The 113667-nt window shown below is 60.7% G+C and carries 111 protein-coding genes, 2 tRNA genes and 2 pseudogenes (2 of these 115 running past the window's edge); 57 read left to right on the top strand and 58 right to left on the bottom strand.

The window, feature by feature from the left end:
- Together L1K66_RS10575 and gyrA are read right to left on the bottom strand one after the other, a co-directional pair.
- Positions 1-313, bottom strand: the beginning of a protein-coding gene (locus L1K66_RS10575; protein WP_252257853.1) for a TauD/TfdA dioxygenase family protein. 515 nt of this gene lie to the left of the window's left edge; 313 of the gene's 828 nt are visible here — the first part of the coding sequence; the start codon lies at positions 311-313; its stop codon lies beyond the left edge, outside the window.
- Between the two features lie 51 nt (positions 314-364).
- A complete protein-coding gene (gene gyrA / locus L1K66_RS10570) occupies positions 365-3139 on the bottom strand; it encodes a DNA gyrase subunit A (RefSeq protein WP_252257852.1) in 2775 nt (924 codons plus the stop codon).
- Between the two features lie 348 nt (positions 3140-3487).
- Between gyrA and L1K66_RS10565 the strand changes: the two genes are divergently transcribed.
- Positions 3488-4852, top strand: a complete 1365-nt coding sequence (locus L1K66_RS10565; RefSeq protein ID WP_252257851.1) for a hypothetical protein — start codon at positions 3488-3490, stop codon at positions 4850-4852.
- A 71-nt stretch (positions 4853-4923) separates the two neighbouring features.
- On the opposite strand, the gene L1K66_RS10560 is transcribed toward L1K66_RS10565, so the two are convergent.
- The gene (locus L1K66_RS10560) at positions 4924-5652 is read right to left on the bottom strand and encodes an NYN domain-containing protein (protein ID WP_252257850.1); all 729 of its coding nucleotides are present in this window, start codon (positions 5650-5652) and stop codon (positions 4924-4926) included.
- 40 nt (positions 5653-5692) lie between these two features.
- Positions 5693-6334: a carbonic anhydrase gene (locus L1K66_RS10555; RefSeq protein ID WP_252257849.1), complete on the bottom strand. Its 642-nt coding sequence runs from the start codon at positions 6332-6334 to the stop codon at positions 5693-5695.
- A 127-nt stretch (positions 6335-6461) separates the two neighbouring features.
- On the opposite strand from L1K66_RS10555, the gene lipA reads away from it, so the two are divergent.
- Together lipA and L1K66_RS10545 are read left to right on the top strand one after the other, a co-directional pair.
- Positions 6462-7418, top strand: coding sequence for a lipoyl synthase (gene lipA / locus L1K66_RS10550; protein WP_034954802.1), 957 nt, complete (start codon positions 6462-6464; stop codon positions 7416-7418).
- Positions 7418-7879, top strand: coding sequence for a type II toxin-antitoxin system RatA family toxin (locus L1K66_RS10545; RefSeq protein WP_252257848.1), 462 nt, complete (start codon positions 7418-7420; stop codon positions 7877-7879). The genes lipA and L1K66_RS10545 overlap by 1 nt, the downstream gene beginning before the upstream one ends.
- On the opposite strand, the gene L1K66_RS10540 is transcribed toward L1K66_RS10545, so the two are convergent.
- Genes L1K66_RS10540 through L1K66_RS10530 form a run of 3 tightly spaced genes read right to left on the bottom strand, consistent with a single transcriptional unit; the run spans position 7840 to position 10086 of the window.
- Positions 7840-8352, bottom strand: coding sequence for a CinA family protein (locus L1K66_RS10540; protein ID WP_252257847.1), 513 nt, complete (start codon positions 8350-8352; stop codon positions 7840-7842). The two genes, L1K66_RS10545 and L1K66_RS10540, sit on opposite strands and share 40 nt — an antisense overlap.
- A 10-nt stretch (positions 8353-8362) precedes the next feature.
- The gene (locus tag L1K66_RS10535; RefSeq protein ID WP_252257846.1) at positions 8363-8920 is read right to left on the bottom strand and encodes a hypothetical protein; all 558 of its coding nucleotides are present in this window, start codon (positions 8918-8920) and stop codon (positions 8363-8365) included.
- Entirely contained in the window at positions 8917-10086 is a 1170-nt protein-coding gene (locus tag L1K66_RS10530; protein ID WP_252257845.1) for a bifunctional 2-C-methyl-D-erythritol 4-phosphate cytidylyltransferase/2-C-methyl-D-erythritol 2,4-cyclodiphosphate synthase, read from the bottom strand. Before L1K66_RS10530 ends, L1K66_RS10535 begins: the two co-directional genes overlap by 4 nt.
- A 76-nt stretch (positions 10087-10162) precedes the next feature.
- On the opposite strand from L1K66_RS10530, the gene dusB reads away from it, so the two are divergent.
- The 7 genes from dusB (at position 10163) to hflX (ending at position 19630) form a co-directional block, all read left to right on the top strand.
- Positions 10163-11215, top strand: coding sequence for a tRNA dihydrouridine synthase DusB (gene dusB, locus L1K66_RS10525; protein ID WP_252257844.1), 1053 nt, complete (start codon positions 10163-10165; stop codon positions 11213-11215).
- Between the two features lie 2 nt (positions 11216-11217).
- Complete coding sequence (locus L1K66_RS10520; protein WP_252257843.1) at positions 11218-12324, top strand: two-component system sensor histidine kinase NtrB; 1107 nt, start codon at positions 11218-11220, stop codon at positions 12322-12324.
- Positions 12325-12337: 13 nt separating this feature from the next.
- On the top strand, positions 12338-13762 hold the full coding sequence (locus L1K66_RS10515) for a sigma-54-dependent transcriptional regulator (protein WP_252257842.1): 1425 nt from the start codon (positions 12338-12340) through the stop codon (positions 13760-13762).
- Between the two features lie 195 nt (positions 13763-13957).
- Positions 13958-16126, top strand: coding sequence for a sensor histidine kinase (locus tag L1K66_RS10510; protein WP_252257841.1), 2169 nt, complete (start codon positions 13958-13960; stop codon positions 16124-16126).
- A gap of 57 nt (positions 16127-16183) precedes the next feature.
- Positions 16184-17569 (top strand): nitrogen assimilation response regulator NtrX, encoded by a 1386-nt coding sequence (ntrX, locus tag L1K66_RS10505; RefSeq protein ID WP_034954074.1) that lies wholly within the window; start codon positions 16184-16186, stop codon positions 17567-17569.
- Positions 17570-17711: 142 nt separating this feature from the next.
- Positions 17712-18308 carry an RNA chaperone Hfq gene (gene hfq, locus L1K66_RS10500; RefSeq protein WP_252257840.1) on the top strand — a complete coding sequence of 199 codons (597 nt, stop codon included), beginning with the start codon at positions 17712-17714 and terminating at the stop codon, positions 18306-18308.
- Positions 18309-18325: 17 nt separating this feature from the next.
- Positions 18326-19630, top strand: coding sequence for a GTPase HflX (gene hflX, locus L1K66_RS10495; protein WP_252257839.1), 1305 nt, complete (start codon positions 18326-18328; stop codon positions 19628-19630).
- 1 nt (position 19631) lies between these two features.
- On the opposite strand, the gene mazG is transcribed toward hflX, so the two are convergent.
- From mazG to L1K66_RS10440, 11 genes are read right to left on the bottom strand one after another with little or no spacing between them, the layout of a single operon-like run.
- Complete coding sequence (mazG, locus tag L1K66_RS10490; RefSeq protein ID WP_252257838.1) at positions 19632-20414, bottom strand: nucleoside triphosphate pyrophosphohydrolase; 783 nt, start codon at positions 20412-20414, stop codon at positions 19632-19634.
- A gap of 45 nt (positions 20415-20459) precedes the next feature.
- Positions 20460-20642 carry a hypothetical protein gene (locus L1K66_RS10485; RefSeq protein WP_034954069.1) on the bottom strand — a complete coding sequence of 61 codons (183 nt, stop codon included), beginning with the start codon at positions 20640-20642 and terminating at the stop codon, positions 20460-20462.
- Positions 20639-21421 carry an MBL fold metallo-hydrolase gene (locus tag L1K66_RS10480; protein ID WP_252257837.1) on the bottom strand — a complete coding sequence of 261 codons (783 nt, stop codon included), beginning with the start codon at positions 21419-21421 and terminating at the stop codon, positions 20639-20641. The genes L1K66_RS10485 and L1K66_RS10480 overlap by 4 nt, the downstream gene beginning before the upstream one ends.
- Positions 21418-22194: a TatD family hydrolase gene (locus L1K66_RS10475; RefSeq protein WP_252257836.1), complete on the bottom strand. Its 777-nt coding sequence runs from the start codon at positions 22192-22194 to the stop codon at positions 21418-21420. The genes L1K66_RS10480 and L1K66_RS10475 overlap by 4 nt, the downstream gene beginning before the upstream one ends.
- A complete protein-coding gene (gene metG, locus L1K66_RS10470; RefSeq protein ID WP_252257835.1) occupies positions 22194-23771 on the bottom strand; it encodes a methionine--tRNA ligase in 1578 nt (525 codons plus the stop codon). The genes L1K66_RS10475 and metG overlap by 1 nt, the downstream gene beginning before the upstream one ends.
- The gene (locus L1K66_RS10465; protein WP_252257834.1) at positions 23764-24726 is read right to left on the bottom strand and encodes a DNA polymerase III subunit; all 963 of its coding nucleotides are present in this window, start codon (positions 24724-24726) and stop codon (positions 23764-23766) included. The genes metG and L1K66_RS10465 overlap by 8 nt, the downstream gene beginning before the upstream one ends.
- Positions 24727-24734: 8 nt before the next feature.
- The gene (tmk, locus tag L1K66_RS10460; protein WP_252257833.1) at positions 24735-25379 is read right to left on the bottom strand and encodes a dTMP kinase; all 645 of its coding nucleotides are present in this window, start codon (positions 25377-25379) and stop codon (positions 24735-24737) included.
- Positions 25376-26533 carry a D-alanyl-D-alanine carboxypeptidase family protein gene (locus tag L1K66_RS10455; RefSeq protein ID WP_252257832.1) on the bottom strand — a complete coding sequence of 386 codons (1158 nt, stop codon included), beginning with the start codon at positions 26531-26533 and terminating at the stop codon, positions 25376-25378. Before L1K66_RS10455 ends, tmk begins: the two co-directional genes overlap by 4 nt.
- Before the next feature lie 49 nt (positions 26534-26582).
- Positions 26583-27632 carry a lytic murein transglycosylase gene (locus tag L1K66_RS10450; RefSeq protein ID WP_407931944.1) on the bottom strand — a complete coding sequence of 350 codons (1050 nt, stop codon included), beginning with the start codon at positions 27630-27632 and terminating at the stop codon, positions 26583-26585.
- Positions 27633-27680: 48 nt separating this feature from the next.
- Positions 27681-28412: a sulfotransferase gene (locus L1K66_RS10445; protein ID WP_252257831.1), complete on the bottom strand. Its 732-nt coding sequence runs from the start codon at positions 28410-28412 to the stop codon at positions 27681-27683.
- Positions 28409-29338, bottom strand: a complete 930-nt coding sequence (locus L1K66_RS10440; protein ID WP_252257830.1) for an aminotransferase class IV — start codon at positions 29336-29338, stop codon at positions 28409-28411. Before L1K66_RS10440 ends, L1K66_RS10445 begins: the two co-directional genes overlap by 4 nt.
- Positions 29339-29406: 68 nt before the next feature.
- Here L1K66_RS10440 and L1K66_RS10435 point away from each other — a divergent pair.
- Positions 29407-29496, top strand: a tRNA-Ser gene (locus L1K66_RS10435).
- Positions 29497-29513: 17 nt separating this feature from the next.
- Here the strand turns inward: L1K66_RS10435 and L1K66_RS10430 are convergent.
- The 6 genes from L1K66_RS10430 to L1K66_RS10405 form a co-directional block, all read right to left on the bottom strand.
- Entirely contained in the window at positions 29514-30371 is an 858-nt protein-coding gene (locus tag L1K66_RS10430) for a class I SAM-dependent methyltransferase (RefSeq protein WP_252257829.1), read from the bottom strand.
- Entirely contained in the window at positions 30371-31783 is a 1413-nt protein-coding gene (gene lpdA / locus L1K66_RS10425; protein ID WP_252257828.1) for a dihydrolipoyl dehydrogenase, read from the bottom strand. The genes L1K66_RS10430 and lpdA overlap by 1 nt, the downstream gene beginning before the upstream one ends.
- Before the next feature lie 179 nt (positions 31784-31962).
- Complete coding sequence (locus tag L1K66_RS10420; protein ID WP_252257827.1) at positions 31963-32340, bottom strand: acyl-CoA thioesterase; 378 nt, start codon at positions 32338-32340, stop codon at positions 31963-31965.
- Entirely contained in the window at positions 32333-32746 is a 414-nt protein-coding gene (locus L1K66_RS10415; protein ID WP_252257826.1) for a hypothetical protein, read from the bottom strand. The genes L1K66_RS10420 and L1K66_RS10415 overlap by 8 nt, the downstream gene beginning before the upstream one ends.
- Positions 32743-33162 (bottom strand): hypothetical protein, encoded by a 420-nt coding sequence (locus L1K66_RS10410; RefSeq protein ID WP_252257825.1) that lies wholly within the window; start codon positions 33160-33162, stop codon positions 32743-32745. The genes L1K66_RS10415 and L1K66_RS10410 overlap by 4 nt, the downstream gene beginning before the upstream one ends.
- Positions 33163-33178: 16 nt before the next feature.
- Positions 33179-34624 (bottom strand): 2-oxo acid dehydrogenase subunit E2, encoded by a 1446-nt coding sequence (locus tag L1K66_RS10405; RefSeq protein ID WP_252257824.1) that lies wholly within the window; start codon positions 34622-34624, stop codon positions 33179-33181.
- A 155-nt stretch (positions 34625-34779) separates the two neighbouring features.
- Between L1K66_RS10405 and L1K66_RS10400 the strand changes: the two genes are divergently transcribed.
- Positions 34780-35232: a universal stress protein gene (locus L1K66_RS10400; RefSeq protein WP_034954052.1), complete on the top strand. Its 453-nt coding sequence runs from the start codon at positions 34780-34782 to the stop codon at positions 35230-35232.
- Between the two features lie 9 nt (positions 35233-35241).
- On the opposite strand, the gene rnr is transcribed toward L1K66_RS10400, so the two are convergent.
- The 11 genes from rnr to radA all read right to left on the bottom strand — a co-directional run bounded on the left by rnr (position 35242) and on the right by radA (position 47648).
- The gene (gene rnr, locus L1K66_RS10395) at positions 35242-37539 is read right to left on the bottom strand and encodes a ribonuclease R (protein ID WP_252257823.1); all 2298 of its coding nucleotides are present in this window, start codon (positions 37537-37539) and stop codon (positions 35242-35244) included.
- Between the two features lie 40 nt (positions 37540-37579).
- Positions 37580-37939, bottom strand: coding sequence for a hypothetical protein (locus tag L1K66_RS16500; RefSeq protein ID WP_330221226.1), 360 nt, complete (start codon positions 37937-37939; stop codon positions 37580-37582).
- A 2-nt stretch (positions 37940-37941) separates the two neighbouring features.
- Positions 37942-38967, bottom strand: coding sequence for a M28 family peptidase (locus L1K66_RS10390; protein WP_330221225.1), 1026 nt, complete (start codon positions 38965-38967; stop codon positions 37942-37944).
- 30 nt (positions 38968-38997) lie between these two features.
- Positions 38998-40542, bottom strand: coding sequence for a proline--tRNA ligase (gene proS, locus L1K66_RS10385; protein ID WP_252257822.1), 1545 nt, complete (start codon positions 40540-40542; stop codon positions 38998-39000).
- A 47-nt stretch (positions 40543-40589) separates the two neighbouring features.
- On the bottom strand, positions 40590-41165 hold the full coding sequence (gene phaR, locus L1K66_RS10380) for a polyhydroxyalkanoate synthesis repressor PhaR (protein WP_252257821.1): 576 nt from the start codon (positions 41163-41165) through the stop codon (positions 40590-40592).
- A gap of 87 nt (positions 41166-41252) precedes the next feature.
- Positions 41253-42299, bottom strand: a complete 1047-nt coding sequence (gene alr, locus L1K66_RS10375) for an alanine racemase (protein WP_252257820.1) — start codon at positions 42297-42299, stop codon at positions 41253-41255.
- Positions 42300-42318: 19 nt separating this feature from the next.
- Entirely contained in the window at positions 42319-43554 is a 1236-nt protein-coding gene (locus tag L1K66_RS10370; protein ID WP_252257819.1) for a hypothetical protein, read from the bottom strand.
- Positions 43555-43556: 2 nt separating this feature from the next.
- A complete protein-coding gene (locus L1K66_RS10365) occupies positions 43557-45206 on the bottom strand; it encodes an MFS transporter (protein ID WP_252257817.1) in 1650 nt (549 codons plus the stop codon).
- 64 nt (positions 45207-45270) lie between these two features.
- Complete coding sequence (locus tag L1K66_RS10360; protein WP_252257815.1) at positions 45271-45720, bottom strand: iron-sulfur cluster assembly scaffold protein; 450 nt, start codon at positions 45718-45720, stop codon at positions 45271-45273.
- Positions 45720-46253, bottom strand: a complete 534-nt coding sequence (locus L1K66_RS10355) for a CvpA family protein (RefSeq protein WP_034954042.1) — start codon at positions 46251-46253, stop codon at positions 45720-45722. Before L1K66_RS10355 ends, L1K66_RS10360 begins: the two co-directional genes overlap by 1 nt.
- Before the next feature lie 12 nt (positions 46254-46265).
- Positions 46266-47648, bottom strand: a complete 1383-nt coding sequence (gene radA, locus L1K66_RS10350; protein WP_252257814.1) for a DNA repair protein RadA — start codon at positions 47646-47648, stop codon at positions 46266-46268.
- A gap of 74 nt (positions 47649-47722) precedes the next feature.
- Between radA and L1K66_RS10345 the strand changes: the two genes are divergently transcribed.
- Complete coding sequence (locus L1K66_RS10345; RefSeq protein ID WP_252257812.1) at positions 47723-50053, top strand: patatin-like protein; 2331 nt, start codon at positions 47723-47725, stop codon at positions 50051-50053.
- On the opposite strand, the gene L1K66_RS10340 is transcribed toward L1K66_RS10345, so the two are convergent.
- The 3 genes from L1K66_RS10340 to dnaK form a co-directional block, all read right to left on the bottom strand.
- Entirely contained in the window at positions 50050-50949 is a 900-nt protein-coding gene (locus L1K66_RS10340; protein ID WP_252257810.1) for an MBL fold metallo-hydrolase, read from the bottom strand. The genes L1K66_RS10345 and L1K66_RS10340 overlap by 4 nt on opposite strands.
- A 57-nt stretch (positions 50950-51006) precedes the next feature.
- Positions 51007-52158, bottom strand: coding sequence for a molecular chaperone DnaJ (gene dnaJ / locus L1K66_RS10335; RefSeq protein WP_252257808.1), 1152 nt, complete (start codon positions 52156-52158; stop codon positions 51007-51009).
- Positions 52159-52232: 74 nt separating this feature from the next.
- Entirely contained in the window at positions 52233-54164 is a 1932-nt protein-coding gene (gene dnaK, locus L1K66_RS10330) for a molecular chaperone DnaK (protein ID WP_252257806.1), read from the bottom strand.
- Positions 54165-54347: 183 nt separating this feature from the next.
- Between dnaK and L1K66_RS10325 the strand changes: the two genes are divergently transcribed.
- From L1K66_RS10325 to L1K66_RS10315, 3 genes are read left to right on the top strand one after another with little or no spacing between them, the layout of a single operon-like run.
- On the top strand, positions 54348-54839 hold the full coding sequence (locus L1K66_RS10325) for a copper chaperone PCu(A)C (RefSeq protein ID WP_252257804.1): 492 nt from the start codon (positions 54348-54350) through the stop codon (positions 54837-54839).
- Positions 54840-54844: 5 nt separating this feature from the next.
- A complete protein-coding gene (locus L1K66_RS10320; protein WP_252257803.1) occupies positions 54845-55360 on the top strand; it encodes a vgr related protein in 516 nt (171 codons plus the stop codon).
- Complete coding sequence (locus tag L1K66_RS10315; protein ID WP_252257802.1) at positions 55357-55929, top strand: hypothetical protein; 573 nt, start codon at positions 55357-55359, stop codon at positions 55927-55929. Before L1K66_RS10320 ends, L1K66_RS10315 begins: the two co-directional genes overlap by 4 nt.
- 3 nt (positions 55930-55932) lie before the next feature.
- On the opposite strand, the gene L1K66_RS10310 is transcribed toward L1K66_RS10315, so the two are convergent.
- From L1K66_RS10310 to L1K66_RS10300, 3 genes are read right to left on the bottom strand one after another with little or no spacing between them, the layout of a single operon-like run.
- Entirely contained in the window at positions 55933-56523 is a 591-nt protein-coding gene (locus L1K66_RS10310; protein WP_252257801.1) for a nucleotide exchange factor GrpE, read from the bottom strand.
- 17 nt (positions 56524-56540) lie between these two features.
- Positions 56541-57617 (bottom strand): heat-inducible transcriptional repressor HrcA, encoded by a 1077-nt coding sequence (gene hrcA / locus L1K66_RS10305; protein WP_252257799.1) that lies wholly within the window; start codon positions 57615-57617, stop codon positions 56541-56543.
- The gene (locus L1K66_RS10300) at positions 57614-58039 is read right to left on the bottom strand and encodes a hypothetical protein (protein ID WP_252257798.1); all 426 of its coding nucleotides are present in this window, start codon (positions 58037-58039) and stop codon (positions 57614-57616) included. The genes hrcA and L1K66_RS10300 overlap by 4 nt, the downstream gene beginning before the upstream one ends.
- Before the next feature lie 339 nt (positions 58040-58378).
- On the opposite strand from L1K66_RS10300, the gene rph reads away from it, so the two are divergent.
- The 5 genes from rph to L1K66_RS10275 are packed head-to-tail and all read left to right on the top strand — an operon-like array spanning position 58379 to position 62022.
- Complete coding sequence (gene rph, locus L1K66_RS10295) at positions 58379-59092, top strand: ribonuclease PH (protein ID WP_034954033.1); 714 nt, start codon at positions 58379-58381, stop codon at positions 59090-59092.
- Entirely contained in the window at positions 59089-59724 is a 636-nt protein-coding gene (rdgB, locus tag L1K66_RS10290; RefSeq protein ID WP_252257796.1) for an RdgB/HAM1 family non-canonical purine NTP pyrophosphatase, read from the top strand. Before rph ends, rdgB begins: the two co-directional genes overlap by 4 nt.
- Before the next feature lie 10 nt (positions 59725-59734).
- Complete coding sequence (gene hemW, locus L1K66_RS10285; RefSeq protein WP_252257795.1) at positions 59735-60886, top strand: radical SAM family heme chaperone HemW; 1152 nt, start codon at positions 59735-59737, stop codon at positions 60884-60886.
- Positions 60883-61782 (top strand): tyrosine recombinase XerC, encoded by a 900-nt coding sequence (locus L1K66_RS10280; protein WP_252257794.1) that lies wholly within the window; start codon positions 60883-60885, stop codon positions 61780-61782. Before hemW ends, L1K66_RS10280 begins: the two co-directional genes overlap by 4 nt.
- A 51-nt stretch (positions 61783-61833) precedes the next feature.
- Complete coding sequence (locus L1K66_RS10275; protein WP_252257793.1) at positions 61834-62022, top strand: hypothetical protein; 189 nt, start codon at positions 61834-61836, stop codon at positions 62020-62022.
- A gap of 96 nt (positions 62023-62118) precedes the next feature.
- Here the strand turns inward: L1K66_RS10275 and L1K66_RS10270 are convergent, their stop codons facing one another.
- The 4 genes from L1K66_RS10270 to rsmI all read right to left on the bottom strand — a co-directional run bounded on the left by L1K66_RS10270 (position 62119) and on the right by rsmI (position 65034).
- Positions 62119-62754: a hypothetical protein gene (locus L1K66_RS10270; protein ID WP_252257791.1), complete on the bottom strand. Its 636-nt coding sequence runs from the start codon at positions 62752-62754 to the stop codon at positions 62119-62121.
- 104 nt (positions 62755-62858) lie between these two features.
- Entirely contained in the window at positions 62859-63812 is a 954-nt protein-coding gene (gene gshB / locus L1K66_RS10265; protein ID WP_252257790.1) for a glutathione synthase, read from the bottom strand.
- Between the two features lie 8 nt (positions 63813-63820).
- Entirely contained in the window at positions 63821-64177 is a 357-nt protein-coding gene (locus L1K66_RS10260; protein WP_252257789.1) for a YraN family protein, read from the bottom strand.
- On the bottom strand, positions 64174-65034 hold the full coding sequence (gene rsmI, locus L1K66_RS10255) for a 16S rRNA (cytidine(1402)-2'-O)-methyltransferase (protein WP_252257788.1): 861 nt from the start codon (positions 65032-65034) through the stop codon (positions 64174-64176). Before rsmI ends, L1K66_RS10260 begins: the two co-directional genes overlap by 4 nt.
- A gap of 38 nt (positions 65035-65072) precedes the next feature.
- On the opposite strand from rsmI, the gene L1K66_RS10250 reads away from it, so the two are divergent.
- The 7 genes and pseudogenes from L1K66_RS10250 (at position 65073) to L1K66_RS10220 (ending at position 72154) form a co-directional block, all read left to right on the top strand.
- Complete coding sequence (locus L1K66_RS10250; RefSeq protein ID WP_252257787.1) at positions 65073-66284, top strand: penicillin-binding protein activator; 1212 nt, start codon at positions 65073-65075, stop codon at positions 66282-66284.
- A gap of 63 nt (positions 66285-66347) precedes the next feature.
- On the top strand, positions 66348-68336 hold the full coding sequence (gene parE, locus L1K66_RS10245; protein WP_252257786.1) for a DNA topoisomerase IV subunit B: 1989 nt from the start codon (positions 66348-66350) through the stop codon (positions 68334-68336).
- Positions 68333-68695, top strand: a complete 363-nt coding sequence (locus L1K66_RS10240; protein ID WP_252257785.1) for a hypothetical protein — start codon at positions 68333-68335, stop codon at positions 68693-68695. The genes parE and L1K66_RS10240 overlap by 4 nt, the downstream gene beginning before the upstream one ends.
- A 108-nt stretch (positions 68696-68803) precedes the next feature.
- Positions 68804-69280, top strand: a pseudogene (locus L1K66_RS10235) (RNA polymerase sigma factor); the annotation flags it as partial.
- A complete protein-coding gene (locus L1K66_RS10230; RefSeq protein ID WP_252257783.1) occupies positions 69277-69852 on the top strand; it encodes a hypothetical protein in 576 nt (191 codons plus the stop codon). The pseudogene L1K66_RS10235 and the gene L1K66_RS10230, both read left to right, overlap by 4 nt.
- 43 nt (positions 69853-69895) lie before the next feature.
- Positions 69896-71203, top strand: coding sequence for a serine hydrolase (locus tag L1K66_RS10225; protein WP_252257782.1), 1308 nt, complete (start codon positions 69896-69898; stop codon positions 71201-71203).
- An 81-nt stretch (positions 71204-71284) separates the two neighbouring features.
- A complete protein-coding gene (locus tag L1K66_RS10220; protein ID WP_252257781.1) occupies positions 71285-72154 on the top strand; it encodes an AAA family ATPase in 870 nt (289 codons plus the stop codon).
- 9 nt (positions 72155-72163) lie between these two features.
- On the opposite strand, the gene L1K66_RS10215 is transcribed toward L1K66_RS10220, so the two are convergent.
- A complete protein-coding gene (locus L1K66_RS10215) occupies positions 72164-73564 on the bottom strand; it encodes a methyl-accepting chemotaxis protein (RefSeq protein ID WP_252257780.1) in 1401 nt (466 codons plus the stop codon).
- A gap of 136 nt (positions 73565-73700) precedes the next feature.
- Between L1K66_RS10215 and L1K66_RS10210 the strand changes: the two genes are divergently transcribed.
- Positions 73701-74885 carry a vWA domain-containing protein gene (locus L1K66_RS10210; RefSeq protein ID WP_034954008.1) on the top strand — a complete coding sequence of 395 codons (1185 nt, stop codon included), beginning with the start codon at positions 73701-73703 and terminating at the stop codon, positions 74883-74885.
- The gene (locus L1K66_RS10205; RefSeq protein ID WP_252257779.1) at positions 74882-75565 is read left to right on the top strand and encodes an immunity protein Imm33 domain-containing protein; all 684 of its coding nucleotides are present in this window, start codon (positions 74882-74884) and stop codon (positions 75563-75565) included. The genes L1K66_RS10210 and L1K66_RS10205 overlap by 4 nt, the downstream gene beginning before the upstream one ends.
- A 6-nt stretch (positions 75566-75571) precedes the next feature.
- On the opposite strand, the gene L1K66_RS10200 is transcribed toward L1K66_RS10205, so the two are convergent.
- Positions 75572-76786, bottom strand: a complete 1215-nt coding sequence (locus L1K66_RS10200) for an exo-beta-N-acetylmuramidase NamZ family protein (RefSeq protein ID WP_252260485.1) — start codon at positions 76784-76786, stop codon at positions 75572-75574.
- A gap of 111 nt (positions 76787-76897) precedes the next feature.
- Between L1K66_RS10200 and L1K66_RS10195 the strand changes: the two genes are divergently transcribed.
- Positions 76898-77392 carry a TspO/MBR family protein gene (locus L1K66_RS10195; RefSeq protein ID WP_252257777.1) on the top strand — a complete coding sequence of 165 codons (495 nt, stop codon included), beginning with the start codon at positions 76898-76900 and terminating at the stop codon, positions 77390-77392.
- Here L1K66_RS10195 and L1K66_RS10190 read toward each other — a convergent pair.
- On the bottom strand, positions 77376-77894 hold the full coding sequence (locus tag L1K66_RS10190) for a DOMON domain-containing protein (protein ID WP_252257775.1): 519 nt from the start codon (positions 77892-77894) through the stop codon (positions 77376-77378). The two genes, L1K66_RS10195 and L1K66_RS10190, sit on opposite strands and share 17 nt — an antisense overlap.
- An 88-nt stretch (positions 77895-77982) precedes the next feature.
- Here L1K66_RS10190 and tyrS point away from each other — a divergent pair, with 88 nt between their 5' ends.
- The 4 genes from tyrS (at position 77983) to cysK (ending at position 81961) form a co-directional block, all read left to right on the top strand.
- A complete protein-coding gene (gene tyrS, locus L1K66_RS10185; protein ID WP_252257773.1) occupies positions 77983-79209 on the top strand; it encodes a tyrosine--tRNA ligase in 1227 nt (408 codons plus the stop codon).
- A gap of 128 nt (positions 79210-79337) precedes the next feature.
- On the top strand, positions 79338-79676 hold the full coding sequence (locus L1K66_RS10180; RefSeq protein ID WP_252257772.1) for a PilZ domain-containing protein: 339 nt from the start codon (positions 79338-79340) through the stop codon (positions 79674-79676).
- A gap of 57 nt (positions 79677-79733) precedes the next feature.
- Positions 79734-81020, top strand: a complete 1287-nt coding sequence (locus tag L1K66_RS10175; protein ID WP_407931943.1) for an MFS transporter — start codon at positions 79734-79736, stop codon at positions 81018-81020.
- 20 nt (positions 81021-81040) lie between these two features.
- Positions 81041-81961 carry a cysteine synthase A gene (gene cysK, locus L1K66_RS10170; RefSeq protein ID WP_252257770.1) on the top strand — a complete coding sequence of 307 codons (921 nt, stop codon included), beginning with the start codon at positions 81041-81043 and terminating at the stop codon, positions 81959-81961.
- An 88-nt stretch (positions 81962-82049) separates the two neighbouring features.
- On the opposite strand, the gene L1K66_RS10165 is transcribed toward cysK, so the two are convergent.
- The 4 genes from L1K66_RS10165 to L1K66_RS10150 form a co-directional block, all read right to left on the bottom strand.
- A complete protein-coding gene (locus L1K66_RS10165) occupies positions 82050-83855 on the bottom strand; it encodes an acyl-CoA dehydrogenase C-terminal domain-containing protein (protein WP_252257768.1) in 1806 nt (601 codons plus the stop codon).
- A gap of 56 nt (positions 83856-83911) precedes the next feature.
- On the bottom strand, positions 83912-84370 hold the full coding sequence (locus L1K66_RS10160; protein ID WP_034953998.1) for a MerR family transcriptional regulator: 459 nt from the start codon (positions 84368-84370) through the stop codon (positions 83912-83914).
- A gap of 31 nt (positions 84371-84401) precedes the next feature.
- Positions 84402-84803, bottom strand: a complete 402-nt coding sequence (gene hisI, locus L1K66_RS10155) for a phosphoribosyl-AMP cyclohydrolase (protein WP_252257766.1) — start codon at positions 84801-84803, stop codon at positions 84402-84404.
- 338 nt (positions 84804-85141) lie between these two features.
- The gene (locus L1K66_RS10150) at positions 85142-85951 is read right to left on the bottom strand and encodes a double zinc ribbon domain-containing protein (RefSeq protein ID WP_252257765.1); all 810 of its coding nucleotides are present in this window, start codon (positions 85949-85951) and stop codon (positions 85142-85144) included.
- 55 nt (positions 85952-86006) lie between these two features.
- Between L1K66_RS10150 and L1K66_RS10145 the strand changes: the two genes are divergently transcribed.
- A complete protein-coding gene (locus tag L1K66_RS10145; RefSeq protein WP_252257763.1) occupies positions 86007-86774 on the top strand; it encodes a methyltransferase domain-containing protein in 768 nt (255 codons plus the stop codon).
- Here the strand turns inward: L1K66_RS10145 and ppdK are convergent.
- From ppdK to L1K66_RS10130, 3 genes are all read right to left on the bottom strand, one after another.
- Positions 86757-89429, bottom strand: a complete 2673-nt coding sequence (gene ppdK / locus L1K66_RS10140; RefSeq protein ID WP_252257762.1) for a pyruvate, phosphate dikinase — start codon at positions 89427-89429, stop codon at positions 86757-86759. The genes L1K66_RS10145 and ppdK overlap by 18 nt on opposite strands.
- A gap of 120 nt (positions 89430-89549) precedes the next feature.
- Positions 89550-91574: a glycine--tRNA ligase subunit beta gene (gene glyS, locus L1K66_RS10135; RefSeq protein WP_252257761.1), complete on the bottom strand. Its 2025-nt coding sequence runs from the start codon at positions 91572-91574 to the stop codon at positions 89550-89552.
- Positions 91574-92443, bottom strand: coding sequence for a glycine--tRNA ligase subunit alpha (locus L1K66_RS10130; protein ID WP_252260483.1), 870 nt, complete (start codon positions 92441-92443; stop codon positions 91574-91576). Before L1K66_RS10130 ends, glyS begins: the two co-directional genes overlap by 1 nt.
- Before the next feature lie 385 nt (positions 92444-92828).
- Here L1K66_RS10130 and L1K66_RS10125 point away from each other — a divergent pair, with 385 nt between their 5' ends.
- From L1K66_RS10125 to ychF, 8 genes are all read left to right on the top strand, one after another.
- Positions 92829-93029 carry a helix-turn-helix transcriptional regulator gene (locus L1K66_RS10125; RefSeq protein WP_252257760.1) on the top strand — a complete coding sequence of 67 codons (201 nt, stop codon included), beginning with the start codon at positions 92829-92831 and terminating at the stop codon, positions 93027-93029.
- Positions 93026-93472 (top strand): hypothetical protein, encoded by a 447-nt coding sequence (locus L1K66_RS10120; RefSeq protein ID WP_252257759.1) that lies wholly within the window; start codon positions 93026-93028, stop codon positions 93470-93472. The genes L1K66_RS10125 and L1K66_RS10120 overlap by 4 nt, the downstream gene beginning before the upstream one ends.
- A gap of 71 nt (positions 93473-93543) precedes the next feature.
- Entirely contained in the window at positions 93544-94467 is a 924-nt protein-coding gene (locus L1K66_RS10115) for a TraB/GumN family protein (RefSeq protein WP_252257758.1), read from the top strand.
- Complete coding sequence (locus tag L1K66_RS10110; RefSeq protein WP_252257757.1) at positions 94464-95345, top strand: TraB/GumN family protein; 882 nt, start codon at positions 94464-94466, stop codon at positions 95343-95345. Before L1K66_RS10115 ends, L1K66_RS10110 begins: the two co-directional genes overlap by 4 nt.
- Positions 95346-95491: 146 nt before the next feature.
- Positions 95492-96139 (top strand): 50S ribosomal protein L25/general stress protein Ctc, encoded by a 648-nt coding sequence (locus tag L1K66_RS10105; protein WP_252257756.1) that lies wholly within the window; start codon positions 95492-95494, stop codon positions 96137-96139.
- A 96-nt stretch (positions 96140-96235) separates the two neighbouring features.
- Complete coding sequence (gene pth / locus L1K66_RS10100) at positions 96236-96805, top strand: aminoacyl-tRNA hydrolase (protein WP_252257755.1); 570 nt, start codon at positions 96236-96238, stop codon at positions 96803-96805.
- Between the two features lie 147 nt (positions 96806-96952).
- Positions 96953-97192, top strand: a complete 240-nt coding sequence (locus L1K66_RS10095) for a PEP-CTERM sorting domain-containing protein (RefSeq protein WP_034953986.1) — start codon at positions 96953-96955, stop codon at positions 97190-97192.
- A gap of 147 nt (positions 97193-97339) precedes the next feature.
- Positions 97340-98440 (top strand): redox-regulated ATPase YchF, encoded by a 1101-nt coding sequence (gene ychF / locus L1K66_RS10090; RefSeq protein WP_252257753.1) that lies wholly within the window; start codon positions 97340-97342, stop codon positions 98438-98440.
- A gap of 35 nt (positions 98441-98475) precedes the next feature.
- Here the strand turns inward: ychF and L1K66_RS10085 are convergent, their stop codons facing one another.
- Both L1K66_RS10085 and mutL read right to left on the bottom strand, forming a co-directional pair.
- The gene (locus tag L1K66_RS10085; RefSeq protein ID WP_252257751.1) at positions 98476-99516 is read right to left on the bottom strand and encodes an alpha/beta fold hydrolase; all 1041 of its coding nucleotides are present in this window, start codon (positions 99514-99516) and stop codon (positions 98476-98478) included.
- An 18-nt stretch (positions 99517-99534) separates the two neighbouring features.
- A complete protein-coding gene (gene mutL, locus L1K66_RS10080) occupies positions 99535-101388 on the bottom strand; it encodes a DNA mismatch repair endonuclease MutL (RefSeq protein ID WP_252257749.1) in 1854 nt (617 codons plus the stop codon).
- Between the two features lie 212 nt (positions 101389-101600).
- Between mutL and L1K66_RS10075 the strand changes: the two genes are divergently transcribed.
- From L1K66_RS10075 to rodA, 5 genes are read left to right on the top strand one after another with little or no spacing between them, the layout of a single operon-like run.
- Positions 101601-102644: a rod shape-determining protein gene (locus L1K66_RS10075; RefSeq protein WP_034953983.1), complete on the top strand. Its 1044-nt coding sequence runs from the start codon at positions 101601-101603 to the stop codon at positions 102642-102644.
- 55 nt (positions 102645-102699) lie between these two features.
- A complete protein-coding gene (gene mreC / locus L1K66_RS10070) occupies positions 102700-103605 on the top strand; it encodes a rod shape-determining protein MreC (protein ID WP_252257748.1) in 906 nt (301 codons plus the stop codon).
- Positions 103602-104162 (top strand): rod shape-determining protein MreD, encoded by a 561-nt coding sequence (locus L1K66_RS10065; protein ID WP_252257747.1) that lies wholly within the window; start codon positions 103602-103604, stop codon positions 104160-104162. The genes mreC and L1K66_RS10065 overlap by 4 nt, the downstream gene beginning before the upstream one ends.
- Entirely contained in the window at positions 104159-106255 is a 2097-nt protein-coding gene (mrdA, locus tag L1K66_RS10060; protein ID WP_407931942.1) for a penicillin-binding protein 2, read from the top strand. Before L1K66_RS10065 ends, mrdA begins: the two co-directional genes overlap by 4 nt.
- The gene (gene rodA, locus L1K66_RS10055) at positions 106255-107385 is read left to right on the top strand and encodes a rod shape-determining protein RodA (protein ID WP_252257746.1); all 1131 of its coding nucleotides are present in this window, start codon (positions 106255-106257) and stop codon (positions 107383-107385) included. The genes mrdA and rodA overlap by 1 nt, the downstream gene beginning before the upstream one ends.
- A 9-nt stretch (positions 107386-107394) precedes the next feature.
- Here the strand turns inward: rodA and L1K66_RS10050 are convergent, their stop codons facing one another.
- On the bottom strand, positions 107395-108105 hold the full coding sequence (locus L1K66_RS10050) for a helix-turn-helix transcriptional regulator (RefSeq protein WP_252257745.1): 711 nt from the start codon (positions 108103-108105) through the stop codon (positions 107395-107397).
- Positions 108106-108464: 359 nt separating this feature from the next.
- On the opposite strand from L1K66_RS10050, the gene L1K66_RS10045 reads away from it, so the two are divergent.
- The 8 genes and pseudogenes from L1K66_RS10045 to L1K66_RS10010 all read left to right on the top strand — a co-directional run.
- Complete coding sequence (locus L1K66_RS10045) at positions 108465-108692, top strand: MarR family transcriptional regulator (protein WP_252257744.1); 228 nt, start codon at positions 108465-108467, stop codon at positions 108690-108692.
- A gap of 111 nt (positions 108693-108803) precedes the next feature.
- A tRNA-Lys gene (locus L1K66_RS10040) sits at positions 108804-108879 on the top strand.
- A gap of 412 nt (positions 108880-109291) precedes the next feature.
- Positions 109292-110134, top strand: coding sequence for a GIY-YIG nuclease family protein (locus L1K66_RS10035; protein ID WP_252257743.1), 843 nt, complete (start codon positions 109292-109294; stop codon positions 110132-110134).
- A 326-nt stretch (positions 110135-110460) separates the two neighbouring features.
- Positions 110461-110805, top strand: a pseudogene (locus tag L1K66_RS16495) (transglycosylase SLT domain-containing protein); the annotation flags it as partial.
- 462 nt (positions 110806-111267) lie between these two features.
- On the top strand, positions 111268-112518 hold the full coding sequence (gene ribB, locus L1K66_RS10025; RefSeq protein ID WP_034954758.1) for a 3,4-dihydroxy-2-butanone-4-phosphate synthase: 1251 nt from the start codon (positions 111268-111270) through the stop codon (positions 112516-112518).
- Between the two features lie 6 nt (positions 112519-112524).
- The gene (ribH, locus tag L1K66_RS10020; RefSeq protein ID WP_252257742.1) at positions 112525-112947 is read left to right on the top strand and encodes a 6,7-dimethyl-8-ribityllumazine synthase; all 423 of its coding nucleotides are present in this window, start codon (positions 112525-112527) and stop codon (positions 112945-112947) included.
- Positions 112925-113338 (top strand): hypothetical protein, encoded by a 414-nt coding sequence (locus tag L1K66_RS10015; protein WP_252257741.1) that lies wholly within the window; start codon positions 112925-112927, stop codon positions 113336-113338. The genes ribH and L1K66_RS10015 overlap by 23 nt, the downstream gene beginning before the upstream one ends.
- 237 nt (positions 113339-113575) lie before the next feature.
- A protein-coding gene (locus L1K66_RS10010) for a MarR family transcriptional regulator (RefSeq protein ID WP_252257740.1) crosses the window boundary here: on the top strand, positions 113576-113667 show its 5' portion. The gene runs 505 nt beyond the window's last position; only the first 92 of its 597 coding nucleotides appear in the window; the start codon lies at positions 113576-113578; its stop codon lies beyond the right edge, outside the window.

The raw sequence follows: 113667 nt of genomic DNA, 5'->3' as shown, positions 1-113667 counted from the left end.
CGGGGAGGAAACTCCAGTCTGAATGCCAATTGTCGGCAAACAGCGCCGTTGTCTCATCCGCTTCGCGCAGGATCGCGGCGATATTCTTGCGCCCCGCGATCGGATCGAAGAACGGATCCTCGCCGAATTCACCCATCGAGAGGGTGAACCGTTCCAGCGCATCGTCGTCCATCTGCTGATCGACGAAAGCCAGAACCTTGTGGTCGAGCCATGCCTTGCGGATGTCCGCGATCAACGTCGTGTCGAGTTCTCCGGCCAAGTCGACACCGCGCACGATGGCGCCGCAGGATTGCCCCGATGGTTCAACGATCATTCCCTTCTCCCTCGCCCGAAAAGCTAGGACGGAGCCGAGAGAGGGGCAAGATCAATCGGCGCTGGTAGGTTCGTCCGGCCCGGTTTCGTCACCGCCCCCGCGCCGTTCAACCATTTCCTCGACGATAGCCTCTTCGGCTTCGTTTTCGGGTTCCTCGGTTTCGTCGATCTTCACCGCGCTGACGACGTGTTCGTTCTTGCCCACGTTGAACAGACGGACACCGGCGGTGTTGCGCCCCATGACGCGTAGGCTTTCGAGCCCGATGCGGATCAATTTGGCCTGATCGGTCACCAGCATCAGCTGTTCGCCCGACTTTACGGGGAAGCTGGCGACAACGGGGCCGTTGCGAGCGATATTGTCGATGTTGACCACGCCCTGACCGCCACGACCGATGCGGCGATAATCGTAAGAGCTCGACACCTTGCCATAGCCGTTGGCGCAGACAGTGAGGATGAATTGTTCCCTAGTCTCCAGCTCGGCAAAGCGGTCTGCCGGAAGGTCGGGCTCGCCTTCCTTGTCACCCTTCCAAGGGGCAAAGCGCAGATATTGTTCGCGCTCTTCCTGCGTCGTCCCGGTCGCGCCGAGGGTGGAAAGCGAAACCACTTCGTCCCCGTCGGCCAGCTTCATGCCGCGCACCCCAGTTGATGTGCGTGAGGTGAATTCGCGTACATCCTCGGCCGGGAAACGGATCGCCTTGCCCGATTTGGAGGCAAGCATCACGTCATCGCCCGCTGCGACAAGACGCACGCCGATCAGGCGATCTTCGCTGTCTTCCTCGAATTTCATCGCGAACTTGCCGTTCGAGGGGATGTTGGTGAAGGCATCCATGCTGTTGCGGCGGACATTGCCCTTTGCCGTGGCGAACACGACGGACAGAGCGCCCCATTCGGTCTCGTCTTCGGGCAGGGGCAGGACGGTCTGGATCGTCTCGCCATCGTCAAGCGCGGGCAGCATGTTGACGATTGGCCGACCGCGTGTGGCCGGGCCGCCTTCGGGCAGTTTCCAGACCTTGAGGCGATAGACCTTCCCCGCGGTCGAGAAGAACAGCACCGGATTGTGCGTCGACGTGACGAACATCTCCGCAATGGCATCCTCGTCCTTCGTGGACATGCCCGCGCGCCCTTTCCCGCCGCGGTTCTGTGCGCGGAAGGTGGATAGCGGGGTGCGCTTGATGTAGCCGTCCAGCGTGACCGTCACGACCATGTCGTCGCGTTCAATCAGGTCTTCGTCATCGAGGCCGTCCCAAGCAGGGGCGATTTCGGAAACGCGCGGGGTCGCATAAGTCGCCCGGATTTCCTCCAGCTCCTCGCGCATGACCTGATACAGCTTTGCCCGGTCGGCGAGGATCGCGAGATATTCCTCGATCCTGCTGGCGAGTTCGGCCAGTTCATCACCGATTTCGTCACGGCCCAGCGCGGTAAGACGATGCAGGCGCAGGTCGAGAATGGCCTTCACCTGCCGTTCGGACAGGCGATAGGTGCCGCCTTCCTGATCCTTGCTCGGTTCGATCGCCTCGACCAGCTTGATATACTGGGCGATGTCGCCGATCGGCCATTCCTTCGCCAGCATACGCTCACGGGCGGTGGCAGGATTGGGCGAGCCGCGAATGATCGCGACAACCTCGTCGAGATTCGACACCGCGACCACCAGACCCAGCAAGATGTGCGCGCGATCACGTGCCTTGGCGAGCTCGAACTTGGTGCGCCGGGTGATGACTTCTTCGCGGAAGCTGATGAACGCCTGAATGAAGTCGCGAAGCATCAGCACTTCGGGCCGTCCGCCGCGAATGGCGAGCATGTTTGCCGGGAAGCTGGCCTGTGCCGGAGTGTGCCGCCAAATCTGGTTCAAGACGACTTCCGCTGTGGCATCCCGTTTCAGGTCGATCACCACGCGCACGCCCGAGCGCGAGCTTTCGTCGCGGATGTCGGAAATGCCCTCGATCCGTTTTTCCTTGGCGGCTTCGGCGATCTTTTCGACCAGACCGGCCTTGCCGACCTGATAGGGAATCGAGGTGAAAACGATGCTTTCCCGGTCCCCGCGCGAAGTCTCGATCTCGTGACGGCAGCGCATCAGGATCGATCCGCGACCGGTGGTGTATGCCGCCTTTGCCCCGCTGGTGCCGAGGATCAGCGGAGCCGTGGGGAAATCTGGGCCGGGAATATACTCGATCAATTCTTCTGAAGTGATCGCCGGATTGTCCATGAAGGCAAGGCAGCCGTCGATGACTTCACCCAGATTATGCGGGGGAACATTCGTCGCCATGCCGACGGCGATGCCGCCTGCGCCATTTACGAGCAGATTGGGGAAGCGCGCCGGCAAGACCGACGGCTCCTGCTTTCGCCCGTCATAGTTGGGGACGAAATCGATTGTGTCCTTGTCCAGATCGTCAAGCAGCGTGTCCGCTACCCGCGCAAGACGTGCCTCGGTATAACGCATGGAGGCCGGCGGGTCAGGGTCCATCGAACCAAAATTGCCCTGACCATCGATCAGTGGCACGCGCATTGACCACGGCTGCGTAAGGCGGGCGAGGGCATCGTAAATCGCGCTGTCGCCATGCGGGTGGAAATCGCCCATCACGTCACCAACGATCTTGGCGCTTTTCACGAAGGGGCGACCGGCGACGAAATTGCCGAGCTTGCTGGCATAAAGAATGCGCCGGTGCACCGGCTTCAATCCGTCGCGCACATCGGGAAGCGCGCGCGACACGATCACGCTCATCGCGTAATCGAGATAGCTCGTCTTCATCTCATCGACGATATCGATGCGTTCATATTCGCCCGAGGGTGAAGGTGCCGAGGGTTCAAGGATTTCGGTTTCGTCGCTCAAAGGTGCAGCCGTTTCTGGTTGTTGTTTTCAGTGCGTTTCGCGAGGCTTCAATCTAGGTGCTCGCGCTGCGTTTCGCCACTCGCAGCGACGGCAAACCGGGCATAAACCGGGCTTTTTCCACACTTGGTGCCCGCCGCATGGCCGAGAGGGTGAATTGACCGGCAGGCTTTGCGGAAATTGCGCCGGGGCGTACCAATCGTGCGATCCATTCAATCCTCGTTCAGCCCGTTTCACCTAGGAACGAATTGCAAAAAGGCACGCTCTCGTTCATGGAGCCGCCCAGAATTTGAAAGCGCCGCACCCCACATGAATAAATGCGGCGCGGAACACCGACAGGAGGTACCCCGAATGACCCTTTTCTCGCGCAAGCGCGCTTCCTCGCTCGCACTTGCCATTTCGCTGGCAACCGGTGCCGCAGTTGTTGCAACGGCTGTTATCCCGGTTGAAGCGAACGCGCAGCGCGCTCCCCGTGAGCGCGAGCGTGACCGGGATCGCGATCGTGACCGCGGGCAGGCTGCACAAGAACAGGATGGCGGTGGCTATTCCGACGCGTTCCGCGCGGCCTATGTCCCGCTCGACGAAGCGCTCAAGGCCGAAGGCGCCAGCGTTGCGGCGCTCCGTCCTCAGATCGACGCGCTGATCCCGCTGCTCAACACCGCTGATGAAAAGATCGCCGGCGGCGGCCTGGTCTTCAATGCAGGGGTAAAGGGTTCCGACCGCGGGCTTCAGCTTCAGGGCATGGAACTGATGGTCGCGAGCGGCAAGGTTCCGGCTGAGCAGGCCGGACGCTATAACTTCATCGCCTACCAGCTCGCCAACGAACAGCGCGATTACGCCAAGGGACGGCGCTATCTGCAGGGAGCGATCGATAACAACTTCACCACGGAGACCATCGGGCGTTCCGATCTCGAAATCGCGATGGCGGAAAGCTTCTTCGCGTCGAATGATCTCACCCAGGGCTACGAATACCTCAAGAAGGCAATCACCGATCGCAAGGCCCAGGGTCTTGCCGTTGAGGAGCAGTGGTATCGTCGTGGCGTCACCGTGGCTTACGAGAACCAGAGCGTGCCGCAGGTCTATGATTTCGTGACAATGTGGATCGGCGAGTTTCCCACCAGCAACAATTGGCGTGACGCCGTCAACTTGACGCGCAATCTCAACACGTTCCAGCCAGGCGAAATCCTTGACCTGTTCCGTCTGGCGCGCCGTGTCGATGCTCTGCAGGATGCCTCGGATTATGACTATTACGTCGAAGCAGCGGATCCCCGCCGTCTTCCCAAGGAAGTCAAGGACGTGATCGACGAAGGCAAGGCGGCCGGAGTCATCACCTCCAGCAACCTGTTCATCACCGAAGCCGAACAAGTTGCATCGGGTCGTATCCAGAGCGACCGTGCCGATCTTCCGGCGCTTGAGCGTGATGCAATGGCGGCTGACGCGGGCCTGCGTACCGTGATGGCTGCGGCCGGTGCGTTCCTCAGCTACGACGATTTCGCCAAGGCAGAGCGGTTTTACGAGCGCGCACTGACCATGCCGGGTGTCGATACCAATGAGGCCCTCATCCGTCTGGCGGTTGCCCAAATCGAACTGGGCAAGTTTGATGCCGCGCGCACGGCACTTGGCCGCGTGACGGGCGCCCGCATGCCAATCGCGATGCTGTGGGCTGCTTATGCCGACGAAAAGGAAGGCGCGGCTGCTCCGGCAATGGCAATGTAATCGATTTGCCTAGATCAGATCAGGGGCGCTGGAATTGCTTCCGGCGCCCTTTTTCTTTGTATGAAGGGCAGTCAACGCAGCCGTTTGACGTAGACCTGATTGTCCTCGCGCCGTTCCATCGCGAAATTGTCGAGCGTGCCGAACAATTCCGACAAGCTCTTGAAGCCATAGTTCCGTACGTCGAAACTGGAACGGTTACCGGCGATCTGTCCAACCTGATGCAGCCGCGCAAAGCCTTTCTCGTCGCGCTTCGCCTCGGAATAGGCGGCAGTGATCAATTCCATCAAATCCTGATCGACTGCTCCGGCTTTTCCGGTCTTGTCACCCTTCGCATTCCCGTCCTTGTCGGCCGCGTAATTGGCGATCAATTGCTTGATGTCGATAAACCGGGTGCACACCGATTTGAACGCTTCGGGAGTCTTTGCCTCACCAAAGCCGTAAACGATGATGCCGTCCTGCCGAAGCCGCGTGACGAGCGGTGTGAAATCGCTGTCGGATGTCATGATGCCAAAGCCATCGACCTTGCCCTGATAAAGCAGGTCAATCGCATCGATCGTCATCGCCATGTCGGTCGCATTCTTGCCTTTCGACACGTCGAATTGCTGTTGCGGGCGGATACCGAACTTGTTGCTGATCGTGCCCCACCGCGCCAGATTATCCTTGGCAAAATTGCCGTATGCGCGGCGGATGTTGACCTGACCCAGTTCTGCCATGACGGTCAGCACGGGATCGATGCCGTCCGGGGTTGTGTTGTCCGCGTCAATCAGCAGGGCGATGTTCTTGAGTTCGGTTTGAGCCATGGTGGATTACATGGGCCGGGGGCAGGGGCGGGGCAAGCGCTTAATCCTCGGGCAGGAATTCGCCCGTCTCTTCGTCAAGCGAATAAAGAATGCCTTCGCTGATCGAGAAATGCGCGCCGCGCAGCTTTATCTGCCCTGCTGCTTCCTTTTCGGCGAGCCACGGGAAGGTGCGCAGGTTCTTGAGGCTTTGCCGGATTGCGGCGAATTCCATTGCGAGTTCTGCCTTGCGCCCGGTGGTGCCGTGCTTGCGGGCGACTGGCTCGCGCGCTTCGCCCAGCAGTTCGATCCAGTTGGCGATAAAGGCGCCTTCTCCATGCGGCTTGGTCTCGAAACTCTGGCTGAGCGCGGCCTTGCACCCGCCGCAGCGACCGTGGCCCATCACCACGATCTGACGTACTTCAAGGATCTGCACCGCGAATTCCACTGCCGCTGATACGCCGTGATAGCCCGGAGAAGTCTCGTATGGAGGCACCAGAGCTGCGACATTGCGGACAACGAAGATATCGCCCGGATCGACATCGAAGATCACTGCCGGATCAACCCGGCTGTCCGAACAGCCGATGATCATCAGTTTGGGATGCTGACCTTCCACCGCTGTCTGGTCAAACCGCGCACGCTGGCGCGGATAGGTTTCCTCGCGGAACCGGCGGTAGCCTTTCAGCAGCTCGGCATATTCAGGCATTTCGATTTTCCCTTCCCGGCGTTCAGCCTAAACACCCGGTGTCCACCAAGTTCAAGGCCGGGCTTGCGATTCTTCCGCAGCCTCGCGGCTTGCGAGGCGGGGCATTGGAGCCTAGATGGGCCTTGCAATGAACGATCTTTCCAACCCGCCCGAACCTTCGCAGGAAGACGCGCGGCCTCCGCGCCAGCGCAAGCCCGACTGGATCCGCGTCCGTGCCCCTGTGAGCCAGGGATATCACGAGACGCGCAAGCTGATGCGCGAGCTGAACCTCAACACTGTGTGCGAAGAGGCGGCCTGCCCCAATATCGGCGAATGCTGGACTAAGAAGCACGCGACGGTGATGATCCTCGGCGATGTCTGCACGCGGGCCTGCGCGTTCTGCAACGTCAAGACCGGCATGCCACGTGCCGTGGACCCGATGGAGCCGGAAAACACCGCCATCGCAGCCGCCAAGATGGGGCTTGAGCACATTGTGATCACCAGCGTTGATCGCGATGACTTGCCTGACGGCGGGGCGATGCAGTTCGTCAAGGTGATCGAGGCTTTGCGGCGAAACACGCCGGATACCACGATCGAAATCCTCACCCCTGATTTCCGGGGCAAGATGCGCCGCGCGGTCGAAATGATCTGCGAGGCGGGGCCGGATGTGTACAACCACAATCTCGAAACCGTCCCGCGGCTGTATCCTACGATCCGCCCTGGCGCGCGGTACTACGCTTCGCTGCGGCTGCTTGAAGAAGTGAAAGCGCACAACCCGCTGATCTTCACCAAATCGGGCATCATGCTCGGGCTGGGCGAACAACGTCTGGAAGTGCATCAGGTGATGGACGACATGCGCAGCGCCGAAGTCGATTTCATCACCATGGGCCAATATCTCCAACCGACGCCAAAGCACGCCAAGGTTGAGGAGTTCGTCACACCCAAGGCATTTGCCGCCTATGGCTCGATCGCACGCGCCAAGGGCTTCCTTCAAGTCGCCTCCAGTCCGCTGACACGCTCAAGCTATCACGCGGGTGACGATTTTGCCGTGATGAAGGCCGCGCGCGAAGAAAAGCTGCGCAAGAAAGACCGTTTGAGCCTCTGATGGTCGGCATCCGCGAGACCCGCATCCTTCCTTACAGCGCCGAACAGATGTTCGATCTGGTGGCGGATGTGAAGAATTACGGCAAATTCCTGCCCTGGGTGGTGGCGACGCGGATTCGCTCGGACAGCGAGACGGAAATGGTGGCCGACATGGTCGTCGGGTTCAAAAGCCTGCGCGAAAGCTTCACATCGAAAGTGTTCAAGGATCGCGCGAAGCGGATCGAAGTGCTTTATCTCGACGGGCCGCTGTCCGACCTCGACAATGTCTGGACGTTCAAGGTGATCGACGCGAACAATTGCGAAGTCGGCTTCAGCGTCGATTTCCAGTTCAAGAACAAGGTGTTTCAGGCGCTGGCCGGACAATATTTCGACCGTGCTTTTCGCAAGATGGTTGCCGCATTCGAGCAGCGCGCCTTCGAGCTTTACGGCAGCAACAGCTCCAACGCGCAAAGCGTCGCCTGACGCCGGATCGCAGCGCGGCCATCAGGGCCATCGCCGCCTTCGAAGAATTTGAGCTCGCCTTCGGGCTCGCCTTCCTGATTGCGATAGGCGCGGGCAAAGACCACGGTGCCGACCGGCTTCAACTGAGTTCCGCCACCCGGACCAGCCACTCCGCTCACCGCCACGGCAACATCGGCGTTGGAACGCTTCAACGCGCCCTGTGCCATTGCCCATACGCAAGCGATCGAAACCGCTCCGAAGGTTTCGATGATGTCCTGCGCCACGCCCAGCGCTTCCATCTTTGCTTCGTTCGAATAGGTGATGAAGCCCCTATCGAGCACCGCTGATGAACCCGCGATTTCCGTGATCGCGCCCGCCACAAGGCCGCCTGTGCAGCTTTCCGCAGTGGCAAGCTTGCGCCCAGCGGCGGCGTTTTCTTCGACAACGCGTTTGGCCAGTACCGTGATATCGTCAGGGAGGATTGTTTTGCTCATGACCCAGACTCTATCGCGCGGAGGTTGAAGGGTTTGCCGTGCAAAGCTTGGGTTCGTCGAGGTCAGCCTGCCGAGCCAGAAACGTAACGAGGCCGGAAATGTTCTCGACCGGCAGCGGCGCGATCAATTCCATCGCCTCTGCGACATCATGGCAGGTGTCCGGTTTGAAGTCGGCGCCAAGCTTGTCCGTGATAACCATTCCGACGATCCCGTCCACAAAGGGACGCAGGGATTCTTCCGGCAGTGAAGCGATCAATGCCGCCGTCTGGTCTTCGCTACCCGAGCGCTGCGCCATGAATACCTTGAGCAGACGGAGCGTGCCTGGCCATGCCTCGTCCTGCTTTGCGCGGAACTGATCGACAAAGGCATCGCCATCGTTGCGCATGAAGGTGCTGGCACGGAATTGCGCGGCGCATTTGCCCCGAATGGAATCGTATATGATCGGCATGGCATAGGTGATCGTGTCGGTGAGGTCTTGCGGAGCGACACAGGCTTCCTGTGCCTGTGCGCCTTGTGCAGAAACCAGCGCGGCAAGAGCCAGCGACGAAGCGAGGAGCGAATTCTTCATGATGACGATCCCTTGGCAAAAACGGAAACGATGGCCTGTGCAGCTATACCTTCGCCGCGGCCGGTAAATCCAAGCTTTTCGGTGGTGGTTGCCTTGATACTTACCGCCTGCTCGGCAAGGCCTGTCAGGCGCGCGACTTCAGCGCGCATGGCGGGGCGGTGCGGGCCGATCTTGGGTGCTTCGCAGATAATGGTAAGATCGATATTGCCCAGCGAATAACCAGCTTTGGCGGCGAGCTTTACTGCATGTTCCAGAAACTGTCCCGAGCGCGCGCCCTTCCACTTCGGATCACTTGGCGGGAAATGCGTGCCGATATCGCCTTCGCCTACCGCGCCTAGCACTGCATCGGTGATCGCATGCAGCGCGACATCGGCATCCGAATGTCCGGCCAGTCCGTGCGTATGTTCAAGCTTGATCCCGCACAGCCACAATTCCTCACCCTCGACGAGGCGGTGAACATCGAAGCCTTGTCCGACGCGGAATGCGGGAAGTGTATTTGTATCTTGCAGAAAATCCTCCGCGAACGTGATCTTCTTCAGGCGCTCGTCTCCATCAACCAGCGCAACTGAACCTCCGCTTGCTGCGAGCACCTGGGCATCGTCCCCTGCGGTGGTTTGATCCTGCCATGCCCGGTGCGCCGAAAGGATATCGGCGAAACGAAATGCCTGCGGTGTCTGCACCCGGCGCAGCACTTCGCGATCAGCCTTGCCCGCCATCACTCCGCCATCGTCAACCGCGAGGCTGTCGACAACCGGCAAGGTCGGGATGGCGCCCGCATGCTTGTCCAGAGCGCCGATCAGCCGCTCGATTACCGGCAGCGGCAAGTCAGGCCGTGCCGCATCGTGGATCAACACCAGTTCGGGCTTATGCCCTGCCAATGCTTCAAGCCCCGCACGCACCGAATCCTGCCGCGTCGCGCCGCCCGTAACGAAGCGGTAGCCAGTGCAACCATCCAGAGCGGCCTCGGCGTCAGCCTGCGCGCCATCGGCGATGACGATCACCAGAGGATCCGCTCCGGCACCGCGTAAGGTTTGCACAGAGTGCCATAGCAAAGAGCGCCCGCGCCATTGCCGGAACTGCTTCGGAGTGTCGCCGCCCACGCGCAAACCCTTGCCCGCGGCAACCACGATTCCGGCGAAAGCGGGTAGGGCATGTTCACTCGACATTGCGGCACGCGCTTAAGGTCTGGACGGGTTTTGCGCAATCCACTATGCGCCTGCCCAATATTTAGGCATCCCGCACATGACAGACGTTCCAACTCCTCCGGCCATGAAGCCGATCAACATCGGCCCGGTCACGATCAACGAGCCCGTTCTGCTCGCGCCCATGACAGGCGTGACGGACAAGCCGTTTCGCACGCTGGTGCGTCGCTATGGCTCGGGCCTAAACGTGACGGAGATGATCGCGAGCGAGGCAGCTATCCGCGAAACGCGCCAATCAGTGCAAAAGGCCGAGTGGGACCCGATCGAGGAACCCGTCTCGATGCAGCTTGTCGGTTGCGATCCGGGCAGCATGGCCGAAGCCGCCAAGCTTCAGGAAGGCAATGGCGCGGCGATTATCGACATCAACTTCGGCTGCCCGGTTCGCAAGGTGGTCGGCCAGTTTGCCGGATCGGCTTTGATGCGCGAAGTTCCGCTCGCGACAAAGCTGATGGAAGCGACCGTCAAGGCGGTGAACGTGCCCGTGACGGTGAAAATGCGCATGGGATGGGATCACCAGAGCCTTAACGCCCCGGAAATGGCGCGAATTGCAGAAGATCTTGGCGTCAAGATGATCACCGTCCACGGCCGCACGCGCAACCAGATGTACAAGGGAAGCGCAGACTGGTCCTTCGTCCGCAAGGTCAAGGAAGCGGTTTCCATTCCCGTCATCGTCAATGGCGATATCTGCACGATCAACGACGCGGCAAAGGCGCTGGAACAGTCCGGCGCGGACGGCCTCATGATCGGGCGAGGTGCCTATGGCAAGCCGTGGCTGCTAGGTCAGGTCATGCATTGGTGGCGCACCGGCGAAACCATCCCCACGCCCAGCTTCGACGAACAATACGCAACGCTGGTGGAACATTACCACCGGATGCTGGATCATTACGGGCGTGACGTCGGGACCAAGATCGCGCGCAAGCATCTGGGCTGGTATACCAAGGGAATGCATGGTTCCGCCGATTTCCGGAACAAGGCCAATTTCATTGACGACCCCGATGAAGTTCTCGGTGAACTCGAACGGTTTTACGAGCCGTTCCTCGGCCGTCGATCTGCTGCAGATATTGCGGCGCATGATCAGGCCAAGGCCGCCTGATAATGCCGTCGAACGAGGCCAGTGGAGCTGATATTTCGGGTTTCGATCCTTCGCGGCCCAGTGCCGAGGCGCAGATTGCAGGCCTTGTGTTTGCGCTCCTGCTGGTCGACGAAAACGCTATCATCGTCGAAGCCAATCACGCCGCCGAAAACATGCTGGGCGTCAGCGCCCGCCGCCTGATCGGCCGGCCCTTGCTCGACATTATCGGGCCGCTCGATCCGAGGGTTGAGAAACGGCTGAGCGATGCAGAGGCGGCTCTTGTCGCGCGTGACATCAGGATAAACGCCTCCGAGACTGAATTGCGCGTCAATCTGACAGTCTCCCCGCTTAGTACCAATCGCGCATGGCGGGTCATCACGCTGTCGCAGGTGGGGCATGAGGAAACCGGCAGCGATGACGAGCTGGCTTCGTCTATGGGCGCGCCTTCCATCCTGGCTCACGAGATCAAGAACCCGCTCGCCGCCATTCGCGGTGCCGGCCAGCTTGCAGCACGTAAACTGCCTCACAAGGACAAGAAGCTGGCGCGGATGATCACCGACGAGGTTGACCGGATTGCCCGCCTTATCGACCGGATGCAGCAATTGGGTGCTCGCCATGCAGAGGAGGCGGCTCCGTGCAATCCGCATGAAGCGATCCGCGCTGCGATCGCGACAGTGCGTGCTGCGGGCACGAACGGGGTCGAGATCACCGAGGAATTCGATCCTTCGCTACCCCCCGTTCTTGCCAATCGCGACGCGCTGGAACAGGTGCTGATCAATCTAATCACCAACGCCCGCGATGCGGCGAGTTCAGGGGCGAGGGGCAAGGTCACTATCCGAACCCGTTTCATCAGCGGCCTGGCCTTCAGCGCGATCCGGCTTGGTCGTGCGGTCCGCTTGCCGATTGAGATCACCGTCAGCGACAACGGGCCGGGGATCGATCCTGCCTTGCGCGATCGGGTCTTCGAACCTTTCGTCACATCGAAGCAATCGGGACAGGGGCTTGGGCTGGCACTGGTGCGCAAGCTGGTGCGGGACATGAACGGCAGCATCAGCCACGAACGCGACATACGCGCCGAACTGACGCATTTCAGGCTGCATTTGCCATTGGCTAAGCCGGGCGAGGAATAAGGGAGCATAGCACATGGCGGGCAGTTTGCTGCTGGTGGAGGATGACAGCGCGATTGCGACCGTGATTACCGCGGCGCTTGAGGACGAGGGGTTCGAAATCACCCGCTGCGCCACGATCAAGGAACGCGACGCCCTGTTGGCCTTGCACGGTTTCGACGTCATGCTGACAGATGTGAAGCTTGAAGACGGGGACGGGCTGGAAAGCCTTGCCGATGTTCGCGAAGCGGCGCCCGACATGCCGGTGATCGTCCTGTCGGCGCAAAACACGCTGGATACAGCGGTGCGCGCGAGCGACAGCGACGCCTTCGAATACTTCCCCAAGCCGTTCGATCTGGATGAACTGGTGCGCGCCGTTTGTCAGGCTGCGGGGGAGCGGGCCGATATCTCCGATACGCCCGCTCAGGGGGCAGGCGATGGCATGCCGCTGGTTGGTCGCAGCCCGGCGATGCAGGGTGTGTACCGCATGATCACCCGCGTCCTGCGCAATGACCTTACCGTGCTTGTCACGGGTGAAAGCGGGACGGGCAAGGAACTGGTGGCAGAGGCGATTCACCAGCTCGGCAGTCGCCGCACCGGTCCGTTTGTCGCGGTCAACACCGCGGCCATTCCCCACGACCTTATTGAAAGCGAGCTGTTCGGGCACGAAAAGGGCGCTTTCACGGGCGCAGTCGCACAGGCAATCGGCAAGTTCGAGCAGGCCAATGGCGGGACACTGTTCCTCGATGAAATCGGCGACATGCCCGCGGAGGCGCAGACGCGCTTGCTGCGCGCGCTGCAATCCGGGCGCATTCGCCGGGTTGGCGGCAGACAGGAAATATCGGTGGATGTCCGCATCATTGCCGCCACCAATCGCGATCTCGCCCCGATGATCGAGGCAGGCAAGTTCCGCGAAGACCTGTTCTATCGTCTCAACGTCGTTCCGATCGAACTGCCGCCCTTGCGGGAACGGCGTGAGGACATTGATGTTCTGTCACAGCATTTTCTGGCGCAGGCGGCAGAGGACGGATTGCCCCGGCGGCAACTCACGCCGGATGCAATTGCATCGCTTGAAGGTCGTAATTGGCGCGGCAATGTCCGCGAACTGCGCAATGTCATGTATCGCCTTGCGCTGATGTCGCGCGAGGACATGATCGACGCAACCACACTGACTGAAATTCTTGGCAAGGAAAAGCCGCTCGCGCTTGATCCCGATGGCGATGGTGACGACGGTATCGCCAAAGCGCTTGAAGTATGGCTGGTACGGGAAGAGCCGCCGAGCGGCACTGTCTATGCCAGCGCGCTCGCCGCTTTCGAGAAGCCGTTGATCGAGCACGCACTGGGCAGGACCGGGGGCAACCAACTTCGGGCGGCGAAATTGCTCGGCATCAATCGCAACACCCTGCGCAAACGCATTGGCGAACTTGCGATTGAACCCGATCGTTTCGCAAGACCGGTCTGACGCAAGCGAGCCACCTAACAAGACTTTTCACTTGCAAAAATGCAACACCATGGTTGTAACGGCGCAACCATGGCAGGTGCAGCGTTACAACCGGAGGCTACTGTAGAGGATCGGGAATCATTCCCAGCCAAGGATCCCCAGCGCCATTCACCGCGCTGGTGGCGTCAGTTCGCGGTTTCCGCTCGCCGCGCAAACGTGTTCCGCTGGATCGAGATCGGATCAGTCATCACGCTGGTGGCGGCGATTATCGCCAACTATCTCGCCTATTCCAGCCAGCCGGAGAATTCGGACGGTCTGCCCGCACTGGAAGTATCGCTGCTGCTGGTGGCCGTGCTGGTTCCGGCGATGGCGATACTGGTGCTTATCGGGCGCCGTATGGCGCTTGCACGGGCTGCGGGTAGCACCGCACGGCTCCACGTGCGTCTGGTGTTCTTCTTTTCGATCGTGGCAGCCGTTCCGACGCTGCTCGTATCCGGCTTTGCCGCCTTCCTGTTCCAGACAGGCGTCGCGTTCTGGTATTCCGATGAATCGCGCGGCTTGATGGAAAACGCCAATGCGCTGGCGCAAAGCTATTACGACGCCAATCAGCGCGAGGTTGAGCAGGAAACCATCACCATGGCCAGCGACATGCGGTTCATACTAGAACGCATGGACATAACCGATGCCGATTTTCCTGATTTCTATGCCGTGCAGGCCCAAGGACGCCAGATTTCCGAAAGCGCCATACTCCAGCGGCTAGATGACGGGTCACTGCGCACCGCCGCGATCCTCAACCTGCTCGAAGACAATCGGCCGCTGGAATTCAGCGCTGCCGCCCTGCCACGTCTCGATGCCGGGGAATTCGTGGTGGTTGAAGGCGGTCCGCAACGCATCGCTGCCGTGGCTCCGATTGATCGGAATGCCGGGATTTACCTGTACAGCGCCCGGACGACCGAAGAATCGATGTTTCAGCGATGGGAAAGCGCGCAGGCCATTTCCAGCGCCTATGAAACACTGACGATCCAGGCCCGCACACTCCAGCTGCGGTTCAACATCGCGCTGGTCGCTGTCAGCCTGTTGCTGGTGGGCATCGCCGTCTGGTTCGCGCTGCGTTTTGCGGATCGGCAAGTTGAACCGCTGACTGATCTTGTCGGCGCCGCACGCAAAGTGGGGCAGGGCAATTTCGCGCTCCGGGTGGAAGGGCGCACCGGGGCGGATGAAATCGGCCTCCTCAACCGCGCCTTCAACCGCATGACCGCGCAGCTTGAGAAACAGACTGACGCGCTGGTCAGCGCCAACCGACAACTCGATGATCGCCGCGCCTTCATGGAAGCGGTGCTGGAGTCGGTCAGTGCGGGAGTGATCTCGGTCGATCAGGACAGCCGCGTGCTTCTGATGAACAATTCTGCGCAAGCGTTGCTGGGCGGGGAAACCGTGTGCGAGCCAGCACCCGATGATCTGATGGGCCAGTCGCTTGCTGATCTGTCGCCTGATATCTGCGCGATGGTGCGCGAAGGCAAGAAACGCTCCATCGTAACGCAAGCGAAGGGTGGTGAATTGTTGACGCTGGCGGTGAAGGTCGCGCCAAGCGGCAGTGGCCATGTGATCACCTTCGAAGATATCACCCGGCAGTTGCTCGATCAGCGGCAGGCCGCATGGTCGGATGTCGCTCGACGCATCGCACACGAGATCAAGAACCCGCTTACACCGATCCAACTGGCGACCGAGCGATTGAAGCGCCGCTATCGCAAACAGGTGGAGGCTGAAGACGGCGAATTGTTTGATGAATTGACCAGCACCATCGTGCGTCAGGTGGGCGATCTGCGCAAGATGGTCGACGAATTCAGCAGTTTTGCACGCCTGCCAAAACCGGTCTTCCGTCAGGAGGATGCGCTTGATCTGGTGCGGCAGGCGGTCTTCCTTCAGGAAGTGGCGCACACCGATATCGAATTCGCCGTGACGGCTGACGGCCTGTCGGAGCGCGAGATACAATGCGATCGCCATCAGCTTGGTCAGGCGATGACGAATGTGCTGAAGAACGCTGTTGAAGCGGTTGAGGCTCGTTCCGCTGATCCGCCGCCGAATTATGCCGGGGCGATTTCGGTCACGCTCGAAGATGATGGTGAACGCATCCGGATTATTGTGGAAGACAACGGCATTGGCCTTCCGGCAGACCGTGAAAGAATCGTCGAACCCTATGTCACCACACGTGAGAAAGGGACGGGGCTTGGCCTTGCCATCGTCAACAAGATCGTCGACGAACATGGAGGCGACATGAGCTTCGCCAGCGCCAGCGTCGATCCGCGCTCGGGGGCTCTTGGCACGCGTGTCACCCTCAGATTTGCCCGCAATCCCCAAAGCAACGAAGGTGAGGCTGCCCGATGACTGCACCTCTTGCCCTGAAGTTTTCCCCTCAAAATCACTGCCCGCAAGGAGAGGCGCATGGCGCTTGAAATCCTGATTGTCGATGACGAACGCGACATCCGCGAACTGGTAGCCGGAGTGCTTGGCGACGAAGGCTATGAATGCCGCACCGCCGCCGATAGCACCAGCGCGCTTGCCGCTATTGACGAGCGCCGGCCGAGCCTTGTCCTGCTCGACGTCTGGCTGCACGGCAGCGAACTCGACGGGCTGGAAACGCTGGACGCGATCAAGCAGCGCGAACCTGACCTGCCGGTGATCATCTTTTCGGGCCATGGCAATATCGACACCGCTGTGTCCGCCGTCGGACGCGGAGCCATGGACTTCATTGAAAAGCCGTTCGAGGCGGAGCGGCTGTTGCTGCTGGTTGAACGCGCGACCGAGACCGAGCGGCTGCGCCGCGAAAACACTCAGTTGCGCGATTCGAGCTGGGGCGGGGCGGACTTCACCGGAAACTCACCCGCAATCAACGCTGTGCGGGCCACGCTGAAGCGGGTGGCAAACACCGGCAGCCGGGTGCTGATTTCCGGTCCTGCAGGGGCGGGCAAAGAAGTGGCCGCACGGATGCTGCATTCATGGAGCAATCGTTCCGACAAGGCCTTTGTGCTCGTCAACTCGGCCCGCATCACCCCTGAACGGTTCGAACAGGAACTGTTTGGCGAGGAAGTCGACGGGAAACAGGTGAGGCCCGGCCTTCTGGAAATGGCCGATGGTGGCACGCTCTATCTCGATGAAGTGGCTGACATGCCGCTTTCGACCCAGGCCCGGATCCTGCGGGTGTTGACCGAACAGAGCTTTGTTCGCGTTGGCGGTACACGGCAGATCGGTGTGGATGTCCGCGTTGTCTCCTCAACCACGCGCGACCTGAATGTCGAGATGGAGGAAAAACGCTTTCGCGAAGATCTCTTCTATCGCCTCAATGTCGTGCCAGTCAGCATCCCCTCGCTTGCAGATCGCCGGGACGACATACCCGCGCTCGCCGAACATTTCTTCACCCGCTATTCCAAGGACCAGGGCATCGTTCCGCCTGAGATTTCGGAAGAGGCGATGGCAGCGCTTCAGGCCTATGACTGGCCGGGCAATGTGCGCCAGTTGCGCAATGTCGTTGAGCGCACGATCATCATGACCCCGCGTGATAGGCTGACAGTGGTGGAGCCCGACATGCTGCCAAGTGAGATCTCCGGCGGACGGCTCGCAGGAGCGGGGCAGGGGCTTTCGAGCATGATGGGGGTTCCTTTGCGCGAAGCCCGCGAAACCTTTGAGCGCGAGTATCTGACAATCCAAATTCGTCGCTTTTCGGGGAACATATCCAAGACCGCGACCTTTATCGGGATGGAACGCTCTGCCCTGCATCGTAAACTCAAGCTGCTGGGCATGGCCGACCGCAAGGATGCGGATGGGAAGTGAGGAATTGACCGTCAAATTTGTTTGACAACAATTCAATCATTGCCCCCACGACGCGCAAGCTGCATTATATCGATCCGTCGCAAGCGATCTTGCGGCGAAACTGCGGACCGTAACGACGGCCGCCAAGAACAGGAGCATGAATATGTCCAGTGGGCGAACCCTCTCTCCGCGCCCTCGTACCAGCGGCCCCGCAAGTTCCGCCGGCACCTCGAACACAACATCATCTGCGCGCAGCGAAAAGCAGGCTAATCTGCAGGATGCGTTCCTGAATTATCTTCGGAAGAACAAGACGCCTGTTACCATGTTCCTGGTGAAAGGCGTGAAGCTTCAGGGGATTGTCACCTGGTTTGACAATTTCTCGATCCTTCTGCGCCGTGACGGCCAGTCGCAGCTTGTTTACAAACATGCGATCTCCACGATCATGCCCGGCGCGTCGATTGACGCGGAACAATTCAGTGCTCGCGGCGGAAATCGCAAGCAGCGCCTGCTTCAGGACGTGTTCCTCAGCCGCGTCAGCGTCGCCGGCGTGCAAGTCACCATGTTCCTCGTCAACGGCGTGATGCTGCAGGGGCGGATTGCCGCCTATGACCTGTTCTGCATGTTGCTGGAGCGCGATGGCGCTGTGCAGCTCGCTTACAAGCATGCGGTGTCGACAATCCAGCCCGCCAGCCCGGTAGACCTCTCCGAAGACGGTGATGATGCCTCCGACGAAGACGACGATTACGGGGCCGACTACTGAGCTTTGACGATGACCTGATGGATGAGGTCACCCGCGGTGCGCGGGCCCTGATCCTGTGCCCCGATATCAGGGCGTTCAAGTACGATCTCGACGCGAGCGAACGGCTTGCCGAAGTCGAAGGTCTGGCGTTGGCGATTGGCGTGGTGATCCAGCATTCGGCCATTCTGCCAGTACGCCAGATGCAGCCGAACACGCTGTTCGGATCGGGTCAGGTCGAAAACATCGCAATCTGGTGCAAGCAATATGAATGCGAGTTGGTGATCGTCGATGGGGCGCTCACACCGATCCAGCAACGCAATCTCGAAGACCGGCTCAAACGCAAGGTGATCGATCGCACCGGTCTGATCCTCGAAATCTTTGGCGAGCGCGCAGCCACGGCCGAAGGGCGCTTGCAGGTCGAATTGGCTCACCTCGACTACCAGCAAAGCCGCCTCGTGCGCAGCTGGACTCACCTTGAGCGGCAACGCGGTGGTTTCGGCTTCCTCGGCGGACCTGGCGAAACCCAGATCGAGGCCGACCGGCGCATGATCCGCCAGCGGATGGGCCGACTGCGGCGCGAACTGGAGCAGGTGCGCAAGACCCGCGCGTTGCACCGTGAGCGACGGGGCAGGGCGCCGTGGCCGGTGGTTGCCCTTGTGGGATACACCAACGCCGGAAAATCCACTCTTTTCAACCGCATGACGGGCGCGGACGTGATGGCGGAAGACCTGCTCTTCGCCACACTCGATCCGACGATGCGCGCGATCAGCCTCCCCGGAGTGGAAAAGGCCATCCTGTCCGACACGGTCGGCTTCATTTCCGACCTTCCGACACAGTTGGTCGCCGCGTTCAGGGCGACGCTTGAGGAAGTGACCGGTGCCGACATTATCTGTCACGTGCGCGACATGTCCAACCCGGCCCATGCCGCCCAAAAGAAGCAGGTGATGGAGGTGCTTGCCGATCTTGGCGTGGTAGATGGCGAAACCGGCATCAGTGAAATTCCCATCGTCGAGGTGTGGAACAAGGCCGATTTGATTGACGATGAAACGCTGGATGAACTCCGCGCGGCTGCCGAAGGCCATTCTGCAGTGCTATTGTCAGCCGCGACAGGTGAAGGGATGGACGATCTGGCAGCCACTCTGACAGGGATGCTCACGTCAAAGGCGCACGAGCTGATCATCACCCTGCCAGTATCGGACGGTCGGCGGCTTGCATGGTTGCATGCCCACGGTGAAATCCTGTCGGAAGAGGATGCCGGGGAAGGGGAGGACGGCCCGTTGCGGCGTCTGACGGTGCGCCTCAATCCCAAGGAATTGGGACAATATTCGGCCTTGGGGTCGTAACTTAAGACTGTTTCTCAGCCTGCTTGACCCGCTGCCAGTAGCTTTCCTGCTGATCGAGCGACAGGCGATCAAACTGATGTCCGTCTGCCGTTGCCAGCGCCTCCATTGCGCGAAAACGGCGCTCGAATTTCGCATTTGACGCCTTCAAAGCCTGTTCGGCATCTACCCCGTAGCGGCGGATGATATTGACCGCGACAAACAGCACGTCGCCTGCCTCCAGCAGCTTTTCCTCATCGCTGGCTTCGTTGAGTTCCTGCAATTCTTCCAGCAGTTTATCGGTTGGACCTTTGATATCGTGCCACTCAAATCCGACCCTGGCGGCGCGCTTTTGCAGCTTCTCTGACCGCAAAAGTGCCGGAAGCGCGGAAGCGACGCCGTCCATGGCGCTGGTGGAACCCGATTGCTCACGTTCGGCTGCTTTAAGGTCTTCCCAGCGTTTGCTGTCCATCACACCGTCTTGATCGCCAAAAATGTGCGGATGGCGGGTCTGCATCTTGTCGCTGATTGCGGTTGCGACATCATCAAAGGTGAAATGGCCGGCTTCCTCAGCCATGCGTGCGTGAAAAACGACTTGAAGCAGCAGATCGCCGAGTTCGCTGCGCAATTCGTCCATGTCACAGCGTTCGATCGCATCGGAGACTTCGTAGGCTTCTTCGATGGTGTAAGGCGCGATGGTTTCAAATGACTGCGCCAGGTCCCATTCGCAGCCATGTTCTGGATCACGCAAACGCGCCATGATTGCCAGCAGGCGGTCGATAGGGGGAGTTTCCGGGTTCTGCGCCATGATAGAATGATAATATATCTTATGTTAAATATCAGCTAGAGCGCCTCAGGTCGGCAACCTCGCCCCAAGCAAGTCCGCAGCAACGAACAAGCCGGCAAAAATCGCAAGCCACACAAGCGCCAATTGCAAAATCTTGCTCCAACCGAGCCGAAAACTTGCCAATGCGCTACCGGCAAGGATCAACCAACCAAGCAGCGCCACAATCGAGATCAACGAACCTTCGTTCACGCCACCATCTCCAGCCCATCAAAACCAACGGTCACAAAATCTGGAACCTCGCGCTCCAGCGTCCGGTAATCCATGCTCTTGTCGAGATGGCTTAGCACAAGCCGCTGCGCGCCAGAACGCTCTGCCAACTCAATTGCCATGGCAAGATGCGCATGGGTCGGATGCGGCTCCCGGCGCAAGCAATCGCTTACGAGGATATCGACGCCGTCAAACAGGTCGATCATATCCTCAGAAATAGCACTGAAATCGGTTGCATAGGCAATGGACTTGCCATCTGCTTCGAACCGGTATCCCGTCGTTTCTCCGCTGCCATGCTCCATCTGGCACCATTCCACCGAGAAACCGGCAACAATCTTCAGCCGATCCAGCGTGTCGATCGTGCATATGGTCGGGTAGCCATCCTGGCCGGCAAAGACATAGCCGAACCGCTGGCGCAGCCGCCTTACGGTCTCAGTCGATGCGAAGCCGGGAATTGGCCCGCCCCGCCCATAGCGCAGGACACGAAGATCATCGATCCCGTGGCAGTGATCCGCATGATCATGCGTCCAGAAAACGCCGTCGATACGGTTGATCCGATTGGCGAGCAGCTGCGCACGACAATCGGATGACGTGTCGATCAGCAGCCGCGATCCTTCGTCACTTTCGACGATGATCGATACCCGTGTCCGGCGGTTGCGCGGCTCCGAAGGGTCGCAATCCCCCCAATCGCCCAGGCCATCGGGCCCTCCGATGCGCGGGACGCCGGTGGACGTCCCCGATCCGAGCATGATCAGCTTCACAAGGTAACCTTGCTAAAAAGTCTGGCGAAATTCGCCGTGGTCTGCTCGGCAAGACGATCCAGCTCCGTTTCGCGCAGTTCGGCGACGAAACGCGCAGTATCGGCAACGAACGCTGGTTCGCATACCTTCCCGCGATTTGGCACTGGAGCAAGAAACGGGCTGTCCGTTTCCACCAGCAAGCGATCTTCGGGCACTTCGCGAGCTGTCGCTTGCAAGTCCTTGGCATTCTTGAAAGTTACGATACCCGAAAGCGAGACCGTCAGGCCCATTTCCAAGACCTTGCGACCGAATTCCGAAGATGCGGTAAAGCAATGGATCAGAGCGGGGAAAGCGCCCCTCCCCAATTCGTCCTCAAGGATTTCGAGCGTGTCCTGTTCCGCGTCGCGGGTGTGAATGATGACGGGCAATCCGGTTTCACGAGCGACGTCGATGTGCATCCGGAAAAGGCCGGCTTGCGTCTGCCTGTCGGAATGTTCGTAATAGTAATCGAGACCGGTTTCCCCGATGCCGATGACCTTGGGATTCTCCGTTGCTGCCAACAGCACGCTTCGGCCAAGATCGGCGTGTTTGTCGGCTTCGTGCGGGTGGATGCCGACGCTGGCGAAAACATCCGGTTCGCGATTGGCGGTCGCGACGACCTGTTCCCATTCGCTCTGCCGGGTCGAGATGTTCAGGAACGCCCCTACCCCTGCGTCACGTGCCCGCGAAAGCACTCCGGCCTGATCCTCGACCAGCCCTTTGTACTCGAGATGGCAGTGGCTATCCACCAGCATCAGGCGCTCTCCTCCTCCGCTGCGGGAAGTTCGAGGCGCGGGAACAGCGGCGTCGGCTTGTCGATCCGGAACCCGCCCTCAGCCAGCGGCGAATACCAATGCTCGCCAATACCGGAATAGCTGCGGTTCGCGCCCGGAATGCCCATCAGATCGAGCAGCTTTTCCGAGCTTTCGGGAATGACGGGCAGGATCGCGACGGCGAGCTGTGCAATGCAGATGTAAAGCGTCGCCAGAACCGTTTCCATCCGCTCAGGATTGGTCTTGCGCAAAGCCCACGGCGCTTCTGAATCGATATAGGCGTTGCACGCAAATACCGCTTGCAACCAGGCCTCTACCGCCTGTTGCAGCGCCAAGGCCTCGAATGCGTCGGGCAATTCTTTGGACACCGCGCGGCCCACCGTCTCGAACAGGGTCTTATCGGCATCAGTGTGGCCATGAATTGCGGGCAGATGGCCATCAAGGTTCTTGGCGATAAAGCCCAAGGTGCGCTGGGCAAGGTTGCCGAACGCATTGCCCAATTCGCCATTGGAGCGTTCCACGATAGCCTCTGGCGAATAGCTGCCATCTTTTCCGAAAGCGACTTCGCGGATGAGGAAATAGCGCAAGGGATCGACCCCGAACGTCTCAGCCAGGCCGATGGGATCGGTGACGTTGCCCAGAGATTTCGATTCCTTCAGGCCGCGATTGAGCAGAAACCCGTGACCAAACACCGCCTTGGGAACGGGGAGTTTCGCGCTCATCAGGAACGCCGGCCAGTAAATCGTGTGGAAGCGCACGATGTCCTTGCCGATCAAATGCAGGCTCGCGGGCCAGAATTCGGCCATTTCGGGTGTGTCGTCCGGGAAACCGAGGCCGGTAAGATAGTTGGTGAGCGCGTCGACCCAGACATACATTACGTGATTGCCTGAACCGGGAACCTTCACCCCCCAGTCAAAGCTGGTGCGGCTGACGGAAAGATCACGCAAACCCTGCTCGACAAAGGCGATCATCTCATTGCGGCGGCTCGCCGGTTCGAGAAAGCCTGGGCTCCTCAGCAGTTCAAGCAGTGGCTCCTGATATTTCGACAGCCGGAAGAACCAGCTTTCCTCGACCGTCCATTCCACCGGAGTGCCTTGCGGCGAGAGCTTTTCGCCGCCCTCGCCTTCGACCAGCTCGCTTTCGTCGTAATAGGCTTCGTCGCGAACGGAATACCAACCTTCGTAACGGTCAAGGTAGAGATCCCCAGCCGCTTCAATCCGCTGCCAAAGGGCCTGGCTGGCGCGGTGATGATCGTCTTCGACGGTGCGGATGAAGCGATCATAGGAAATATTGAGCTTTTCATCCATCAGCTGGAAATAGCCCGACATTTCGTCGGCAAGATCACGCGGTGTGCGGCCCTGTTCTTCGGCCTTGCGCGCCATTTTGAGGCCGTGTTCGTCTGTCCCAGTCTGGAACCGCACACGGCGACCGCGCAGGCGCTGGAAACGGGCGATCACATCCGCGGCAATCCCTTCATAGGCGTGGCCGATATGCGGCTTGCCATTGGGGTAATTGATTGCGGTTGTGATATAGTAGGGGGAGTTTTCGGGTTCAGCCATGGGCCTGCTCGCTAGCCGGGGCAGCGCGCGTGAGCAAGCTCCCGATTTCAAGCGCGAGCAGGCCGGTGTCGAAATTATACGTCGGCGCCTGTGCCGCAAGGGCGACCATCTCAACATGCGCTTCGATCAGGCGTGCGCGATGAACCGAATTGGACGCGCTGCGCACCTTCTCCGCGATGATCGCCTGCGCAAGCTCCATCACCGCCTGCAAACGGTCTCGGTCAGCGCGAGGACCGATTGCCTGTGCAAGACTTGCCCGCCCGCCAAGCCGCGCATCACCATCGCTGAGCAGCGCGTTGATCTGCTCGGCCACGGGCCCAAGATCTTGGCCTGAAAACCGCAAGGCCGCGCCATATGAACCTTCCGCCGCGCGGATGGCTGTTTGCAGGTTACCGCCATGTCCGGATGTCTCGAGCATTTCCTCAAGTTGCCGGTCAGTAAGTGTCGGGAACCGCAGGATACGGCAGCGCGAGCGGATAGTCGGCAAAAGCCGGGCGGGCCTATGCGTAACCAGCATGAAGAATGTGCCGGCCGGTGGCTCCTCGAGGCTCTTGAGCAGCGCATTGGCCGAATTGACCTCCATGTCATCCGCCGGATGGATGATGACGACGCGGCGCGATCCCAAAGTCGGGCGTACAGTAAGACGGCGCTGCATTTCGCGAATTTGATCAACCCTGATGCTGCGAGCAAGTTCGAACGGCTTGCCTTCAGCCGCCGCAGCTGCCGCCTTCTTGTCCTTGGGTCCGTAGGTGACGGTGAGAATGTCAGGATGTTCACCAGCCGGCTGTGCAACTCCGGCTTCGGCGACAAGTTCGCGTGCGGCCGCCAACGCAAAGTCATATTTGCCAAGGCCGCTCTTGCCCGCAAGCAGCCAACCGTGATGCATCCGGGTGCCGCTCATTGCCGTCCGCCATTGGCGCCATGCTTCCTTGTGGTTGGGCCAGCGAATGTCCATGATCGGTGTCAGCCCTCACCGATAAAGCGGGTGAGCGCGGCGAGAACCCGTTCATGCACCTGTTCAGGTTCCCCTGTTCCATCGACTATCCTGAAACCATCAGGATCAGCCTCTGCAAGGTCGCGAAAGCTGCGCGCAACGGCCGCGTGATATTCGGGGCTGCGGCCGCCGATAGCATCGCTTTTATCGCCATCACGCGCAATCAGTCGTTGTTCGACGCGTTCGGGATCGACCTCGAGCAGGATCGTCAAGTCAGGGCGCAAACCGTCGCTACCGAATTTGTGCAATTCGCAGATTGCGGCATCGCCCAGCCCCCCTGCCCCGCCCTGATAGGCTCGACTGGAATCGACGAAACGATCGCTTATCACCCATGTGCCGGATGCGAGCGCTGGCCGGATCAGGCGCAAGACATGATCGGAGCGCGCCGCTGCAAACAGCAAGGCCTCGGCCTGCGGCCCCCAACCTTCGCCTGGTGGGTGCAACAACAGGTTCCGGATCGCTTCGGCCCCTTCAGTGCCTCCTGGCTCGCGGGTTACGGTGACACTCTTGCCGATCTTGCGGAGCGCATCTGCGAGCAACCGTGCCTGAGTGGATTTGCCCGTACCCTCGCCACCTTCAAAGGCGATAAAGCGTCCTGTTCCGGTGCCGGTCATGAAAACCATCCCGCAATGCCGTTGAGCATCCGGGCGAATACCCCGGCCTTTTCAACATTGTCTGTCGCGAGCAGGGGAACCCGTGCTGGCTCCATTCCCCGAACCTCGATCACCAGCGTAGCCACCCTGTCACCGGCGGAAAAGGGAGCGCGAAGCGGGCCGTCATAAGAGATTGACATGCTGAGTTCGCCAGACGTACCCCGGGGGACATTGACGTAGACGGTCCGATCGGTCCGCAGTCCTACACGGCGTGCGTCGCCACCTTGCACGCGGGCCTCGCCAATCACCTGCTGTTCGCCGAACACCCGGCGCCGCTCGAACGCGCTGAAACCCCATTCGATGTAGTTGCGTGCAGCCCGGGCGCGCGTACCGCTGCGTTCCACTCCGGCTACTACGAGGACAAGGCGCTGACCGTCGCGTTCTACGCTTCCCAGATATCCAAACCCTGCTTCATTGGTGTAGCCGGTCTTGATCCCGTCCGCACCCTGCGTCCGGCCGATCAAGGGATCATGGTTCGACTGTTCGATGCCGTTAAAGCGAAAGCCCCGCTTTCCGATGTATCGGGCGTAGAGTTCCGGGTGCCTCGTGATCATGGCTCTGGCCAGTTTCACCAGATCGTGCGCCGTGGTGAAGGTTCTTCCTTCGTCCGGCCAGCCGTTTGGAGTCCCGAAGTGGCTTTGGGTCATCCCCAGCCTGCGGGCCTCTTCATTCATTGCCGCTACCCAGGCATCAACCGAACCTGCCTGCCCTTCCGCCAATGCAGCCGCAGCATCATTTGCGGAGACGTTGGCGATACCTGTGAGCATATCGTGCACCGAAACCGGCTCACCCTCGCCGATCCACATGGTCGAGCCTTCGCCGCTCCATTCGCGCCAAGTCTCGTCACGCATCGTAAATGTCTGAGCCGGAACGAGTTTGCCCGCGGCGATCAGCTCGAAGGCGCGAAACAGGGTCATCACCTTGGTGATCGAGGCAGGAACAAAGCGCCTGTCGGCATTGCGCTGATGCAGCACCTGCCCGCTGGTCAGGTCGACAAGAAGCGCGATGGGAACTTCATCTTCGGGAGGCGGCACTGCCGCAGGTTGCGCCTGCGTCGTCGCTGCAAGCAGCAGGGCACTCGCCAACGCCAGCCATTTTGAAAGTCGCTTAAACACAGCAGCGCTATACGCGCGGGATGCCCAAGTTGCGAGGGTGTGAGCCCGCTTAGTTCACGATTTCGTCAGCCAGAAGCCCGACGCTCATCGCGTAATAGTTGGAGCAGTTGTACTCGAGGATCACGCGGTAATTCCCGGTCAACAGCCACGCCGGCTCACCTGGACCATCAGGCTGGAACAGCGACACCAGAGTATCATCAGGCAAAAAGCGTTGCGGCTGCACCCCTAGCGCGCGCCATTCCGCCACAGTCTTCCACTGGCTGTGCCGCTCGTGAACCCTTGGACACACCGGGCCGACTAACTTGGTCTTGTATGCGTCCACATCAAAGCCGCCGGGCACTGCGGCTCTTACTCCCCAAGGCTGCCCTTTGCGCCAGCCCGCATCGCGGAAATAGTTGGCGATTGATGCGAAGGTGTCAGCGCGATTGCTGAAGATGTTGGCTCTGCCGTCTCCATCCCCATCGGTGGCAAGCCGCAGATATACCGAAGGAAGGAACTGCGGATTGCCGAATGCTCCCGCATAGCTGCCAACAAGTTCCTGACGCGAATAGCCCTTGTCCGCCACCTTCATCAGCGCGATCCATTCCCCTGCAAACAGATCGCGGCGCCGACCTTCCCAAGCGAGCGTTGCGAGGCTGCGGGACAAGTCGAAATCGCCGCGAATCCGGCCATAGCTCGTCTCATGCCCGAAGATCGCGACGATGATCTCGCCCGGAACGCCGTATTCGTTCTCGATAGCGCGCAAGAGGCCGCTGTTGCCACGATACACGCTCTGCCCGCCGGCTATGCGCTGTGGGTTGACGTGGGTACGGATATACGGCGCCAGAGCGGGATAACCGCGCGAAGTGGGTTGGCCAGGCTGCCCCCGGTCAAGCCGGATCACCCGGTCATTCGGGGTCAGCCCCGCAGTCATCCGCTTGATCGTTGCCTCGCTTACACCTTCGGCGCGCGCCCGCGCTTTGAGCAATTCCATGTATGCGTCAAAATCGATCCCGTCTGTCGGGCTCGCCTGTGCTTGGGTCGGTGCCGGCATCACGACCGCACCGGTGCCGGCTAAGGCGAGTCCGAGTGCAAGGGGGAACAGGTTTTTGATCAGCATGGCGGCATTATCCGTCAGTTGGTCTGAATTGCAGGTGAGCGGGTATCGTTAAGCCTCAATCGCATGCTGGCGCATGAAGTCATAGTCCCTCCGGCACGCATCAGCCGTTTTCCGATACTCCCCGTCGAGTTCGGGGAGGCCTCCCGGCGGTGATCCGAACCCCGTGGAGGCATTCACCTTGTCATACCAATGCGCTCCCCAAATGCCGTCCGTCGGGTGCGGCCCTGTGGTCCAGCGGAGCATGGCTGCGTCCCACGCAATCCCCAACGCGCCGCAAAGCTTTGTCATCACGGCTTCGGGATTGGCGAGGATCACATCAGAATCGACCACCGGCGGAGCCTTGCCGATCCGGTCCGCCTCACGTTCGAAGTATGCCCGCACCTGAGCAAAGCCGAGCGCTTCGGGTTCACGCAGTTCGTTCTTGTTGCGATAGCTCGCCACCACTCGATCAGGCGCGCGGATCAGGAATGCGTGGATGTGATCCGGCATGTCGCCAATATCCACATGGCCGACCATGTGGTGCGGCATATGCTTTTGGTACCAGATCGGCTTTCCTTCCGGCACTTGGCCGGACTGGGTAGCCAGCACGCTGTCCCAGTCGCAATCCATATCGGCAATCGTTTCCGCGGCCATCGGATGCGGTTCGCCGCTGTGCTTCAGGAAAGCACCGTAGAAAGGTTCGTCGCTGACGGAGCAGTCGGGGCGCGAGCCAAAGCTTCGCATCATCGCGGTGGAGATGTTGCGCGGGCCAGACCACATGGCAATGCGGATCGCGCTCATGCCGCCACATCCCGGTCCATGAGGTCGCGGTAAAGCGACTGCAACCGCTCGACCATAGGGCCACGCGCGGTTGTCAGCTTGCGCCCATCCACCTCCGTCACGGGGACAACACCGGCAAAAGTGCCGGTCACGAATGCCTCATCCGCGCCGTAGACATCGGTGAGGGAGAAGTTCTTCTCGAACACCGGAATGCCCGCTTCGCGGCAGACCTGGATGACGTTCGCACGGGTGATCCCGCCGAGGCAGTAGTCGCCGCTGGAGGTCCAGACCTCGCCTTTGCGCACAATGAAGAAGTGGGTCGAATTGCAGGTGGCAACAAAGCCGTGCGGATCAAGCATCAATGCCTCGTCAGCCCCTGCCTGCGCGGCCTGAATACAGGCGGTGATACAGTTCAGCTTGGAATGGGAATTCAGTTTCTGATCCTGCACCGCCGGATCGCCGCGCCGGACGTGGACCGTGAACAAGCGGATGCCGGTTTCGATCGTTGCTGGCAGCGGTGACTTGTATTCGGGGATGATAACGATCGTGGCGGGCGAGATCACCACGCGTGGGTCCTGATAGGGAGTCGAGCGAATGCCGCGCGTTACCATCAGGCGAATGTGCACGCCGTCCTGATCCCTCATCGCATTGCCATCGATTGTCTCGTCAAGTCTGGAGATCAGTTCCTCGCGCGTCAGGCCGATGTCCATCGCAATCGCCTTCGCCCCTTCGTACAGCCGATCAAGATGCGCATCGAGAAACGCGATCTGCCCGCGATGAACGCGCAAGCCTTCCCATACGCCATCACCCAGCATGAAGCCGCTGTCGAATACCGAAACGCTTGCCTGCGCCCGGGGCACAAGCGTGCCATTGACGTTGATCAGAATCGCTTCGTTGCGGGGATCGGGCGCGTAATCGTGTGTGCCCAGAGCGGTTTGATTTGCCATCAGTCTTCCCTAATCGCTCATCGCATAGTGACAAGCGCGCAAAGCATCGCTAGCGAGCCTTGCTGCGCGGACAGGTGGCAGAGCGGTTGAATGCACCGGTCTTGAAAACCGGCGTGGGTGCAAGCCCACCGTGGGTTCGAATCCCACCCTGTCCGCCACACGATTTGCGCCCGCGTCAGGCAATCGCGCTTACCAGCCACACCTTGCAGCCGAGCATCACGCCCTTATCCGGCTGATAGTGCCTCTCGAATAGCGCAAGCATATCGGCCGATGCCGCTGCACGGATCGCTTCGGGTTGTTCCGCCAGTACCCTCCCGACACCAAGCGAGGACAGCACGAAACGCACAGCCTCCTCAGGCGAAGTCCCCGCGCCGCCGATGGCTTGCAGCCCTTCGTAAGCCTCGACATCCATCATGCCGAAACCGCCAGAGTCGAGCACTTCGGCAAGGTAGCCGAGATCCTCGAACGCGAACGGGCCGGGTGCGCGAGGTTCGGCGGGCGGCACTTCGACATGGGCGCGGACGACGCCCATCATCTCCATCATCCACGCATTGTCGCGCGGCGGCCCCCATACCGCGAGATCTACCCGCCCCTTGGGCTGTAGCATCGCACGGAGGTTGGCGAAGGCGCCATGCGGGTCTTCGAAGAACATCGAGCCGAACCGCGAATGCAGCCTGTCGAAAGGCGCTCCATCTGGCCGCGCAGTTGCCGCATCCGCGCACACGAAGCTTGCATTGGCAACGCCTTCTGCCTTTGCCCGCCGTTCCGCCTCGGCCACAAGCATCGGGGCAATGTCCACGCCGACTGCCTCGCCATCCGGGCCGACCAACCTAGCAATCGCGCGCGTCGTCGCGCCGCCACCCGGGCCGATATCCACGACCCGTTCGCCAGGCGCATAGGCGGCGCGCGCCAGTAGAGCCTCGCCAATCGGCGCGATCATCGCTTCGAACCGGTCGAGATTGGCCAGCCACCGTTCGCCCATCTCGCCTGCCCAGTCTTCGCCCTTGAGCGGCTCCTGCGCTTCAGAACCCATCAGAAGTGGAGCGCCCGGCCGTATGCGTCGAGCACGCTTTCGTGCATCATCTCGGACAAAGTCGGGTGCGGGAACACGGTCTGCATCAATTCTGCCTCGGTTGTCTCCAGCGTCTTGCCTACGGTGTAGCCCTGGATCAGTTCGGTCACTTCCGCGCCGACCATGTGGGCGCCCAGCAGCTCGCCGGTTTTCGCATCGAACACCGTCTTGATGAAGCCTTCCGCTTCACCCAGCGCGATCGCCTTGCCGTTGCCGATGAAGGGGAAGTTGCCGACCCTTACCTCGTAACCGGCATCCTTCGCCTTGGCTTCGGTCAGGCCGACGCTGGCGACTTGCGGATGGCAATAGGTGCAGCCCGGTATCGCTTCGCGATTGAGCGGGTGCGGGTGCACATCCTTGTTGCCCAGTTCTTGCGCAATCGCTTCGGCACAGGTCACACCTTCATGGCTGGCCTTGTGCGCCAGCCACGGGCCGGGCGTGCAATCGCCGATGGCCCACAGCCCCTTGGTCTTGGTGCGGCCATAGGGATCGATCTGGATGAAGCCTCGATCCATGTCCGCCAGCTTGTCGATACCGATGTTCTCGGTGTTGGGGACGATCCCGATAGCGACGATGACATGGCTGAACTCGGTCGTTTCGACCTTGCCTGCCTTGTCCTTGATCTTTGCGGTCACGCCGCTTGCGCCGACCTTCAGGTCTTCGACCCCGGCACCGGTCATGATGCCAATGCCCTGCTTCTTGAGGCTCTTTTCAAGGAAGGTGGACACGTCGGCATCCTCCACCGGCACGATCCGGTCGAGCATTTCCACCACCGTTACATCGACGCCCATGTCGTTGTAGAAGCTTGCGAACTCGATCCCGATTGCGCCCGATCCGATCACCAGCAGCTTCTTGGGCATTTCGGGCGGCACCATCGCATGGCGATAGGTCCATACGCGTTTGCCGTCAGCCGGTGCGAACGGCAGATCACGGGCGCGAGCGCCGGTTGCGACGATCACGTGCTTGGCGGTCAGCTTTTCCTCGCCCTTGTCGCCCTTCACCGTCAGCAAAGTCGGACCTGTCAGCGTGCCCTCGCCCATGTGGACGGTGATCTTGTTCTTCTTCATCAGGTGCCCGATGCCCTGATTGAGCTGCTTTGCCACCCCGCGCGAACGCTTCACGATGGCATCCAGATCAGCCTCGATACTGCCCGCGACCTTCAGGCCATAGGATGCCGCGTGATCCATGTAATGCTTGATCTCGGCCGAACGCAGCAGCGCCTTGGTCGGAATGCAGCCCCAGTTGAGGCATATCCCGCCGAGGTTTTCGCGCTCGACGATGGCGGTTTTCAGGCCCAGCTGCGCACATCGGATCGCGGCGACATAGCCTCCGGGTCCCGAACCCAGCACGATGACGTCGTAAGTGGCTGACATTACTCGATATCCCTCCGTGAAACCCTACAGGATGGAACACATGGAACACTGTCCTGAAGGAAAAAACTCGTCCCCCGCACTATCCCCGCTGGGTGGCGAAGATCAACCGGGAAGCGGTAAAGTTTCATGAGCCATCCCATCGCATTTCGAACGCGAGTAGGACAGCCATTGTTGCAAGGCTATGCGATGGTGCCGTCAACCCGTCGCGGACGGTCGGCATCGTCCAGCAGCACGAATTTGAATGTGCCCCGCGAAACCTTGGTCACGGCCTCTCCATTGCGTTCCCGCCCTTCGCCTTCGGCTAGGATGGTGAGCGAGGTGTTGCCGGTGGCGATCACCTGACAATAGACAGACAGTTCATCCCCCACCTGCATCGCGCCCGGAAAGGTGAAATCGGTCGCGTGGACCACCACCGCCTTGCCCTTCCCCACACGGCTCGCCAGCGCGCCCGCACCCAGCGCCATCTGCGCCATTAGCCACCCGCCGAACACACCGCCATAGGGGTTGAGATCAGTGGGCATCGCGGTGGCGCGGATCATGAGTTGGGGTTCAGTCATGGACGGGCTCCTCCCGGAAACGTTCGACACATAGCCACCAGAGAAGACCGCAAATGAGCCCCATCAAGCCAAGGCCCGCCGTTCCCCGGGGATCAAATCCGCCCGCGAGAAGGATCGACAGCCCGATCCCGACGCAAAGCCCGATAATCGCCAGCCAGAGGCCACGAGGCTGCGGCAGGTGCCCACCGAAAATCAGCATCGGTATCGCCAGAAATGCACCCGCAGGAAGCGCGAAAATGGCGGTGTAAGCAAACACCAGTTTGAACACGGCAGGGCCATCGAACATGCTGTTTTCCGTCCGAAATGCCCATTCGAACGCAGCAAGGAACAGGGCGGCAACGATTGCAATCAGCGGCACGCTGAGCGCAGCCCGCCCGCCAAGGTTCAAGCTATTGGCCTCGTTCATTGCGGGCCGTCCCGCATTGGGCGGATGATCCAGAACCAACCCAGCACACCAAAGGTGACTGCGCAGATGAAAGCGGGCACTCCCAATACGGCAACACCCTCTTCATCGCCAATCACGAAGCTGGCCAGCACCATCATGATCCCTGCAAGAACAACGATCATGGCCAATGTCGCAGGCGAATTCCTAAGGTGCTTACCGGACATCCAGAATACCAGCAGCGCGATGGGCAAGCCAATGGCGAGACTGCCGATCAGCGAGAACAAGAACGTACCCGCGGATGCCTCACCCGCAATCCACTCCATTCCCGGCGCCATTCCCAGATGGATCGTCAGGCCAGCGATGTAGAGCCATGCTGCCACAGCGGCACAGGCGGCAATGACCACACCCTTGCCGACAATCATGAACCAATGGGCCATGGCTAGCGCGGCGATATCAAACCACTAGACCCATCGGGTTTTCGATCAGGCTGCGGAACTGGTCGAGCAGCTTGGCACCGTCCACACCGTCAATCGCGCGGTGATCGAAGCTGCCGGTGACGCTCATAACCGTTGCCACCTGCAATTCGCCATCGACGACATAGGGGCGCTGTTCACCCGCACCCACCGCAAGGATCATCGCCTGCGGCGGGTTGATCACTGCGTCGAACTGCTTGGTACCGAACATGCCGAGGTTCGACAGCGAAGCCGTACCGCCCTGATATTCATGCGGTTGCAGCTTCCCGTCGCGTGCCTTGCCAGCCAGCTCCTTCATCTCGGTCGAGATTTCGGCGAGCCCCTTGCGCCCGGCATCGCGGATGATCGGCGTGATCAGGCCCGTGGGCGCTGCCACCGCCACCGAAATATCGGCGCGGGTGTACTGGTGCATCACATCGCCCTGGAAACTGACGTTGCACTGCGGCTCACGCTGCAAGGCTCGGGCCAGCGCCTTGATGATCAGGTCGTTCACCGACAGCTTTACCCCGTCAGCCTCAAGACTGTCGTTAAGCTGCTTGCGCAGCGCCAGCAGCGGATCGAGCCGGACATCGACGGTGAGGTAGATGTGCGGGATGGTCTGCTTCGCCTCGGTCAGGCGGCGCGCGATGACCTTGCGCACATTGTTGAGCTTGATCGCCTCGAACGGCGCATCGTAATCGTTGGCGGGTGCAGTCGGAGTAGCCGTCGGGGCGCTTGCGGGCGCAGCCGCGCTTGTGGATGGAGCCGGGGCAGCAACGCTCGCCGGATCGAAGTTTTCTACATCGGCTTTCACAATTCGGCCATTGGGGCCGGTTCCCGACACAGCGGAAAGGTCGATGCCTTTCTGTTCGGCGATCCGCTTCGCCAGCGGGGAAGCGATCACCCGGCCGCCACTTGCGGCAGGAGCCGCAGCGGCGGGTGCGGCGGGCGCAGGCGAGGCACTGCCGCCTCCGGCCTCGATCACGGCTTCGACATCGCCCTTGGTAATCTTGCCATTGGGGCCGGTGCCTTCGATGCCACCGAGATCGACCCCGTTGGCTTCAGCCAGCCTGCGTGCCGTGGGCGTAGCGGCGGGGCCGTCATCGCTCGTGGAAGGTGCCGAAGCAGCTGGAGCCTGTGCGGGAGCGGGTGCGGCTGTGGGTGCGGCATCCACTCCGCCCTTGCCCACCGTGTCCACATCTTCGCCCTCTTCAGCGAGAATCGCGATCACCTTGCCGACGGCAACATTTTCCGCACCATCTTCGATCAGGATGGCGGCCAGCGTCCCTTCGTCGACAGCTTCGAACTCCATCGTCGCCTTGTCGGTTTCAATCTCGGCCATGATATCGCCCGAAGAGATCGTGTCTCCGACCTTCACCAGCCATTTGGCCAGGGTGCCTTCCTCCATCGTCGGCGAAAGGGCGGGCATCTTGATTTCAATTGCCATGAGCTGCGCGATACTCCCGTCTGTGCGTGCGATTTGGCTTGTCGGGGCCACGTTTATACAGACCTGCGGCAGGAGCAAGGGTGCAGCGCCGCTTGCTTTTGAATGTTTTTGACAGGATATCTGCGAACGGGTCGAATTAACGGCGAAAGAAGCAGATGCGCACATTCCTCGTGATCATCGATGAAACCGATGAAGCGCGCGCCGCGCTGCGGTTTGCCGCGCGCCGGGCCGTGCAGGTTGGCGGCGCGGTGCATATTCTGGCTCTGGTGCCGCAACAGAACTTCAGCGCGTTCGGCGGGGTTCAGGCGACCATCGAGGAGGAAGCGCGTGATCGGGCGGAAATGCTCGCGCATGGCGTGGCGGGCAATCTGCTGGCCGAAAGCGGCATAATGCCGACGATTTCGGTGAAGATCGGCAATGGCCAGAAAATCGTCAGCGAATTCCTCGAAGGGCACAGCGAAGTGGCAGCATTGGTGCTGGGCGCGGCCAAAGGGACAGCGCCGGGACCGCTGGTGACGTATTTCGCCGCGCAGGCGGGCAATCTGCCCTGTCCGCTATACGTCATTCCGCATGACTATGACGAAAAGGACAGCGATCACGAAGCCTGATCGGCTGCGCTATTTGCGGCGCTCCTGATGGCGGATGTTGCCGGGGCGGCCGCGTTTGCCGACGGTGAATTTCCCCGCCTTCTTCGGCTTGCCGCCCGGCTTGCGATAACGCGGAGCGGGCCGTGCGCCCCTCGGCTCGATCGCATTGCCATCGGCATCCACCGGCACGAACTTCAACGCACCGGTTAGCGCATTCGCCTCCGCCAGCTTCAGCTTTAGCCTGTCGCCTGCCGCATAGGTTGTGCCGGTGTCTTCCCCGATCAGCGCCTGAGCCGCCTCGTCATGGCGGAAATGCTCCGCGCCCAGTGTCGAAACCGGGACCAGCCCGTCCCCGCCCAGCCCGACAATCGTGGCGAAGAAGCCGAAGCCTTGAACCCCAGTGATGCGTGTGTCGAACACCTCGCCTACCCGGCCCGAAAGCCACGCGGCGACATAACGATCGATCGTATCGCGCTCCGCCTCCATCGCGCGCCTTTCGGTCTGGCTGATCGCGTCGGACACTTCCTGCAGGCTCTTGCGGTCCTTGTCCGACAACCCGGTCGTATCGGGCAGCGAACCCGGCGGCTTGGGCTGTTCGAGCTTGTAAGCATCGACCAGCGCGCGGTGCACCAGCAAATCGGCATAGCGGCGGATGGGCGATGTGAAGTGGGCATAGGAGCCCAGCGACAAGCCGAAATGCCCCGCATTGGCCGGCCCATAATAGGCCTGCGTCTGGCTGCGCAGCACCGCTTCCATCACTTGCGCCTTTTCCGCTTCGTCGGTGATGTCTTTCAGCATGCGGTTGAACAGGCCGGGAGTCACGACCTGACCCAGCGCCAGCTTCTTTCCCAGCGTCGCCATGTAATCGCGCAGCGCGATCAGCTTTTCCCGGCTCGGCGGTTCGTGGACGCGATAGACAACGGGGTGGGTCTTTGCCTCCAGCGCACGAGCGGCGGCGACATTGGCGGCGATCATGAAATCTTCGACCACGCGGTGCGCATCGAGCCGTTCGCGAACGGCGATCTCGGCAATCTGCCCTTCCTCGTTCAGCACGACGCGGCGCTCGGGCAGTTCCAGTTCCAACGGATCACGCTTGGCACGCGCTTCGGCCAGCAGCTTCCATGCGCCCCACAGATTGGTCAGGTGTTCGGGAGCATCGCCCGCATCCACCGCAGCCTGAGCATCCTCATAGGCAATATTGTGATGAATGCGCACGATGGCGCGGGTGAAGCCGCGGTTCTCGACCTGCCCTGCGGCGTCGATATGCAGGTGGCACACCATCGCCGCGCGGTCCTCGCCTTCGCGCAAGGAGCAGACATCGGCAGACAGCACCTCGGGCAGCATCGGCACGACGCGATCGGGGAAATAGACCGAATTGCCGCGCTTCCTCGCCTCCCGGTCCAGCGCGGAGCCGGGGCGCACGTAGAATGAGACATCGGCAATCGCGACGACGGCCTTATAGCCGCCCTTGCCATCGGGCTCCGCCCAGATCGCATCATCGTGATCGCGCGCGTCGGCAGGGTCGATGGCGACGATGGGAAGGCTCCGCAGATCCTCGCGCTTGTCCTGCGACAGCTTGAGCCGCACCGCCGCTACGGCTTCTTCGTGCACCGCATCGGAAAAGACATGAGGAATGCCGTGCTTGGCAATCGCAATCAGGCTGAAGCTCTTTGGAGCAAGCGGATCGCCCACCACCTCGACAACCTTGACGCCCGAGCGTTCGGAGCGGCCAGTGCGTTCGGCCAGCACAAGTTGCCCTTCCTCCGCGCCCATCAGGTCGCTGATCGGGGAGGAATTGCGCACCCGTTTGTCCACCGGGGCGAGCCATGCCTTGCCCGATCCGTCAATCTCAACAACCCCCATCAGGCCTTCGGTACGGGCGGGCAGTTTCTTCATCGGATAAGCGACCCATCCGCTCTGCGTTTCCTCGGTGCGGGAAAGGATGCGGTCGCCGCGCTTGAGCGCCGGGGCGCGTTTTCCGCCCTTGCCTTTCAACTCGCGCACGGTCAGGCGCGGCGGCTTTCCCGGCGCATCGGGGGACCAGTTGTCGGGCTCGGCAATCGGTTCGCCATCCTCGATATCGACGACGCGCAGGACGGTGACCTTGGGCAGCCCTCCCATGCGGTGAAACGCGGTTTTCTTGCCGTCGATCAACCCTTCTTCGGCCATGTTCTTGAGCAGCGCCTTGAGCGCGATCTTTTCCTGCGCTTTCAGGCCGAACGCACGCGCGATCTCGCGCTTGCCAGCGGGGATCTCACTGGACTGGATGAAATCGAGGACCTGTTGCTTCGACGGCAAGCCCTGCGGAAGTTTGGGGGATTTTGGCATTGCTGATCCCCTACCCCTTCAACCGCTAGCGTGAAAGTAATTACTCCGGCTGCTCCACCGGTTCGAACGCCCCGCCGGGGACCGCGCTGGATACAGGTGAGCAGTAATCGCCAGCGCAGGCCGAGACGCCGAACAGCCAATCGTCGCCGCGAAGGGGGATGACATCGGTCAGCATGCCGTCCGCCGGGTCGGCCAGTTTGATCCCTTCCCAGCGTTCCCCCCGCGTGCCTTCGGGAAGTTCGCTGCGCCAGTATCCTTCATCTGTGCGGCGCACGAAAAGATCATAACTGTCGGCACCCGGCACTTCGGCCCACTTCACTTCAGTATCCAGCCGCACCGCCGCATCCGCAGTCACGCGTGGCGGCATCGGCGCCATCGCCAGATGGTGCAGCGCGCGCACGTTCAGCGCGCTGGCCGGGTGAGGTAGTCGAAATCAAGCTCGTCCACCGTGTCGCCGTATTTGACCCCGTCCTCGGTCCGCAGGTCCTGATGCTGATGCTCGTAATCTTCGACCGCAACGGTGACGCGCACCGCCGGGTATCCGCGATCAAGGAAGGGGATCTGGTCCCCGCCCCGCCCCATGCGGTCTGTCCGCCAGATTTGCCGCACCTGCATACCGTCGGGATATTGCGCGGCTAGATCGGCAAGCCAGCGCGAGAGGTTGCGGCCCGGGGAATCGTTCTCCCCGCCAAAACGGCGCTGCTGCGCGCGAAGCCTTTCGGTGGAGTCGGCACGCAGCCCCTCGGAAAAGACGCGCACATGCTCCGCATCGCAGAAACCATCCGATCCGCACGAATTGCCGATCATGTCGTTGTTGAGCACGGCCTTCACCGTCATGCCCTGTTCGCCCACCCAATCGGCCAGCAGACCTGCGCCGATCAGCCCCTGCTCCTCGCCCGAAAGCAGGGCGTAGATAATGGTGGAGGGGTATTGCCGCTGCGACAGGATGCGCGCCGCCTCAAGCACCATGACGCTGCCCGATCCATCGTCATTCGCTCCGGGCGCGTCGTCCACTCCGTTCATCACATCGCTGACGCGGCTGTCGTAATGCGCCTGCACGATGATGACTTCATCGGGGCGCTCGGTTCCGCGCTGGATCGCGATTGCATTGCGTACCAATGTAGGCGCGGGAATGCGGCGTCCGTCGGCTTCGACAACGCGGCCCACAGGAAGCACTTCGAGGCAGTCCCCGCACCTGGCCCCGATCCGCCTGAATTCCGCCAGCGCCCAGTCAACCGCCGCGCCGATGCCGCGATCCGGATCGCTCTGGGTCGAAAGTGTGTGGCGTGTGCCAAACCCGACGATGGTGTCCATGTCGGCGCGCAGGCGCTCCTCGGAAACCTCAGGGCCGGGATCGGTCGCCCCCTTGTCCTGAGCGGCAAGCGGGGCGGAGATGAAAGCTGCAAGCAGCGCAATGCGTTTGATCATGCCCCGATGTCGCAGGGAGCGACAGGTAGATCAATAGGCGCGAGCCACCAATATGCGCTCCACCGCAGGTGCGCCGGTGAAGATGCAGGTTCCATCCGCAGGCTCACCATCACGCGGCACGTTGCGGATGGTAAGCTTTTCGCCCTTGAGCTGCTCCACCACCTTTTCCAACGCATCGCCGGTGGGCTTGGCCCACTGCACTTCGACCCAGCCCGGATACTTGCCATTGGAGGCGAAGAAATCGGTGACTTCGCTCCACTGCGTCAGACCGCGTGTGATATTGGCATCGCGCCGTGCGCGGGCCTCTTCGAACAGCCCGGTCTGGATTTCCTCCAGCAGCGCAGCGGCAGCAGCCACGAATTCGTCACGCGGGGTGAAGTGCATGTTGGGCTTGCCATTGTCGGCATTCCACAGGCGATCGCGGCGCAGCATGGCGACCTTGCCTTCTTCCATGTCGCGCGGGCCGACCTCGATGATGACAGGCGCGCCCTTGCGAACCCAGTCCCACCGCTTGGCGGTTGCCTTGCCGGGGGTCTTGTCGAACAGAACGCGCAGCTTTTCGCCCATGCTCCATTGATCGGCCAGAGCGGCGCGCAATTCCTCGCAATAGGCGATAACGGCATCGTCTTCAGGCTTGTCGCGCAGCATCGGCAGGATCACGATCTGGTGCGGAGCAATGCGGGGCGGGACGCGCAGGCCGTCATCATCGCCATGCGTCATCACTACGCCGCCGATCATGCGGGTCGAAGTGCCCCAGCTGGTCGTGTGGCAATATTGCTGGGTGCCTTCGCTGTCCTGATACTGGATGCCCGCAGCTTTCGCGAAATTGGTGCCGAGATAGTGCGACGTTCCGGCCTGAAGCGCCTTGCCGTCCTGCATCATCGCTTCGATTGACCATGTTTCGTCCGCGCCGGGGAACCGCTCGTTCTCAGGCTTTTCACCCGCGATCACGGGCATGGCGAGGTCTTCTTCGACACAGGCGCGATACATTTCCAGCGCGCGGTGCGTTTCCTCCAGTGCCTCCTCGCGCGTGGCGTGGGCGGTGTGCCCTTCCTGCCAAAGGAATTCACTGGTGCGCAGGAACATCCGGGTGCGCATTTCCCAGCGCACGACATTGGCCCACTGGTTGAGCATCAGCGGCAGGTCGCGCCAGCTCTGTACCCAGCGCGCCATGGCATCGCCGATGATCGTTTCTGAAGTCGGGCGGACAACCAGCGGCTCTTCCAGCTTCGCCTCGGGATCGGGGATCAAACCGCCCTTCCCGTCTGCGATCAGACGGTGGTGGGTGACAACCGCCATCTCCTTGGCAAAGCCTTCGACATGCGCGGCCTCGCGCTCGAAATTGGCGAGCGGGATGAACAGCGGGAAATAGGCGTTGGAAACACCGGCGGCCTTGATCCGGTCATCCATCAGGCGCTGCACGCGCTCCCAGATGCCGTAGCCCCACGGCTTGATCACCATGCACCCGCGCACGCCCGATTCCTCGGCGAGGTCGGCTGCAGCGATGACTTCCTGATACCACTTGGCGAAATCGTCTTCGCGCTTCACGTTGAGCGCGTGGCGAATGTTTGACACGGGTAGTTCCTGCTTTGGGGCTTGATCTGATGCAGGCGCAAGTGGCGCTATTTGCTCAGATCGTCCAGCTTCTTTTGCATTGCTGCCATCTGTTCGCGCAGGGCGGCAATATCGTCATTCGAAGTCTCACGCGGCGGCGGTGCGGAACGCTTAGAGGACGCACCCGGCATGAATGTTTCCGCCGCAGCGCGCATCATCGCCATGTTGGTTTCATGGATTGCGGCAAGCGGATTGTTCGACAGGCCCTTTTCAAAGGCTTCGCGAATTTTCGACTGGTTTTCGCGGAAATTCGCCATGCTTGCTTCAAGATAGCTTGGCATAAGCGCCTGCATCGAATTGCCGTACATGCCGATCAGTTGGCGCAGGAAGCTCACCGGGAGCATCTGCCCTCCGTTCGCCTCTTCATCCATGATGATCTGGGTCAGGATCGAATGGGTGATGTCGTCGCCCGATTTTGCATCGTAGACTACGAATTCGACATTCTCGCGCACCATCTTGGCGAGGTCTTCCAGCGTAATGTAACTGGACGAGGCCGTGTTGTAGAGCCGCCGATTGGCGTACTTCTTGATGATGATCGTATCGCTCGATACGTCCCCGGCGGTTTCGGATGATTTGCGTGCCATGTTTTGTCCCGATGCGACTTTTCTTGCCTTTTAGCACTTGCACAATGTGCAGCGCAATAACGGGGGCAATTTTGTTCGCAGCCGCAATCAGTGACGCAGGCGGCGTCCGATTGTGGTGAGCAATTCATATTGTGAAACAGAGCTTTGCCGCGCAACATCAGGCAGATTGAACGGAACCTCGAGCCAGTCCCCCTCTTCCAATCCCGGCGCATTGGCGAGATCGACGACAATCATGTCCATCGAAACCTTGCCGAGGATAGGCAGTTTGCGCCCCTCATGCCGCAGCAATCCGCCAGGCCCGCGAGCGCGCAGAAAACCGTCGGCATAGCCGATGGACACCGTTGCCACCCGCATCTCACGATCCGCGGTGAAGGTGCAATTGTAGCCCACGCTTTCACCCTGGCCGATAGTGCGCGTCTGGATGATGGCCGCTTCGATAAAGGCGACCTGCCTGATGACATCTCCCAGTTCCGGTCGCGGAATGCCGCCATAAAGCGCTAGGCCGGGGCGAGTCAGGTCGAAAGCGTAATCGGGGCCGAGGGCGATCCCGGCACTGTTGGCGAGGCTTGCGCTCTTGTGCTGCACCAAAAGCAGGCAGGCGCGGAACGCTTCAAGCTGCCGGGCATTCATCGTGCTGTCTTCGTCGGCGCTCGCAAGATGGCTCAAGAGCGTGTCGATGCTAAGCGACTGGATTACCGGGTCCGACAGTTGATCCGGTGACACGCCGAGCCGGTTGATCCCGGTGTCGATCATCAGATGGCAACGCCCTCCACCCCGAGCATTCCAGCGTCGCGCCTGATCAAGCGAATTAATCACCGGGACCACGCCCGTTGCCATCGCGTAGTCGGCATCCGCATCGCGCAGCGGCCCGTGCAGCACCGCAATCTTCTCTGGCGAGACATGCCGCATGACCGCCGCAACTTCGCTCCAGTGCGCCACGAAAAACTGGTCGCACCCGGCATGACGCAGGATCGGCACGCATTTGTCGGCGCCAAGGCCGTAACAATCCGCCTTCACTGCCGCACCAGCCCTCGCCGCACCCGACATCGCATCGAGCGCACGCCAGTTTGCACCCAACGCGTCAGGGTTGACCGTCAAACGCAGGCTTGCAGGCGGGGCCGAGGTTTCGTGCATCAAATTAGCCTTAGAGCACTCACTCGCCGGTTGCAGCAGTGTTCTTCCACCCGGCGAGCGCATCAGCGTAGCTGTCGGGGAGGATACGATAGGTCGCCAGATAGCGTTCGCGAATATCCTCGGGTAACTCCCATTCCGGGCGGAAGTGAAATTCGAGCGAGGGATGGGGCGCCTGCACTTCGGACCATATTCCTGTCAGGCGAGCGAATGACCCGCTGTAGAGGATCTTGAAATACTCCGCTTGATCATTCGTACAGGCTGCCAATCGAAGCTTGATCACCGAACTTGGCTTGGTCTGAGGCAAATATTGATCCTTCGGCGTTTCCTCAGCCGAATTGACAATCTCAAGGTATGGCTGCGCATCAAGCGTCCTGCCCAGACCCAAATGCGCACAGGCTAGAATCCACGCAAATTCGCGGTCGCTGCCGCTGATCTTGTAATTGCGGGCATCCTCCTGAAAGGCGCGAAATTCGCGATAGGCGGGTTCCAGCAATTCCACAGCTTCGCGATACTGGCCCGATTCAGCCAGAAACGCGGCCCTGTTTATCTTCGCATTCAGCAAGTGTTGGTTGGTATCGGGAGTGGCCGCGATGAAAGCCCCGAGCTGTGCCGCTGCTTCCGCATCCCCGGATGCGTGAGAGATGATTGTCGCGCTTGCCAATGCGACCAGCACTCTTTCGAAATCCAGCCTTCTGCGCAGCAGCATCCGTTCGGTGCCGAGGCGAGCTGCCTCTGCCTCCAGCAATCCAAGGGCCTCTTCGAAATAACCGATCTTGGCGAGTTCATAAGCTGCGCCCCTGACCTTGTCAGTCTGGCCGCTGGTGATTTGCCTAAAGGCTGTTTCGCTTTCACCCGAAAGGGCTGCATTACGAAGATCGGCGCGCAATTTCCCGAGGTCGCTTCCCCATTTGGCCTCGGCCACTGACCAGACTGGTTCAGCTTCGCGCAGGGCAAGGAAGGTCAGTGCTTCGGACACAGACCGGATTTCATACGCCAGGCCGAACTTGAATTCATCGACGCAAACCGTCGTGACGGCAAACTGGCCGTTTGTGTCGAAACTGGTGCGTAAATTCTCAAGCGGATCGCCGACATCGATAGCGAAACTTGGGATGCCATCGCCGCAATACTGGCGGTAATCCGCCAGCATCTCTTCTGGAATTTCCAAAGGAGGTGGCCGGTCTTGAGCAACGGCGGGAGCCGCGCCCAGCAGCGCCGCCCCCAGCACCAGCAATCCGGCCAATTGGCGCGCGTTCAAACTCAGATTTCCTCGTCCGAAAAATCCCTCGGCGGGCCACTAGGGATACCCCACCATGCGACCAGCACGCCAAAGGCGACAACGCCCCAAGTGTACCACAGTCCTGAATAGATATCCCCGGTGCTCGCCACGATGACCCCGGCGATTAGCGGCAGGAACCCGCCGAGATATCCTGCACCGATGTGATACGGGATCGACATTGACGAATACCGGATCTTGGGCGGGAACATCTCGGAGAGCAGCGCCGCAACGGAACCGTAAGTCAGCGCAGAAAGCATTCCGAGACCCAGCAAGATCCCGATAATCCCGGCGATATTGCCGAGGCTCGGTTCCTGCTTGGAAAAGTCGAACCCGAACTCGCTGAGCGCGGCATGGATGCCCTGAGTGCGGGCGGTGCCACTTTCGAACCACGCGGGATCAATCGCGATCGGATTTCCTGCTGCCGAAAGCGTCAATTCCTCACCCGGCGTGAGTGTATAGGTAACGCCGGACGCTGTAAGCGTGCCGAGAATCTTGCCGCAGTCGGTCTGATCGCGGTCGAAGAGCTCGGCAAAAGGATCAGTCACGCATTCCGGGCCACTTACGGTGATAGGCGTGCGCTCTGCCGCCTCGGCCAAAGCCGGGTTGGCGAGGCTTCCCAGCCCCCAGAAAGCGGGGAAAAGCAGCACGAGCGTCGCCAGCGCTCCGATAATGATCGGCAGTTTGCGACCCACCTTGTCTGACCATTTCCCGATCAGGATGTAGAATGACATGGCAATGCCGCCAGAGATCAGCAGGATCAGTTCCACCGTCAGGTCTTCGACATGCATCGGCCCGCGCAGGAAGCTCATTCCGGAGAAGAACGCGGTGTACCAGATCGTCGTCAGAATGCCGGTGACACCGAACAGCGCGACGAAAATGCGCTTCTTGTTGCCGGGGTAGGTGAAGCTTTCGACAAAGGGATTGCCCGAGGTTTCCCCGGCTTCCTTCATCGCCTGGAACACCGGGCTTTCAGACAACATCAATCGCATCCAAAGCGAAATCGCCAACAGGATGATCGACAGCAGGAACGGCACGCGCCAGCCCCATGCCTCGAAATCCTCTGCCGGGATCAAGAACCGGCAAGCCAGCACCACGATGATCGAGAGGACAAAACCGCCCGCCACGCTCGCCTGGATGTAGCTGGTGTAATAACCGCGCTTGTCCGGCGGGGAATGTTCCGCGACATAAATCGCCGCGCCGCCATATTCACCGCCCAGCGCAAGCCCCTGAAGCACGCGCAGGATGATCACGATGATCGGCGCTGCAACCCCGATGGTGTCGACCGTGGGAATGAAACCAACGCCTGCGGTGGCAATGCCCATCAGCGTCACCGTGACGAGGAAGGTATATTTGCGCCCAAGCTTGTCACCCAGAAAGCCGAACAGGATCGCACCGATAGGCCGGAAAGCAAAGCCTACGGCAAAGGTCGACCAGACCAGCAGCAGACCCAGCGTCGGATCATCGACGTCGTAAAACGCGTCCTTCAGGATGTAGGCGAGCGTGCCGTAGATGAAGAAATCGTACCACTCGAACACCGTTCCAGCGCTGGATGCGCCGACGACAAGGCGGATTTCCTTGGCGGTCGGTTCCCGGTCGGCCAGCGCCGCTGCTTCGCTTTGTGCTTCTGCCATCTGGCGAATATCCCCGTTTTCGCGTCCGTGTTGCCCGGACTTATGCAAGCAAGAACCTGCAGTCCTAGCCGCTGTTCCCGGCTTGGGAAAGCGCATCGAGCGCCGCTCTCCACGGCAAGAGGATTGCCTCATGCCGGGCCGGATAGGCGCGAGCGGGTTCGATCAATTCCAGCCGGGGCAGCGCCGGGGCAGGTCCCTCGCCTGCGATCCAGCGCTCCATTGCGCCCATCTGGTCTTTGATTTCCTTAGCCCTGCGGCCTTTCGCATCCGCGGCGAACAGCGCTGCGCTTGCCTGACCCACGGCGCACGCAGCCACCGCCATTCCGATCCGCCGGACCGCCCCGGCGTCATCGATTTCAAGGCCGACACGCACTTCGCTGCCGCAAGTACGCGATTTGGCATAGCCCTTAGCCGGGAAATCAATGTCTAACGGGTAGGCTGCAAGCTCCACCGAAAGCGCAAGGACGCTGGGGGTGTAGAGCTTTGCTGCGTTTCCACTTGCGGCCTCGGGCATCACTCGCCCGCTTCGTTTCGCGCTTCTTCCTCACGAAGCAAACGCTCGCGGCGCTCCGCAATCATCTGAACCAGTTCGCGAGAGAACGCATCGGCTGCGGGGTAGGTGCGCGCCAGCGTGATCCAGTCCGGGCGGCCTTTGTAACCCCAAACGGTATCAAACCCGAGGACGAGCACCGAGAATGCAAAGACCACGATCATCGCGCCCTTGATTGCCCCGAACCCAAAGCCGAGGACACGGTCAATCGGGCCAAGGATCGAGCCGCGCGAAGCCTCGCCCACATTGCCCGCGATGACCTTCATCGCGGCATAGGGGATCAACAGCAAGATCGCGAAAGAGAGGACGGAAGTGGCGGGATCGGCATCATAGTAATCGCGCAGGAATTCCGTCAGCGGGCCGTGCAGATAGTAGATCGAAAATGCCGCGAGGATCCATGCCGCAAGGCTAAGCACCTCTTGCACCAGGCCGCGCAAGAACCCGCCGATCGCGGCGACCGAGACGATGAACAGCACGATGATGTCGAAACCCGTCATGGGAACAGGGGCTTATTGCGTGCCCATCACTCGGTCAACGAGGTTGGCGAGCTGGTTCACCGCACGGTAAGTCAGCGTCGACGAGCCGCCTCCTGCATCGGATGAACGGGTGTCTGACGGGCCGTATCCTTGCGCGAATCCCAGTTTCGCGGCTTCCCGCAGCCGCAATTGCGAATGCGCCACCGGCCTGACCTCTCCGGCTAGTGAAATCTCGCCGAACCAGACTGACTTGTCGGGCAAGGCGCGATCCGCGAGGGCTGAAACCAATGCAGCAGCAACCGCGAGATCTGCGGCTGGATCGGACAGGCGATAGCCGCCCGCGATGTTGAGATAGACCTCGGCGGAAGAAAAGTTCAGCCCGCACCGCGATTCCAGCACGGCCAGCAGCATGGCAAGCCGCCCATTATCCCAGCCAACCACCGCCCGGCGAGGGGTCGCCCCCGACTGCAAGCGGACGATCAAAGCCTGTATCTCAACCAGAACCGGCCTCGTGCCTTCCAGCGCCGGGAACACCGCGCTCCCGGCCAGCGGTTGATCACGCCCGGAAAGGAACAGCATCGAAGGGTTCGATACTTCCTCAAGCCCTTCGCTCGCCATCGAGAACACGCCGATTTCATCGACAGCGCCAAACCGGTTCTTGAGCGCGCGCAGGATGCGATACTGGTGGCTGCGCTCCCCTTCGAAGCTCATCACCACATCAACCATGTGTTCCAGCACCCGCGGCCCGGCGATGTTGCCGTCCTTCGTCACATGGCCGACGAGGACAAGAGCGCAGCCGCTGGATTTGGCGTATCGGATAAGCTCAAGCGCACATCCTCGCACCTGGCTGACCGTTCCCGGCGCCCCTTCGATCGTGTCCGAATGCATGGTCTGGATCGAATCGATCACCAACAAAGCGGGCGGTTCGCCCTGCCCCAGCGTCGTGAGGATATCGCGGACCGAAGTCTCCGAAGCGAGACGGATCGGAGCGTCAGCCACTCCAAGCCGCTTGGCCCGCAACCGCACCTGACCTGCGGCCTCTTCCCCGCTGACATAGACGACATCATTCCCGCCGCGCGCAATCGTGGCAGCGGTCTGCAGCAGCAACGTCGATTTGCCGATACCCGGATCGCCGCCCATCAGGATTGCCGAACCCGGAACTATCCCGCCGCCCAGCGCTCGGTCGAATTCGGCGAGCCCGGTGGATTTGCGCACGGGCAATTCCGCCGGGCGGTTGAGCGGCACAAATTGCAGCGCCCGCCCTCCGCTGGACAGGTCATGCTTCTGCGAAAACACGGTCGCCGGAACATCTTCGGTCAGTGTGTTCCATTCACCGCAATCGCCGCATTGGCCTTGCCAACGGGGTGATACGCTGCCGCAATTGGCGCATACAAAACGCTTTTTTACCTTTGCCATCGGCGCGAGATGTAACCAGAACAAATGTTGAACGCAATTGCATATTGGGAGACTTGCACAGTAGGATCAGCATCATGCGCCAAAAGGAACTCAGACTTGCACTGGTATGCTACGGCGGGGTCAGCCTCGCGGTGTACATGCATGGTGTCACCAAAGAGATATGGCACCTTGCCCGCGCCAGCAGGGCATTTCACTGCCCCGGTGGCGAAAGGCTGGTTGGGGTGACAGGGGTCTATCGCGATTTCCTTGAGGAGATTGAGAAGACCAGCCACCTGCGCCTACGGGTGCTGCCCGACATATTGACGGGAGCAAGCGCCGGCGGGATCAACGCGGTGTTTCTGGCTCAAGCGATCCATTCCGGGCACAGCCTCGAACCTTTGACTGACCTCTGGCTGGAAAACGCCGATGTCAGCGAGTTGATGGACCCGGAGGCGCAGCCAGTCTGGCGCTATGCCAAATTCTGGGCACAACCGATTGCCGAATGGTTCCTGTCGCGGCCCGGCAACGCGGTGACCGAAAGCGTATCGCCAGAAACCCGGCATGAAGTTCGCACCAAGGTTTCCAATCTGGTGCGCGGGCGCTGGTTCAATCCGCCATTTTCGGGATCACGCTTTTCAGAGATGCTCTACGAAGCGCTGGAAAGCATGGCTGACACGCCGGCAGGCAAGCCGCTGCTGCCGCCGCTTCACCCGATAGACCTGTTCGTCACTGCGACCGATTTTCGCGGCCATCCCGAAATGCTTCGGCTCAATTCCCCTTCGGTGGTTGAGGAGACTGAACACCGGATGCCAATTGATTTTCGCGGCATAACGCCTGCTGATGCCGGTGCCGGTATTGCCGATCCACTCGAACTGGTACTGGCTGCGCGTTCCACCGCGAGCTTTCCCGGTGCATTTCCCCCGCTCGTTATCGACGAGATCGACAGACTTGCCGCACAAGCGGGGCACCATTGGGAAAGCCGCGGCGATTTCCTGGCAAGGATCATGCCCGGCCATGTTCGCAAGGGCACGGTCGAAAGCGTCGCGCTGATTGACGGATCAGTGCTGGTCAACGCACCGTTCGGCGCGGCGCTTTCAGCAATCGAAGTGCGAACTTCCCAGCGCGAGGTCGATCGCAGGTTCGTCTACATCGAACCCCGCCCGATCCGCCGGAACGAAAGCGACGAAGCCGCATCCCGACCGGTTGGCTGGTTCGGCACGATCTTCGGCTCGCTTTCCACTATCCCACGCGAACAACCGATCAGGGACGACCTTGAGCGGATTGAGCAGCGCTCAAAGGACGCGGCGAGCCTGAAGCGCATCGTCATGGAGTTGCGACCGGAGATTGATCGCGCAGTCGAAAAGCTGTTCGGGCACACATTCTTTCTCGACAGCCCGACGCCTAAGCGCCTCGCGAACTGGCGCGCGAAAGCGCAAAATGCCGCTGCCCAGCGAGCGGGCTACGCCTTTGGAGCCTATGCCCAGACCAAATACAGCGCGATCATCGATCGCTTGGCGCAGCTTACCCATGCGGCTGCTCCGGAACTTGCCCTCGCCGATTGCGCACCCATCGCCAACGCGCTGCGGCACGAGTTGGAGCACCGGGGGCTGACTACCCTGACGGACGAAAACGGGGGCGCGAACACGGCGGCGATCGGATTCTTCCGCGCGCATGACATCGGATTTCGGGTGCGCCGTCTGCAATTGCTCGCCCGGCGATTGTCCCGCGATTGGGAAATCGATCCGGAGATTCCCGACGATGCGCTCGATGTGGCGCGTGGGCGCATTTACGAAATTCTCGCGCTCTATCGCAGGGCCGATGACAACGCGATCCTGGGCGCAAAGCTCGGGGATGGATTCCGGGCACTTGCCCGCCGAGTGCTAGAGGAACCCGGCCAAGTGCTCGATTTCCTCGCTGAGCGGCGGCTGCTGCCGGAACAGGATCTCGAAGCCGAGCGGATGCTTGCCGATGCGCTGGCCGAAATGCCACGCAATCTGAAGCGGCGGATGCTGCTGACCTATCTCGGCTTCCCGTTCTATGACGTAGCCACCCTGCCGTTGACCCGGTCGGAAGGTTTGGTGGAATACAATCCGGTCAAGATCGACCGGATATCGCCCGAGGACGCGCTGTCGATCCGCGAAGGGGGAACGCAGGCTACCTTGCGCGGAATCGAGTTCTACAATTTCGGCGCGTTCTTCAGCCGCGCCTATCGCGAGAACGACTACCTTTGGGGGCGCCTGCACGGCGCGGAGCGGATGATCGACCTTGTCGCCTCCACCGTGGAAGGCGGAATTCCGGGAGAAATGCTGCGCCGGACCAAGCATGAGGCTTTCCTCGCCATTCTGGACGAAGAAGCCGAAGCGGGCCGCTGCGGGATGGGCCTGATCGAAACCATCCGCAGCGAAGTGGAGCAGAAATTCGTCTAGTCGGCGATTGCTGCGCTGTTCCAGATTGCAGTCACGAAGGCATCGGGGCCGATGAAGCCCTCCCCGCGATTGAAATCGGCGAGCGGCTTGGCCGCTACCGCCTGTTCCAGCGTCATGCCTTGCGCGCGCAGTTCTTCGACCCGCGAAACAGCCTTCCCGATCATCTCGCGATAGGCCACCAGTTCGGCCTTGTTCGACATCGGACCGTGGCCGGGAATGACCTTGGTTTCATCATCGATCATCGCGATCACGATATCGAGTGATCGCATCGCAGAGTAGACACTACCGCCCGAACCTACATCGATGAAGGGATAGCCCGGGATCTTGAAGTAAAGATCGCCCATGTGGACGATATTGTCCTCATCCCAGAACACCACGCTGTCGCCGTCGGTGTGGCCGCCGCCCAGGAACATCAGATTGATCGTGTCGCCGTTCAGGTGAAACCGCAGGCCTTGCGCATATGTGACGACGGGCAAGGCTTCGGGTGGCGCAGGTGGTGTGCTGTTGCCGGCTGCCTCTCCTCCGGCCTCCATCCGCACCCTGACATTGTCGTGCGCGAAGATCGTCGCGCCGGTTTTGCCGAAATTCTCGTTCCCGCCGGTGTGATCGAAATGCCAATGCGTGTTCACGACATACTTCACCGGCGTCGCGCCAAGGTTGGCAATCGCACGCTCGATCTTTTCGGAAAGCGGAGCAAACTGATCGTCGATGATCAGCGTCGCGTCCTCGCCATGGCTCACGCCGATATTGCCCCCGGCGCCGAACAGCACGGCGACACCCGGAGCAATCTCCTCGGTCTTTATCTCGACATTGTCGAAATTGCGCTGGGCAATGGCAGGTGTCGCAAGCAGCGTGGCAGCGGCCAAGCTTGAGGCAATGCGGCGGGCGTGGATCATGGCTCTCTCCCGAAATCTCAGTACCTGACTACGCCCGCAGTCCAAATGTGTCGAGCCTCAGGCTCCGAAGGCATCCTTGAGCTTTGAGAAGAACCCCTTGCTCTCGGGGCATTCGTCGCCGGTTTCCGTTTCGCGGAAAGCCTCGAGAATTTCCTTCTGCTTGCGGCTGAGCTTGGTTGGGGTTTCGACCATGATCTCGACCACCATGTCACCGCGTCCGCGCCCTTGAAGCACGGGCATGCCTGCCCCGCGCACTCTCAGTTGCTTGCCGGACTGGATCCCCGCCGGAATGTCGACCGAATTGGTGCTGCCGTCGAGATCGGGAATGTCCACGCTGCCGCCCAGTGCGGCGGTGGTGAAGCTTACCGGAACCCTTGTTGCCAGAGTCGTTCCTTCGCGTTCGAACAGCGGGTGCGGTTTAACATGGACGAAGATGTATAGGTCACCCGGAGGCGCGCCGCGCTGGCCCGCCTCGCCCTTGCCAGACAGGCGGATGCGCGTGCCGGTGTCCACTCCGGGAGGAATTTCCACCGCCAGTTTCTGAATCCTGTCGACCCGGCCTTCGCCGCGACAATCGCCGCAGGGGTCTTCAATCATCTGACCGCGCCCGCCACAGGTGGGGCATGGCCGCTCGACCACGAACAGGCCCTGCTTCGCGCGCACGGTCCCGTGTCCGTGGCACAGGTTGCAGGCCCGCTCAGCCGTGCCGGGGGACGCGCCCGAGCCGTCGCAGCTGTCGCAAGCGGTCGAAACCTCGATTTCGATTTCGGTCGATTTGCCGTGGAACGCCTCGTCCAGCGTCACATGCATGTCGAACCTCAAGTCCGCCCCGCGCCGCTGTTGCTGGCGACCACCGCCCATCCCGCCGCCAAAGGCGCTGCCAAAGATGGTTTCGAAAATGTCGCCAATATCCGCGAAATCGGATTGGCCGCGACCGCCGAAACCGCCGCCAAAGCCGCCTCCGCCGCCGTTCATGCCCTGTGTAAAGGCATCATGGCCATAACGATCATAGGCCGCGCGCTTTTGCGGGTCTTTCAGGCATTCATAGGCCTCGCCCAATGCCTTGAACTTGGCCTCTGCCTGAGCGTCACCGGGGTTGCGATCCGGGTGCCATTTCATCGCAAGCTTGCGATAGGCGCTCTTGATCGTCGCGCCATCGGCATCACGCGATACTTCGAGAGTGGAATAATAGTCGGTCTGGGTAGCCATTATCGTGCCTTTCAACCGCCCTCGCCCGGCCCGCGCGCGGCGGGCAGAGCAAGGGGGTTTAGAGGGTTAATCGCTTAGCCCTTTTTGTCTTCGTCGACTTCGGAGAACTCCGCATCGACAACTTCTTCGTCGGAAGTGTCTTCAGCGGCAGCTTCGGCCCCGGCATCATCACCGGCAGCACCAGCTTCCTGATCCTGCTTGTAGATCTGCTCGCCCATCTTCATCGCCGCCTGCGTCAGCTCCTGAGCCTTGGCGTTGATGTCGTCGGCGTCGCCACCTTCAAGCGCGGTCTTGGTCGCAGCAATCGCGGCTTCGACGGCAGACTTGGTGTCGGCGTCGATCTTGTCGCCATTTTCCTCAAGCTGCTTTTCGGTCGCATGGACAAGGCTGTCGGCCTGATTGCGGGCCTCTGCCGCGGCACGGCGCTTCTTGTCTTCTTCCGCGAACTTTTCCGCATCCTGCACCATCTGGTCGATGTCGGCATCGGACAGACCGCCTGAAGCCTGGATCTTGATGGTCTGTTCCTTGCCGGTGCCCTTGTCCTTGGCCGACACGGAGACGATCCCGTTGGCGTCGATGTCGAAGGTGACTTCGATCTGCGGCACGCCGCGGGGTGCGGGCGGAATTCCGACAAGGTCGAAATTGCCGAGCAGCTTGTTGTCCGCCGCCATCTCGCGCTCGCCCTGGAAGACCTTGATCGTAACCGCGTTCTGGTTGTCTTCGGCGGTCGAGTAGGTCTGGGTCTTCTTGGTCGGGATCGTGGTGTTGCGATCGATCATGCGGGTGAAAACGCCGCCAAGCGTTTCGATGCCCAGCGAAAGCGGGGTCACGTCAAGCAGCAGCACGTCCTTGACGTCGCCCTGAAGCACGCCGGCCTGAATGGCGGCGCCCATCGCCACGACTTCATCGGGGTTCACGCCGGTGTGCGGCTTGGCTTCGAAGAACTTCTCCACCACTTCGCGCACCTTGGGCATGCGGGTCATGCCGCCGACAAGGATCACTTCATCGATCTCGTCCTTGGTCACACCGGCATCGGCCAGTGCCTTCTTGCAAGGCTCAAGCGTGCGGTCAATCAGACCCCCGACCAGCTTTTCGAGATCGGCACGGGTGATCGTTTCGACGAGGTGCAACGGAGTGGTGCTGCCGCCTTCCATACGCGCGGTGATGAAGGGCAGGTTGACTTCGGTCGTGGCCGAGCTCGAAAGCTCGATCTTCGCCTTTTCGGCAGCTTCCTTCAGACGCTGAAGCGCGAGCTTGTCGGTCTTCAGGTCCATGTTTTCCTTCTTCTTGAAGGCAGCGGCAAGGTGCTCGACAATCGCGTTGTCGAAGTCTTCACCGCCGAGGAAAGTGTCGCCATTGGTCGACTTCACTTCGAACACGCCGTCCCCGATTTCGAGGATCGAGACGTCGAAGGTGCCGCCGCCAAGGTCATAGACAGCGATGGTCTTGCCGTCTTCCTTGTCCATGCCATAGGCGAGCGCAGCCGCAGTCGGCTCGTTGATGATGCGAAGCACTTCAAGCCCGGCGATTTGCCCTGCATCCTTGGTCGCCTGACGCTGTGCGTCGTTGAAGTAAGCAGGAACCGTGATCACTGCCTGGGCAACGGTTTCGCCAAGATAGCTCTCAGCGGTTTCCTTCATCTTTTGCAGGATGAAAGCCGAAATCTGCGAAGGCGAATATTCCTCGCCGCCAGCGGAAACCCATGCATCGCCATTCTTGCCCTTGACGATGTTGTAGGGGACGATGTCCATATCCTTCTTGGTGGTGGGATCGTCAAAGCGGCGGCCGATAAGGCGCTTGATCGCGAACAAGGTGTTGTCGGGGTTGGTCACCGCCTGGCGCTTTGCCGGCTGCCCGATCAGGCGCTCACCATCCTTGGTGAAGGCGACGATCGAAGGCGTGGTGCGCGCACCCTCGGAATTTTCGATTACTTTCGGCTTTCCGCCGTCCATCACGGCAACGCAGCTGTTGGTGGTGCCGAGGTCGATACCGATTACTTTACCCATTATCTTCCCATCCATTGGAATGTTGTTGGACACCGCGCCTTCGCGTCTCCCGATAACGGCAAGACGGCTCGGCGGCTCGAATATGAGGCGGATATAGGTGCGGTTTTGCTTGGCACAAGAACTCGAACACCGTAGTTTTTGCCGCATCCACAACAGGGACAGCTTTCAAAAAGGGATATAAGAATGACGGGATCGAGGATGAAGGCGCTTGCGCTGGCACTTGCCGGGGGTTCGATGATGGCACTGGCCGCTTGCGGTGGCGAAGCGGAAGTTGCCGAAACTGCACCTGAGGGCGTGATCGAAGGCGTGACAATTGAAAACGCGCGAATGGTGCTTGCCCCGGTAGAGGGCAATCCGGCGGCGATCTATTTCGACTTCGCCTATGACGGGGACCGTTCGTTCTCGCTCGGCCGCGTCGAAGTCGAAGGTGCGGCCAGCGCCGTCATGCACCAATATGGCGAATATGATTTCAAGGTGCAGATGATGGAGGCGCTGCCGATCCCGGTGACAAAGGGCACCAAGGTCGAATTCAAGCCGAGCGACCTCCACGTCATGGCGATGGAGCCCTCACCCGAGCTGAAGCCCGGCGGGACGACCAAGGTCACGTTGACGGTTTCGGGTGGCAACAAGCATATCTTTGACGCTGAAATCCGCGCAGCAGGGGAAGAGCGCTGAACGATTTGCCCGGTTTTCAGGATACCGCATCGCTCCCCGCTTGTCCGGCGGGTGGCGAGCGGCATCTGACGCCGGGCGAAGTCGAGCTTGCGCGGACGGTTTTTGGTGACGCGATCAATTATGGCGCGGTCAAGCTGAAGCGCCGCAAGTGGTTTCCGTTTCAGCCCAAACGGATCACCATGGCCCCGCGTGGACACCTGCATTTCCACCCTCATGGCTCTGCCTACTGCGATGACTTCTCACTGGCTGACATTGAACGGCAGGGCCTGCTGATCCACGAATTGACCCATGTCTGGCAGACCCAGACGCTGGGTGATTGGTTTCTGATTCTGCATCGCCATCCGTTTTGCCGGTATGATTATGCGCTCAAACCTGGGCAGCCGCTGTCTGCTTACGGGATTGAGCAGCAGGCCGAAATTGTGAAGCACAGCTTCTGGCTGCGTCATGGCGCGCGCATACCCGGCGTCGGGGACAAGTCCGCCTATGATGTGCTTGTCCGGTTCGAGGGAGCAACACTGTGAGCGACTTCGAATTCATCTTCGTTCTTTATGCCCTCGTGCTCGGTCTTTCACTGGTCGAGTTGCTGGCAGGGTTCGGGCGAACGCTTGAAAACGAATTCGAGAGCGACGCTGATGGAACCCGCTTCCGTTTCGGTTGGCTGACGCCTCTTCTTGGCGCCTTCGTATTGCTTGATCTTCTGTCGTTCTGGATGTTCGCCTGGACGATCCAGAGCCTGATCACAGTCAGTCCTTCGGCCTTGCTGGGCGTGATGATATTCGCCGCCAGCTATTATCTCGCAGCCCGACTGGTGTTTCCGACCCGGCCCGAATTGTTCGAGGATCTCGACACCCACTATTATCGGGTCCGCCGGACCGTAATGGGCATCCTCATCGCTCTGGTTTTCGCGCAATGGGCCTTCCTCTATTCTGTCGAGGAAGTTCGGGCGGCGGTTTTTACGCCGATGACGCTGGGCCTGACCGCGATGCTGATCGGGATGATGGCAGCCACCATGATAGTGAAGAACCGCCATTTCCAGGCGGTTCTTCTTGTCGCTCTATGCGTCAGATATCTGGTGATCTACCTGCTCTGAGGCTCAATCCGGCTTCTTTGAAACGGCCACCATGGCGGGCCGCAGAAGCCGATCCTTAATCATCCAGCCCGATTGCATTTCCTGAACCACAGTACCCGCTTCGTGATCTGCGCTGGGTACTTCCATCATCGCCTGATGCTGGTTGGGATCAAGCGGCAGACCCATGGATGCGATGCGGGTAACGCCATGCTGGCCGAACACTTTCTCAAGCTCGCGTTGGGTCGCCTCGATCCCGATGACCAGACCCTTCATTTTGTCGTCTCCGCGTAGCGATTCCGGGATCGCATCGACGGCACGTGAAAGATTGTCCCACACGGAAAGGATGTCGCGAGCAAAGCCGGTCGCGGCATAGGAGCGCGCATCGGCTACGTCCTTCTCAAGCCGCCGCCGCACGTTCTGCGTTTCGGCCTTGGCGTAAAGCACGTCCTGCTTTGCGGCTTCCAGATCGTTGCGCAGGTTCTCAAGCGCTTCGGACAGGGTATCAGCGCCCTCGCCTTCATCTTCGCTTCCGTCGTCCAGAAACTCTTCGGGTACGCCCTTCAATTCTTCTTCTGCTGCTGCCGCATCCATCTGCGACTTATCGTTGTCGTTCATTTTTCCAGAATTTCCATTCAAGCAATGAGTTTGCCCTGCGATCGCCCCGGAGCGCGCTCGAGAGAGCGACCGAGCGATCGCGCTGTGAGATCCACCATGGGGACCACGCGCGCGTAATTCAAGCGCGTCGGGCCAATCACACCGACCACGCCGACCACCCTGCCTTCGCGATCACGATAGGGTGAGGCGATGACAGAGGACCCGGAAAGGCCGAACAACCGGTTTTCGCTGCCAATGAATATCCGGGTCGCATCCGCCTCCCGCGCGCTTTCCAACAGCGCCGAAACCGATTGCTTGTCCTCAAGATCTTCGAGCAGCGACCGGACGCGCTCGATATCGTTAAGAGCATCATCGTCGAGCAAATTGGCTGCACCGCGCACAATCAGGACCGGTCTTTGGTTGGCATCCTCGCTCCACACGGCAAGACCGCGTTCGACAAGATTGCGGCTCGCATCGTCTAGTTGGGTTTTGCCCGCTGCGATTTCGGAACGCATGGCCGCAGCCGCTTCTGCCAGAGTACGTCCAAGAAGGCGTGATGTAATGTAATTGCTGGCTGCCTCCAGCGAACCGGCCATGCTCGCATCGATCTCGACAATGCGATTTTCGACGCCTCCATCTTCTCCCACCAGCACAGCGAGAGCCCTGTCCTGCCCCAGGCTTACAAGGCTGAACTGGGCAAGGCGCTGTTCGCGGGTAGGCACCATCACCATCCCGGCTGCACCGGAGAGTTCTGACAGCAACACGCTGGTCTGGTGCAGCGCCTGTTCGACCGGCCCGCTTTCGGAAAGGCGAGCCTCGATCCGCGCGCGCTCGTCCGCCGTGGGTTCCGCCACCCGCATCATTCCATCGACAAAAATGCGCAATCCCGCGTCAGTCGGCATCCGGCCGGCGCTTGTGTGCGGAGCCGCCAGCAGCCCGAGCGCTTCGAGTTCTGCCAACACCGAACGGATCGAAGCCGGTGACAGGTTCAATCCGCCATCGGAGGCCAGCGACTTGGACCCCACCGGATGCCCGCTTTCCAGATAGCCTTCGACCACAAGCCGGAAAATCTCGCGTGCGCGGTCGGTAAGTTCTCTGATCGGTGTGGCCGTCATGACTCTTCCTGTTGCGTTGCTTCGACATAGACTTCCCCCGTAAAACCGACGGTTTCGAAACCACGCGAGTGGGCGGCCCACAACGCGCCAATCGCACGGCTTTTTGCAAGCGAATGGCAATGCGTGTCGAAAATCGCTTCGCGCCGGGTTCCGTCGCTCAGGCTCAATTCTACCCTTACGCCGCCGCCATCCCACATTTCGCCCGTGCAGGCCACCTTTGGTGCCTCAAGCATATCATCCAGTCGAAAACCGTCAGTATCCTCAACGATCGCAGCAATTTTTTCCGGATCGGGAATGACGCGATTGAACCGAACGTAGCGAGACAGATCACCCAGAGCATTTTGGGCCCACGCGACATTATCTACGCGCAAAATCTCTTTCACTTCCGCGCCCCATTCATCCACCGGTTCGAGCACGGCCACCGATCCAGTGCGGGTAAGCATGACCTGCCGCGCGGGGGCGAGGTCCCAGTGGCTGTATGGAATTATCGTAAGCGATGCGATTTCAGCATCTTCGCCAACAACGTTCCAGGGATCGCAATCACTTTCGGGGTTCCGATATCGCTCGAACCCGTCATCCCACAAGGCAAGGTGAAACGTCCCATCGGGTGCCCGCGCGCATTCGTTTGAGGCGATATCATAGGCCAAGCCGCCACACACAACGACGCCCAGCAATCCCACAAATCCCCAAAGCTTGAATTTGCCTTTGCTCACGCACGACTAGGTAGCTAGGCAGCAGCGGCAATCCAAGCGGAGAATCTCATGCGCCCTTCAGGACGCGCGCCCGATGAAATGCGCGCCATCACCATCGAAACCGGTTTCACCAAACACGCCGAAGGCTCCTGTCTAGTCAGCTTTGGCGACACCAAGGTGTTGTGCACCGCCAGTGTCGAAAAGGGCGTGCCGCCTTGGATGCGCGGCAAAGGCGAAGGATGGGTCACGGGCGAGTATTCCATGCTCCCGCGTGCGACCCACACCCGCGGCGCGCGCGAAGCCGCCCGTGGCAAGCAATCGGGCCGTACGCAGGAAATCCAGCGGCTTATCGGCCGCAGCCTGCGCGCCGTGGTCGACTTGCAGAAGCTTGGCGAACGCCAGATCACGCTCGACTGCGACGTGATCCAAGCGGATGGCGGCACTCGCACAGCGGCGATTTCGGGTGCTTGGGTGGCGTTGCGGCTTGCGGTCAACGGGCTGATCAAGGCGGGCGATATCAAACACGATCCGATTACCGCGCAGGTCGCCGCAATTTCTTGCGGCATTTTCAAGGGCACGCCTGTGCTCGATCTGGATTATGACGAAGACTCAAACGCCGATGCCGATGCCAATTTCGTGCTCCTGACCGGAGGTCAGATGGCCGAGGTGCAAGCCACCGCAGAAGGCGCGACGTATGACGAGGAAGGCTTGCTGCGCCTGCTTCGGCTCGCGCGGATCGGCTGTGACCGGATCTTTGCCGCACAGTTGGAAGCAACCAGATGACGCGCAGGCTGGGTGGTGGTTCGCTTGTCATAGCAACGCACAATTCGGGCAAGTTGAAAGAGATTTCGGCGCTGCTCGAACCCTATGGGATCAAGTGCATTTCTGCCGGATCGCTCGGCCTGCCCGAGCCTGCGGAAACGGGAACCACCTTTGTCCAGAATGCCCTGCTCAAAGCCCGCGCTGCGGCGCAGGCTTCGGGTCTTGCCGCGCTGGCCGATGACAGCGGGTTGAGCGTCGACGCGCTGGACGGTCGACCCGGAGTATACACCGCCGACTGGGCGGAGCGGCAATGGTTCGAAGGCGATCCGGGCCGCGACTGGTACATGGCGATGGGTAAGGTCGAAGGGATGCTGCAAGCAATCGGGCCCGATGCCGATCGCACGGCCGCGTTTCATTGCGTGCTTGCCCTGGTTTGGCCCGATGGCGAACACGCCGTTTATGAAGGCACATGCCCCGGTTCGCTGACATGGCCACCGCGCGGGGAAATGGGTTTCGGCTATGATCCCGTCTTCGTTCCGCAGCAGCGCGAAGGCTCTGAAACCTTTGCGGAAATTCCGCCCGAGGAAAAGCACGCAATCAGCCACCGCGCCGATGCCTTTGCAAAACTGGTCGCGGATCAGTTTGGCCGCTAAAGCTTAGCGCATGGCCCGCGCGCTCTACATTCACTGGCCCTTCTGCGCGAAGAAATGCCCCTATTGCGACTTCAACTCGCATGTCCGGGACAAAGTCGATGTCGCCTCGTGGGAGGCTGCCTTGCTGGCCGATATGCGCGCGGAAGCGGCGGTAGCGGGCGGGGAAAGCCTTACCTCGATCTTCTTCGGCGGTGGCACGCCTTCGCTGATGCCGCCTGCGCTGGTTGCGATGCTGCTGCAAGAAGCACAATCATTATGGGGGTTTAGCCCCGATATAGAGATTACGCTGGAGGCCAATCCTTCCTCTGTCGAAGCCGCCAATTTCGCCGATCTTTCGCTTGTTGGGATCAACCGCGTCTCGCTCGGCGTGCAGTCGCTGGAGGATGAAACCCTGCTCTGGCTAGGGCGGCTTCACGGGGCTGAAGAGGCGCTGAAGGCGTTAGAAACCGCGCAAGAGCACTTTCAACGGGTCAGTTTCGACCTGATCTATGCCCTGCCCGATCAGACCCCGGAGCAATGGGAGGCGCAGCTCAATCGCGCGCTCGGTTTCGGCACTTCGCATCTGTCGCTGTACCAGCTGACCATCGAGCCGGGGACACGCTTTGAAACCGATGTGCGACTGGGCCGCTTCACCCCTCTCGACGATGATCGTGCCGCTGATCTTTATGCCCTCACCCGCCAGATCACCGGCGAGGCGGGACTGCCCGCTTATGAAATAAGCAATCACGCGAGGCCGGGCGAGGAGAGCCGCCATAACCTCACCTATTGGCGCTATCAGGATTACGCCGGGATCGGTCCCGGCGCGCACGGCCGGCGCGGCGGTTTTGCGACTGTCCGGCACAAGAAGCCCGAGAATTTCCTGACAGCGGTGAGCGGACGCAGGCATGGCATCGCCGAGCAGACCATGCTTTCGCCAGACGAGCAGATTTCCGAAGCGCTGCTTATGGGCCTGCGCCTGGCCGAAGGGATTGATCTGGCCGCGCTCGAATGGCGGTTTGAACGCCCGCGTTCAACCATGCTCAATGCCAAGGCGCTGGCGACCTACACCGATCTCGGCTTCGTCTGGCAGCGCGGCAGCCGCATCGGGGTAGAGCCGCAGGGCATGGGCGTGCTCAACACGCTGATCGAAGCGCTGGTGGCAGACGATCTGGTGCGGGCATGAGCGCCGCCGATATCCTCGAACAATGGCGCAGCCATCTGACCGACGCCCGCCGCCGATCCCCCCACACCGTCCGCGCCTATGTCAGCGCGGCGCAGCGTATCATGGCGGCTCGCGAGCTGGAGGATTGGGAGGCGATCGCGAGCCTCGAAGGGAGCGACCTGCGCACCCATCTCGCCGCGCGCCGGGCAGAAGGCCTCGCCAATGCCAGCGCCGCGCGCGAACTTTCGGCGCTGAAGGCGTTTATCGCCTATGCCCGATCCGAAAGCGGCGACCCTGATCCTGCCGCCCCGCGCCTGCGCGGACCGCGCCTCAAGAAGGGACTGCCCCGCCCTGTCACCCCCGATGAAGCGGTGAACCTTGCCGATCTGGTCGACGGGACGGCTGCCGAGGACTGGATCGGCGCGCGCGACCGGGCGGTGTTGCTGCTGATGTATGGCAGCGGCCTGCGGATCGCGGAGGCGCTTTCGCTGACGGGCCGTGACGCGGTGCTGGGGGAGACGCTGCAAGTCACCGGCAAGGGCGGCAAACAGCGGCTGGTCCCGATCCTCCCCATCACGCGGCAGGCCGTCGCGGAATATGCCAAGGCCTGCCCCTACCCGCTTGAGCCCAAGGAACCGCTGTTTCGCGGAGCCAAGGGCGGCGCACTGTCACAAGGCATGGTCCAAAAGGCGATGGCCCGGGCAAGGCGCGCGCTGGGCCTGCCCGATACGGCAACCCCCCATGCCTTGCGCCATTCATTCGCAACGCATCTGCTGGGGGCAGGAGCAGATCTGCGAAGTTTGCAGGAATTGCTCGGACATGCTTCTTTGGGTTCGACGCAAATCTACACCAAGGTTGATGCGGCCAGCCTGCTGGAGAACTATCGCAACGCACATCCACGGGCGAAGAAGGGGTAGATCGATACAGCCATTCAATGATAATATACGTTGACCGTAGGAGGCTTCCTGATGTCACGTATAGATTCAATCGCAAAGCTGGGTTTGGCTTTCATGGATCGAGAGGCTGGATTTCAAGACGGACGATCTGGCAAGTCACCCTCAAAGGCGATGATGTTGTTAGGTGGAGAACCAGCAAGACGTTATATGGAAGCTTACGATGCCGGCGCTCTTCAACGGATTGCCGATAAGAATAGCTAGCGATCCAGCCTGCTAAATTGCCAAACGCGCCTCAATCGCATCCCAGATCATTCCGGGCAGATCGGTCCCGTCAAACTCTCCACAATCCGCCTTTTCTTACGGACGCAGCCACGCTTCGGCTGACTGCCGCTGGCTCTCGCTCGGAGTGAGTTCCAGCGTCCGAACCAGAAAATCCCGGGTCGCATTAGAAGCAAGGAAATCGGCAAAGGCGATTGTCAGGAAGCTTTGCTGTGCATCAATGAGGCAATTCAAGGCGGTGGAGTAGATCGCGGGTGCTCCCTTGGCTCCGTACACCTCAGGCCAGTTACGCCTTAGGCGGGTTCGCTCAATGGCTGGCAACGGCCTGGTTACCACTACAAAGGTCGGGTTGCACACCTCTACCAGCAGGCTGACGAGCGTGGCGAGCAAGGGGTGCTTGATAACGATATGCGTGCATCCTTGGAGTCTTGCCTTGGCCGACTCCTCAACGAGCCACGGCCGCAGCCACGCCAAAAGCAATTCGGGCTGGCCTATCCGCCGCAAGGTCTGCTCATCATAAATCCTGAGCAGCCGGTTTCTCAGTTCGATCGATTCATGACTGTCGGGCGTCAAAGGATCGTTGGTCCGGAAATGCGGTGGGCAGGAATACGCGCCAAGTCGAGCCAGAAAACCGGTTACCGCTGTGGTTCCGGATGACCAGCTGCCAATCACACAGACGACCGGCAAGAAACCGACTTCCGATGAATTGTCCATCGCACCCGACGATACCCGGCCCTCGCCGGGCGATGCAACTGAAAGCTCAAGCTCGCAATGAATCCAGCTTCTTGCGTTCCGGAATAGCCCGATTGAAGCCGCGCTTACAGCTGCAACCGCGCCTCAATCGCGTCCCAGATCATCCCCGGCAGGTCGGTTCCGTCAAACTCCGAAATCGCGACGATCCCGGTCGGCGAAGTCACGTTGATTTCGGTCAGCCACTTGCCGCCGATCACGTCGATCCCGACGAAGGTCAGGCCGAGGCGCTTCAGATCCGGGCCCAGAGCTTCGCAAATTTCCACCTCGCGCTCGGTCAGGCCCGTTTTCTGCGCACTGCCGCCCATGGCAAGGTTTGATCGGAACTCGCCCTTGCCCGGAATACGGTTGATCGCGCCCGCAATCTCACCATCGATCAGCACGATGCGTTTGTCGCCTTCTGCCACTTCGGGAAGGAAGGGCTGGACCATGTGCGGTTCTGGCCAGGTCTGGTTGAACACCTCGAACAACGCCGTCAGGTTGTCGCCGCTTTCGGGCACGCGGAAGATCGCCTTGCCGCCATTGCCGTGGATCGGCTTCACCACCACCGCGCCGTGCTCCGCCATGAAGCGGCGCACTTCGTCGACGCTGCGCGTCACCAAAGTGGGCGGCATGAAGCGGCGATAATCGAGCACCATCACCTTTTCCGGCGCATTGCGGACATTGGCGGGATCGTTGACCACCAGTGTTTCGCCCTTGATCCGCTCAAGCAGATGGGTGGCGGTGATGTAGCCCATGTGGAACGGCGGGTCCTGCCGCATCAGCACCACGTCGATATCGCGCCCCAGATCAAGCCGCTGCGCCTCGCCCTTTTCGAAATGATCGCCCACCACGCGCCGCACCTTCACCGGGTAGCATTGCGCATAGAGCCGGTCATCGGCATCCAGCGTCAGGCTTTCGACATGGTATTCGAACACCTCATACCCGCGTTTCTGCGCGGCCAGCATCAGCGCGAAACTGCTGTCGCCCTTGATGTTGATGGATTCGATGGGGTCCATCTGGACCGCGATTTTCAGGGACATATGACTTCCTAAGGCATCCAGGCGTTGGGGATGTGGCGTGGCCTGCTGCCGGGTGCAAGGAGTATGACGTCGATCGAAATGTCTTCGCCATCCCCGGCATATTCGTGCGCGACAGCCTCGACCGCGGCGGCGACGCGGGAAAGGCGGTGTTCGTCGATGGCTGTGTCGAGATCGCTTGCACGCTTGCGCCACTTTACCTCTATGAAGGCGACAATACCCGGCTTGCGGGCGATCAGGTCAATCTCGCCAAGTTTCGTTTTGACGCGGTCGTCGACCACCTGCCAGCCCTGCTGCATCAGCCATTGCGCCGCCATCGCCTCGCCCTCGCGGCCTTTGCGGTCTGCGATGACGCGCTTTTCGGTCATTCGGCCTTAAGCCTCAGAGCCATCTTGTAGAGTTCCTTGCGGTCGCGCCCGGTGAACTTTGCAACTCTCGTCGCGGCCTGGCTCGGCTTCTCCGTCTTGAGCAAACCGCGCAGCATGGTCTCGACATCGTGCTCTTCCGGTACGATCGTGATGGGCGGGCCTGCCATCAGCACGATCTCGCCTTTGGGCGGATGTGCAGTGTAGTGTTCAAGCAATTCTTCTGCGGTCCCGCTGCGGCATTCCTCGTAAAGCTTGGTCAACTCGCGGGCGACCGCGATTTCGCGGTTTGGCCACAGCTCGGCCATGATCTTGAGACTCTTTGTCAGCCGCGGCCCGGTTTCGTATAAGATGACGGTGCAATACAGGTCGCCGACTTCGCGCAGGCAATTGGCTCTCCCCTCGTCTGTCCGGGGCATGAAACCTCCGAAAAGGAAGCGCCGATTATTCAGGCCCGATTGGACCAGCGCGGCTATCAGCGCGCTCGGCCCGGGAATAGCGGTGACCATATAGCCCGCGTCCTTTGCGCGCTTCACCAATTGCCAGCCCGGATCGGAAATCAGCGGCGTCCCCGCATCACTGACAAGGGCAACGCTCTCACGGTGGAGCATGTCCAGTATTTCGTCCTCGACCTGACGGATCGAATGCTCGTGATAGGCAATGAGGCGCTTTTGCACCCCGATGTGCTTGAGCAATTTCCCGGTCACACGCTTGTCTTCGCATGCGACAACGCTCACGCCACGCAATACGTCGACAGCACGCATCGTTATGTCGCCAAGATTGCCAATCGGCGTCGCGACAATATAGAGACCCGGATCAAGTGCTTTGACGGGTACGGATTCAGAAGACGGTGTGTTCACGCCGCGTGTAATGAAGCAGCGACGAGGGGTCGGCAAGAATGAAGCTTACAATGCAATCGCTTTCGGAGGCGCGCTGGCTGCGCAAGGCTGCCGCGATGCTCAACCGGCGCAATCTGGCCGTGGCTGCAACCGCCGCGCTGCTTGCCGGGTGTCAGGTGATCCCCAAGACCGAGACGGTCGCCACAGTTCCCGTACCCGAAGCCACGCCGGAACCGACACCGACCGCCCTGCCCACCGATTCCACCCGGCACCGCGTGGCCTTGCTGGTACCGCTGTCTGGCAGCGCCGCCGAGGTCGGCCAGTCTCTCGCCAATGCGACAACGATGGCGCTGCTCGACACCAATGCCGACAACCTGCGCATCACCACCTATGACACATCGCGCGGGGCGGCTGCAGCTGCGCGTCAGGCGATTGCAGACGGCAACAAGCTGATCCTCGGCCCGCTGCTTTCTGAGAATGTGCCCGCAGTGCAAAGCGCGGCGCGTCCGGCCAGCGTCCCGGCTATCGCCTTCTCCAACGATACAAGCATCGCGAGTGCCGATGTCTTCGTGATGGGCCACATCCCGGAACAATCGATCCGCCGCTCGATCGAATACGCCCGGCGCAATGGCTCCAACAATTTCGGCGCGCTGCTGCCCGAAGGCGATTACGGCCAGCGTTCCTATAGCGCGCTCACCAATTCGCTGCGCGATTATGGCGGCAATCTGGTCGCGTTTGAACGCTACGCACGCGGCAATACCTCTATTGTCGGCGCGGCCCAGCGGCTGCGCACAAGGGGAGGCTATGACACCGTCCTGATCGCCGACGGAGCGCGGCTTGCGATCCAGTCTGGCGGTGAACTTCGCGCTGACGGCGCCGAAGGCGTGCGTATTCTCGGCACCGAATTGTGGAGCGGTGAGTCCAACTTGACACGAGCCGGTTCGATCAACGGCGCGCTGTTTTCGGCGGTGTCCGATGGCCGCTTCCGGCGGTTCTCCGACAGCTATGAAACACGCTTTGGGACGAAACCCTATCGCATCGCCACGCTTGGCTATGACGCGGTACTGCTGACGTTGCGCATCGCGCGCGATTGGCAGGTGGGCAGCGATTTCCCGCAGGATCGCCTGTATGATCGCGGCGGATTCCTGGGCGTTGACGGCCCGTTCCGCTTCGGCCGCGACGGCATTGCCGAACGCGCTCTGGAGGTGCGGCAAGTGAGCGGCAATCAGGTTATCGCTGTCGATCCGGCACCGAGCAGTTTCGGCGGGTGAAACTGGCGCAAAACCCGCGCGGCAAGCTTGTGAGAATTCGCCGCGCGGGCCTATAGCGGGAAGATGTCCGAAGACCTGTTTGCAAACACGCCCACATCCAGCGGCGACTATGATTCCTCGTCCATCGAAGTTCTCGAAGGGCTCGAACCGGTACGCCGGCGTCCCGGCATGTATATCGGCGGGACCGATGATCGCGCGTTCCACCATCTCGCTGCCGAAGTGCTCGACAACGCGATGGACGAAGCCGTGGCGGGCCATGCAAACCGGATCGAGGTGCGCCTCGACGAGGGCAACAGGCTGACCATCACCGATAACGGTCGCGGCATTCCCGTGGACGAGCACCCCAAATTTCCGGGCAAGTCCACGTTGGAAGTGATCCTTTCCACCCTGCATTCGGGCGGCAAATTCTCTGGCAAGGCTTATGCCACCAGCGGCGGCCTGCACGGCGTGGGCATCAGCGTTGTCAACGCGCTGTCGTCGCACACCCGCGTCGAGGTGGCACGTGACAAGCAGCTTTACGCGCAGGAATTCTCCAAGGGGCAGACGCTCGGCCCGATTGAGGTCATCGGCGCGGCACCAAACCGGCGGGGTACCAGCGTCACCTTCACCCCCGACAGCGAGATTTTCGGCGATCGCAATTTCAAGCCTGCGCGCCTGTTCAAACTCGCCCGGTCAAAGGCCTATCTGTTCGCAGGGGTAGAAATCCGCTGGAAATGCGCGGAAAGCCTCGCCAGCGAGGAGGTTCCCGCCGAGGCAATCTTCAAATTCCCCGGCGGCCTTGCCGATCACCTGGCCGAGCAGGTCGGCACTCGTGAATGCGTCACCGCACAGCCCTTTGCCGGACGGCAGGACTTCCCGGAGCAGGATGGCACGACCCAAGGCCGGGTGGAATGGGCGATTGCCTGGCCGCTCTATTCGGACGGTTCGACCAGCTGGTACTGTAACACCGTACCGACACCCGATGGCGGTACGCATGAACAGGGCCTGCGCGGCGCATTGACCAAAGGGCTGCGCGCGTTCGGTGAGCTGGTTGGCGCGAAGAAGGCCAAGGACATCACCGCCGATGACGTGATGACCGGGGCGGAAGTGATGCTGTCCGTATTCATTCGCGATCCGCAATTCCAGTCACAGACCAAGGACCGCCTGACATCGCCCGAGGCCGCACGCCTTGTCGAAGCGGCGGTGCGCGATCATTTCGACCATTTCCTCACCGACAATATGGAGCGCGGCAAGGCGCTTCTGGGCGAGGTGATGGAGCGCATGGACGAGCGCCTGAAGCGCAAGCAGGAACGCGAGATCAAGCGCAAGACCGCGACCAATGCGAAGAAGCTGCGTCTGCCGGGCAAGCTGACCGATTGCAGCGGCGAAGGCGACCGTGAAACCGAACTGTTCATCGTCGAAGGGGATTCGGCAGGCGGCAGCGCGAAGCAGGCACGCGATCGCAAATCGCAGGCCATTCTGCCAATCCGCGGCAAGATCCTGAACGTCGCCAGCGCCACTGCCGACAAGATCCGCGCAAATTCCGAAATTGCCGACCTGACGCTCGCAATGGGCTGCGGCACGCGCAAGGACTGCGATCCGTCAGATCTGCGGTATGATCGCATCATCATTATGACTGACGCGGACGTCGACGGCGCACACATCGCGACGCTGCTGATGACGTTTTTCTTTCAGGAAATGGCCGAAATCGTGCGCGACGGGCGGCTCTATCTCGCGCAGCCGCCGCTCTACAAGCTGACCTCCGGCAAGGAGAGCCGTTACGCCCGCGACGATGCGCACCGGGCCGAGCTTGAAGAAACGGTTTTCAAGGGCAAGAAGGTCGACGTTTCACGGTTCAAGGGCTTGGGCGAAATGAACCCGCAGCAATTGCGCGAAACCACCATGAACCCTGATACGCGCAGCCTGATCCGCATCACTCTGCCGCATGAATTCGAGCAGCGCGCCAGCGTCAAAGAACTGGTCGATCAGCTGATGGGCCGCAATCCGGAACACCGCTTCAACTTCATCCAAAACCGCGCGGGCGAAATGGACCGCGACATGATTGACGCGTGACCGATTACAAGGACCCTCGCGAGGAAGACATCGTCTACGGTGATCGCCGGATATCGCGGCCCGATGTGCAATTGCCCGATTGGGACATTCCCGATGGCAGCTATCGCCCGGTTCCGATCGTCTGGTTTACGGGCGCGCTGTTTGCGCAGATTTTCCTGACCGGCTTCCTGTTCCTCGTCCTGATTGGCAAGAGCGGGTGGCTGACGATTGCCCTGACTGCAATGTCGAGCGGCGCCATCGGCGCATGGACGTGGCAGCGCGGCATGGGGCAAGCCGGGATGGGCTGGCGCGTGGCAACTGTCCTGATGCTGCTGTTCTGGTTCGCGCTGTTCTCCTTTGCGGCGGCGAGCAGGACCTGATCCGGGATTTTTCTGCCCCGACCGCGTAAGAAATTCGCCGCGCGCCAGACTAAGGGGGGCATGACATAGACAGTCGATCAGCTTTACCGGCAGGCAGGCGAGGAATTTGCCCCTGCCATTGCGCGTCTCGCCCGAGCGGTGGAGCGCGATGCTGAAAAGGCGCGCGATCTCGAACAGGAAATGCACTGCGCGCTCTGGACCAGCCTTGCCCGGTTCAAGGGGGACTGTGCGCTCAAGACCTGGGTTTACCGCGTCGCGCACAATGTCGCGGCCGATCATGTGAGCAAGGCGACGCGCGGCCCGAAAAAGGTTCCGCTGGAAGAGATCGATGCCCTTCCGGCGGCGGGAAATCCCGAAAGCGATGCTGCCGAAGCACTGGTGCTGCAACAGGTCGCCCAGTTGATCCGCGCCCTGCCCCCGGTCGACGCGCAAGCCATCGTTCTGTGGCTAGAAGGTGAGAGCGCAGCCGAAATCGCGGAAATCACCGGCCTGTCATCCGGAGCCGTCGCCACGCGCGTCCATCGGATCAAGGCGCTGCTCGCCGGACATTTCGAACAACCGACAGACAAAGGAGCCAAGGCATGAGCCTCCCCCCCTTCCCCGCCTGGCAGAATGCCGCCAGCGAAGCCTCTTTCAGCGATCCCGCCACCTGCGCGGCCCGCGCATCGAAGTTCGAGCGCACGATCCGTCGCCGCAACCTGATCGAATATGCGGCGGGCGCGTTTGTGATTGTACTGTTCACGGCCTCGTCCGCAGGAGCCGCCTTCAAAGGCGAATGGCTGATTGCGCTGTCGATGGCTCTCACGGTGGTCGGTGCTGTGATTGTGCTGTTGGGACTGCGTCGCCGCGCGAGCAATCTGGATCGTCGTCCCGAAGACCCTTGCGTGCTGCACCTGCGCCGCCAATACGAACGCCAGTTTGAAGCCTTGCGGGACGTACCCAAGTGGTATCTCGGCCCGCTGATCCCCGGGTTGGCGCTGTTCTACTTCGCGGTCACTCTGGGCACCGCCGAGGTGACGGGCTGGGTTGAAGCCTTGCGGGGAATAGCCTGGCCGGTTGTGGCGACGATTGGCCTGTTCGGGGTTATCGCGCTTGCCAACTGGATCGCCGCCCGATCGCTCCGGCGCAAGATCGAAGAGATCGACGCGCTGGCTTGATGCCGCCCATCTCCCTAATGTCCCGTCCCCACGGAGGATGATGATGAAACCGACGCTTTTTCTTGCCTTTCTGGCCGCCCCGGCGCTTGCTCTGGCCGTTCCGGTCGAAGCCCAAGAGGCACCCACCGCAAACGAACAGACGGATGAACAAACCCCGCTCGAATTTCGTGCCGAACAGATCGTTGCTGTCATCAATAGCGAAATTGATCCGAAGGAGGTGTTTTCGGCGGAGTTTCTGAAGGCAGTTCCACTTGCGCAACTTGCGGCAGTTTCAGCGCAGTTCACCAGCCAGTTCGGGCCTGCAATTGCAGTTGAAAGCATCGATCCGGCCGATGGCACACGTGGGATTTTGGCTCTGCGCATGGAGCGCGCGATTGCCCGTGGGCCGATTGCGATTGATCCGAGCGACGAAAACCGCGTCAGCGAACTGCTTTTCCAGAGCTTCGAGGCGATTGACGACAGCCCGGCCAAGATCGAGGCTGACCTTGCGAACCTGCCGGGAGAAGTCAGCTGGTGGTTCGGTCCGATAGACGGATCGTCAGGTCCGCTGATTGCAGACCGCGCGAGCGAGCAGATGCCACTGGGTTCGACTTTCAAGCTGTATGTCCTCGCCGCCCTCGCCCGGGACATTGCAGCAGGAAAGCGCGCATGGGGCGATGTCGTGAACCTCGGCGATACACGCAGCTTCCCCAGCGGCATGATGCAGGATTGGCCAACGGGAGCGTCGGTGACGCTGGAGACGCTCGCGAGCCTGATGATCTCGATCAGCGACAACACCGCCACCGATGCGCTGATAGATGTGTTGGGGCGCGATGCCGTGCTTCAGGCAGTTATCGACAGCGGGCATTCCAGCCCAGAACTCAACGATCCGTTCCTGAAAACACGCGACATGTTTCTGCTGAAGGCGGGGCCCGAAGGCAGGCTGCACACCTACAGTGAAGCCGACGCCGATGTGCGCAGCCAGATCCTTGAGGGGATAGACGAGCCCGTCCTGCCGATGAGTACTGTGCAGGCTGCGTTTTCCGGCGGTCCGATCGCTCTCGATGTCGAATGGTTTGCGAGCGCGCGCGATCTTGCAGGCCTGATGCGCTTCATGCGTCGCACCGCCGACCCGCGAGCGTTCGAGATCATGGCGATCAGCCCTAACATGCCTGAAAACGCCCGCAGCAACTGGACCTATGCCGGATACAAGGGCGGGTCTGAACCGGGCGTGCTAAACCTCACCTGGCTTTTGACCGACCAGCAAGGCCGGGACCACGCGCTTATCCTCAGCTGGCGTAATGACGATGCCAATGTCGACCAGAATGCGCTGGAACTGATCGCCCAGCGGATGCTCGCCCTCCCTCGCTAAAGCGAGAGGTGGTTGCCCCTTGCGCGCTGCCCTCGCGCCCCGTATCGCGTCGCTTGAATTTTCAGTCTCGAAGGGAAACCCATGAGCGACAGCACGACCGATACGCAGCGTTTTGAAGGCACCAGCAACTATATCGCGACCGATGATCTGAAAGTCGCCGTAAACGCTGCGGTGACCCTGCGCCGGCCGTTGCTGGTCAAGGGTGAACCGGGCACCGGTAAAACGGTCCTCGCGCACGAAATCTCCAAGGCGATCAACGCACCGCTGATCGAATGGAACATCAAGTCGACCACCAAGGCGCAGCAGGGTCTCTACGAATATGACGCGGTTGCGCGCCTTCGCGATGGCCAGTTGGGTGATGAGCGGGTCCACGACATCCGCAACTACATCAAAAAGGGCAAGCTGTGGGAAGCCTTCACCAGCCCCGAACTGCCCGTGCTGCTGATCGACGAGATCGACAAGGCCGATATCGAGTTCCCCAATGACCTGTTGCAGGAACTCGACCGCATGAGCTTCGACGTTTACGAAACGCAGGAGCGGATCGAGGCAAAGGAACGCCCGATCGTCGTCATCACGTCGAACAATGAAAAGGAATTGCCCGACGCATTCCTGCGCCGGTGTTTCTTCCACTACATCAAGTTCCCCGATCGCGAGACAATGCAGGCGATCATCGACGTCCACTTCCCCGGCATCCAGAAAACGCTGGTGAAGAAGGCGATGGATATCTTCTATGAACTGCGCGAAGTGCCGGGCTTGAAGAAGAAGCCGTCAACCAGCGAATTGCTCGACTGGCTCAAGCTGCTGCTGAACGAAGACATGCCGCTGGACGTTCTGCAGGACAGCAACCCCAACAGCGCGATCCCGCCGCTGCATGGCGCGCTGCTGAAGAATGAGCAGGACGTGATGCTGTTCGAACGGCTAGCCTTCATGGCACGCCGCAATCCGAGCTGATCCCTGTTATCAGCGGAAGCTGTAGGCTACCTCGAAGTCACCCCAGCGACGGCCGTTGATTATCAGCGGGACGTAGACATTGCGCACGACCCGGTACTGGCGCCCGTCGCCTTCCTGGCGATAGACCGCCATCATGTAAGGCGCGGTGCTGGATTTGGCTTTCTTGTCGATTGGGTCGAACAGGATCCGGCCGTTGCGGCAGTATTTGGTGTCGTGCACGATATCGCCGGTCGGCTTGCGGGCCATCTCGCTGATGTGCGTCGGCAGGAAGCCTTTGGTATCGGTGCAGGCGGCGGCGCTCATCGCCGGATCGGAATCCTTGGCGGCATCCAGCAGTGGCTGCCAATTGCGATCGGCCCAATCGTTGAGGCCGGTGCGATAACGCTGCGGCTTGCTGCCGGGGATCGGAACGTAATCCTGATCGAACAGGTCGTTCGCTGAGAGCTCACCGCGGGCAATTGCAGCCTCGGTAAGCTCGGCCAGTTCACGGGCTGCGGCCTGCGCTTTCTCAACCATCACGCTGTCCTGCGGGCTAAGGCCAGCCTGCACCAGCGAATCGAACATCTCGCTCGCGGTCATTTCCAGCTCTTCCATGCGCGCGTGCGCACCCTGAAGCTGTTCTTCATTGGTACGGGCAGCCTCATCGAAGCTGATGAGCACTTTCTGCACCGCATCGACGTGATTGCTGATCGTGCCGGTAGAGCGGGCGATGACGTCGTTCTGCTTGTCTACCTCTTCCACCAGATCGCCAACGCTGGCGATCGTGTTCTCGATCCGGGCGACCGATTCCTTGGCATCGCCGCTGGCGCGAGCGCCTTCTTCGATTCTGCCGATCACCACGCTTGCTTCTTCGCCAAGCGCGTCGATGGTCTGAGCGATTTCAACCGTCGCCTTGCGCGTATCGTTGGCGAGGCTTTTCACCTCGCTGGCGACCACGGCGAAGGTACGGCCAGCATCCCCGGCGCGCATTGCCTCGATCGTGGCATTCAGGGCGAGGATGTTGGTCGTCTCCGCGATATCCTCGATGTCCTTCGCGCTGCGGCGAACCTGCTCCATCGCCGCAGAGAAACTGGTGACATGCTGACCGAGCGCATCGACCAGATCCAGCAGGGACGCGATCTGGCCTAGCGATGACTGGATCAGGGCAGTACCCTCCCCCAGTCGCTCGATCGCCCGTTCGGAAAGCAGACGAGCCTCGTCGCTGGCTTCGGCAACCTTGTTCTGATCGGCTTCCAGAGCCTTGACGGTGCCGCGCAGCGCCTCATGCTCCTCGCGCAGCACTTCGGACGAGCGGATAACTGCTTCAACAACGCCGGCAACATCGGTGCAACCAACCGTGACAGCGCCACATTTCTCCGGGATCTTGTCCAGTGCGCGGGCATTGGCGGTGTCGATGGCGATATTCTGCATTCGGATCAGTCCCCTGTTTGCGACTGCCCTAGCCCCGATATGGTTAGCGAAGCTTTAAATCCGCAGGTGAAATCGGGGCTGCGCACTCTCGATTGTGGGACTGGTAAATCCCCCTTGCCGGGTTTAGGACTGCACCATGTTTTTCAACTTCATCGACGAACTGCGCGCAGCAGGTATCGGGGCAAGCTTCAAGGAGCATCTCACCCTGCTCGAAGCGCTTGACAAGGACGTTATCGAGCAGACGCCCGAAGCGTTCTATTACCTGTCGCGGGCGACTTTCGTGAAGGACGAAGGGATGCTCGATCGCTTCGATCAGGTGTTCCACAAGGTCTTCAAGGGGATCATGACCGATTACGGCCAGAACCCCGTCGATATCCCCGAAGACTGGCTGAAAGCCGTGGCCGAGAAATTCCTCACCGAAGAGGAAATGGCCGCGATTGAAAAGCTGGGCGACTGGGACGAGATCATGGAGACGCTGAAGAAGCGGCTCGAAGAACAGGAAAAGCGCCACCAGGGCGGCAACAAGTGGATCGGAACCGGTGGCACCTCGCCTTTCGGCAATTCCGGCTACAATCCAGAAGGCGTGCGGATCGGCGGCGAAAGCCGGCACAAGCGCGCCGTAAAGGTGTGGGAAAAGCGCGAGTTCAAAAACCTCGACAACACCAAGGAACTGGGCACGCGCAACATCAAGATGGCGCTGCGCCGTCTCCGCCGGTTCGCGCGAGAGGGCAATCCGGATCAGCTTGATATCGACGCCACGATCGAAGGCACTGCCAAGCAGGGCTGGCTGGACATCAAGATGCGGCCCGAACGCCGCAATGCGGTCAAATTGCTGCTGTTTCTCGATGTCGGCGGATCAATGGACCCGTTCATCAAGCTGGTCGAAGAACTGTTCAGCGCAGCGACGGCGGAGTTCAAGAACCTCGAATTCTTCTACTTCCACAACTGCCTGTATGAAGGCGTATGGAAGGACAACAAGCGCCGCTGGCAGGAACGCACCAAGACATGGGACGTGCTCCACAAATACGGCCACGACTACAAGATCGTGTTCGTCGGCGATGCGGCCATGAGCCCCTATGAAATCACCCATGCGGGCGGCAGCGTTGAACACATGAACGAGGAAGCCGGAGCCGTCTGGATGAAGCGCGTGACCGACACCTATCCCGCGGCAGTGTGGCTGAACCCCGTGCCGGAAAAGCAATGGGGCTATTCGCAATCGACCAAGATGCTCAAGCAGCTGATGAATGACCGGATGTATCCGCTGACACTCGATGGTCTGGATGATGCGATGCGCGAACTGAGCCGCAAGCAGGGGCATTGATTATCTCGGGACTGCCACCCGGTATCGCATTGAACGACCCGCGCCCGATAGCGGCGGAAGCACCTTACACGTTCGAGTTGCCCCATGAGATCGAGCTTGCAGCGCTCAAGCCCGGCGACGGCGTAAAGGCGATCTTTCGCCAGACTGAGGGCTACACCAAATATTCTGCCGAGCGCATGTGGGTGATGATTGAGCGGATCGAGGAAGGCGTGGTCCACGGCACGCTAGACAATGAGCCGCACGACATGCCCTTGATCCAGGCCGGAATGCCTGTGGCCGTCCCGCTGACCCATGTCATTTCTTGCGGCTTCAACAACGAGAACCGCCCTGAAGTCCCAGAACGCCGCGATTACTTAGAGCGGTGCTTCGTCGATATCTGCGTGGTCGAAGGGCGCAGCCATGTCGACTATCTCTACCGCGAGCCGCCCGACATGACCCGTGAGGGCGACAAATACCCAGACAGCGGATGGCGGATGCGCGGTGCACCTGACGTGGTCGACAGGGATGAGGAACGCGAAGACCGAATCCAATACATTGCAATCGGCAAGGTTCTTAATGCCGATGACCGCTGGCTGCATCTGATTGACGAGGAACCGGGCGTCGCTTTCCAATGGGACGCCCAAACGCAGGAATACATCCGTATCGAGCGTCCCGACTTGCTTGAACCGGGCGCGGATTGACCCAATTCAATAAAGCAAATGACCCCGCACCAACTGCACCCACGCCGCTTCGTCGGCTGATGCCAATCCGTCCAGATCATCGGGTGCGGCATCCGGATTGTCGACCCATTCGCGCAGCGAAGGGCCGCCGTTGATCACGTCGATGGCGAGCCTGTCGAGCTCGTATTCATAGGGAAAATCGCGCCACAAATCGTAAGACGGGTACAGCCCCCTGATTGCCTTGAACGCCAGCGCCTGCATCCGCCACGGCTTGAAGGCGTCATGATCGTAATCCGGGCCTTCGGCGTGCATCATCAGCGCATTGCACAACTTGCCCGCATGTTTGTGGAAGGTAGGTTCAAACCAGCAATCGCGCATGTGCACACCAGCGCACCAATCCGGCGCGAGCGCGAGCATTTCCTTCGCCACCGCCTTTGCATCGACGTCAGGCGCGCCGAACAGCACCTCCAGCGGGCGGGTGGTCCCCCTGCCCTCTGACAAGGTTGTTCCTTCAAGCATCACCGTCCCTGCATAGCAGCGCGCCATGTTGACGCTGGCGGCATTGGGTGACGGATTTATCCATATGCGTGACGCCGGCCAGCCAAAACCGCTCGCCACCGCTCCGCTATCCGCATCAGGCTGCCACCCCTCCATCGCCACCACCTTGTAAGCGACGTCGAGATCGCAATGCTCGATGAACCAATGGCCCATTTCCCCCATGGTGAGGCCGTGGCGCATCGGCATCGGCGCGGCACCTACAAAGCTTTCCTGCCCCGGCACCAGCAATGTCCCTTCGACCGGGCGACCGGCGGGATTGGGACGGTCAAGAACCCAGACTCCCTTGCCCGCCTTGGCAGCCTCTTCCAGCAGGTAAAGCAGCGTGGTGACAAAGGTGTAGATGCGGCAACCAAGGTCCTGCAGGTCGAACAGGAACACATCCGCGCTCGACATCATCTGCTCCGTCGGACGGCGGACTTCGCCGTAAAGCGAGAAGATGGGTATGCCGTAATGCGGATCCATCTCGTCCGCAGTTTCGACCATATTGTCCTGCTTGTCGCCTTTCAGCCCGTGTTGCGGGCCGAACGCACTGGTCACGTTGACCCCGGCGGCAATCAACGCATCAAGGCTGTGAACCAGCCCCTCCGTCACGCTCGCAGGGTGAGCGACAAGAGCGACCCTGCGGCCATCCAGTTCGTTCAGCAAGGCACGATCGGCCAGAAGCCGGTCTATTCCGAATTTCACGCGTCCAGTCATGCCCGCTGGGTGGATCAGGCGCGCGGCAAAGGCAATCTGTTTTGAAGCGGTGACGCCACGCTGGCGGGAACCGGTGCCGTGCTGTAACGCTGATTGCATATGGACATCGAATGGACTCCAGCACTGATCGCCGCCGCTTGGGCAATCATCCTAGGCGGCGCGGGCGGTGCCTTGACCGAAATCGGCCAATGGTATCGCGAACTGAAGAAGCCAAGCTGGCAACCGCCTGACTGGTTGTTCGGCCCGGCGTGGACAGTGATCCTGGGCCTTGCCGGATGGAGTTTCTATGTAGGGCTCACACAGGCGCCCTCACCCGAAGCGCGATTGGGTGTCTACGCCCTGTTTGCGGCCAATTTCGTGCTGCATTTCCTGTGGTCGCCGCTGTTCTTCAAGGCGAAACGACCCGACTGGGCGCTGTATGAGAATATCCTGCTCTGGTGCTCAGTCACGTCGCTGGTGGTCGTGCTGCCGCGGCTCGTCGGAGACAGCTTCGCCGGGTGGCTGAATGTCCCCTACTTCGTCTGGGTCAGCTTCGCGTTCGTGCTGAACTGGAAGATTGTCCAACTGAACGGGCCGTTCAATCCCGCTCGATAATCACCTGGCGGCAGGCTTCCGAATGGAATTCGGCCTTGCCCGGCGGAAATGCCAAGGCCCAGAATTGCAGCCCGCCATCGCGATGCTCGACAATAGCGTTGAGCGCGACTTGCGCAGGAGCTGGCAAATCGGTTGCGATGCTCGCCCTCAGCACCAGTTCGCCGCGCCCGTCTACGCTCCCCATTGAGGTGCTGAGCGAGATCGCGTCGACGGGGGCATCACGCATCCCTTCGCGGAAGGAGTCGAAATCGTAGGCAGCCCAACGTCCGGACGGCGACAGGTTGAATTCGCGATAATAGGTTCCACCGATCGGTTGCCAGAATATCTCGAAACAGGTCGTCTTCCAGAGATCGTCGGTCCGCACCGACGGCCCCGGTTCGGGCAGAATGATCGAATCGACCCCGCCATCGAGGCGGAATTCCGCTTCGCATCCGGTCGGGGTTGCCTTGATACTTGCGGTGACGCCCTTGATCGGGCCGAGATCGCAGGTCTGATGGAGCATGAGTGGGTGCATATTTATCCTATCGCGCATCGGCTCAAGGCGAGCAAGCCACTGGAAGCGCATGGCCCACACTGATAAGCGCGCGCACATGACATACGAATCCGATCTGCTCCGCCTGCTCGAAGAGCGCGGCTATATCCATCAGGTGACCGATCCGGCAGCGCTTGACGCGCTTGCGGCAAAGCAGATCGTGCCAGGATATATCGGCTTCGATGCTACCGCCCCGAGCCTGCATGTTGGAAGCCTCGTCCAGATCATGATGCTGCGCCGCCTGCAACAAGCAGGGCACAAGCCGATTGTGGTTATGGGTGGCGGGACAACCAAGATCGGCGACCCTTCGGGCAAGGATGAAAGCCGCAAGCTGCTGACCCCCGAAGTTATCGATGAGAATATCGCCTCGATCCGGACGGTTTTTGAAAAGCTGCTGACCTTTGGCGACGGCCCGACCGACGCGATCATGGTCAACAATGACGAATGGCTGTCGCAGCTTGGCTATATCGACCTGCTGCGCGACGTCGGCCCCCATTTCACGATCAATCGGATGTTGACCTTCGATTCCGTCAAATTGCGCCTTGATCGCGAACAGCCGCTGACCTTCCTCGAATTCAACTACATGATTTTGCAAGCATACGATTTCGTTGAGCTTGCCCGGCGGTACGAATGCCGCTTGCAGATGGGCGGATCGGATCAGTGGGGCAATATCGTCAACGGCATGGAGCTTGGCCGCCGGATGGAATCGCGCGATCTGTTCGGGCTGACCACCCCGTTGCTGACAACCGCCGATGGTGCGAAGATGGGCAAGACGGCGGCGGGCGCGGTCTGGCTCAACGAAGAACAGCTGCCGGCGTATGATTTCTGGCAATATTGGCGCAACACGGATGATCGCGATGTCGGTCGATTCCTGCGGCTGTTCACCGATCTGCCGCTCGACGAAATCACGCGTCTCGAAGCTCTGGAAGGGGCAGAGATCAACGCGGCAAAAGTGGTTCTGGCCAATGAAGTCACCACTCTTGTACGCGGGCGCGAGGCGGCCGTTGCGGCGGAAGCGACTGCGCGCGAAACCTTTGCCGGAGGCGGAGCAGGAGACGACCTCCCGTCTGTCAATGTCGGGCCCGAAGGCATGCGGCTTGGCGCATTGCTGACCGAAATCGGCTTCACCGCTTCAAACGGAGAGGCAAAGCGCAAGATCGCTGAAAGCGCGGTAAAGATCGATGGTGAGATCGTGCTGGACCCCGGAATGCTCGTCATTCCGTCCGAAAGCGGATCGCTGAAAATCAGCCTTGGCAAGAAGAAGCACGGCCTCGTTCTGCGATAAGTCCGCCGAAGCCCGGATGCGGGCCCAGATGCAGACTACGCAGCTTTACCAATTGTCAGCCTTTATGGGCCATTAGGTGTGTTGGCCTCGGCAAGAGCGGGCCGAACATGACTATGGAGACTTAGGCTGTGTCAGTCGGAGCGAACCTGAGCGTTACTGATATGCGCCGTGCGGCGCGGCATTCGGTCGATTTCCCGGTGATCGTCGAACACTTCGCCCATGGCGATCTGAACCTGCACGTCTGCAACATTTCTGCCCATGGCTTCATGGTTGATGATGCAGAAAGGCTCAACCGCGGTGACCGGGTCATCATTCGCCTGCCCGTTGTCGGCCGGATCGAAGCCTATGTCATCTGGACCCGCGACAAGCGCGCAGGCTTCCAGTTTGAACGGATCATCCGTCTGGATGATTTCGTCGCTATCATCGACACGCTCCAGCCCAACCCGCGCCTGCGCCGTTCGCGCTGATCCGCGACCACACAACCAAATGAAAGCGATTGCTTGGCAGGCGCGCGCACGCCTGCCATGGGCGCTCTTGTGAGCGATACAGAACCAACGCACCCGTTTCAGGTCCACAATTTCCGCGCCTACTGGGCTTCGCGCCTGACAATGACGCTGGCGCAGGACGCCATGCTGCTGGTGATCCAGTGGCAGGCATACAATCTGGCGCGCGACAGCGGGATGAACATCGCTGAAGGTGCAGGCCAGCTCGCCATCATCGGCCTGCTGCAATTCCTGCCACTTTTCGTTCTCACACCGTTTTCGGGACTGGCGGCGGACCGGTTTGATCGCCGCAAGCTGGCGCTGCTAACAATCCTTGCACAATTCGCTTCGGCTGCGGCCCTGCTCGGTTTCACCGCTAGCGGAACGGTGAGTCTGCCGGTTCTCTTCACCGTCGCCATTGTTCTTGGGATTGCCCGCTGCTTTTCCGGCCCCGCTCTCTCCGCGCTTTCACCCAATCTGGTGCCAAAGCCGATCCTGCCCACCGCCATCGCCCTATCTTCGATATCGTGGCAGGTCGGAAGGCTGGTTGGCCCTGCAATCGGCGCGGTGCTTTATGCCTTTGAACCATCCCTGCCCTATCTCATGGCATCTGCACTGTTTGCCGTATCCGGAACCGCACTGGCGCTGGTGGGCAAGGTACCCCAACCGGCGATGCGAAAGGACCAGAGACCTATAGGTGCGATCATCGACGGCCTGCAATATGTCGGCCGGAACAAGATGGTTCTGGGGGCGATCACGCTTGATCTCTTTGCTGTATTCCTTGCCGGGGCGAACGCGCTGATTCCGGTGTTTGCCCGCGACATTCTGCACACTGATGAAACCGGCCTCGCCATGCTTGCCTCCGCAACGCCAGCAGGGGCAATCTTGGCAGGACTGTGGTTTTCATTCCGCCCGCTCAGCACCAATGTCGGTCCGAAAATGCTATGGGCGGTGGCCGTGTTCGGGCTGGCAACAGTCGTGTTCGGCTTCTCGACCAGCCTGCCGCTCAGCCTCGCCATGCTGTTCGTCATCGGCGCTGCCGACATGTTCAGCGTCTATGTGCGCCAATCACTGATCCAGTTGCACACACCCGATGACAAGCGCGGCCGGGTTTCCTCGGTCAGCATGATGACGATCAGCGCCTCGAACGAGGGCGGCGACGCCTTCTCTGGCGCGCTCGCCTATGTTCTGGGGCCGGTAGCGGCAATCGTCGCTGGAGGCGTTGGTGCGCTTGTAACCGTTGCCGTTTGGAGCCGAATATTCCCAGTGCTCAGGACAACGAAGACCTTCGATCCGCCCGATGATCTGCTAGAAGGGTCGAAACCATAAATCACAGGAGGCCAGACGCCATGAAAGCTGCCAGCATTCTCGAAACCATCGGCAACACCCCGCACATCCGTTTGTCGCGCCTGTTTCCCGATCACGAAGTCTGGCTGAAGTCGGAACGGGCCAATCCCGGCGGATCGATCAAGGATCGCATTGCGCTGGCCATGGTTGAGGATGCCGAGGCCAAGGGCCTGCTCAAGCCCGGCGGCACAATCGTTGAACCCACCAGCGGCAACACCGGTATCGGGCTTGCGATGGTTGCCGCAGTCAAAGGCTATACGCTTGTGCTGGTCATGCCGGAATCGATGTCGATCGAACGTCGGCGCCTGATGCTCGCCTATGGCGCGACATTCGACCTCACGCCCAAGGAAAAGGGCATGAAGGGTGCAATCGAGCGTGCGACCGAAATCGTCGAGACCACTCCGGGCGCGTGGATGCCAAGCCAGTTCGACAATGGCGCAAACCCCGCAGTGCACGCCCGCACCACCGCACAGGAAATCCTCAAGGATTTTGCCGATGCGCCGGTCGACGTAATGATTACGGGTGTCGGCACAGGCGGCCATCTGACCGGGTGCGCCGAGGAACTGAAGAAGCACTGGTCAAGCTTCAAAGCCTATGCGGTGGAGCCCGCCGCCTCGCCCGTGATCAACGGCGGCGAACCAGGCCCGCACCCGATCCAGGGCATTGGCGCTGGCTTCATCCCGGACAACCTCCATACCAACGCCATCGACGGTGCAATCAAGGTCGAAGCTGACGATGCCAAGGAAATGGCCCGCCGCGCCGCGCGCGAGGAAGGCATGCTGATCGGCATTTCTTCAGGGGCGACATTGGCCGCAATCGCAAAGAAGCTTCCCGAACTGGACGCAGGCACGCGCGTCCTCGGCTTCAACTATGACACCGGCGAACGGTATCTGAGTGTACCGGATTTCCTCCCGGTCGAATAACCAGTTCCGCGTCACATCGCAGTGCACGAAAAAAGGCCCGGCTCCCCCCAGAGCCGGGCCTTGTTCACATGACGAACCGGGTAACTCGTCAGGCCGCGGTTGCGAAAGCTTCCGCCGGTAGCGCCATCATATTGTCGCTGCCCGCTTCCAGTTTGCGCCGCAGAGCGCCTGCATCGGGCAAAAACCGCTCCGCGTAATAGGACGCAGACGTCAATTTTGCCTCGTAGAAGCCTTTTTCTTCGGTTCCGGCGGCCAGGGCAGCCTTTGCGACCTTTGCCATCTTCAACCAAAAGAAGCCGAGCGTCACGATACCCATGATGTGCATGTAATGATGCGCGCCCGCGCCGAGGTGGTTCGGATTGGCCATCGCGTTCTGCATGAACCACATGGTCGCAGCCTTTTGCTCGCCCAGCGCCTTTTCAAGCTTCTCGGCAATCGGGCCCAGTTTTTCATCCTGCTTGGCGGCGGCGATTTCTTCGTCGATCATCTTGAAGAAAGCCTGCACCGCGCGGCCGCCCTTGCTGGCCAGCTTGCGCCCGCACAGGTCCATCGCCTGAACGCCGTTGGTGCCTTCGTAGATCATGGCAATACGGCTATCGCGCACGAACTGTTCCATGCCCCATTCGCGCACATAGCCGTGGCCGCCGTAGACCTGCTGCATGTTGTTGGCGATGTCATAGCCCTTGTCGGTGCCATAGCCCTTGATCACGGGGGTCATCAGGCCGATCAGGTCGTCAGCCAGTTGGCGCTCTTCCTCGGTCTGGGCCTTATGGGTCAGGTCCACCTGCAACGCACCCCACATGCACAGTGCCCGCATGCCTTCGTTGAAGACCTTGGCGTCCATCAGCATGCGACGGACGTCGGGGTGAACGAAGATCGGATCCGCGTTTGCTTCCGGGTCGGCGGGCCCGGACAATGCACGGCCCTGACGCCGATCAAGCGCGTAGGTGACGGCATTCTGGTAGGACACCTCCGCCTGAGCGAGCCCTTGCAGGCCTACACCCAGACGGGCCGCGTTCATCATGACGAACATGGCGGCGAGACCTTTGTTCTCTTCGCCAACCATGTATCCGGTCGCGCCGTCATAGTTGAGCACGCAGGTCGCATTACCGTGGATGCCCATCTTCTTTTCGATCGATCCGCAGGACACGCCATTGCGCTCGCCCGGCTCGCCGTTCTCGTCGAGGATGAACTTGGGAACGATGAACAACGAAATCCCTTTGGAGCTGTCCGGTGCACCCGGCGTCTTTGCCAGCACAAGGTGGATGATGTTGCTGGTGAGGTCGTGTTCACCCGCCGAGATGAAGATCTTGGTGCCGGTGATCTTGTAGCTGCCATCCGCTTGCGGCTCGGCCTTGGTGCGGATCATGCCCAGATCGGTGCCGCAGTGCGGCTCGGTCAGGTTCATGGTGCCCGACCATTCGCCCGAAATCATCTTGGGAGCATAGGTTTCCTTCTGCTCCTGCGATCCCGCAGCAAGGATAGCGGCAATCGCACCGGTGGTAAGGCCGGGGTACATGGCAAACGCCTGGTTCGCCGTGCCGGTGTATTCCTCAAGCACCATCGCCAAAGTATGCGGCAGCCCTTGTCCGCCGAATTCCTCAGGCTGGGCAAGCGTACCCCAGCCCGCCTCTGTGTAGGCCTTGTAGGCATCCTTGAAGCCCGGAGGGGTCGTGACGGAGCCGTCTTCGTGACGGGTGCAACCGTGTTCGTCACCGATCTGGTTGAGCGGCGCGAGGACTTCCGAACAGAATTTGCCCGCTTCGTTCACGATCGTGTCAATCATGTCCTGCGTGGCATTTTCAAAGCCCGGCAGGTTTCCGTAGCTTGCCAGCTCCAGCATTTCATTGAGGACAAACCGGGTATCGCGGGTCGGGGCGGTATAGGTCGGCATCAGGTGATCCCTTCTGAGCGTGGATTGATGGGGATGGATGACAATTTGGTGCGAGGTCAGCCCAGATCGAGCTGTTCGATCTCGGCAACGAATTGGGTCAGTTCCTTGATCGATGAATCGATATCGGCGCGCTGTGCTTTGAGCTTTGCGATGTGTTCGCGACACTTCTCGATCGTGACGCGGCGCTGCTCGACGCGTCCATCGTCAAGGTCATAAAGGTCGATCATCTCGCGGATTTCGGTCAGGCTGAAGCCGACGTTCTTGGCGCGCATGATCCAAGCGAGCCGAGCCCGGTCACGCTTGGAATAGACGCGGGTCAGCCCGACGCGAGCGGGACTGATCAGTCCTTCGTCTTCGTAGAACCTGAGAGCGCGTGCGGTGCAGCCGAATTCCGAGGTGAGATCGGAAATCGAGAACTGCTCCCTGCTAAGCTTGTCAGGGCGGTCGAGATGGGCCCCGTTGCGGCGCTGGGCCGAACCGGTGCCTTCGTGATCGTTTTCGGGTGCGGTAGCCATAAGCGTGGACTACCTTACCTTTACGTGAGCGTCAAGTCTTGACCTTTACGAGAGCGCTGGCGTCATCAGCAGTGGGATCAAGCAAGCGGTAAAAGCACGATTGCTCACCTGTGTGGCAGGTAGGCCCGGCAGGTTCAGCCAGAATTACCAACGCATCCTGATCGCAATCGACCCGAATCTCCCGCAGGTGCAGGTAATGGCCCGAAGTCTCGCCCTTGAGCCACAATTTGCCGCGCGAGCGCGACCAGAAATGCACCCGGCCGGTTTCTCTCGTCAGAGCCAGTGCCTCCGCATTCATGTGCGCTACCACCAGCACATCCTTTGCCTCGTAATGCACGACAACGGCGGTGATCAGGCCGCGAGAATCGAACCGCGGGGCGAACTGCGTGCCTCGTTCCCGTTCCTGAGTCGAAAGCTGCTGTGGGTCGGACAAAGGTGTTCTCCTAGTGGAATAATTGCTCGCATGGGCGATGGACGGTTCACCCTATGCGACAGTTTGTTGCACGATAACAACAGATGCGGATCAAAATCCATTGAAACGAGCCTTTGCACTTCACCATCGGTAAAGGTGGTGGAAGAACAACGCCATCGGACGCTACGGCGTTCGGCCACCAGACAACGGCATTGTAAGGTGCCAGGTTCAGGGGGTGACCGGTTCAAGCCGACAGCGGGGTGTCGGTAGTTCCGGTTGAACGATGAGGGACAGGATCCTGATGACGAAGTTAGGGGGTCGTCATCTGAGCTCTCTTTGAGCGGTTCTGAACCATTTCGTCACGTGGCGCCCGGGGCTGTAATGGCCTCGGGCGTTTCGGTATCCGGCCTCGCCTTGCCCATTCCACTTCCGTCAATGACCCGCGCAAAGCACGCGATACGCACGCTCTTTGCCCCCGCGTTCAACAGCGCGATGGTGCAGGCAGAACTCGTGGCACCGCTGGTGAGAACATCGTCAACCAGGATGATGTCGCGTCCGGCGACCCGCGCAACCGAACGCGCGCGCACCTCAATTGCTCCTGCAAGCGCCCGCTCACGCTTTTCCCGTCCGAGGCCGCCAAGGCTGGGTGTGCGCTTTCGCCTTACCAGCGCATCGACATCCAGTTCGCCTTTGCCGGTCTTGGCAAGCTCACGCGCCAGCAGCGCCGCCTGGTTGTATCCGCGCCGCCAAAGCCGCCAGCGATGCAACGGGACCGGGACAAGCAGCGCAGGCTCGCCGGACAATTCGTCAATCCGCACGGCTATCAACCGGGCAAGCAAGGGCGCAAGGGCAATCCTGCCACCATGCTTGAAATTGAGGATCAAGCGGCGTGAGGCATCGTTGTACACTGTCGCCGCCACGATCCCCGAATGCTCTGGCGGATCGGCAAGGCATGCATAGCATTGGTCGGCCTTCATAGCCTGAGCACTGCCCATCGGACGTTGGCAGGTCGAACACGACGGATCGCCGGGAACTTCCAGTTCGCTCCAGCAATCGGGACACAAACCCCCCTGCGTGGCAAGGGCGCTGCCGCAAAGCGGACAACGAGGTGGATAGACCAGATCGACGACCGGCCTCAGACCCTCGACAAGATGCGACCCCCACCCCATGACTCGATCTGTGCACCCCTTGCGCCGCGCACGCAAGCGCGGCAGGGCGAGATGCATGAATGAGGCTTCCGTTCCCCGCATCTTTTCCGAAACCCGCCGCGTGCAAAGGGTCTCGCGATCCATCTTGCGGCGCGAGCGGCATGGGGATGCTGCGCGCTTCATCTTAGACGACATCTGCGACGACATCGTCGAACGGCTTGCTTTCGTCCGGCATGAGGCGCGCAGTTCGATACTCTTCGGGCCTGGTTCGACGGAGCTGTCTGCCTACCTCGCGCAAGGCTCCGCCACGGTGTGCGAAGCGGCGATGGCGGACCCGACCCAAGCGATAGCGGGCGGTCCATTCGATCTGGTCGCGGTGATCGGCCAGCTTGATGCGGTCAACGATCTGCCAGGTGCCTTGATCCATATGCGCAATGCGTTGCGGCCGGGCGGTCTTGCCATTGCCAGCTTCATCGGGGGCCAGAGCCTGCCGCGCCTTCGGGCCGCGATGCTGGCTGCTGATGGCGATCGACCGGCGGCGCGCATTCACCCGATGGTCGATGCGCGGGCCGCACCGCAATTGCTGCAGCGGGCCGGGTGGAAGGACCCTGTAGTCGACACGCACACGCTCACAGTGCGCTATTCCTCGCTTGATCGACTGGTCAGCGACCTGCGCGATCAGGGGCTGACCAGCGCGCTCACCGACCGGGCTCCGCCACTCGGCAAGGCTGCCCTCGCCCGCGCAAGAGCGGCCTTTCGCGATCAGGCCGATGCTGACGGCAAGGTGTCCGAAACCTTCGAGATCGTCACCCTGACCGGCCGCCGCTCACTTGCCGGCAGCTAGCCCCGCCTGAGCCGCCGCAAGCCGGGCAATCGGCACGCGATAGGGCGAGGCGCTGACGTAATCGAGGCCCACCTTTTCGCAGAACGCGATCGAAGCGGGGTCGCCGCCATGCTCGCCGCAGATTCCCAGCTTGATATCAGGCCGGGTAGCCCTGCCCCGCTCTGCCGCCAGTTCGACCAATTGGCCGACGCCTTCGATATCGAGGCTGACGAACGGATCGCGCGGGAAGATGCCCTTGTCGACATAAGGAGCAAGGAACCGTGCCGAATCGTCACGACTCACGCCCAGCGTCGTCTGCGTCAGATCGTTGGTGCCAAAGCTGAAGAACGCGCCTTCCTGCGCGATCTCACCTGCCATAAGCGCGGCGCGCGGCAGTTCGATCATGGTGCCCACCAGATACTCGACCACAGTGCCCTTTTCGCCGAACACCTCGGCTGCCACCTTGTCCACCAGCGCCTTGAGCAATTGCAGCTCGCGTTTGGTGGCGACCAGCGGGATCATGATCTCGGGCAGTGGCGCTTCACCCGAAGCCGCCTTTACCGCACACGCCGCCTCAAAGATGGCGCGTGCCTGCATCTCGTAAATCTCGGGATAGGTGATCCCGAGACGACAGCCGCGATGGCCCAGCATCGGGTTGAATTCGTGCAGTTCGTCCGCGCGCCGCTTGAGGTGATCGACACCCAGCCCGGTCGCATCGGAGAGCTCGGCAAACTCCTCGTCGCGGGTCGGCAGGAACTCGTGCAGCGGCGGGTCGAGCAGGCGGATCGTGCAGGGAAGCCCCGCCATCACCTCGAAAATCGCGGTAAAGTCGGCCCGCTGTTCGGGCAGCAACTGCTCAAGCGCCTTGCGCCGTCCGCGTTCGTCTTCGGCAAGGATCATCTGGCGCACCGCGCTGATTCGGCTCGCGTCGAAGAACATGTGCTCCGTACGGCAAAGGCCGATGCCCTCCGCACCGAACTGACGCGCCATCTTGCAGTCGGCGGGCGTTTCGGCGTTGGTGCGCACCTTCATCCGGCGCAGATCGTCGGCCCATTCCATCAGCGTGGCGAAATCGCCCACCAGCTCCGGCTCGATCGTCGGGACGATGCCCAGCATCACCTGACCGTTGGCCCCGTCCAGTGTGATCTCGTCGCCTTCCTTCAGCTCCTGCGAGCCGATCCGCAAGCTGCGGCTCGGACGGTCGATCGAAACCGCACCCGCGCCCGAGACACAAGGACGCCCCATGCCCCGCGCCACCACCGCCGCGTGGCTCGTCATCCCGCCGCGCGCGGTCAGGATGCCTTGCGCGGCGTGCATGCCGTGGATGTCTTCCGGCGAAGTCTCGACCCGGACAAGGATCACCTTCTCGCCGCGATTGGCCCATTGTTCTGCCGTATCGGCATCCAGCACGATCTTGCCCGCTGCCGCGCCCGGCGACGCGGGCAGGCCCGTCGTCAGCACATTGCGCGGAGCATCCGGATCAAGCGTGGGGTGCAGCAATTGATCAAGCGCCATCGGATCGATCCGGCGCACGGCCTCGCGCTTGTCGATCAACCCTTCGCCGACCATTTCCACCGCCATCTTGAGCGCGGCCTTGGCCGTCCGCTTGCCCGAACGGGTTTGCAGCATCCACAGCTTGCCGCGTTCCACGGTGAACTCGATGTCCTGCATGTCCTTGTAATGCGCTTCGAGCAGGTCGAACACGCGGGCCAGCTCGCCATAGGCTTCGGGCATCGCCTCTTCCATCGACAACGGCTTGGCTCCAGCGGCCTCACGCGCGGCCTTGGTCAGATATTGCGGCGTGCGGATGCCCGCCACCACGTCCTCGCCTTGCGCGTTGATCAGGTATTCGCCGTAATAGGCGCGGTTGCCCGTCGCCGGATCGCGGGTGAAGGCCACGCCCGTCGCCGACGTGTCGCCCATGTTGCCGAACACCATCGCCTGCACGTTGACAGCCGTGCCCCAGTCGCCCGGAATGTCGTTGAGGCGGCGGTAGACCTTCGCCCGGTCGCTGTCCCAGCTGTCAAACACGGCGCGGATCGCGCCCCACAATTGCTCGTTCACATCCTGCGGGAACGGCTTGCCCAGTTCCTGTTCGACAATGCCCTTGTATTCGCCAACCAGAGCGCGCCAATCGTCGGCAGAAAGCTCGGTATCGTTGTAGAAGCCGTTGTCTTCCTTGGCTATTTCCAGCGCTTCTTCGAACAGGCCATGATCCAGGCCGAGCACAACGTCGGAATACATCTGGATGAACCGGCGATAGCTGTCCCAGGCGAAGCGTTCATCGCCGCTGGTCGCCGCCAGCCCTTCGACGGTGGCGTCGTTAAGGCCAAGGTTCAAAACCGTGTCCATCATGCCGGGCATGGAAACCCGCGCACCCGAACGCACCGACACCAGCATCGGATCGGCTGCATCGCCGAAACACTTGCCCACCGATTCCTCGATATGCGTCAGCGCCTTGGCAACTTCGGCGCGCAGGGCATCGCTGAAGTCCGCGCCATGCTGCAGATAGTTGACGCATTCCTCGGTCGTGATGGTGAAACCCGGAGGCACGGGCAGGCCGATGCTGGCCATTTCCGCAAGGTTCGCGCCTTTACCGCCGGTGACTGTCTTGTCGCCCTGCCGGGGATCGTCATGAGGCGCGTTGCCGCCGAAGGTGTAGACCGATTTCGTCATTGCTGGTTCCCCTTCATGGAACACTGATCACGCCCTTTTGAAAAAGTTCGCGCCGTGTCCATCTCTCGGTAATTCCACAGGTTTTTCGTGTTTGCGGGCATGCGATGTGTGACTTTCCGATCAGCCTTCGATCCGGCTGAAATCGGCGACATTGCCGACGGCGCGGGTGAAGCGCGCCAGCAGGTTGAGGCGGGCCTCGCGCTTTGTCGCGGCATCATCATTCACCGTCACCTCATCAAAGAAAGCATCCACGGATGCCCGCAAGCTGGCGAGCGCGGCCATGGCATCTTCGAACCGCTCCTGCGCCACCGCAGCCGCCGCCTTGGGCGCGGCATCAGCCAGAGCATCGATCAGCGCCTTTTCGGCTGTTTCAGGTGAGTAGGAAAGTTCGACTTTCGTCCCGTCATCGCCGGGCTGGCCGGCATGACCTTCCTTCTTGAGAATGTTCGCCGCGCGCTTGTACCCGGCAAGCAGGTTCGCGCCGTCTTCGGTTTCCATGAACGACTGGAGCGCATGGACACGGGCGAGCAGCCGGACGAGATCATCCTCCCCGCCGAGTGCGAACACCGCGTCGATCAGATCATGACGGACACCCGCTTCGCGCTGCTGGACCTTGAGACGGTCGGCGAAGAAGTCGAGGAGTTCACCCTCTGCAACGCCCATCCGCAGTCCGTTTTCGGTAATGAGCCGGATAATCCCGAGTGCGGCGCGTCTAAGGGCGAACGGATCCTTTGATCCAGTCGGCTTTTCGTCGATGGCAAAGAAACTGCGCAAGGTATCCAGCTTGTCCGCCAGCGACACCGCCACCGTCACTGGAGCGGTCGGCACATCAGCGCCCTGCCCCACCGGCTTGTAATGATCGCGGATCGCGTCCGAGACTTCGACCGGCAGGCCTTCCTTTTCGGCGTAGTAACCGCCCATCAGGCCTTGCAATTCGGGAAACTCACCGACCATTTCGGTGACGAGATCGGCCTTGCACAGCCGCGCGGCCTGTTCGGCGAGGTCCGGGTCGCCCGCGACAATCTCTTCCTCGCACAGCCACCGCGCTAGCTTCGCCACACGCTCGACCTTGTTGGCGACGGTGCCTAACTTCTCGTGGAAGGTGATCCGTTCCAGCTTCTTCGCATGATCCGCCAGCGAAGTTTTCTGGTCGAGTTCCCAGAAGAACCGTGCATCGGAAAGCCGTGCGGCCAGCACCTTGCGGTTGCCGTCCACCACCACGGCAGGGTCAACCGCTTCGATATTCGCGGTGCAGATGAATGCGTTGGCGAGTTTCCCGGCGCTGTCCTCGCACACGAAATACTTTTGGTTCACCCGCGCGGTCAGCTGGATGACCTCGGGCGGCACGTCGAGATAGCTTTCGTCGAACCGGCCAAGCAGCGGCACCGGCCATTCGGTGAGCCCGGCGTTCTCTACTACCAGACCTTCGTCCTCGACCAGCTTCAGGCCGGCCTCGGCAGCGACCTTGGCCGCGCCTTCGCGGATGATCGCGGCGCGTTCCTCATGATCGACGATGACATGGGCATCGCGCAGTTTGGCGGCGTAATCATCCGCGCCCTCGATCTCGATCTCGCCTTCGGAATGGAAGCGATGTCCGCAGGTCGTGCGGCCCGAAGCCAGCCCGTCGGTGACGCAAGGCACGATTTCACCATCGAGCAGCGCCACGATCCCCGAAAGCGGGCGGACCCAGCGGGTGCTTTCGCTGCTGATCGAGGCTGCGCCCCAGCGCATCGACTTAGGCCAGCTGAAGTCGCGGATGATCGCGGGGATCGCGGCAGCAAGCAGATCGGCAACGGCCTGACCGGGCTTCTCGATCACCGCAAACCAGGTTGCGCGGCCCTTGACGTCGCGTTCTTCCAACTGATCGCGCGTAACGCCGTTCTTGCGGCAAAAACCGTCGATCGCCTGATCGGGTGCGCCCACTGGCGGACCCTTGGCCTCTTCGCTGACAGCCTCGGTCTGCAAGGGCAATCCGCGAGCGATCAGTGCAAGGCGGCGCGGGGTGGACCAGACGGTGAGATCACCGGCGGCAATGCCAGAAGCTTCCAGCTCGCGGCGGAACAGCTTTTCCAGTTCGGCACGCGCACCTGCCTGCATCCGGGCAGGGATTTCTTCGCAACGCAGTTCAAGCAGGAAATCAGCCATCAGTTGAGGCTCCATTCCGGATATTGCGCGGCCCAGCGCGGGGCCATCAGCTCGGCGTATTTCTCGCAGGAACCGCGCGCCAGATCGCGCACCCGGCCCATGTAGCTGGCGCGTTCCTGCACGCTGATGACGCCGCGTGCCTGAAGCAGGTTGAAGATATGGCTGGCCTCGATCGCCTGTTCATAGGCGGCAATCGGCACGTCATTGGCAAGCGCGTTGCGGCACTCCGCCTCGGCCTTGGTGAACAGGTCGAACAGCGCGTCCGTCTCCGCCACTTCGAAGTTCCACTTCGACATCTGCTTCTCGTTTTCGAGGAAGACTTCGCCGTAGCTGACCCCACGATCGTTGAAGGCGAGGTCGTAGACGTTGTCGACGCCCTGAATGTACATGGCGAGCCGTTCAAGCCCGTAGGTCAGTTCGCCTGCCACAGGTTTGCAATCGAAACCGCCCATCTGCTGGAAATAGGTGAACTGGGTGACTTCCATCCCGTCGCACCAGACTTCCCAGCCCAGCCCCCATGCGCCGAGCGTAGGCGATTCCCAGTCGTCTTCGACAAAGCGGATGTCGTGCGCCAGCGGATCGATGCCGATGGCTTTCAGGCTGTCGAGATACAGTTCCTGAATGTCAGCCGGCGAAGGCTTCAGGATGACCTGATACTGGTAGTAATGCTGCAACCGGTTGGGATTTTCGCCATAGCGCCCGTCGGTCGGGCGGCGGCACGGCTGGACAAAGGCCGCGTTCCACGGCTCCGGACCCAGTGCGCGCAGCGTGGTTGCGGTGTGGAATGTCCCCGCCCCCATACGCATGTCATAGGGCTGGAGGATCACACAGCCCTGCGCCGCCCAGAAATCGTGCAGCGTCAGGATCATGTCCTGGAAAGAGCGGGTCGGATCACGCGCGGGCAGGCCCGCAGCTTGAGGGTGGCTGTTCATGGCGCTTGGCCCATGGCTCATGCCCCGTGAAGCGTCAATGGTGCGACGCAACATCCCGACCTCCCTTGCACGGATTCCAGCGTCAGAAGTCGCCTCTTCATTACCAAAAGTCAGGTTATGTTGACATTGTCAGTGAATCAGGACATATAGTCAGGACAACCTGACATTTAGTCATAAAAACCTGATGGAGGTGCACCATGAAATCGCTTTCGGAAACGGTCCGCATGAAACGTTGGCAGGCCATTCTCCTGCTTGGGTTCAGCGGATTTGCAGTCGGCAACATCCTCGCAAAAAGCACCGCCGCCATCGGCCTTTAACCACGATGAAAAACCGCCTCAAAGTCCTCCGCGCGGAACGCGACTGGTCGCAGGCCGAACTGGCCGGACGCCTCGACGTCTCACGCCAGGCCGTCAACGCGATCGAGACCGGCAAGCACGACCCCTCACTCCCCCTCGCTTTCCGCATCGCGCGGCTGTTCGACATGTCCATTGAAGAAATCTTCGACGACGGAGAAAATTCATGACCGATACCGATATCCTCAACCCCGGAGAGGCGCGCCACAAGGCCCGCCAGCGCCGTCAGATCATCTATTTCTGCGTGGCCATGCTGATCGGCGGACTGATCGGCTTCTTCACCGGCTTCTTTGATCAGGGCGACGGCAATCTGTTTGCCGGCGACTGGGAAAAGCTCTCGCTACCGCCGGGCGTCGCCATCGGCACCGCCATCGGCCTGCTCGTCGGCTTTCTCGCCCTCCCGCTTTGGGGTTTCACCCAGATCGACGATTACAAGCGTGAATTGAACTACATCTCCTTCACCGGCGGATCGCTGGCCGTGCTGGCAGGCTTCCCGATCTGGGCGGTGCTTTACGCCGGAGGGTTCGTGCCCCCGCCCCATGCCTTTGGCGTCTGGGCAATCGGATTCGTCTCGATGTTCCTCGCCTATCTTTACGCCTGGCTTACCCGGTAAATTCTTCTTTCCCGTTCAAATTACAGTCAAATTGACCCATTAGAAACTCACCCTCGAAAGGAACTGCCCCAATGAAACTCCGCTCAATCGTTTCAGCTTCGGTCGCCACTCTTGCCCTGTTTGCCGCCAACCCTGCGTTTGCAGAGGCACATGACGATCCTGAACAGCTGACTGCAGAACTGCCTAGCGGCCCCGAAGGCCCGGCGCTGTGGAAGGTCGCCGATGAAGACACCACGATCTATCTGTTCGGCACGGTTCACGCGCTGAAGCCGGACGTGCAATGGTATGACGCCGAAATCGACGCGGCGCTCCAGTCGGCAGACACTGTTGTTACCGAAATCAAGATGGATCCCGCTAGCGAAGCGGCGATGCAGCAGATGGCACTGCAACGCGGGATGTTCACCGATGGCACCACGCTGCGTTCTGTCCTCGACGAAGAACAGACCGCCAAATACGAAGCTGCACTGGCCGGCATGGGCATTCCCGCAGCCACATTCGACCCGTTCGAGCCGTGGATGGCCGGTCTCACGCTCACCATGCTGCCGCTGCTGCAAAAGGGGTATGATCCCAATTCGGGCGTCGACAAGATTATCCTCGGCAAGTCGGGAGACACGGCGAAGGACGCGCTTGAAACGATCGAATTCCAGCTTGGCATCTTTGACGGGATGCCGATCGACCAGCAGGTCGAATTCATGATTTCCGCAGCCGAAGGTGCAGGCGAAGCCGAAGCCATGCTCGACAAGATGGTGGCAGAATGGGTCGAAGGTGACGCCGAAGGGCTGGCCGCCGTAATGAACGAGGGCATGGAAGGTGAAGGTTTCGCCGAAGTGCTGCTCTACAATCGCAACGTCAACTGGGCGGAATGGATCGAAAGCCGTCTTGAAACCACTCCCGGGACCGTGTTCATCGCTGTCGGAGCAGGCCACCTCGCGGGCGAACGCAGCGTGCAGGATTATCTGGCTGAGCGTGGCATCGAAACCACGCGGGTGCAGTGAGCCCGTTTCGAGCTATCGCCCTCGCTTGCACTTTGCTGATCGCGGCGTGCAGCGGGGGCGAACCGGACAGCGATGACGAAACCACCGCCAATCCGCTGCTCTATGAAATCGCGAACGCAGACGGGGAGGTCGAAGGATGGCTGCTTGGCACCATCCACGCCCTCCCCGATGGCGTTTCGTGGCGCACCGCCGCTATCAAAGACGCGATCGAAACGGCAGACGTGCTGTGGGTCGAAATAGACGATCAGACCAATGACGCCGGAAGAGCCGAGATATTTGCCCGTTTGGCCAGGACGCCGGGCCTTGATCCGCTTCAGGAGCGAGTGGCACCAGACCTGCGCGAGCCGCTAGCGATGATCCTCGCACGGTCTGAGCTTCCTCCCGAGCAATTCCTTTCTACCGAGGACTGGGCCGCGGCGATCCTGCTTTCGCGGGTGGATACAAAGGGCAAACCTGCCAATGGAGTCGATCGTGCGGTGATCCGCGATTTCGAGGGCCGCCCCTTGCGCGGCTTTGAGACGACCGCATCGCAATTGGGCATATTCGACACGCTGCCGGATGAGGATCAGCAAGACTTGCTGGAAGGAACCGTGCGCGAATGGATGGCCTCCCGCGACAATCCCGATTGGCTGTTGCAAGCATGGCTGGCGGGCGATGAAGCCACGTTGGCCAGGGCGACAGGCGAAGGCATCCTTGCCGACCCCGAGCTGCACGAAGCCTTGCTGGCGGGCAGGAACCGTCGCTGGATCGCATCGCTGCTGCCTGAGCTTGGCAAACAGCCGAAGCCTCTTGTGGCAGTCGGAACGGCGCATCTGGTCGGCCCGGACGGCCTCGTTGCGATGCTGGAAGCCGAAGGGTACACCCTTACCCGACGATAGATGAAACCGTCGCGCAGCCGAAAAGCGCACTTCGCGGTTGCCTTTTCCCCCGATCCCGCTATGTGCCCGCGCTTCGGCGCTCTGGTCATCCCTGGAGGCGGCGCGCCGCAAAACACTCTCTAACACGCTTTCGAAAGGCAAATGCAATGAGCGACACTCTCACTTTGCCGGCCGAACGCCGCGAACGGGCAGGCAAGGGAGCCTCCCGAGCACTTCGCCGCGAAGGTCGGATTCCCGCAGTCATCTACGGTGGCAAGGAAGAACCCACGACGATCCACGTCGAGGAAAAGGAACTGGTCCGTCAGCTGATGACCGGCCACTTCATGAACTCGATCGTCAACATCGAAGTGGGTGGCGAAACGATCCGCACCCTTCCCAAGGATGTCGCGCTGCATCCCGTGACCGATCGCCCGACGCATGCGGACTTCTTCCGCCTGTCGAAGGATGCAAAGGTCGACGTTTCGGTTCCCGTGATCTTCATCAACGAAGAAAAGTCGCCCGGCCTCAAGAAGGGCGGCGTTCTCAACGTGGTGCGTCACGAACTCGAACTGGTTTGCGCTGCAGACAAGATTCCGGGCGAAATCGAAATCGACGTGACCGGCAAGGATGTCGGCGATTCGATCCACATCAGCGAAGTGAACCTGCCCGAAGGCAGCGCCAGCGCGATTACCGATCGCGACTTCACCATCTCTACGCTCGTTGCTCCGTCCTCGCTCAAGAAGAGCGAAGGCGACACCAGCACCGAAGCTGCTGATGAAGCTGTAGCAACCGAAGAGGAAGGCGGCGAGGACTGATCCTCCACCCCCTTTGATGTTCGAAATCACCAAGGCACCGGGCTGGGAAACCAGTCCGGTGTTTTGTTTTGGAATTCCCGCCGCTACAGCGCGCTCATGCAGATCTGGACTGGCCTAGGAAATCCCGGACCGCGCTATGCGCTGCACCGGCACAACGTCGGCTTCATGGCGCTCGACGTGATTGCCGACATGCATGGCTTTGGCCCGGTGCAGAAGAAGTTTTCCGGCTGGGTGCAGGAAGGCCGGATCGGGTCCAGCAAAGTGCTGCTGCTGAAACCCGCGACTTTCATGAATGAAAGCGGAAGGGCGGTCGGCGAGGCGCTGCGGTTCTACAAGCTCGATCCCTCTGCGCTCACGGTTTTCCATGACGAGCTCGACCTCGCCCCGTTCAAGGTGAAGGTGAAGCAGGGCGGTGGAACTGCGGGGCACAACGGGCTGAAATCGATCGACCGGCACATCGGGCCTGAATTCCGCCGGGTGCGCATCGGCATCGGCCACCCGGGCCACAAGGATCGCGTCACCGGCCATGTGCTGGGCAACTACGCCAAGGACGAACAGGATGATCTCGCCACCATGCTCGGCGCAATCGCGGCAGAATCGGAATGGCTGGCCGCAGGCGACGATGCCCGATTCATGAGCGACATTGCCCTGAGGATGCAGGATTGATCACGCAAAACAGGGTTAACGCGGCGCTAACCTGAGCCAGAATGGGACATGCTGGCAATCCCGACTGCACGCAACAAGGCTTTGATATACAGTCAAATTGTGAGGGCGTCAGTCTACTGCCCAAAATCAATTTAAGGGTCTCAATCAATGCGTTCCATCAATTTCGTTCACGCGCTCATCGTGATAGCCGCAATCGGTATCGCGGCGGCTCCGGTTCACGCGCTGAAGCCTCCGCCGCAGGAGCCGCCGATCAGCAGCAGCTCGGGCGGGTCGTCGGGTGGTTCTTCTGGCGGCACTCCGGTGCCTGAACCTTCCAGCATGATGCTGTTCGGTGCGGGCGCAGCCGCTTTCATGCTGACCAAGCGTCGGCGCAAGCAAGCCGCCTGATCGCCACATACGGCAAATGAGTCTTCGAAGGGCGCGTTCCGTTATGCGGGACGCGCCCTTTCCCGTTGGCGTGCACCCTCTGGCCAATTGCGACAGGCGGCGCTAAGGCGCGGCTCTTTCTCAACGCTTTCACGAAAGAGTAGCCCAATGGGTTTCCGCTGCGGGATCGTGGGCCTGCCCAATGTCGGCAAGTCCACTCTGTTCAACGCCCTTACCGAAACGCAGGCCGCGCAGGCCGCGAACTATCCGTTTTGCACGATCGAGCCGAATGTCGGCCAGGTCGCCGTCCCTGACGAGCGGCTCGACAAGATCGCCGCCATCGCGGGCAGCGCGAAGGTGATCGAAACCCAGCTTGCCTTCGTCGATATCGCCGGGCTGGTCAAAGGCGCGAGCAAGGGCGAAGGTCTGGGCAACCAGTTCCTCGGCAACATCCGCGAAGTGGACGCCATCGTCCATGTGCTGCGCTGTTTCGAGGATGACGACATCCAGCACGTCGCCAACAAGGTCGATCCGATCGCGGACGCCGAAGTGGTCGAGACCGAGCTGATGCTGTCCGATCTCGAAAGCCTCGAAAAGCGGGTGGCAAACGCGGCCAAGCGCGCCACCGCCGGGGACAAGGAAGCCAAGATCATGGCATCGGTGCTGGGTCAGGCGCTCGAACTGCTCAAGGACGGTAAGCCCGCCCGCTTGACAGAGCCCAAGGATGACGAGGAAGCGCGCGTCTTGAAGCAGGCGCAATTGCTCACCGCCAAGCCGGTGCTCTACGTCTGCAACGTGGCCGAAGACGAAGCCGCGACCGGCAACGCCCTGTCAGAAGCCGTCTTCGCCAAGGCCGAAGCCGAAGGCGCGCAGGCTGTGGTGGTATCTGCCGCGATCGAGGCCGAACTGGTTGGCATGCCGCCTGAAGACCGCGCTGAATATCTGGAGTCGCTTGGTCTTGCCGAAAGCGGCCTCGCCCGCGTGATCCGCGCCGGATACAAGCTGCTGGGCCTCAAAACCTTCTTCACCGCCGGCCCCAAAGAAGCGCGCGCATGGACCTTCCCCGATGGCGCCAAGGCTCCGCAAGCGGCAGGCGAGATCCACACCGATTTCGAACGCGGATTCATCCGCGCCGAAACCATCGCCTATGAGGACTACGTTACTCTCGGCGGCGAAGCGGGCGCGAAGGAAGCAGGCAAACTGCGGCAGGAAGGCAAGGAATACGTCGTACAGGACGGCGACGTGCTGCTGTTCAAGTTCAACGTCTAGGCAAATCAGCGCCCTCGCGCCTTAACCGGCAGGGTTTATTCCTTCTGCGCATCAACCGCTGCGAAGACGTCCATCACCGCGGCCGCAATCTCGGCGGGCACTTCCTCCTGCAGGAAATGTCCTGCCGTGGTTTCGGTGACGGGCGCATCGGGGAAATTGGCCCGCATCAGGTCCAGCCTGCTGCCCAGGATCGGGTCCGCCATGCCCCAGACTATCCGCACGGGCAGATCAAGCGTTGCTACATAGCTTTCGATCTCGCGCATCTGGGTGGCGCTGGGATGATCGGGGCCGTCCGCAACCATCCGCATCATGGCCAGCGGTGCCTTGATGTTCCCGTCATCGCGCAATGGCTGGCCATAGAGTTGCAAGACATCGGTCGGCATTGAATCCGGATCACCTTGAGCACCCGGCAGACGGTCGAAGATCGAACCGAATGTTTCCAGCATGAACTCGCCCATTACGGGCGTTTTCACCGCAGCGTGCGCGGCAGAAATGTCGCCCTTTTCGGTGGGGGCGTTGAAGCCGGTGTTCATCACAACCGCCCCCGAAATGACACCCGGATTGCGCCCAAGCGCGCCCATGCCGATAGGCCCGCCCCAATCCTGACCGACATAGATCGCCTGTCCCAGATCGAGCTGCTCGATCAGTTTGGCCGTCCAGCGCAGGTGATTTTCAAGTCTGTGTTCGCTGGCCGGAACCTTGCTGGAAAAGCCAAGCCCGACGAGTGTCGGCATGATGATCCGGAACTGGTCCTTTGGCAGGACGTCGGCCACCTTGCGATAAAGGAAGCCCGAAGTCGGATTGCCGTGCTGCATGTAGACAGGGTAGCCCTCGCCGACTTCCAGCACGTGCATCTTTATGCCCGGCTCCACCTCGACAAGATAGCTTTTGTAATCCGGCCCGATCATTGCCTGCGCATAATCGGGTAGAGGAAAGCCTTCGAACTCGCCTGATGCGGTGGTGACAGTGCCCGCGCCTTTGGGTGTCACCGGTGAACCATCGCGAGTGGCATAGATTGCCAATACGGCGGCCCCGACGATCAAAACCGCAATCACGCCAAGGACAATCTTCTTCATGGCACCCCTTTCGCGGGCCTAATGCCGCCCGAACAGCTTTTCGACGTCTTCCATGCTTAGCTTCACCCAGGTCGGGCGCCCGTGATTGCACTGGCCTGATCGCGGAGTTGCTTCCATTTCGCGCAGCAGGGCGTTCATTTCGGCGACGCTGAGCGCCCGCCCTGCCCTGACCGATCCGTGACAGGCCATGGTCGCGAGAACATATTCGAGCCGTTCGGCAAGCAACAGCGATCCGCTATCGTCCTGCTTGCCGTGCTTGGCAATATCGTCGGCAAGGTCGCGCAACAGCTTGTTCGTGTCGGCCTTGGCAATCGCGCTTGGCACGGCGCGCACCAGCATCGCGGAAGGGCCAAACCGTTCGACCTGCAACCCGTAACGCGCCAGCCCCTCCGCCGCGTCCTCCAGACGATCGCAATCGGCTTCGTCCATTTCCACCACATCAGGGACGAGCAATGCCTGAGAGCGGGTAACAGCCTCCTCCGCCCCTGCCCGCTTCAACCGCTCGAGAACCAGTCGCTCGTGCGCGGCGTGCTGATCGACCAGCACAAGTCCGTCGGCACTTTCCGCGACGATATAGGTGTTGGCGACCTGCCCGCGCGCGATGCCCAGCGGATATTGAACAGCATCTTGCGGCAGAGGCGCTGCTTCCTCGGCTCGGCCCGAAGGAAGCGCGGGAGAGGGTGTGCTTGGCGCGGGTGCATTCCAAGCCGGTCGCGGTTCGCCAAATGTTGCTGATGGCGCGGGCTGCGCGGCCCAATCACGTCCTTCGAAGATCGAGCGCATGGCGGCGGGTTGCTCCGCAACAGGCTCCGCCTGCCAGCGCGCCATTGCGCCCCTGTCCGGCCCCTGCGCGCTGCGCCTGTCGCCGGTTGCCAGCGCCTGACGAAGTCCGCTGACGATAAAGCCGCGCACCCCTGCGCTGTCGCGAAAGCGCACCTCGGTCTTCGCCGGGTGGACGTTCACATCGACATCCTGCGGCGGGATGTCGAGGAACAGCGCCAGCACCGCGTGCCGATCGCGCGCCAGCATGTCGGCATAGGCCCCGCGCACCGCCCCCGTCAGCAGCTTGTCACGCACCGGGCGGCCGTTGACGAACAGATACTGGTGATCGGCAACCCCGCGATTGTAGGTCGGCAGACCCGCCAGCCCCGTCAGCCGCATCAGCCCGTGCGGGGTTTCGCGGGCGAGATCAATTTCGACGGCATTATCCTTCAATTCGCGCGCGACGATCTGCGAAACGCGGGTGGACAGCGCCTCGTCGCTTTGCGTCGAAAGCCCCTTGCGGGTTTTGCCCTCCGCCCCGTTTTCCAGCGTGAAGGCAATATCGGGCCGCGCCATCGCCAGTCGCCGGACGATATCGAGGCAGGCGATGTATTCGCTGCGTGGAGTGCGAAGGAACTTGCGGCGCGCGGGCACCTTGGCAAAGATCTGCTCCACCCTCACCCGCGTCCCATGCGGCACGGCAGCCGGTCCGTCCTCGACCAGTTGACCGTGATCGACCACCCGGCGCCACCCGTCCGCAGCGCCCGCCACCCGGCTTTCCAGCGTCAGGCGCGCCACGCTGGCAATCGACGGCAGCGCCTCGCCCCGAAATCCCAGCGTCGTCACCATCTCGATCGCATCATCGGGCAGTTTCGATGTGGCATGCCGTTCCAACGCCAGCGCCATGTCATCCGCGCTCATGCCGCAACCATCGTCGGTGACTTCGAGCCGGGTCAGCCCGCCGTCGACAAGAGCGACAGCGATTCGCCGTGCGCCCGCGTCGATCGCGTTCTCGACCAGCTCTTTCAGCGCGGCAGCTGGCCGTTCCACCACCTCTCCGGCGGCGATACGGTTCACAAGCTCGTTGGGAAGGCGGCGAATTTGGGCCATTTGTCGCATGCTAGCCCTCACACGCCGCAAATTCGAGGGGAGCGGGGGAAAATCTCCCCTTCAGTCAACAAAAATTTTAGCAATTGCGTCAAGGTTTCGCTAGGCGCATTGGGTCTTGTCAATTTTGGGATCGGTTGCGGACACCCTGCCCCTTGCGGGTTTCCCCTCACAGGCTTCCGCCACGGCTGCTCCCGGCTACGGAAAACGATAAAATGAGCTTCTGGAACAACCTGTTCAAATTCGGTTCGCAAAACATGGCCATCGATCTGGGGACGGCCAACACGCTGGTCTATGTCCAGGATCAGGGCATCGTCCTCAACGAACCGTCCGTTGTCGCAATCGAGACGATCAACGGGATCAAGCGCGTCAAGGCCGTGGGCGATGATGCGAAGATGATGATGGGCAAGACTCCGGACAGCATCGAAGCCATCCGCCCGCTGCGCGATGGCGTGATCGCCGACATCGAAATTGCGGAAGAAATGATCAAGCACTTCATCCGCAAGGTGCACGGCAAGCGCAACCTGTTCCGCTATCCCGAAATCGTGATCTGCGTTCCCTCAGGCTCGACCTCGGTTGAAAAGCGCGCAATCCGCGACGCGGCTTCGAACGCGGGTGCATCGGAAGTTCACCTGATTCTTGAACCCATGGCGGCAGCAATCGGGGCTGACATGCCCGTGACCGAGCCGGTGGGCAGCATGGTCGTGGATATCGGCGGCGGCACCACCGAAGTTGCGGTTTTGAGCCTGCGCGGCCTCGCCTACACCACATCGGTTCGCACCGGGGGTGACAAGATGGACGAAGCCATCGTCAGCTATGTCCGCCGCCACCACAACCTCTTGATCGGCGATTCCACTGCCGAACGGATCAAGAAGGACTATGGCATCGCGATGGTTCCCGAAGACGGCGTGGGCGAAACCATCACGCTGAAAGGCCGCGATCTTGTGAATGGCGTGCCTAAGGAAATCACGATCAATCAGGCGCACGTCGCCGAGGCGCTGTCCGAACCGATCGGCGCCATCGTAGAAGGTGTCCGGATCGCGCTTGAAAACACCGCACCCGAACTGGCGGCGGATATCGTCGATCAGGGTATCGTGCTTACCGGTGGTGGCGCGTTGATCCGCCGCCTCGATGAACATCTGCGCGAAGAAACCGGCCTGCCGGTATCCATCGCCGAAGATCCGTTGACCTGCGTTGCCATCGGCACCGGCCGGGCAATGGAAGATCCGGTCTACCGCGGCGTTCTGATGACTGCATAAGTGCAATTCCACGCAGCCGCTGCGGGGGAGATGAAGACAAGGGAAATATCAGGCCATGGCGCCGCCATCATCGCGTCGATCGGGCTTTTCGAAGAAGCAGCAATATTCGGTCTTCACCGGGTATCTGCTGGCTACGCTCGGTGCGCTGGCGGGGCTTGGCCTGCTGGCGATATCTCTGTGGCAGCCAGCGACGTTTCAACCCCTTCGTGGAGCCGCGACCGATGCTGTCAGCCCGGTCGGTGAAGCCACCGGAACCGTGCGCGGCGAAAGCCAGGGCATTCTTGCAAGCATCGCAGGATACTGGCGCGCCGCTAGCAAGAATGCCGAATTGCGCCGCGAAGTCGAACTTGCCCGCATCCGGCTTGCCGAAGCGCAAGCGGTTGAAACCGAAAACCGGCGGCTGAAGGCTTTGCTGGGTCTTGCCAGCGAGACCACCAAGCCCGTCGCATCGGCGCGGCTCGTCGGATCCAGTGCGACCAGCGCACGGCGGTTTGCCTATATCGGGGTCGGCAAGAATGACGGCGTCGAAATCGGTATGCCGGTGCATTCCGAACGCGGCGTGATCGGGCGGGTGCTCGAAACTTCGCGCTTTTCCTCACGCGTACTCTTGTTGACCGATAGCGAAAGCGTGCTCCCTGTTCGCCGGGCAAAGGATCAGACCGTTGCCTTTGCCGAAGGGCGCGGCGATGGAATGCTGCGCATCCGGCTGATCAACCTCGGCCTAAACCCGCTTGAAGTCGGCGACGTCTTCGTCACGAGCGGTGCAGGCGGATATTACCGCCCCGGTGTTGCTGTCGCCGTGTTGAGCGAAAAGACCGCCGATGGCGGCATCGCGCGCCTGATCGCAGAGCCGGCGGCGACAAATTTCGTCGTGGTCGAACCTATTTACGAACCGCTGGCGGTGCAGGCATCCGAAGTGCGCGCACGCGACGAACTGAGCGATGCGGAGCTTGAGGATTGATTGATCGCCTCGCCCCGCCGACACAGCGCCGGGCCTATGGTCGCGGTGGCATCAACCGCGTCGAGTCACCTTGGCGCGCGCTGTCGGTTCCCTATGTTTCGATCATGCTCGGATCGCTTCTGCCATTCCTGCTGATGGCCGACGTGATGCCGCTCGTGCCGCCACTGGGCTATCTGATGTTCCTTGTCTGGCGCATGATGCGGCCCGGCCTCTTGCCGCTGTGGGCGGGCGCTCCGCTCGGGGCATTTGACGACCTGTTCAGCGGGCAGCCCTTCGGCAGCGCCATTCTGCTATGGTCGGCGACCATGATCGTGCTGGAAATCATCGAAACCCGGTTCCCATGGTGGGGCTTCTGGCAGGACTGGTTCACCGCCGGTCTAGGCATTGTGCTCTATATCATCGCAGCCATGCTGGCGACTGGCGCAAACCTGACCTCGCATCTGTTGATCGCGGCAATTCCGCAGATTGTTCTCGCGGTTCTGCTGTATCCGCTGTTCGCCCGCTTCGTCGCCTGGCTTGACCGGTTCCGCCTTTCGCGCACGCGGAGGATCGGGTGAAGCGGTTCTTCAAGTTGAAAACCGGCGTGCAAAGGCGTGGACCGCTGGTCAACGCGTCAACGCTCAAGAACACGTTTGACCGGCGCGCCTTTGTCGTCGGTGCGGTGCAGTATGGTGTCGGCATATTGCTGGCCGGACGAATGGCCTATCTCGCTATTGCCGAGAACGAGAAATACCGGCTGGAATCCGAAAGCAACCGGGTCAACCTCACGCTGATCCCGCCTCGCCGTGGATGGATACTTGATCGCAACGGCGCACCGCTTGCCTCGAACCGCGCCGACTTCCGGGTCGACATCATTCCCGATCGCCTGACCGATCCCGATGCGATGATCGACCAGATCGGGGAATTGCTGGAGCTGGAGGCGGATCGGATCGCCGACCTCAAGACCGAGGTTGCAAACGCGCGCGGGTTTGCCCCTGTCGAAGTAGCCAGCGGCCTGAATTACGAGCAGTTCGCCGCGCTCAGCGTACGCCTGCCTGACATGCAGGGTGTCGTCCCCCAGCGCGGCTTTTCGCGCTACTACCCTACCGCATCATCTGTCGGGCATCTGATCGGCTATGTCGGCCCGGCATCGGCCGAGGAATACGAAAAGGATCGCAACCCGATCCTGATCACACCGGGCTACAAGATCGGCAAGGACGGGCTGGAAAAGCAGTTTGAACAGGAACTGCGCGGTGTACCCGGAGCGCGCCGGGTGGAAGTGACGGCGGGCGGACGCATCGTGCGCGATCTCGAAACGCGCGAGGATATCCAGGGCGATCCGGTGAGGCTTACCATCGACGGACCGCTTCAGGATTACGCCGCGCGCCGCATCGGCCTCGAAAGCGGGTCCGTGGTGGTGATGGACTGCGCCACGGGCGACCTTCTGTGCATGGCCTCCATGCCCAGCTTCGATCCGAACAGCTTTTCGGATGGCATCGGCAGCGTCGAATACGCGATGCTACGAGACGACCAGCGCGTGCCGCTGCGCAACAAGGTGCTGAAAGGGCTGTATCCACCCGGCTCAACGGTAAAGCCGATGCATTGCATGGCCTTCCTGAAAGAAGGTGTGCGCCCGGAAGAAACCATCGTGTGCGGCGGCGGACGCCGGATCGGCAACCGCTTTTTCCGCTGTCACTCCAATCACGGCGTCGTCAACATGGACAAGGCGATTGCCCAAAGTTGCGACAGCTATTTCTACCATTTCGCGCAGCAGGTCGGTTTCGACAAGGTCGCCGAGATGGCGAAATACCTCGGCATGGGGCAGGAATTCGATCTGCCCGTGACCAGCCAGTTTTATGGCACCGTCCCCAGCTCCGATTGGAAATTCAACAAGTTCGGGCGCGAATGGCAACCGTTCGATACGGTCAACGCCTCCATCGGACAGGGATACTACCTCGCCAGCCCGCTGCAATTGGCGGTGATGAGCACCAGGCTGGCCACCGGTCGGCATGTCGAACCGCGCCTGACGCTGGACACACCGCCGCGCGGGTTCGATCAGGTCGATTTCCCGGAAGACCAGGTGCAGTTCATCCGACAGTCGATGAGCAATGTCGTCAATGGCGCTGGCACGGCGCGGCGCGCGGCGCTGCCCTTCCCTGACATCCAGATTGCCGGGAAGACCGGGACAGCTCAGGTCGTGTCCCTGAGCATTTCCGATGGTCGCAGCGGCCCTTGGAAATACCGCGATCACGGCCTGTTCGTGTTCTTCGCCCCATTTGACAAACCGCGCTACGCCGGCGCTGTCGTGATCGAACATGGCGGCGGATCAGGCGCGGCCTATCCGATTGCGCGCGACGTAATGACCTTCATGTTCGATCCGGCCAAGGGGCTGGAGGCGCTGCGCGCTCTCGAGCAGCAATGGGGAGGCACAGCGCAGGAACGGCTGGAGAAGCGCTACGCCGCCTATGCAGCCGAACGGGGCGCAGCTGTCACTCCGCCCCCGCGACGCGACGAGGAGATATTCGACCGGGTCGAGGCCGAAGCAAGGCTTGATGCGGCGCGGACACAGGAAATCGGCGAAGAATTTGTCGAGCCGCGCGAAAATCAGGCCGCGTCCGGCTCCCCGCCGCCCGATGCCTATAATGCCGCTGCGCAGGCGGAGGCGCAGTGATGCAACGCGAACGAACCGGTATAGTCCCAGAACCGATCGCGCGGCAGCCGTGGTCGATGCTGATCCCGCTGTTCATGCTGGTCGCGTTTGGCGCGGCGGTTCTGTACTCCGCCGCTGGCGGATCGATGCAGCCCTTCGCTGCGTCGCATCTTATCCGCTTTAGCGTCTTCATGATCATGGCTGCGGTCATCGCGAGCCTGCCGCGCGAATTCGTGCGGTTTATGACTTATCCTGCCTATATCGTTGTTCTAGTTATGCTAATGGCCGTTGAGGCTATGGGTGCACTACGCGGTGGTAGCCAGCGCTGGCTCGATCTCGGTTTCATGGTGCTGCAACCATCCGAACTGATGAAGCCGGTAATTGTCGTGACGCTGGCGCAGTTCTATTCGACCTTGCCTGTCGGGCTGATCACCGGATGGCGGGCACTGGTGCTGCCGGGTGCGCTCGTCGGGCTGCCCATGGCGCTGGTGTTGCTGCAACCTGATCTCGGTACGGCGTTGGCCATCGGTTTCGGTGGAGCAGTCGTCATGCTGCTGGCCGGCTTGCCTTTGCGCTGGTTCATCGGCGGGGGTGTTGCGGCAGTCGCAGCTGCGCCGCTGATCTTCTATTTCGGCCTGCAGGAATACCAGCAACGCCGCGTAATGACGATGTTCGATCCGGAAGCCGACGCCTTGGGCGCGGGCTATCACATCACCCAGTCCAAGATCGCGATCGGATCAGGCGGTGTGTTCGGCAAAGGCTTCAACAACGGGTCGCAAAGCCACCTGCAGTATCTTCCCGAACCGCACACCGATTTCGTCTTCGCCACCATGGCCGAGGAATGGGGCCTTGTCGGCGGCCTGTTCGTGCTTGCGGTGTTCAGCATCATCCTGCGCTGGGGCATGCGGGTCGCCCGGGAATCCAGAGACCGGTTTGCCAGCCTTCTTGCCGCCGGTATGACCGCAACCATTTTCTTCTATGTGGCAGTTAACCTGTTGATGGTCATGGGTTTTGCTCCGGTGGTTGGTATTCCACTTCCGTTTATGAGCCACGGCGGATCGTCGATGATGACGAACATGATCTGCATCGGCGCACTGATGATGGTGAACCGCTGGAACCGGAACGCACCGCGAGGCGGGCTGAGCGGTTGATCAGGCCGGTCAGATCTTGACCAGACCCAACTTGAGCCCCTTGACGACGGCCCCGACCCGGTCGGTCACTTCGAGCTTGGCGTAGATCCGTTTGGAGTAGGTCTTCACCGTATCCGGCGACAGGTCGAGGATAGTCGCAATCGAGTTGTTCGATTTGCCGCGCGCCTGCCAAGTGAGCACCTCCGCTTCGCGCTCTGACAGCAAGGGCCCGCCATATTTGTATTCGACGATGATCGAGATCCGCTGGTGCGCGGCTTGCGCCATGCTGCGGATCAGTCCGACTGCCTCGGGATCAACTTCGTCGACATGGCGCAGGAAATCAAAGGCCGCATAAGCGTCCCGCCCATTCCGGCCGTAAAGCGGGAGGCCAAAGCCATGCAGCAGGCCGAATTCGCGCATCCGCTCGAAACAGGTTTCCTGCTCGGGCGTGTTGGGCTTCCAGCCCATTGCATCCTGCCATGTCATCAGCGCCCCGAACTCCATGACGCGATCGGGGATCGGATCGAGCAGTCGGAAGCCCTGTTCATCATACAGGGCGAGCCACTCGGGATCATAGCCGTGGGAGAACACGCTGGTCGCCACCGAAGCGGCGTTCTCGAACTGCGGCTTCACGTAATAGCTCATGCGGGCAACGCCCGATGAAATCGCCAAGTCTCGCAGATAGGTGAGGACGGCACCGATATCGACGAGCGTCTCTATGCGATCGTAATGGCTTTGCATGACGTCATGATACCATTGAACTTGCAGAAATATACGTCACCCAAGTGGGCGACTTTATCTTCTCCACCCCTCCGATCCATATGGTTAACACGCTTTGAGGAGCGAGGGTCACCGGGTCGCATTGCCGGTCTTGCTCAAAGGGCAACTGGCTGTCCCAAGTCCTGTCGGCAGGTGCAATTACCTGGCTGCGCGCACCTGTCGACAGGCATCAGCTTCCTTGAGCAAGACCCTGATTTATAGGGATAGTGATGCGAAATTTTCGGGATGCGACCAAAGCGTCGCTTGCCAGCTTGCTTACGCGAATACGCGGCAAGAACCCAGAAGGCGTCCGAGACACCACACTCGCATCTCCGATTGTCATGGCGATCCACCAACGTGAACAACATGGGCTCCAGACCCGGCTCGCCGAATTGCATAGGATCACAGGCCAGACACAGCCCGAAGCCTTCAGCGCGTTAGCCAAGTTGGAGCGGATTGGCATTGTCGAGATCGAGCCAGACCACACCAACCGCTTCGATTCAGTGGTGGCGTTGACCGAAGATGCGCGCTGGCGCCTCGCACGCGATTCCGGCAGTCAGGTGCCATAGCGTTCGGATAAGGCTTTTCATCTGCAAAAGGCACGCTATACGCAGCGCCTCACCTGATTCGTGGCCTCGAGTTTTCGGTCCAATCCGGTGTCCCGATGTAGAAATCGGCATGGACGCATAGCTCAGTTGGTAGAGCAGCTGACTCTTAATCAGCGGGTCCTAGGTTCGAACCCTAGTGCGTCCACCACATTTTTCCGATAATTCAGCCCCTTACCTCCTCTCAGCATGCTCGAGTGTGGGGGATTGCCCTATTATAGCCTTACTGTGGGGAGTCAGTGTGGGGACGCAACTTGTCATAAATTACTGTAAGTTGGGTCTGAATGACTTCCCATTACAAGGGATAGTAATTCTATTTCGAAAATGGGCTTGGATCCGCTGATTGCAAACATCAGACCCTATTCGCCTCGCGATCCTCTACTCATTATGATGAAACGCACGAGCATTTGAAACATATTGAAAATTCCATCGCTTGCCTTTCTTACAGCGCATGGATTAGTCATAATGGTGAACAATAGGAGTGCGCGGGTTTGGTAGATGGGCAGACTGTAAGGTTGTTTCTAGTAGACGACATTCCAACAGGAATTGTTACGGCGGAAATCATGAACTGGACCGGCCACATCCTTGTGACGCCAAGGTCTAAACTCGCCGAGGCTCTGAAGCGCGATGAACCAAAGCGTGCCGGCGTTTATATTCTTGAGGGTGACGATCCTGGAACGCCCGGAAAGGCCTTGGTCTACATTGGCGAAGGCGACAATATCGGTGAACGCCTGAAAGCTCATGCCAAGGACCCGAACAAGGAATTTTGGGACCGCGCATTTCTGATAACCTCGAAGGATCCAAACCTTACAAAGTCTCACGTACGATACCTTGAGAACCGTTTGGTCCAAATCGCAACCGCGGTGCAGCGGGCGTCTATCGCGAACGGAAACGAGCCACAACCTAAAGCTCTTCCAGAGTCAGACGCCGCCGATATGGAATTCTTCCTTTCTCGGCTTCAAATCGTTCTACCAGTGGTCGGGTTGAATGCATTGCGGCCAAAACCCAAGGCTAAAGCTGCCAGCTCTTCTGCAACTGAAACCGGCGTTAGCGATGATAATCTTGAGTTGACTCTTGAGAGCAAAAAATATGGCCTAGAGGCAACAGCCGTCGAAGCAAACAATGAAGTAACCGTACTAGCCGGCTCGTCGGCCAACAAGAAGGCAGACTACGCCGTAAATATGTATTCTAGCATTAGAGATTCGTTGGTGGCTGACGGATCACTGGCAGAGAAATCCGATGACTTATTGATTTTCACAAAGGATGTGACCTTCAACAGCCCGAGTGCTGCCGCGGCCGTGATATATAACAGGAACGCGAATGGTCGAACCTCGTGGCGCATCAAAGGCACGTCGATGACGCTTAAAGATTGGCAAGATAAGCAACTCGACAGCGTTGCAACGTAGCTGCGCCAAGCCACACTCGTCAGTTTAGTCACAAGGTGTGGGGACCCGCTGGCTTAGTGTGGGGACTTAGTGTGGGGACTCTCCAGTCAATTCTGGTCCGCTCAGTCCATCCTGACCGCTTTAAAATTCCGGTAAATTTCTGAGTTATCGGTATTCTTTGGGTTATTCTAAACTTGGACGGGTAACTCTTAATCAGCGGGTCCTAGGTTCGAGCCCTAGTGCGTCCACCACCCTTATACCGATCTTAACCATCATCGTGGCCAAACACCTGAAAAATCGTGTTTTCTGAAGAAAAGCGTTAACCCCGCTCCCCTACACCGGCCGCAATGGCGCGGCTGTTTGCCCTCTTCGGTATGGCCCTTGCGACGCTCCTTCTGACGGGCGGCGCCCCTGTGTATGCGCAATCGATGGAGCTGACGGCTCGCTATTCCACCGAATTCTCACGGGAGCATCAGGTGAAGCTCGCCATCCGGCAAGCATCGGATCGCACCGGGGTCGATTACCATTACCTCTTGGCCAAGGCGCAGATCGAATCCGGACTCAATCCGCAAGCAAAGGCGCGAAATTCCAGCGCAACCGGCCTGTTCCAGTTCATTGAGCGAACCTGGCTCGCCAATCTGGAAAGCAATGGCGAGAGCCTCGGCATTTCAGAGCATGTCCGCAAGTCTCGTCAGGCCCGCCTGGAACTGCGCGAAGACCCGCAGATCGCCGCTTTGATGGCGGCAGCCTATGCGCTGGAGAATGGCAAGCGACTGAGGCGGACACTGGGACGCGAGGCCAGTCATGCGGAGCTGTACCTTGCCCATTTCCTTGGCACGGGAGGCGCCGTGCGCTTTCTGTCCGAATGGCGCCGCAATCCCGAACGGGCGGCGGCATCCCTTTTCCCGCGCGAGGCCCGGGCAAACCGTCCGATCTTCTACAACGCCAACGGCTCGCCCCGCTCACTCGACGCCATCCGGAACCACATCCAAGCCAAGCTTGATAGCGCGATCCGGATCGCCGAAGACAAGGATGACCGGGCTGAAATGAGAGATATCGGACCCTCCATCGGATCGATCACGACGCCGGTTGAAGCGGGTGAAAGCGACACCGCCCAAGCTTGCAATCACATTTCAATGTGCTACACGCCAGGGATGGACACATCGATCATCACACGCGTCCGCAATCTTGTCGAGAGCGGAGAAATGACCAAGGCGGGCCTTGCCCGGGCTGCGGGACTGCATGCCAATACGCTGCGCGACGCGAGCGAGCCTGACTGGAACCCGACCGCGGAAACCCTTGCCAAGCTTGAAGCCTTTCTTGACGCCAATGACGACCGCCCGGTGCTGGTCGGGATCGAGGAGATCATCGACGAAGCGCGCAACGGCCGGATGTACATCCTTGTCGATGACGAAGATCGCGAAAACGAGGGCGATCTGATCATTCCGGCGCAAATGGCTACTCCGGCCGCGATCAACTTCATGGCGACGCACGGGCGGGGGCTCATCTGCCTCGCGCTGGACCGTGCACGCGTGGATGCCCTTGGCCTTGAGCCGATGAGCCGCAACAACAAGGAAAGCATGCAAACCGCCTTCACGATCTCGATCGAGGCGAAGGAAGGCGTGACCACAGGCATTTCCGCGGCAGACCGGGCGCGCACCGTGTCCGTGGCAATTGACGCCACCAAAGGGCCTGATGACATTGTGACGCCTGGCCATGTTTTCCCCCTTGCCGCCCGCGATGGCGGCACTCTGGTGCGCGCCGGCCATACCGAGGCTGCGGTGGACATTTCGCGCCTTGCTGGCCTCAATCCCAGCGGCGTGATTTGCGAGATCATGAATGAGGACGGGACGATGGCCCGCCTGGACGATCTGGTCGCGTTTGCGCGCAAGCATGATTTGAAGATCGGGACGATCCGCGATCTTATCGCCTATCGCATGCGCAACGATCACCTTGTCGAACGACTGGGCGAACGCAGTTTCGAGAGCGACTACGGGGGCCAATGGCGCCTGATCACCTATCGTGACAAGATTTCTAATAATGAGGCATATGTCCTTCAGAAAGGGCATATTTCCCCAGAATCACCCACCCTCGCCCGCGTTCACCCGATTTCAGTGTTCGACGATGTCCTTGGTGCGCCCGGGCCACGCAAGCGGACCTTGCAGCGCGCAATGGGTGCAATCGGCGATCACGGTTCTGGCGTGATCGTGATCCTTACCCAACGCGTCGGTTCCAGCGGGGAATGGAGCCAGGACGAGGAAATCCGCAACATCGGCATCGGTTCGCAGATCCTTGCCGATCTTGGCGTTCACGACATGGTGCTGCTATCGAACTCGCGACCCGACCTGGTGGCACTCGATGGCTACGGCATCTCGATCACCGACTTCAAACCGATCCCGGAGTAATTCCTGATGGCGAAATTCCTGATTGTCGAGGCGCGCTTCTACGCCTCGCTCAACGACATGCTTGTGTCTGGCGCCAAGGCAGCGCTCGAAGCCGCAGGTCACGAAGCCGAAGTGCTGACCGTCCCTGGTGCGCTGGAAATCCCCGGTGCCATCGTGCTTGCTGCAGAAAGCGGTGACTATGATGGCTTCGTGGCAATCGGCGTCGTCATCCGCGGGGAAACCTACCACTTCGAGATTGTCGCAGGAGAAAGCGCGCGTGCGATCATGGCATTGACCATGGACGGGATCGCTATCGGCAACGGCATTCTCACGGTCGAGAATGAAGCGCAGGCAATCGTCCGCGCCGACCCGGCCCAAAAGGACAAGGGTGGCGAAGCAGCCAAGGCCGCGATTGCGCTGCTGGATATTGCTGCAAGGTTCGATCGCTGACGGTATCCTGAACCTGTTCCGTGCCAGATCGGGACGCCAACCTTTGGCGCGCCCTAAACTACGTATTTCCACGGATACAGTTCTTCATAAGGCCCGACTATCAGACCAATCGGTAAGTAACATTCCTGAAATCTCCGGGTCGCGTTGGGGCGGGAAAAAAGTGAAAAACACAAGAACGAGCGACAGGCTCGAACTGTCCGATTGTGAGCGCGTCCTTGAGATGACGCTGTGCAGGCTTGATCGCTTGGGCGCCGGCATTGCCGCGATCCATGTGGATGCGGCAATTCAGCAATTGCGAGAAAACATTCGTCTCATCGAAGAGGCTGAGGGCCAGTTCGATTTCGATCCCGATCTGATTTGCGCATTCAAGGTGCAACGAATGATCCATTGATTGCCGCAAGACCGTTCTGTCACCGTCTAAATCCGCGACTAAGGGATTGAACCTAGAAGGTTTCCCTTAATGTGCAGCACTACCCCCCTCACCTAGAAGGGTCTGGGGCGCAGGCAGCGGTTGCAAAGCTGCTGGTCAGGGGCGCCCTATGCTGGAGGGCGAATTGTTTTTGCGCGGTTCAGAGCTTCAACCGACCCCTTTGCGGGCAGCACCACCCGCTGATTTCCGGGCCGAACCATGAAAGAGGTCAAGGGCAACCGTATCTTGTCAGGCATCGCTCTTGCTTCAAGCGAGGCTGCCCCGTCTGAGACGCACGATCTCGGCCTTCT

The organism is Erythrobacter aurantius, assembly GCF_023823125.1.
GTDB lineage: Bacteria > Pseudomonadota > Alphaproteobacteria > Sphingomonadales > Sphingomonadaceae > Erythrobacter > Erythrobacter aurantius.
Note: the sequence above shows the minus strand (reverse complement) of the source record. Positions and strands in the feature narration are given on the sequence as shown.

Coding starts and splice junctions, on each gene's coding strand:
- L1K66_RS10565 (WP_252257851.1), top strand. CDS start 3,488: ATGACCCTTTTCTCGCGCAAGCGCGCTTCCTCGCTCGCACTTGCCATT.
- L1K66_RS10560 (WP_252257850.1), bottom strand. CDS start 5,652: ATGGCTCAAACCGAACTCAAGAACATCGCCCTGCTGATTGACGCGGAC.
- L1K66_RS10555 (WP_252257849.1), bottom strand. CDS start 6,334: ATGCCTGAATATGCCGAGCTGCTGAAAGGCTACCGCCGGTTCCGCGAG.
- lipA (WP_034954802.1), top strand. CDS start 6,462: ATGAACGATCTTTCCAACCCGCCCGAACCTTCGCAGGAAGACGCGCGG.
- L1K66_RS10545 (WP_252257848.1), top strand. CDS start 7,418: ATGGTCGGCATCCGCGAGACCCGCATCCTTCCTTACAGCGCCGAACAG.
- L1K66_RS10540 (WP_252257847.1), bottom strand. CDS start 8,352: ATGAGCAAAACAATCCTCCCTGACGATATCACGGTACTGGCCAAACGC.
- L1K66_RS10535 (WP_252257846.1), bottom strand. CDS start 8,920: ATGAAGAATTCGCTCCTCGCTTCGTCGCTGGCTCTTGCCGCGCTGGTT.
- L1K66_RS10530 (WP_252257845.1), bottom strand. CDS start 10,086: ATGTCGAGTGAACATGCCCTACCCGCTTTCGCCGGAATCGTGGTTGCC.
- dusB (WP_252257844.1), top strand. CDS start 10,163: ATGACAGACGTTCCAACTCCTCCGGCCATGAAGCCGATCAACATCGGC.
- L1K66_RS10520 (WP_252257843.1), top strand. CDS start 11,218: ATGCCGTCGAACGAGGCCAGTGGAGCTGATATTTCGGGTTTCGATCCT.
- L1K66_RS10515 (WP_252257842.1), top strand. CDS start 12,338: ATGGCGGGCAGTTTGCTGCTGGTGGAGGATGACAGCGCGATTGCGACC.
- ntrX (WP_034954074.1), top strand. CDS start 16,184: ATGGCGCTTGAAATCCTGATTGTCGATGACGAACGCGACATCCGCGAA.
- hfq (WP_252257840.1), top strand. CDS start 17,712: ATGTCCAGTGGGCGAACCCTCTCTCCGCGCCCTCGTACCAGCGGCCCC.
- hflX (WP_252257839.1), top strand. CDS start 18,326: ATGGATGAGGTCACCCGCGGTGCGCGGGCCCTGATCCTGTGCCCCGAT.
- mazG (WP_252257838.1), bottom strand. CDS start 20,414: ATGGCGCAGAACCCGGAAACTCCCCCTATCGACCGCCTGCTGGCAATC.
- L1K66_RS10475 (WP_252257836.1), bottom strand. CDS start 22,194: ATGCTGGTGGATAGCCACTGCCATCTCGAGTACAAAGGGCTGGTCGAG.
- metG (WP_252257835.1), bottom strand. CDS start 23,771: ATGGCTGAACCCGAAAACTCCCCCTACTATATCACAACCGCAATCAAT.
- L1K66_RS10465 (WP_252257834.1), bottom strand. CDS start 24,726: ATGGACATTCGCTGGCCCAACCACAAGGAAGCATGGCGCCAATGGCGG.
- tmk (WP_252257833.1), bottom strand. CDS start 25,379: ATGACCGGCACCGGAACAGGACGCTTTATCGCCTTTGAAGGTGGCGAG.
- L1K66_RS10450 (WP_407931944.1), bottom strand. CDS start 27,632: ATGCTGATCAAAAACCTGTTCCCCCTTGCACTCGGACTCGCCTTAGCC.
- L1K66_RS10445 (WP_252257831.1), bottom strand. CDS start 28,412: ATGAGCGCGATCCGCATTGCCATGTGGTCTGGCCCGCGCAACATCTCC.
- L1K66_RS10440 (WP_252257830.1), bottom strand. CDS start 29,338: ATGGCAAATCAAACCGCTCTGGGCACACACGATTACGCGCCCGATCCC.
- L1K66_RS10430 (WP_252257829.1), bottom strand. CDS start 30,371: ATGGGTTCTGAAGCGCAGGAGCCGCTCAAGGGCGAAGACTGGGCAGGC.
- lpdA (WP_252257828.1), bottom strand. CDS start 31,783: ATGTCAGCCACTTACGACGTCATCGTGCTGGGTTCGGGACCCGGAGGC.
- L1K66_RS10420 (WP_252257827.1), bottom strand. CDS start 32,340: ATGACTGAACCCCAACTCATGATCCGCGCCACCGCGATGCCCACTGAT.
- L1K66_RS10415 (WP_252257826.1), bottom strand. CDS start 32,746: ATGAACGAGGCCAATAGCTTGAACCTTGGCGGGCGGGCTGCGCTCAGC.
- L1K66_RS10410 (WP_252257825.1), bottom strand. CDS start 33,162: ATGGCCCATTGGTTCATGATTGTCGGCAAGGGTGTGGTCATTGCCGCC.
- L1K66_RS10405 (WP_252257824.1), bottom strand. CDS start 34,624: ATGGCAATTGAAATCAAGATGCCCGCCCTTTCGCCGACGATGGAGGAA.
- L1K66_RS10400 (WP_034954052.1), top strand. CDS start 34,780: ATGCGCACATTCCTCGTGATCATCGATGAAACCGATGAAGCGCGCGCC.
- rnr (WP_252257823.1), bottom strand. CDS start 37,539: ATGCCAAAATCCCCCAAACTTCCGCAGGGCTTGCCGTCGAAGCAACAG.
- L1K66_RS10390 (WP_330221225.1), bottom strand. CDS start 38,967: ATGATCAAACGCATTGCGCTGCTTGCAGCTTTCATCTCCGCCCCGCTT.
- phaR (WP_252257821.1), bottom strand. CDS start 41,165: ATGGCACGCAAATCATCCGAAACCGCCGGGGACGTATCGAGCGATACG.
- alr (WP_252257820.1), bottom strand. CDS start 42,299: ATGCACGAAACCTCGGCCCCGCCTGCAAGCCTGCGTTTGACGGTCAAC.
- L1K66_RS10365 (WP_252257817.1), bottom strand. CDS start 45,206: ATGGCAGAAGCACAAAGCGAAGCAGCGGCGCTGGCCGACCGGGAACCG.
- L1K66_RS10360 (WP_252257815.1), bottom strand. CDS start 45,720: ATGCCCGAGGCCGCAAGTGGAAACGCAGCAAAGCTCTACACCCCCAGC.
- L1K66_RS10355 (WP_034954042.1), bottom strand. CDS start 46,253: ATGACGGGTTTCGACATCATCGTGCTGTTCATCGTCTCGGTCGCCGCG.
- radA (WP_252257814.1), bottom strand. CDS start 47,648: ATGGCAAAGGTAAAAAAGCGTTTTGTATGCGCCAATTGCGGCAGCGTA.
- L1K66_RS10345 (WP_252257812.1), top strand. CDS start 47,723: ATGCGCCAAAAGGAACTCAGACTTGCACTGGTATGCTACGGCGGGGTC.
- L1K66_RS10340 (WP_252257810.1), bottom strand. CDS start 50,949: ATGATCCACGCCCGCCGCATTGCCTCAAGCTTGGCCGCTGCCACGCTG.
- dnaJ (WP_252257808.1), bottom strand. CDS start 52,158: ATGGCTACCCAGACCGACTATTATTCCACTCTCGAAGTATCGCGTGAT.
- dnaK (WP_252257806.1), bottom strand. CDS start 54,164: ATGGGTAAAGTAATCGGTATCGACCTCGGCACCACCAACAGCTGCGTT.
- L1K66_RS10325 (WP_252257804.1), top strand. CDS start 54,348: ATGACGGGATCGAGGATGAAGGCGCTTGCGCTGGCACTTGCCGGGGGT.
- L1K66_RS10310 (WP_252257801.1), bottom strand. CDS start 56,523: ATGAACGACAACGATAAGTCGCAGATGGATGCGGCAGCAGCAGAAGAA.
- hrcA (WP_252257799.1), bottom strand. CDS start 57,617: ATGACGGCCACACCGATCAGAGAACTTACCGACCGCGCACGCGAGATT.
- rph (WP_034954033.1), top strand. CDS start 58,379: ATGCGCCCTTCAGGACGCGCGCCCGATGAAATGCGCGCCATCACCATC.
- rdgB (WP_252257796.1), top strand. CDS start 59,089: ATGACGCGCAGGCTGGGTGGTGGTTCGCTTGTCATAGCAACGCACAAT.
- hemW (WP_252257795.1), top strand. CDS start 59,735: ATGGCCCGCGCGCTCTACATTCACTGGCCCTTCTGCGCGAAGAAATGC.
- L1K66_RS10280 (WP_252257794.1), top strand. CDS start 60,883: ATGAGCGCCGCCGATATCCTCGAACAATGGCGCAGCCATCTGACCGAC.
- L1K66_RS10275 (WP_252257793.1), top strand. CDS start 61,834: ATGTCACGTATAGATTCAATCGCAAAGCTGGGTTTGGCTTTCATGGAT.
- L1K66_RS10270 (WP_252257791.1), bottom strand. CDS start 62,754: ATGGACAATTCATCGGAAGTCGGTTTCTTGCCGGTCGTCTGTGTGATT.
- gshB (WP_252257790.1), bottom strand. CDS start 63,812: ATGTCCCTGAAAATCGCGGTCCAGATGGACCCCATCGAATCCATCAAC.
- L1K66_RS10260 (WP_252257789.1), bottom strand. CDS start 64,177: ATGACCGAAAAGCGCGTCATCGCAGACCGCAAAGGCCGCGAGGGCGAG.
- L1K66_RS10250 (WP_252257787.1), top strand. CDS start 65,073: ATGAAGCTTACAATGCAATCGCTTTCGGAGGCGCGCTGGCTGCGCAAG.
- parE (WP_252257786.1), top strand. CDS start 66,348: ATGTCCGAAGACCTGTTTGCAAACACGCCCACATCCAGCGGCGACTAT.
- L1K66_RS10230 (WP_252257783.1), top strand. CDS start 69,277: ATGAGCCTCCCCCCCTTCCCCGCCTGGCAGAATGCCGCCAGCGAAGCC.
- L1K66_RS10225 (WP_252257782.1), top strand. CDS start 69,896: ATGAAACCGACGCTTTTTCTTGCCTTTCTGGCCGCCCCGGCGCTTGCT.
- L1K66_RS10220 (WP_252257781.1), top strand. CDS start 71,285: ATGAGCGACAGCACGACCGATACGCAGCGTTTTGAAGGCACCAGCAAC.
- L1K66_RS10215 (WP_252257780.1), bottom strand. CDS start 73,564: ATGCAGAATATCGCCATCGACACCGCCAATGCCCGCGCACTGGACAAG.
- L1K66_RS10210 (WP_034954008.1), top strand. CDS start 73,701: ATGTTTTTCAACTTCATCGACGAACTGCGCGCAGCAGGTATCGGGGCA.
- L1K66_RS10195 (WP_252257777.1), top strand. CDS start 76,898: ATGGACATCGAATGGACTCCAGCACTGATCGCCGCCGCTTGGGCAATC.
- L1K66_RS10190 (WP_252257775.1), bottom strand. CDS start 77,894: ATGCTCCATCAGACCTGCGATCTCGGCCCGATCAAGGGCGTCACCGCA.
- tyrS (WP_252257773.1), top strand. CDS start 77,983: ATGACATACGAATCCGATCTGCTCCGCCTGCTCGAAGAGCGCGGCTAT.
- L1K66_RS10175 (WP_407931943.1), top strand. CDS start 79,734: ATGGGCGCTCTTGTGAGCGATACAGAACCAACGCACCCGTTTCAGGTC.
- cysK (WP_252257770.1), top strand. CDS start 81,041: ATGAAAGCTGCCAGCATTCTCGAAACCATCGGCAACACCCCGCACATC.
- L1K66_RS10165 (WP_252257768.1), bottom strand. CDS start 83,855: ATGCCGACCTATACCGCCCCGACCCGCGATACCCGGTTTGTCCTCAAT.
- L1K66_RS10160 (WP_034953998.1), bottom strand. CDS start 84,370: ATGGCTACCGCACCCGAAAACGATCACGAAGGCACCGGTTCGGCCCAG.
- L1K66_RS10150 (WP_252257765.1), bottom strand. CDS start 85,951: ATGGGGTGGGGGTCGCATCTTGTCGAGGGTCTGAGGCCGGTCGTCGAT.
- L1K66_RS10145 (WP_252257763.1), top strand. CDS start 86,007: ATGAATGAGGCTTCCGTTCCCCGCATCTTTTCCGAAACCCGCCGCGTG.
- ppdK (WP_252257762.1), bottom strand. CDS start 89,429: ATGACGAAATCGGTCTACACCTTCGGCGGCAACGCGCCTCATGACGAT.
- glyS (WP_252257761.1), bottom strand. CDS start 91,574: ATGGCTGATTTCCTGCTTGAACTGCGTTGCGAAGAAATCCCTGCCCGG.
- L1K66_RS10130 (WP_252260483.1), bottom strand. CDS start 92,443: ATGATCCTGACGCTGCACGATTTCTGGGCGGCGCAGGGCTGTGTGATC.
- L1K66_RS10125 (WP_252257760.1), top strand. CDS start 92,829: ATGAAAAACCGCCTCAAAGTCCTCCGCGCGGAACGCGACTGGTCGCAG.
- L1K66_RS10120 (WP_252257759.1), top strand. CDS start 93,026: ATGACCGATACCGATATCCTCAACCCCGGAGAGGCGCGCCACAAGGCC.
- L1K66_RS10115 (WP_252257758.1), top strand. CDS start 93,544: ATGAAACTCCGCTCAATCGTTTCAGCTTCGGTCGCCACTCTTGCCCTG.
- L1K66_RS10105 (WP_252257756.1), top strand. CDS start 95,492: ATGAGCGACACTCTCACTTTGCCGGCCGAACGCCGCGAACGGGCAGGC.
- pth (WP_252257755.1), top strand. CDS start 96,236: ATGCAGATCTGGACTGGCCTAGGAAATCCCGGACCGCGCTATGCGCTG.
- L1K66_RS10095 (WP_034953986.1), top strand. CDS start 96,953: ATGCGTTCCATCAATTTCGTTCACGCGCTCATCGTGATAGCCGCAATC.
- ychF (WP_252257753.1), top strand. CDS start 97,340: ATGGGTTTCCGCTGCGGGATCGTGGGCCTGCCCAATGTCGGCAAGTCC.
- L1K66_RS10085 (WP_252257751.1), bottom strand. CDS start 99,516: ATGAAGAAGATTGTCCTTGGCGTGATTGCGGTTTTGATCGTCGGGGCC.
- mutL (WP_252257749.1), bottom strand. CDS start 101,388: ATGGCCCAAATTCGCCGCCTTCCCAACGAGCTTGTGAACCGTATCGCC.
- L1K66_RS10075 (WP_034953983.1), top strand. CDS start 101,601: ATGAGCTTCTGGAACAACCTGTTCAAATTCGGTTCGCAAAACATGGCC.
- mreC (WP_252257748.1), top strand. CDS start 102,700: ATGGCGCCGCCATCATCGCGTCGATCGGGCTTTTCGAAGAAGCAGCAA.
- rodA (WP_252257746.1), top strand. CDS start 106,255: ATGCAACGCGAACGAACCGGTATAGTCCCAGAACCGATCGCGCGGCAG.
- L1K66_RS10050 (WP_252257745.1), bottom strand. CDS start 108,105: ATGCAAAGCCATTACGATCGCATAGAGACGCTCGTCGATATCGGTGCC.
- L1K66_RS10045 (WP_252257744.1), top strand. CDS start 108,465: ATGGCGATCCACCAACGTGAACAACATGGGCTCCAGACCCGGCTCGCC.
- L1K66_RS10035 (WP_252257743.1), top strand. CDS start 109,292: ATGAACTGGACCGGCCACATCCTTGTGACGCCAAGGTCTAAACTCGCC.
- ribB (WP_034954758.1), top strand. CDS start 111,268: ATGGACACATCGATCATCACACGCGTCCGCAATCTTGTCGAGAGCGGA.
- ribH (WP_252257742.1), top strand. CDS start 112,525: ATGGCGAAATTCCTGATTGTCGAGGCGCGCTTCTACGCCTCGCTCAAC.